The following is a 113897-nucleotide window of genomic DNA, read 5'->3' as shown; positions in this document are numbered from 1 at the left end:
TAGGCTTACTTCCATGCCCAGGTAATAGCAAAACCTGCACGTGAAAGCCTTGCTGTTGTAATGACGGAGCAATATCAGAAAAACTGTATGGAGAGTCGCCTAAGCCGTGAACCAATAAAACCGCTTTGTTGGTCGTATGTTCAGGGAAAAATTCAAACGGCATATTCATTGCGATTTCATTTTCGCTTTCATCACTGATATAACCGCGGTTTTCGACCAACCACTCTTCAGTTACAGATAGATACTGACCAAATGAGGGTTGAAGGTAATCGTAATAGTCCGGTGATTGGTTTAACGCATTTGAAGTACCTGAAGCACAACCTACTAAGTAGAAAACGACACCAAGTAACAGTGATTTAAATAGATTCGCAAACATGCCTCTATACCCTCTCTTTTGCGATAAGCTAATTTTCAGCAACGACTAGGGTTAGAATATTAAATCGTCTTGACCATAGAAGCAGTGCACAAAACAGCGAGAGTTGTATACATAATCACGAAATTCGCATCACCGTATTTTTGTATACACATTTCGGTGTTTTATACACTGCTCTACCAACAAAAATTGATCATAATGGTTGGGTCCTTAATGGCCTAAGCTCATAACATGATTGGCCAACACTCTTCTTCACTTAATGAGGCTGAACAATGAAGACATTCCACTTTGAAACCATTGCAGAGCAAAATGCAGCCCTTGGTCTTCGTCCACCAGAGCATCCTTTAATTGACGTGATTAAAATGAGTTCAAATAGTGAGGACAACCAATTGAACTGCGAGGGTAGCCTTGCACTTTCCACCAGCTTTTACTCCATATCGCTCAAACATATCTCCTCTGGCGAGCTGATGTACGGTCGCACTAAGTATGACTGCTCGAATGGAACGATGCTGTTTATCGCGCCTAATCAGGAAGTCAAAGCCAATGGAATAAAGATAGACTCTGTTGCTCGCACAATCTGCTTTCACTCTGACTACGTTAGAGGTCATAAACTGAAAGATGAACTCAAGCAGTATCAGTTCTTCAATTATTCAGTTAACGAAGCACTGCACCTTTCACCAAAGGAAGAGCAACATATGGCGGCGATGTTTGACGCTCTCGAAGCAGAGTGTAACAACAACTTAGACGCGTTTAGCAAAGACCTGATTCTGTCGCAAATCAGTACGTTATTGATGTACGCCAATCGCTATTACCATCGACAATTTCTAATGCGCAAAGAGGCTGACACTTCTGTATATAATCGATTTACTAATCTGCTAGACACTCGCTTGCAAGCCATCATTGAAGAGTCAGCAACGATTCCAGAAGTCGAAGAGTTGGCGCAGAGCATGAACATGACCAGTCGATATTTAACCGATGCGCTAAAAGCAGAAACAGGTAAAACAACCAAAGATTGGATTCACTTTGCGTTGATTGATAAGTCTAAAGATCGCTTACTTTCGAGTAAGGATTCCGTAGCGACCATCGCCTACAGCCTAGGATTTGAGTACCCTCAGTATTTTTCGCGATTATTCAAAAATAAAGTAGGAATGACACCTTCTGAGTATCGAGCAAAGAATATTCGCCATTAACTGTAAAAGTTGGAAACTACACACATACCACTTAAAAGGCCCTTCTAATAAACCTAAACCAATTTTCTTGGTGGGTTTCTTCATATTGCTGTAACTCAGAATTGGACAATTCAGTGTTAGACAATCTACTAATTTAGCTTTATACGGATAACTTTTAGTATTGCAAAGTTACTTAATGAAATGTCCAGATCTAGGATTTAAGCGCCCTATGATCACAAAGGCATCAAACTCGACCTTGGGGCACTATTTAGCGGTAAGCAATATGCGTAAATTATTCTTCAACTGTTTAATTACATCTGAGTATGGCAATTCCCATTCCTCAGAAAGGTGTTGAATTACTCTATCAACATCTGAGGGGAACAATACTTGCCCTGAGACTTTTGCAAACGGTCCATCTGTCTCCAACAGCACTTTTTGTCGTGGTATCCAAGATACGATTCGTTTTCCTCGAGCAGAGGCCAGCATGGCTGGACCTATAGAGAAATAGCAACCTAGCTCAACCGCTTTTAACAGCTGTTTTTTGGTTCCCAAGAACCAGTGCAATATTGACGTACCTGCGTTGGGGTGCTCTTGGAGACAAAGTAGTGTTTCTTCAACTGCATTTAGGCTATGAATGGTCAAAATTTTATCATTGAATGACTCACATTTTTTTAAAATGTGACTAAAAACAAGTAATTGATCATCAAAATGCTCTCTCCAGCCTTTTGATCCATCTAGTCCGATCTCACCAATATATTTAGTTTTCTCTATAAGTCGATCGAAAACTGATAGTTCATTCTTCCTTAAATGAGCTAGTTGAGGATGTAACCCCAAAGCAGTTTTGCAGTGCTTAAGTCCTTTTGTAAGATTAACAGTGCCTTCGAAGGCTGAAGGCACTGTTGTTACAGATAATACGTAATAATTTGAACGCTCAATGTCATCCAATACTTTCTCATGATCGGGGTATAGGTCAACGTGGCAATGCAAATCCATCATGATGTTTTGTTTGCCTCTATAAACACTTCAACTTCCATCAAACCACGCTTAATCATTGCCTCCAAAGCATTACGTAAAGACTTATCTAGTGGGATGGGACCAGATTTCCGTAACCAAGATTTGTAACTATTGGTTTGCTTCAACCGGATAATGGCGGTTTGAACAGCTTGTAGGTCGTCTCTTGTACCCTTTTCTTTAACTAGTGTTTTCAATCGCTTTGTTTTATATGGTGCATCATCATCAAAGCCAGCATGATGCACTGATGCTCTTCTAATTAGACAAGGTACGCAGTGCCCACATTGTATATGCTCTCTGTGCCAGTGACTGCATGAAACGCTTAGCGGTACGGCTTTTTTGATAGCGTTTTGGTCAACGCACTCAGCCAGCATCTCGCCCTTTGTTTTAAACTGATAAGGGTTTACGAATTTGATGTCAAAACCTATACGCGTCAGCAATTCTTCCAATCTCTGCAAGAAGTTCGGATGCGTAGTTCTCGTACTGTGGCTTCCTATTCGCCTTCTAGTTAGCGGCGGGTTGATAGAGATATAGCCATTTTCAGGAACTATAATGGTTTTAATACTGGCATCACTGTTAGCACTTCTTAGTGCGGACATACCCAATACGGCCATCGCCAAGAAATTAAAGCTTCTTCCTCGCATACTTATGTCAGTTTTGCCTTCACAAAGTTTAGTGATGTGAGGAGAGATTGAATAGGAGAGTTCTGCAAATGGCGAAGATAACAAAGTTTTAATTTGTTCTTGTTTTGCACCATCTCCACGATAGGCGTGACTTACTAAGAGAGGCTTATAGTCTGACTCTCCATTAAGGATATCAATGGCACCAACAGCACTATCAAGACCGCCAGAAAATAGGCAAACAGCATTTTTTCCTAGAAGAGTTTTGGCTTTATATTTAGCCAGCTTACTTATCTTAGGTTTAGGTATTTCCATTGATGTCTGCTCAAAAGTGAACATCCATTGATCGCCAGTAAGAAAGTTCAAAATTGAGCTCAATTGAGCCCCCTCTGCATCCCATATATTCGGATCACTTACTGGGATGTGAAGGTGCATTTGTCTTGACCAAGCATTCTCTGCCTTTTCTCTTAGCTCAAAAGTATCAGCTGCGGTAACAGCGGAAGCTATTGTGATCAAATCAATTGCCTTAGGTTCAACAGCAACTCCCAAGTCTCTTACTGTTTGCAGTAGCCCTCTGGAAGCTAAGCTGTGTTTTTTTTCATCATATTCGTGAGTGTGGAAGAGTTGAACTGGGTGGCATGACTCTGAATATTCCGGTAGTTGGTTTGGATTATCACTGAAGTAAAATTTAGTCATCGAAACTCTCCCATTCTTCAACTGTCATTGCGATGGCATCAGCTTGAATCTTGGTAATGTTATTTCTGGTGACATTGCTAGGGTTGCCATTAGTGACCTTGTCTAGCTGCTCCTGAGCTATTACCTTGATAAGCTCCCTTAGCTCAACTTCCATGCTATGGTGCTTGCTAGCAGGTTCTACGTGGAACCAAGCCCTGCCCATACCTTCAACCACATCTTGGAAAATCAAGTCAGTTAAATAACAGCCGATGGCTTGTTGAATAACTTCTTCAGTAAAACTATTTGGATCGAAATCTTCGGTATCAGGTAGGGCTTCTTCCAGCGCGTAATCTAAGGCAATTCTCACAGAGTCTGAGTCAGCATTATCAGGAGCTAAATGTGAAGCAATTCTATCAATAGCTTGGTCAGTGGATAGGCCTTTCAAGTCATTTAAGGAAAGGCTTTGGTTGTTGACGGTAACAGTGTCTCCACGCATCACACCAAGTAAACCAGTACCAGCCGTTATCCCACTAGCCAATCTTCGGCTTGTGGTTTTTCCACCACCAGAGCCTTTCTTAGAATAACTCTTTAGTGCTCGTCTTAGATCAGAGCTTGAACCTCCGGCCTTGGCATAATTCCCGAATTCTCTTCTAGCTCCTGCAAAACGGTTTGCAGGATTGGCAGTACCAGATGGTTTGCCGATTTCCTGCTGAACTTTTTCATTGTCGACTTCCTTGTCACCTTGATTTTCCCCGTCTGGGCTACCAGTATCTTGAGCGGGCTCAATTGTTACAGGCGGGCTTTGTTCAGCCCATGACGGAATGAGTGGGCTCTGGTTGTTAGGGCCAGTTGATGATGCTGAAGTACCCATTTATACCTACTTTTCTAATTCCTTGATAATTACATTCAACCACCTTTGCTTTGGTAGTCCCTTCACGTAAGTTAACAGCGCCTTTTTACATTTAGGCTCTTCAACAGCTAGTAGTCTCGCGCCATATATGCCTGGGGGAGCTTTTGACCAATCACTTACAGTCCTGAAGTTTTCAATTAGTCCATCCATCACTGCTAAATAGTCTTCTCTTGGGGTCGCTGCTATCGCATTTTGGTTTGTATGGCTTAGTCTTTCCGTTTGTTTCATCAAATCCTTCACAAGCTTTTGAGCAGCACCGGACATGACTGCATTCACTAGGCCCATGGGGATACTCTCTCTACTTAAGTATGCCGCTGGGGTCAGGTTCACATTTGCAAACATCGGTGGTAGCTTCGACCACTTATCAAGAAAGGCTAAATCTAGCTTCCACTCTTCTGGTAAATCCATATCATCGAATTCAATTTCTGGATCTTCTAATTGAGTCAGAATCTTTGGGGAACCACTCTCTGCATCAATCAACTGATACAGTTTGTTTGTTGCTTGAGTCCCCAAGCAACGCTCAAATATTACCAATTTGGTAATGGTTTTCTCATCCAACTGCATACCACGACGAAGTGCTGTTTTTCTTCTCATTTTTACCTGATTTAAAAGGCGTTTAACAATTCGAGGGTTCCCATTTATATTGGAGGACTCTGCGAGCAATGGAGCAAGTTGTTCGGCCACGATGAACTTACTTCTGAGTTCGTCTTTACCCTGAACATCTTGAACTTTATCAACGTCCAAAAGCTCATCGACTGATATGGGTGACTGCTTCCAAGATAGCTGAAGGGACTGCTCTAGGCTTTCCCTAAGCCCCTCAAGCTGGTCACTCGTAACGCCATGATCTTGAGCTGTCAACATCATCAGGTAAGCTCTAATTTCTAGAGTACCAGGTCTTGGAACGTGTACTGGGATTTGAATTAATTTATCTAGGTAGTCTGTTTGGTGGCGCTGTGAAGCACCCTTATGATATTCCGGAACAGCTAAGCGAATCATATCTTCGTCTGCCGCAATCACGAATGCTGTATTTGGTAAAAACAAAAATAGCCGTATAGCTTCCAACGTAGAGATGGCATTGAATGGCGAGCAACGATCCAAATTATCGACATAAACTATGAGCGGTTTATCAAATTCACTCAACAAGTCTGAGTAGGCTTTGCGGAACTCTTTAATTTCCTTGGGGGGTGATAAAGCCTTTTTAGATTTTAGAATTCCTTTGCTGTCTTTAGCTACCTGCTTCGCGCCATCTACAGCATCCTTAGCATCACCAAAATCTAGTTCACCATCTTCACCACCGCTAAACAATCCCATCAACTTCTGAAAACCGCCCATGGTCGGGACGCCAGCTAAAGCGGCACCACCATCCATCAAAAGTCCTAAAGATCTAATGATGTCAACACGTCCTGCAAATTCTTTAGCCTTTTTGCTCAAGCTGGCGTTGCCTTTTGCTTGCTTTAACAAGGACGATGCAATTGTCTCTAATAGCGCTGCTTTAGCATCGTCATAACCTTGATACATCCAAGCATCGAAATGTACTTGAATATAATCTTGGCTCTCTTCAGAAATTGCTTTTTTGGTCAGCTCTAAGATTGTTGATTTTCCTGCGCCCCAGTCACCGAAAACGCCAACAGATATAGGCATCAACTCCTTTTCAGTGATTAGATCCTTAATCGATTCAGCTGTCTCACTAAAATTTAAAAAGTCTAGTGAGGATTCTTTATCAGACCACATTTTCACTCCATTACAGCATTAGTTTGATTTTGATTGTTCAAACTTTTTGTGAAAGCAATATGCCAGAGAGTTCTCTGTGGCCTTTGAGCTTTCGTTTTTGTCCTTATCTTTTATGGGGATTAAGCAGTGATAATTCAACTATTTGCATAAATTAATTTTATAGGCCATTAGTCCTAACGGAACAGATAGAATTTTTTAGGTTTTGTACGGGGGAAGTGATTACTTTTAGTAGGGCAAACGCCTACTGCCTCATTCTTGAAGAGTACTGGCTCTAAACGATTTTGGGGCATTTCCGTGTTTCAGGTTGACCTAGTAAACAATCTCAAATAGCAATGAGTTCCCACCTTTAGCTACTAAACCTCTACTACGTTCTCTGCTGATAGTGATAGAATCCCCGCGTCAGAATTATCGAGAAACTCTATGTTTATCCACCATGTTAACGGCATCGACTGGCTGGTGATTACAGCTTTTGAAGAGCTCAAACCTATATTTATCGAAGATGCCGGTAGAATCACTTCTTGCTTCTCTACTACCAGTGAATTGAGCCTGATTGATCAAGCTAAGCGCTGTTATGGATTTTTGCCTAAACTCAGCGGTGTAATCACCGATACTGGTACTTTTCAAAGCAAGGACAATGAAGAAGATTTGAACCCACAGCTTGCCTGCCTAGTTGAGGGGCGCGGTCGGGTGTTTATCTATCACGGTGGCTTTGTCGCTTTCGTAGATGAAGAACAAACCTTTATTACCCGAATGGATTAAAAAGCACTCGGTGAGTGATATCCTTAGCGAGAATTAAAAAAGTCAGCCTACTGGGCTGACTCTTTTATATAAGATCAGTTTTTTCTAGATTAGATATGATTCAGCAGGTTACATCCGTCTATTACTGAGATTGGTGACCAGTCTTTTTCGCAAACTTTTGCATCGCCTCGGCAAACGTTGTAGTTCGGCCTTTCGCCTGCACTTGTACTACCTTGTACCCTGCTTTTTCCAGTGCTTGGCGCTCTGCTAAAACGGCTTTGTCGTCTTGCTGGCTGCCGGTAGCTGGCTGATGAATGTAACATCCCTCTAGTTGACCATCTTCAACCAGTTGGTGGTGTTTCAGTGCATTGATATCAAAATTCATAGTACGTCTTTAATTAAATTTGGGGGAATTGCTTTGGTAGGTTACATGCGCTTTAAGGGCTTAACCACAGTATCAAGCCCTTCAATCTTTAACGCTAGACAAAGTTTCAATAAGTCACCCAGCTCTCCGCTCGGGAAGCCTTTCTTATCAAACCAAAGTAAATACTCTTCAGGTAAGTCGATTAATACTCTTCCAGCATACTTGCCAAAAGGCATTTGCATTCTGGCTAGCTTGATTAGATTCTCTTTTTCTAGCATAGGGTCATTCTATAGTCTTTCCGAACTATCAAGGGTAACACCTAATCTTTCTACCCAATAGTTAATTGCGTCTTTTGCATCATCTAAGGAGTCAATTAGCGTCGAAAAGTCTTTGTTACCTGCTTCACGATCAATGGCAGCAAATAGAGGCGTTCCATCTTGCGCATCACTTACGAGCAACTCGACACTCGCACTACCTACATTAGTATGCTCACCAGTCGCGACTTTAGAAATCGTTGACATGGCTAAACCAAAAGGTAAGACACTGCTGGTCACGGCTAAGATTGGGTTAGGTGTTTCTACATTACTAAGCGCAATGCTTAGGCGCAAGCTATTGCCAGTCGGCTCATCAACCACTGACTTGTACGGGGAGATTTTCTCTTTTAAACGGTCGACCATGTATTCAGTCAGTTCTTGAATATCGTCTTGGCTTAACGTCCCTTCTTCAGCCACAACAAAGACTTGGTCGATCACCACAGAATCATACTCATCTAACTTTGATTGGAGTCTTTCTGCATCTCTTAGCCCTACCCGAGCCCATACTAAGTCGACGCCACCTTTAGGACCTGGTTGAAAGTCTTCATAGGTTGTAAATTTAGTCGCCCGTTGAATGGGACCGCCAGCACAACCGGCAATAATGATGGCAACTAGGAGGATTAGTAGAGACTTTAGAGATGTCATGTATAGCACTCAAGTTTGTAATTTCAACAACAAAAGAATGCTATACCATATGTGGATTTTATGTCGATTTGAATGCGATAAAAATAGGAGCCAAGTCTAAATTAACTAGGTTGGATTCGGTGAGCATACTCGACAATCACTTGGTTCCCTTCTATATAAGCATTTTGGATTTCACCATCAACACTCATGCGACTCTGCAAATACACTATTTTCGGACCGCTAGTTTGACTCTCTTTAAGGGACGGAATTATGTTGTGAGGCTCTAGTTGGAGTAATCGACAAAATTTGGCGACAAATTGCATAGTAAGAGGGGTTTCTCCACGTAGGACCTGAGAAAACGTTAGCTGATTAATTCCCAATTTTTTAGCGAATTCCATTTGAGTCAGGCGCATTTTTGACTTTTGTGACATCCATGTTTGATAGAGCGCCTCTCTATCCTTATCAGTAAATTCCATAACCACTCCTTATATAATTCTATGGACAGAATTGTCGAGGTTTTAGCACATACCGTTGTCATGCCAGAGTCAGTGAAAGTCAGCACTTTGTAGAAGTAACAATGCATTAGGTTGCAAAGCAATAAAAATCCTTACCAGCCCCAAAGTATTCACAATGTAAATTAATCATGCCAATAAGTTCAATATATTCAATAATTTAACAAGAATAAAAGTTGCATTTACGCAAGGTAAATTTTCGCAATTAATTTTAAATCGAGAGTAGCCTTCCACAATCATCTCATTCACTTAGCTTTTATAAAAAGCCTTGGCTACATTTCGCTTGCCTATACATAACGGCACTTTTGGCAAACTATTTGAAAAAATAGGACGCAAAGCTTCCGGTCTGTCGGTACATTTGTACCTATGATAGCGGGGTTGCCACTTAATCTGAGATTGAGTGTTTACGTATGCCTGAGTGTCATCTTTTTGTCATCGAAATCTTAAGGACAAATGATGAACAAACTCCCAAACAAGTCACTTATCGCGCTAGCTCTTCTTAGCATCAGCGGAACAAGTTTCGGCCATGGTTACATTTCTGCTTACGAGAATGGCGTAGCACAAGGTCGAGCAGCCTTATGTAACACAGCAGCAAGTGGTACCAACGAGAAAAATGCCAACTGTGGCGGTATTCAATATGAACCACAAAGTGTAGAGGGCCCGGATGGCTTTCCAGTAACAGGCCCCCGCGATGGTAAAATTGCCAGCGCAGAAACATCACTTGCGGCAGCGTTAGACGAGCAAACTGCTGATCGTTGGGTAAAACGCCCTATCCAAGCGGGTAACCAATACTTCGAGTGGACCTTCACTGCAAACCACGTCACCAAAGATTGGAAGTACTATATTACTAAGCCAGATTGGAACCCGAACCAACCGCTGGCTCGTGACTCTTTTGACTTAGAGCCCTTCTGTGTCGTTGACGGTGGTATGGTTCAACCACCTAAGCGCGTAAGTCATTTATGTAACGTTCCTGAGCGAGAAGGTTACCAGGTTATTCTAGCGGTTTGGGATGTGGGTGATACCGCCGCGTCTTTTTACAACGTTATTGACGTGAAATTCGATGGCGATGGCCCAGACCTTCCTGATTGGAATCAAGGCGGACAGATCTACCCAACGCAAAACTTACATGCCGGTGACACTGTTTATACACGCGTATTTGACCAAAATGGTGAGAATATCGCCTACCGTACTGAGTTGACTATTGATTCAGACGAACATGGTGTAGCGACGAACTGGTCACATGCTTTAGCGTCTAAGATCAACCAAGAACAAACTTTGCTCCAAGCGGGTAAAATTGGCGATGATGGTAGTTTTACTCCGGTCTACGGTACGAACCCAGTTTACCTCAAACAAAATTCTGGGCTAAAGAGTGTCGAGATTGGTTATAAGATTGAAACACCTGAACCAGACTACAGCGTTGATGTATCTGGCCTAGAACAAGAGTACGTGATTGGTGAAAATGCTACAGAACTAGACCTAACGCTCACAGCTACTGGCGATGTTAATACTGAAATGACAGTATACAACCACCACCGTGAGCCTCTGGCAGCATACTCAGCTGAAATGACTGATGGTCAGGTAGAAGGCGTTTCATTAACGTTATCTAAATCTGAGCCAGGTCATCATATGCTTGTTGTCGTGGTCAAAGATCAAAAAGGCAACGTGATTGATCAAAACACGCTCGACTTCCACCTAATCGAAGAGCAAACTCCTCCGCCTTCTGATGACTATGATTTTGTTTTCCCGCAATCTGTAGACAGTTATACGGCAGGCACGAAAGTCTTAGCGACAGATGGTGCAGTCTATGAATGTAAGCCTTTCCCATATTCTGGTTACTGTATCCAATGGTCTCCATCTGCGACACAATATGAACCAGGAACTGGCTCTCACTGGACTGACGCTTGGAACAAAGTGAACTAACCTTTTAAAAATAAAGAAATTAAAACGGATGTTTCTATACATCCGTTTTTTTCTTTTTATCCTACAAATAGTTGGAACTGACAACTCACTCTTACAAATCGTAACCACGGCAGTATGCGTTCAAAAGCTCAGTGCGTTTATATTCGACCAATCATTTACCCACCAACAATAGGATTGATCAACTCATGAATAAACGTCTACTCGTATCTTCCTGCCTCATCTTAAGCCCGCTTGTCGTGCAAGCAGCAGGCACAGAATCCGTTGCAGATAGTGTTATCGCGAACCAACGAGCAGCTCTTGCTCAAAATACTCAAGGACAAGGGTTTGGCCCTCAGTCACCTCGTGATATCGATAACCTTGCTGGTAACAATTCCCGTTACTTTGGTATGGCACCTGATTACTCACAAATGAACCTGTGCAATATTCACTTCCATAAAAATGCCGAACATAAAGGCGGGGAATTTAATAAATACGCAGGTAATGGTGACGGAAAAGGTTTCAACACAGGATATGTCTATAACGGTCAACTAAGTGACGCTGAGCTTAAGCCGTATAAAGGCGATGTGGGAGCTAAAGGTCACGGAGAACTTAAGCCTGGAGATACCATTGAGCTTCACTATGTACACTCAACGGCACAAGTTAAACCGGGCCCAACATTGGGCTCATGTCTAAGTGACTCGATTTCAAATCCGCAATTGCGAGTCGAAACTCAGGTATTTGTTTTAGTAAACGATGAAAGCGCGCTTGATTTAGTAGACCTAACCAAAGTCGAGTTCAAGAATGGCGTTTATCAATCAGCAAATATCCCAACGAATACCGGTAAACCTATCCAGTATGCAGGTTCAACTACAGGCCCGAGCTACAACGAACAAGGCTCACCATTGCAAGTCACCTGGAGCGTTCGACCGAAAGTAGCAAAAGTAGATATTGCTTCGGTGGGAAGATGGTTAGCGAATAATGAGTTCGATGAAGATCATGCTCACGGCGTGCGTAACCTAGTCGTCAACCCTGATTTATTATCGTCGGGTCACTAAATCTCTAGGCTACTAAAACTTTATTCGCTTAAAATAACGCCCTTTATCACGTAGATCGCGATAAAGGGCGTATAGATTTTCGAGTAGTGAAACGACTCAGTACATTGGTGAGTTAGATTAGAACCAACTTGATATTAAGCGCTTAAACCAATCCATTAGCTTTTTGAAGATCCCACCTTCTTCGACATCCTGTTGTGCAACTATTGTGGCGCTAGCGACTTCTTTGCCTTCAACACTATAGATAACGCTTCCTAATGGGTCACCTTTACGAATTGGCGCGACAAGTTCTCCGGTAAATTCAACTTCTGCGGTTAGCTTATTTGCATCACCCTTAGGTAGAGTAATCAAAACGCTTTCATCAACTCCAGCAGGAACATGGTCTAACTCCCCCATCCACACTCTGGCTTGGGCTAATGTGTCACTTTGTTTGGTTGGCGAAACAGTATCAAAGAATCGAAAACCATAACTCAGTAGCTGCTTACTTTCTGATTCACGGCTTTTCGCACTGCTAGAGCCCATTACTACGGAAATCAGCCTCATATCACCGTTCGTTGCTGACGTCGCTAAACTGTAACCTGCACCACTCGTATAACCCGTTTTCATGCCATCAACGTTTAAGCTGCGATCTCGTAGCAACCCATTTCGGTTGTACTGAGTAATACCGTTATAGGTATATGAAGTTTCACTATACAAAGGATAAATATCTGGCAAGTCTCGAATGATTGCCTGACTAAGTAGAGCAATATCGTGCGGGGTTGAATACAAGCCGTCACTGTCCAAGCCATGAGGATTCGTATACGAGCTGTTAGATAGACCTAGCTTTTGCGCCCAGCTATTCATTAAACCAACAAACGCATCTTCACTACCAGCAACGTGCTCAGCAATAGCTACACTGGCATCATTACCAGACTGAACAATCAGCCCTCGATAAAGATCCATAAGTTGAACATCCGTCCCCACTTCAATGAACATTTTCGAGGAATCCGGGAAGTTTTTTGCCCAAGCATTACGGCTAATGCGCACTTGATCATCTAAAGAAATGTTACCGCTATTTACTTCTTGTCCAGCGACATAAGCCGTCATTAGCTTTGTTAAACTGGCAGGATTCAATTTCTTATCGGAATTTTTTTCTACCAACACTTCGCCAGTGTTGTAGTCGATCAGAATATAGCCCTTGGCACCCAATGACGGAGGATCTGGGATGATTGTTGGCGCTGCTAATGCACCGAAGGAGAGAGAAATAGTCGAAAGAAGCGCTGTTGCGGATAAAAAACGCGTTGTCATGATATGCGACGTCTCACTGTAAGTCATTTATGGTCCACTTCAGTATAGACAAGCCGAGATGAGTTTCAGCTACTCTGAAACCAATCGTTACCATTCAATAAGAAATTTCCAAATTATTCCGTATTTATCTCAAATTTAAGCACAAAAAAACCAGCGACTTAACCGCTGGTTTTCAGAAACTTAACTTTTATTAAGCTGCTTTCAAAAGCGCTTCTTTCTTAGCCATCAATTTTTCTCGGTAAGCAAACCATACGTAAGTCGCCACAATAGAGAAGAACAAGTAAGAAAGTGAGAATACAAATGGTGAGCTGATTAAGTCTTGTGACAAGCCCCAAGAGACACCAGCTACTGTCACTGCAATCTTAGAGAACAAGCCACATAGCAATAGTACAAGTGCTAACTGAGGGAAACGGCTACTTCTAAAGGCGAACCAGTAACAAGTACCAACCGCTAGAGTTGAAATGTATAAACCAAGCAAGAATGAATGTAGGTGCTCTGCGGATGCAACACCTGCGGAAATTGACACCATAAAGATTAGAAATAGCTTCATACATCACCTCGTACTTCAAAAGTTAGGAAAAGCTTCCTTTCATTTTTGCAAACTCATTTTGCGGTTATTTTCGCCATTTCTGAGCTAAATACAAGTGCTATTTTTGCTTATTTTATAACCTATTTAACCCCTTGCTGGATATGTGAAATTTTTGTTAATTGTCTAATTTAGTTAGTATATTATTGTCAGGGGTTTAACTTAGTAAGACTAATATTTGATGTTTCTGACGTTACAATTAAGTAACATTGGTTACATTTTAAAATAGTTTGAAATTTGTGATTATCATCGCCTAATGTGTCGAGTTTTATATGAAGTCGCCATCCATAAACTTAGTTTTCATAAATGTACCGTAACGTAAAAAATCACACGACAAATTAGTGTGAGCTCGACCACTGTTCACCCTATTATCTCTCGAATCACGACCTGTGGTTTGATACCTTTGCCGCACAAATTTTTACGTACTACATACCATGCCCTCAGAGTACCGAATTCGTAAGATCGTTGAGATAGGTGACACCTTACACAGGTGTGGCTGCGCTCCTTACAAGTTAGAAAAATACACTCAGTTTTACGCTCGTAAACATGGCGTCGATGTCATGATTCAAGCAACGCCAACAACGGTCAATTATCAGTTTCCAGATGACAATAACGCTGTAGTGATGAAGCGTCATCAACCTGCGTCGATTAACCTTAGTTTGCTTGCTAACACCATTATTCGCATCAATCAGCCAAGCCATGAGCCCGTGCCAGAGCCCGCCGGTTATCCTAAATGGGCTATCGCGTTAGCCAATATGGGCATACCTCCCGCTTACCTAATGCTGGTCGGTTCAACGTTAGACGCTATCTATATCTCTATTTTTCTCGGTTTTATGGTTTGGGGAACGCAGCAAGTATGTCGAGCACGTCGTTCTATCGCAGCCGAATTCATTGCCGCATTACTGACCGGTATTTTTGTCGCTTTCTTTGCGAGTACAAGTGCTGAGATCCCGGTATGGGCGTTATGTATTGCCGCCATTGTTCTGTTTGTTCCCGGATTATCGATCGCAAACTCTTTGGAATGTTTAGCGTTTAACGATCTTGTCTCTGGTACCAGCCTTCTCGGGCAAAGCGCCCTATCCCTTATCAAGCTTTTTGTCGGCATTGTGATGGGGCTAAACATTGGTGAATCTATATGGGGCCAAGCCGAACCATTTAGCTACACCAATGAAGTGCCTACTTGGCTGCACATTTTTGGATTGTTTCTGATTTCTACTTCGTTAGGGGTGATCTTTAATGCTCGACCAAAAGATATTCTGTTGGGCTTACCTGTTGCTATGCTCGGCATGTGGGGGCCTTTCTATCTTGGGTTTGAAAGCGGTTGGGTTGTCGGAACTTGGGTAACAACGGTTTTAATTACTTTGTATGGTACATGGGTCGCCAAGAAGATGGATCTGACAGGTTCAATCTATATTGTACAAGGGATCATTATTCTCGTTCCTGGTAGCCGCGTACTTGTCAGTGCCAGTCAATCGGTATTTGAGCAATCCATTCTGCCGATTCCTAGTATTGGCTTATCAGCACTCTTTATGTTCTCAGCGATTGTAGCTGGCCAGATTACTGCTTACTCAATCTACTCACCAAAGATCGAGCGTTAAGCCAGCCTAAAAGAAAGAGCCCTATTCAAATATCGCTCTTAAGCGGCTTTTGAATAGGGCTCTTTGCCTCTATGTTTCATATTGCGTTTAAAGCTTCCTTTACCCTTCTTCGCTTTCTCCACTTTGGTTTTAAACAGTTTGCTCGTCACCATTGCTTTTAACGCGTTGTCTTTGATTTGACCTCGACCTATCTCGACTTCAACTTCTCTGTTTTCGCAGCTGGGCTCACCACCGCGTTTTTTCGTTGCCATACGGCCTCCTAATTGTCTTGTTGTCATTGGCTTTTCGCTATAGATAGCTTCAAAAATCATCGTTCGATCGCACTATCACAAACCAATTGTTCAAATGTTACACTATTTATAGATAAATCATCAAAATTTTCGAAACTATACCTAGCGCAAATTTCTAATGAAAACCCATGTTTTAAGAGGCAAAAGCCCCCTATTCTTATTGACTTAGTTGCACGTGGCTTTAGACTGAATATCAGCTTGAAAACGGTACTTGTTTACTTTCGCCGTTCCGTTAGATTTTATTGATATCTGTCGTGACGTCGTGCGCAATAGCAATCTCCTTTTCCACGCTATCGATGCCGTATGGCTTTTACATGATTTATCAAGGATATACATTATGTCTAACACTGTAACTGGTACAGTTAAATGGTTTAACGAAACTAAAGGTTTTGGCTTCATTCAACAAGAAAACGGTCCAGACGTTTTCGCTCACTTCTCTGCAATCACTGGTGACGGCTTCCGTACTCTAGTTGAAGGCCAGAAGGTTGAGTTCGTTGTGACTACTGGTCAAAAAGGTCCTCAAGCTGAGAACATTAAAGTACTTTAATTCTTAAGTACTAAAGTTTTACAATAGCCAGCATTACGCTGGCTATTTTTTTATTAAAGAAGTTTTATGGCTCTCAAACCAACAATTTATAAGTTCCGCATTTCACTCTCTGACACCAATCGAGACCTTTACGATTCAACACAATTAACGGTCGCTCAACATCCGTCTGAAACCGTCCCTCGAATGATGGCACGAGTATTAGCTTTCTGCGTTAAATGGCAACCAGAGTTAGCACTAACGAAAGGCCTATCAACCACTGAAGAGCCTGATCTATGGGTAAAATCACTTGATGACCAAATCCAACTTTGGATTGATATTGGTGAACCATCACTCGATCGCATTAAGAAAGCATGTCGAATTGCGCCAAACGTCGATGTGTTCTCATTTAATAGTAAATCTGATGTTTGGTGGCAGCAGACTAAGAATAAAGTTCACCAATACAAAGCGAATATCTATCGCTTCGACCCATCAAGTATTGAAGCATTTGCGGAAACAATTGAACGCAGTATGGACCTATCGGTCATGATTACCGGTGAAAGTCTGTTTGTTGATTCAGATAAAGGCTCATTTGAAATCACTTTAGAGCAGCTACAAACCAATGACTGATTTGAGAAAACAGCTCAATGATATTCAAGCGGATTCAATTCCAGCTATTGAGCCGTTTAAAAAGTCATTCTCGATGTTTGTCGACCAACATGGTTCTCTATTTGAAAGAGCCTGCAAAAGAAAACCTGACGTAGAACCTACTCAGCATCTATTAGGTTTATTGACCAAAGCTCACATTGAAGAAGCGAGCGCGGTCGAATCCTTCTCAGAAGCTTCAGCAGCAATGCATGAGTTGATAAGTGATAAGCTTGGTAATCAGAATGCGGGAAAATTTGAGGAGCAAGGTAGTAATCAATTGATCTTGGTTACTCACTTATGGCTGTACGTTCAAGGGTATTTTCGAATGGACTTTAGCCTAGCCAACGATCATGCGATGAACTCTGCTGAACTTATTGCAGCATCAACATTAAAGCCTGCTCAAGAGCTACGCACCCAGTTTTTGGAAAGCTTCTATCTGGGGATGGAACGTTCTCCTATTACCGTGAAACGCCCATCTAGAATATTGCTTTGGTTGAAGCAGTTATTTGGCTAATTTCACACGAATAAGCTTCTAAGAGCAAAGACTTACCAGACTACTGTGCGTAGTCTGGTTTTGATCTCAAGACAATTAAAGCTCCTGCGGGCTCGTCATCCGCTTTGATCATCGGGCTCACTTGTACTTCCATCCATTCCCAGCCGGTCATCTCACCAAACTTACGAATCTTAGAGATACCACTGTATTCACTGGCATTATGAATAGCTCGATAAAGCCAGTTGGCCGGGCTCGGTGTATCTTCAGACATATTAGCAATGAGAAACTCAAAGCTCTGACCATAGAGCTGAGTAGCCCCAATGTTGAGCCACTCTGTCGCCGCTGGGTTGCAGTAATCAATATTACCTTGATGATCAACCGTGAAAATAACGTCACTAATCGAGTACAAAAGCAACTGACTAAATTGATGCTGTTGATATAGGTTGTTGTATATACTACTGAACTTTTCACTCAGTTCACCAACTTCACCATTACCTGCATGCTTGAAGGGTTTGAGCTCTTCTGCAAGCTGCGAGCCATCAACTTGATTCAGCCAACGAATCAGTTCTTGTATCGGGCTAGTAATGTATCGGCGCAGCAGCAAGATCATCAATACTGGCATGATAAATAACGCAGCAACCGAAGGCATTAAATGAATAGCAAGATGTTTCCAGCCTTGTTTGTGATTCGCCGTAGATGCGCTGATGATAATTGGTAAACGAGGATGCCCTTTTTGACCTATTTGGTACTCACCTTTAATTACACTATCAGACGTTGTCTGTGTAATCGTATCTATCTCCCATAGATCTTTGGCAGAAAAGACAAAAAACTGTGTCTTATCCGAGATCGATAAAGCACTCACTTTGTGGCCAATCAACTCAGAGATATTCGTTTCTACACGTTTACTCACGTGTTTAAAAAAGATTAAGCGGCCATTAGGGGATGACGTGCCTAACGTGTTTTGGATTGGGGAGCTAGCGAACAAATAGGTGTTTTCGTTATGAAACAACACCCCTTTAAACAAGACATCATCTAATTCAATGTTAACTTGCTGGAGATGGGATTCTAGGGGGATAGTTTCATAACCTGTGATCTTTCCGTTTCTCAGGATCACTTCATTTTTTCCATTTAACAGCGCGACTGCCGTTAAATGTTGCTCTTCTATCGCTCTGATTGAAAAGTTTTCATCAACGAAATCTTGATTACGCGACGAAACAAAATCATACGTCGCATCCCATTTTGCGTAATCACGAACAGAAATACCTAGTTCATCCAGCTGATTACTGAGCAGTCTAAGCCCTAGAATAGCAACATCTTGGTTGGCTTCTTGAGCCTGTAGCTGCGCTTCGTGACGTTCCTTAAACAGGGACACCGCGGATATCACACCAAGAATAATCGTCGTTACAGCAAAGAAAATTACAACAAGTCGTTTTTCTGTAGAACCTAGCAAGCCGAGTATACCTTTCAGGTTAAGGAATACTCATTATATAGGACGAAGTACTATTAGTATGTTCTCTGAAGAACAATCCGATCAAAAAGGCCCTTTCATTTCAAAGGGCCTTAGTAAACTTATAGGTAAGTATGAGGACCAAATACCTCATAGTGGATACGCTCTCTTTCAACCCCTAAAGACTCAAGCTGCTTAACCACTGCTTCCATAAACCCTACCGGACCGCATAAATAGAAATCGCCATTGGCAAGAGGTAGCTCTTTGGCAACTAAGGTTACGTCCAACTGGCCTGAGAAATCTGCAGTGTTATCTGATAGATACCAAGAGAATGTTGGCCAATTTTTCGCTAGTGCAATTTCAGCTGACTCTTGCTTAAACGTATGTTGCGAAGCACTGTTGCAAGCATAAAGTACAGTCACATCACTTTTATCTTGCGCTGCCAATGTTTGCATCATCGCTTGCATTGGCGTTGCGCCAACACCTGCAGAAATAAGTACCACAGGCTGATGCTTCTCTTGGTAGAAGAAGTCACCGGCTGGCGGGTATAGGCTTACCATATCACCTTCGTGAACTTCATCGTGTAAGTGGTTTGAAACTAAACCTTTATGTTCACCAGTTTCGCGTTTAACCGAAATTCGATAATTCGCACCATTCGATTTTTGAGAAAGCGAGTACTGACGGATCTCGTTATTCTCACCAGAAGAAGGTTTTAATTCAATACCGATATATTGACCCGGTTGGTAATCCAATACCGCTTGACCATCTTCAGGAGTAAGCACAAAGCTAGTCACGAACTCAGACTCAACCTTCTTGCTTGAAACTACAAATGAGCGTGCGTTTGCCCATCCACCCACAGCTTGTCGGCGTTGTAAGTAAAGCTCGCCTTCACGATCGATAAAGATCTGAGCAAGGAACAAATAAGCAGCGGTCCATGCTTCTTCAACTTCTTGAGTAAATGCGTCGCTTGCTAACTCTCGTAAGGTCTCAATCAAATGATGACCTACAATTTGGTAATGCTCTGCTTGAATGTTAAAGCTAGTGTGTTTCTGAGCAATTCGTTCAACCGCTGACGTCAATGCCGCCAAGTTTTCAATATTTTTCGCATACGCAGCAATCGCTTCAAACAGAGCAACACCTTGGCGACCTGTTTTTTGATGCGTCATATTAAAGATGTCTTTAAGCTCAGGGTTATGAGAAAACATTCTTTGATAAAAATGTTGAGTTAAAGCTGGCCCTGCAGATTCTAATAATGGAATGGTGCTTTTAACGACTTCAATATGTTGATTGTTAAGCATTGAGACTTTCTCCTCAGTATTTTTTAATTATTCAATCCTACTACTGCAGGAACGGTGCCAACTTTAAAAACCTCGTAACCACTTGGTTTTTCGATAGTTACTTCTCATAAAACAGTCAATACGACTCACTAAAAACAAGTCACTTTGACACGTAAAATTTGAAATATCTCACCCAGTGTGTTTAATTCTAGTACAGAGTAATATTTCTCTATATGAATCAGAGACAACCATGCAAGATATTTCTATTTCCACCTTGATTGATATGACGATTGGTTTAGCTCGAGGCGACAATGACCAAGACCGTTTCAATAATCTACTCGACGCAATTCGCAAAGCAATTCAATGTGATTGCGTTGCCCTATTATCGCTTCAGGGTGACACACTCGTCCCACTCGCTCTTCAAGGGTTAACCCGAGATACGTTGGGTCGTAGATTCAAGATCTCCGAACACCCTAGGTTTGAACGCATTTGTGAATCCAAAAGTGCGGTTAGATTTGATTCCGACTCTGAATTACCAGACCCTTTTGATAACCTTCTGCTTGACTACGAGGGCGATCTGCCGATGCACTCTTGCATGGGTTTGCCGCTCTTCTATGCTGATAAGTTATTGGGTGTACTCACACTAGACAGTCTAACTCCTGGTGTATTTGAACAAATTCCGACTCGCAGCCTCGATGCTCTTTCCGCCATTGCAGCTTCTACACTAAAAGTTGCCCTCGCCGTTAGTCAGTTAGAGCAACAAGCCAAGCAAACTCAGCAAAAGCTCGAAGAGCTTAACGAAGAAGCTTGGGATAGAGATGGCAGTGAAATCATCGGTGATAGCACTGCAATGCAAGCGCTAAAAGCCGATATCGAAGTCGTTGCCCCTTCAAACTTCAATATACTCATTCATGGTGAGACCGGTGTAGGTAAAGAGCTCGTGGCGCGAAGCCTTCATCACCTATCCCCAAGAAAGAAGCAACCACTGGTCTATGTAAACTGTGCAGCCATCCCTGAAAACCTTGTTGAAAGCGAACTGTTCGGTCACGTTAAAGGAGCGTTTACTGGTGCGGACAAATCGCGCATGGGTAAGTTTGCCCTTGCCGACGGCGGTACGCTTTTCTTAGATGAAATCGGTGAATTACCACTTGCTGCACAAAGTAAGATTTTACGTGCTCTACAAAACAATGAAATTCAGCCCGTCGGACAAGACAAAGTAGAAACTATCGACGTGCGAGTGCTCGCAGCAACCAACCGAGATCTAAAAGAAGAAGTCTCTGAAGGTCGTTTCCGTTCAGACCTGTATCATCGCTTAAGTGTTTATCCAATTACGGTTCCTGCGCTGCGAGAAAGAAACGGAGACATCGTTTTATTAGCCGGTTATTTCCTCGAACAGGCTCGAAGAAAGTTAGGGATAGTACAAATCAAGCTTGGTAAAGAGGCGCGAATCGAGCTCTCTCGTTACAACTGGCCAGGCAACGTCCGTGAACTCGAACATGTGATAAATCGCGCCGCTCTAAAAGCACGAGCAAGAGGCCGTGGTGGTAAGCTCATTACGATTTCAGTTGAAGATATTGGTGAACTCGACTCTACGGCGGATTTGCCATTGCCGACAGAGAGCCTTTCGCCTAATACGTTGGCTGAAATTAACCCTTCTTTAGGGCTGCGCGAGTCCACAGAAGAGTACCAACGACAAATGATTATATCTGCGTTAAACGGTGCTGATTTCAATTGGGCTAAGGCTGCTCGTCAATTAAAGACTGATCGAGCTAATCTAACTCGACTCGCAAAACGCTTAGGTATTGAAGTAACTAAGAAGCATCAAATTAAGCTCGGTTGAGTTTAAGATTGATCACATCTCGGTTACAATGCGTAACGTAAAAGTCACCTTTAAATATAATAATAGGATTGTTATGAAGTTTATCCGCTGGTTCTTAGGGCGAGTTATCCTACTACTCAACTTTGTTTTTTCACCTCGTGGGGTAAAACGCACTGCTGAAGCTCAACAAACTGTCGACACAAAGGCTCAATCGCTTGCATTGTATCAATTCGAAGCTTGCCCTTTTTGCGTCAAAGTGCGCCGAGCAATGAAGCGCCAATCAGTTAAGTTCGATCTACGCGACGCGAAAAATGATCCAACTCACCGCTCAGAATTAGAAGCTGGTGGTGGCAAAGTAAAAGTACCTTGTCTAAGAATTGAAAAAGAAGGCAACGTTCAATGGATGTATGAGTCATCTGACATTGTTGCTTACTTGGAGAAAGAGTTCGCGTAATAGAAGGAGAGTCTATGTCCCATGTGCCACTAAATATTCCTCAAATTAAAGCCATTGTCTTTGATTTAGATAATACCCTAGTGAGCTCCGATATGGACTTTCTCTGGTTAAGAGAGCAAATTGGATGTCCGTTCAACCAAGATTTGCTCTCTTATATCGAAGACATTGACTGCAAAAAAACACAAGAGGATGCACACTCTCTTGTTCTACAACACGAACTGGAAGATGCGGCCAGCTCGAATCTGATGCCAGGGTGTCAATCCCTACTCAATTTTATCGAAGACAATAACCTTTTAACGGCAGTCATTACCCGCAACTGCGCTGAAGCGGCTCAAACTAAACTCTCACACAACAAAATTATCATTTCAGACGTAATCACTCGCGAGCATTTTCCGCCAAAACCTGCCCCCGACTCGTTATTATTCCTAGCCAACGAATGGCAACTCAAATCGAGTGAAATTCTGTATGTGGGCGATTACCTTTATGATTTACAAGCGGCATTCAATGCCGATATGCCCTCGTGTCTTGTTACACATGGCAACCACAGCCCATTTAGCAGTCACGCCTCGTTAGTTGTTGACCATTTAAGCGACTTAGAAGAAACCATCTCTAGACACTACTAGCCTAGGGTCTGTTTTCAGACTAGGTGAAGAATAAGTAACCTATGGTGATTTACCATACGGTATGTAAAAATATATTTGTAATCATTATTAATCAGTTAATGGGATAGGAAATGTCACAGACCAAAGTCCTCGTACTATACGCTCACCCGTCACCCGGACGCTCGGAAGTCAACCAACACCTGTTTAAAGCTGCTCAAAAGGTTGATGGCGTCACGGTAGTAGACCTTTATCATGAATATCCTACCTATCACATTAATATTGATATTGAACAACAGCGTCTGCGCGATCACGATGTTGTGATCTTTCAATTTCCTCTCTATTGGTATTCAACGCCAGCGATCTTGAAGGAATGGCAAGACCTTGTATTAGAATATGGGTTCGCTTATGGCAGCGAAGGTGATGAATTACACGGTAAAAAGTTCTTCTGTTCGCTCTCGGCGGGCGGTAAAGCTGACGCCTATCAAACCGACGGCTATAACCACTACACCATTCGTGAATTGTTGCACCCCCTAGAACAAATGGCGACGTTGACTGGGATGCAATATCTCGCTCCGTTTGCTCTATTTGGTGCAAGAACCGCGCAAGAAGATGGGCGTGTCGGCACTCATATTCAGAATTGGAAAAAACTGCTTACTGCACTCGTCTCCGATAACTTCGATTACGAGAAAGCCAGTAACGCAGAAAAACTCAATCACTATGTAGACACATTAACGAACGAGGCACAGGCATGACCGGTTATTTCCTGCAAGCTTTCATTTACCTAGCTGCTGCCGTTATTGCAGTCCCAATAGCCAAACGCTTAGGCTTGGGATCTGTTCTAGGCTACCTTATCGCTGGTGTGGTCATCGGTCCAATCATTGGCCTAGTTGGTGAAGAGACCACCACAATTCAACACTTTGCCGAGTTTGGTGTTGTAATGATGCTATTTTTGGTTGGTTTAGAACTTGAACCTAAAATGCTATGGGCGATGCGTAATCGTCTGATCGGACTTGGGGGGCTCCAAGTCGGAGGTACGGCTGCGGTCGTAATGGCAATTGCGCTCTATTTTGAACAACCTTGGACTATCGCACTCGCGATCGGTTTGATCTTCGCCCTCTCTTCAACAGCGATTGTGCTCCAGACGTTCAATGAAAAGGGCCTAAATAAAACAGAGGGCGGACAAAACGCCTTCTCTGTGCTGTTGTTCCAAGATATTGCCGTTATTCCAATGCTGGCATTCATTCCGCTACTAGCATTACCTGAGCTGGTTGAGCAAGCACAATCAGCAGTATCCGCCGCATCAGATCACCACGAAGAACTAAGCTTAGTTGCAGGTTTACCTGGCTGGGCTTATGGCTTAGTGATCATCGCTTCGATCATAGGTCTAGTTGTGGGTGGTCACTACTTAAGTCGACCTCTTTTCCGATTTGTGGCAAGTTCAGGACTTCGTGAAATATTCACGGCAACTGCACTGATGTTAGTCGTCGGTATTGCCGCTCTAATGAGTTTAGTTGGCCTATCTCCTGCGCTGGGCACATTCCTAGCAGGTGTTGTGCTTGCCAACAGTGAATTCCGCCACGAGCTAGAATCCAACATCGACCCGTTTAAAGGTCTACTACTCGGTCTATTCTTTATAACTGTAGGGGCAGGCATTAACTTTGGTATTCTATTTGATGACTTTGCATTAATCATCGGTCTGACTCTTGGTGTCATGCTTCTCAAAGCTGGTGTCCTGTATCTCCTTGCTTTGATTTTCAGAATTAAAAACAGCAACCGTTGGTTGTTCACCTTAAGTTTGGCGCAAGCAGGTGAGTTTGGCTTCGTATTACTTAGCTTCACAGTGCAAAACCATGTTATCCCACAAGGCATTGCGCAGACACTGTCACTGGTCGTAGCTCTGTCTATGTTCCTAACTCCAGGCCTATTCATCCTTTTCGATAAAGTAATTTTGCCGAAATTCGAGCAGCAATCGAACGAGCGAGAGGCGGACACTATCGAAGAAAAAGGTACTGTTATTATCGCTGGTATCGGACGATTTGGTCAGATTGCAAACCGTTTACTGGTGGCTAATGGTGTCCATACCGTGGTTCTTGATCAGCAAGCCGCGCAAGTAGACGTTGTTCGAAAAATCAATACTAAGGCTTACTTTGGCGATGCGAGCCGCCCTGATCTTTTGCATACCGCTGGGATCGAAGAAGCTTCGATGATTGTAATCGCTATTGATAACCGCGATACCTGTGTAGAACTAACCAAATACGTAAAACACACATATCCACATGTGAAAGTTCTCGCTCGTGCTTTTGACCGCGGACATGGCTACCTTCTTCGCCAAGCGGGGGCTGATATAGTCGAGCTTGAAACCTACCATTCGGCACTAGAACTTGGCTCACATGCGATGCGATTGCTGGGTTATCACCCATTCCAAGTAGAACAGCAAAAAGCCGCTTATAAACGTGTAGAAGACAAGAAGTCTGACTTACTTTATAAGGCGTGGGAAGACGATTCGGAAGGGGAACGTTTTGACAATAACTACCGCAAGCTGTTTATGCACCTTGAAGAGCACATCAAATTGGCCATGAAAGCTGACCGCTCTGATCGACATGAAGGTGGAGAACGAGGATGGACGCCCCCACCGAAAGGCTACGCTGACAATTTTGATGACGAATAACTCTTTCGCGTGAATCTATCGCCCTACCCTTGAAAACTGGGCGATTGACTACATGTATGAGAAACACTAATAAACCGAGGTACTTTAGATCGTTTAGGCGTTGCAATTACCGCCCTATCGTTCGAGCCTCGGTTTTACTTTAACCTGACGAAAAACCTAACAAATTCATCAATATGACATCAAAAATACAAGATTCATCCCCATCGCTGGGCAAACAGCTTTATCAAATGACTTGGCCAATGCTTTTTGGTGTGCTTTCTTTAATGAGCTTCCAATTGGTAGACAGTGCTTTCATTGGTCAGCTAGGAATCTTACCGCTCGCTGCACAAGGTTTTACCCTGCCTATACAAATGGTCATCATCGGTATTCAAGTGGGGCTTGGTATTGCAACAACTGCCGTAATTGCCAGAGCAATTGGTGCTGACCAACAACGCTATGCCAAACAGCTCGGTGGATTAGTCATCGCTATGGGCAGCATCGGTGTCGCACTCTTTTCTGTTCTTATTTACCTAGCCAGAGAGCCGCTTCTTTTATTGTTGAGTGCTCCGGAATCTGTCTTTCCTATCATCGACTCATATTGGATCTATTGGCTTATCAGTTCATGGACAGGCGCGGTGCTTTACTTTCTGTACAGCGTTTGTAGAGCCAACGGGAATACCATGTTACCAGGTACGATGATGATGGTAACCAGCGCATTAAACCTTGTCCTTGACCCAATCTTTATTTTTACTTTGGATATGGGAATTAATGGTGCAGCTGTTGCAACAATTGTTTCGTTTGGTTTAGGTATTGTCTTTGTCGCACCGAAAGTGACTCGAAAACACTGGATGAGTTTCGACTGGAATGACTTAAACGTCACCAAGAGCGTACGCTCAATAGGCAACATTATGGGACCAGCAATGATCAGTCAGTTACTTCCCCCACTATCTTCAATGCTAGCAACTAAACTACTAGCAGGTTATGGTACTGCTGCCGTTGCTGCTTGGGCGCTTGGTTCTAGATATGAGTTTTTTGCGATTGTTTCAGTATTAGCATTAACCATGTCAATGCCACCTATGGTTGGTAAGCTCCTCGGAGCCAATAATCTTAATGACATTCGCAAGCTGGTGCTCATTGCGGCAAAATTTGTACTGGGTTTCCAATTGGTAATTGCAATTGTCACTTGGTTAACCTCTGATTGGCTTTCATTATTGATGACCAGTGAGTCTGAAGTAGAAAGCATTTTAAACTATCACCTCATGATCGTTCCGTTTAGCTTAGGTCCGCTAGGTATTTGTATGTTGATGGTTTCAATCAACAATGCTCTAGGTAAATCGTACACAGCACTTACCATCTCAGCACTAAGACTGTTTGCTTTCTTCTTACCATGTTTGTGGGTCGGCTCGCTTTTAGGTGGTATCGAAGGCTTGTTTTGGGGTGCTTTCGTCGGGAATATTTTTGCTGGCCTGTGTGCATGGGCAATGTATCAACGAGCACTCAATCAAATCGAAGCAAAGATGCAACAAATTTAATACGAAACCTTTTGCAATTTCGAGTTCGCAACGATAGTCTAAAAATTCATCTATTTAGGAATAGTTATGACTGTTACGTTTACCTACCTTTGGCTCCTACTTCTTAATGCCTGTAGCCGGTAGGTAACACTGTGCCTGGCTACGAGACACGTAGCCAGACTTACTATCTCGTAGCCTCCCATACTCAAAAGGATACGAGACGAATGACAGACCAAACTCAAACCGCCCCACCACACTCTTCATCAGCCGCTCAGATTGGTATTTTGATGGCGCTTGCAGGCTGCGTCCTATTCTCCGTCAAACCAATATTTATCAAGATCGCCTACCAATATGGTGGAGATGCAACTTCCATCATGACGCTAAGAGCCTTCAGTTCACTGCCGTTTTATTTGCTGTTCTTTATATACCTGTGCCGTGGCAAAGAAAATCGCCTTAAAGTTAAAACCCACGGTTTAAAGGCGGCCGCAATTGGTGTGATGGGTTACTATCTAGCTAGTTTTTTAGATATCGCGTCATTAGCACATATCTCCGCTCAACTTGAACGTTTATTGATCTTTCTATTTCCAACGTTTGTTGTCCTAATAAGTTGGTGCTTGTACGCCCATAAACCCAATCGCACCGTGATTTTGTCTACACTACTTGGCTATGCAGGAATCGGTTTTATTGTCTTTCATGACTTCAGCACGTTTGGCTCAGCGGTCGTATCAGGTAGCTTCCTTGCTATCACTTCGGCGTTGGTCTTCGCCTTCTACTTAGTTTGGAGCAAGCCATTAATCAGTCACCTTGGCAGCTCATTGTTTACCAGTATAGGAATGGGGAGTGCTGGCCTAGCAATACTTGTCCATCTATCATTGAGCAACACTTCACCAGCCGATTGGAGCGCGGAGCTAGTCATTATTGGTGTGTTACTTGGTATATTTTGTACCGTACTTCCGTCATACCTAATGGCAGCAGCAATGGCGCGTTTGACTCCTACAACACTGAGTCTTAGTAATAATATAGGTCCCGCTATAACAGCGGTATTTGCAGTCATTGTATTAGATGAGTTGTTTACCATTTGGCACGCCATCGGCATGATCCTAGTTGTCACTTCAGTTTACACACTCAATAAAAAGCGTTAGTTGAAAATAGCACGCTAAGTAATTCACATCATTCGGCTTTATTGACTAAGAAGTTCAGATTACTGAGGTGATCTCAGCCCAATAAAGTCGTATGATTCAGCTTATCAATTTTTTATACACTTTCATCATGACCACCAAAACACACCACCCTATTCAAGGGGCTAGCTGGATGCTAACCGCTGGTCTCGCTTTTGCTATCGTCAACAGCCTTGCCCAAATCGCTAGCATTAACTTTGGACTATCCTCTACCACTGTTGCACTTATTCAATACGCCATTGCTTTGGTGGTCATCCTTCCATATTTGAAAACGCTAGGGATTCGTCAATCTTTACGTACCCAAAACCTTGGTCTTCATATATTCCGAGTGTTCTTATCTGTTATCGGTATTCAATTATGGCTATGGGCACTCGCTTACCCAGTTCCTATCTGGCAGGGTATTGCATTGCTTATGACCTCTCCTCTCTTTGCAACTGTTGGTTCGGGGTTATTTTTGAAGGAAAAAGTCGGCGTTGCTCGATGGGCTGCTACGCTGTCAGGCTTTGTCGGTGCGATGATCATCCTAGAACCATGGTCTGACGATTTCAGTTGGGCAACTCTCCTACCTGTAGGGGCTGCATTCTTCTGGGCATGCTATTCGTTGATGGTTAAGAAGCTCTCTTCTGACGATTCGCCATCGACTATGGTGGTTTACCTACTTGTATTGATCACTCCTTTCAACATTTTACTTGCTCTGCCTGATTGGCAAATGCCAAGTGGTGGAACAATTTGGCTTGTTCTTTTTGCAGCAGGAGCAATGACAGCACTAGCTCAGTGGGCTATCGTAAAAGCATATGCGGTTGCAGACGCCTCTTTTGTACAGCCATTTGATCACGCTAAATTGCCGTTGAACGTACTTGCTGGCTGGGTAGTATTTAGTTGGGTTCCGCCGGGTAGATTATGGCTTGGAGCCGCGATCATTATTGCTTCTGTGGCGTTCATTACCCGCTGGGAAACAAAAAAATCGAAATAGCTGAAAGATATGTCATCTTATGCCGTTCTAATTAGTCATAGGCATTTAAGGAGAGCAATCTATGACAAGTCCAATAAAACTAACACTGTACAAATGGGCTGGTAGTTGGGGACCATTTAAGGTCAACATTCCATGTGGCGAATGTACCCTAACCAAAGATATCTTAAGTGATACGTTTGAAAACGAATTGGCAGGAATTCCAGTTGAATTGGAAGTAAAGGATTGGCTATCTCATTGGTGGGAACCTCTAAAAGTTGGGGCTTGGCATGCTCCTATACTAATGGTTGAAGGCAAAGTTATTAGCCAAGGCGAAGCTCTGAATCGTGGTGTTTTAGTCCAATCTGTTATTCAAGAGTGGACCAAGCGTGATACGCTCAAAGGCAATATTGTTTATGGCAAAGCGACTTGCCCATATTGCGTCAAAGCGAAAAAGATTTTGGATGAAGCAGGCATCGATTACGAGTACTACGATGTCGTAAAAGACAGTGCAGCACTTTATCGAATGATCCCTGAGGTTAAAGCGATTATTGGTGAGAAAACACCTGTTACCGTTCCTCAGATCTGGCTAGATGGTCATTATATCGGTGGTGCCGACAACCTAAGTGCATGGATTGAAGAAAAGGGGCTTAGCTCTGTTCCAGACAATGTTGTGTCACTTTAACACTTTCAAAGTACAAAAAAAGCCCTGCTGATAACAGCAGGGCTTTTTACCAAACTCGTCATGGTGGACGAGGTTAGAAATTCCATTTCACTTGGGCGATTACTTTGCCAGTTTCTTCATCATTCGTTTGATAAAAGAAGCTTTCTTCGCCTTAGGCTTACCGTAAAGAGCTTCATGCATAGCTTGTTTTGCGATCATTTGACCGATGTATGCATTGCCTAATTCGTGATTCATGATTGTCTCCTAAATACAGGAGCGTGATTTTAATCACATTACAACCAAAAACAAGAACTAAATCACACTAATTAAGCACGTTTCGGCTGAGTGTAAGTTTTGCCAGCAGCTTGATATGTGTCTTTACGTTTAACATCAAACATCACGTCAAAGAACCAAGCAACAAAACGAATGACATCTTCACCTTCATCCATCACGTGCTCAACAAACTCTTGTTCTTCGCCTTGTTCATTTTCTTGCACTGTCACGTGATAAACACGCTTAGCACCATCCACTTCTGCCAGCGCAAACTGCCCCGCTAACGATTGAGCTGCTTCAGCTACTTCACTATCTTCAGATGCTTTTAATAGCTCTAGCGCCTGAGGTAAGTTTTCTTTTTCGCATAGCGACTTAACTAAAGTCTCGAACTCTTTGTGTTCCATCGTACTTGTCTCGATATATCAATTTGCGGGCATTGTACCCTCAACTCACTATCAAGCAAACTCTTGCTGTACTGAGCCAAGTTTTTTCGAAACAATCAGAACATAGGCCATTGTTGAAGCTGCCATCAAATAAAAGACTCCCATAGCCACTTGGCTTTGTACCCAATATTCAACTAAATAGCCGCCAAATAAGCCCGCTAAACACATTTGAACTGAGCCTGATAGTGCTGACACGGACCCAGCTCTTCGCTTGTGAGGCTCGAGCAACATACTGATAGAGAGTGGGAATGAAATACCTTGCGCGATTGTCAGCCATGTGAACGCCCAAACGAGGTTAAACAAAGAAACAGGTGTGGCCACCAGCCAAATGCCAGCGAGCACCATAATCGAAATCGCCAGTGCCATCAGTTGACGGGTAGAAAAGTAACGATTGAGAATATTCAAGGCTAAGCTACCTACCATCAAACCTGCCGATGGAATGATCATGACAGAACCGTACTCTGCTGCTGTTAAACCTAAGTTTTGTTGCAAAATAAACGGCATCACCGACAGAGAAACCAGACTGGCTAAGTAACTCACCCAATTATAGCTAGCGCTTGAGATAACTTGCTTGTTAGTGATTAGTTCCCCATAGCCTTTGATCACATCTCGTAAGCTAAAACGTGACTTCCCATAACTCATGGTTTCTGGCAGCACAAAATAGCCGAGCGTAAAAATGGCTACCAGGTACAATAATACAAAGATGAATACCGCTTCCCAGCCAAGGTAGAATGAAATCCACCCCCCTAGTACTGGGGCCACAATAGGCATAATGGACGCTGTGACAGAAATATAGGATAACGCTTTAGTTAACTGTGCACCTTCATAGCTATCTCTTAGGACGCTTCGTCCTAATACAGAAGCACTCCCCGCCCCTAAACCTTGTAATAGTCGTCCGAGAGTCAGTATGGTTAGATTATCTGCATACGCGACACAAATTACCGTCCCCACCAGATAAACGCCTTGCCCCACTATAAATACCGGCCGTCTACCAATCGCATCTGAAAGTGGACCATAGAAGAGTTGAGATGCACCAAAGCCAACCAGAAAAAGAGTCACTAAAAGTTGTATGTCAGCTTGGCTAGCTTGCAACGCTTCACTGATCATCGGTAATGCTGGAAGGTAAATACTCACACCAACCTGACCTGTCGCAATGATCATCATAGCTAGCAAAATGGGTGTTTTTTTCATGGCGACTCCTTACTCGAACATCAGTAAATCCAGTTTATATTCTTCCCCAATGAATGATAATATGGATAAATGGAAAGTGATTAATTCCCAACAAGAAATAATAAGGCAGGATTATGGATTGGATTCAAAGCGTCCAGAGTTATATTCGTGTAGTTGATGAAGGTAGCTTCAATGGAGCTGCTCGAAAGCTGAATACAACCAGTTCTGCCATCAGCAAACGCATCCACTGGCTTGAAGAGCGTATTGGTGCACAGCTTTTAAAACGCACTACTCGTTCTGTCACACAAACTGAAGCCGGTGCACTCTTCTATGAACGGGCAAAGGTACAACTAGATGGTTGGCAATCCATCGTTGATGAAACACGCTCAGTATCTGAAACTCCCGTTGGTTTGCTGAAAATCGGGGCGACACTCGCCGTCGGATCTAAGTTTCTTGTTCAATACCTCAACGACTTTTTGCAAATGTACCCAGACATTCGTATTCAGTTGATCACAACCACGCCGGGCCAATTACCTGAGCTCAGCCTCGATCTATTTATTAGCCGTGAAATAGAACAGCTCAACTCCTTGAGCTTTAAAGCCACACCACTCTTTGAGCACAAAGCGGGGTTTTACGCCTCACCTGAATACATAGCGCAACATGGCGAGCCTCAAATAGCTAAAGAGCTAACCCAGCACAATATGCTCGTTTGGGGCGAAAGGACTCAACGAGAGATCACACTAACCAATGGACAAAAGCTCTCGCTCAGTGGTAATTTTGCCACCACTAACCCAGAGGCTTTGTACTACGCAGCTAAAAGTGGAATGGGAATATTGCTTTCCAATGATGTAATGATCAAAGAAGAGCTGAGAATTGGTTCACTTAAGCGAATACTACCAAGCATTACTGCGGACGAAGCGCTTGTTTATGCTTACTACCCGAAACTCGATTACCAACACACCCGTACTAAGCTATTCCTTGACTACCTAAAGACGCGTTTATCGAAAGAGCAATAACCGAAAATGCTTACCAGAGACCTAACCGATGTAATTAGTTTTCATTAAAGTTTGCAAATCTATGCATCCGATACCATATTTAGACTGTAACCCGACCGATAAATAAGTGGCATAAGTCGCAATAATAGTGAGTTACTCGTTATGGCTAGGACATCTTCTGTATCAGATTCGCTAAGTGTAGGAATACTTAGCGAGACATTAAGCTTAGATGGTCATGAACTGCTAAACAAAGCGACCTACGAGCTACATAAACACACTGACTCTTTGTGCACCTGCGTCATAGAGTTCGATCAATTCACTCCCAAATCGGTTTTGCTTGCCTCTGCGAGTGACCTAAAACTGCATCGCAATCACTGCACCGCTCCTTTAACACGGAGTACATGGGCGTTTGTCACTCAATCTAACCAAGACTATACCGTTTGCCCAAAGCAGGCCTACTCTAAGCACCCTGGTGAACAATTTATCTTTGATAATAACGTTGAGTCTTATATTGCTGTTTCCCTGAAGGCTCAAAACGGTGAAGTGCTCGGTATCCTACTTTCGACATTCAACACAGAGCTAACTTTATCGGACCAAGAACAATTGATAGAAAGCCACAAATTGTTCGCAAATATCGTCACTCATAACCTCCGAGCTAAGTGGTTATCGGCTCGCTCAGAAACGTTAGTCGATCAGCTCAGCTACGAGGTTTCTCATGACAACCTTACCGGTTTGCTTAATCGCAGCTTTTTATCCGATAAGATTGAACGACTCAATGAAATGAATATCGACTCTTTTACGCTGGCCTACATCGATATTGATAATTTTAAGTCCATTAATGATCTTTACGGTAATTACATCGGGGATCAGATCATTAAGTTTGTTGCCAATACGATTAAACTCGCTATTAAAGACAAACACTTAGCATTTCGAATTGCAGGAGACGAATTTGCCTTCATCACCTTAACGGGTGACCCTTTTGAAGTCTGTCATACCATCATTAAGAACCTAGAAAAAGGCTATCAAGACCCAGCTCATAACATTAAATTTAGTATTAGCATTGGTCTAGCAAAAAGCGCAGGGCCTAACGTTAGCGCTGACCAAATTATACTTAACTCAAGCTTGGCACTAAAAGACTGCAAGCAATCTCGTCACATTAACGTGCAATGCTATGACACCCACCTAAGTGCACAGTACTATCGCCGTGCGTTAATCATTGATGCACTAAGAAATGAACTCGCACAAGAATCGATAAGTGATCGAGAGATTTATGTAGTCGCTCAGCCCATAGTAGAGAGAAACAATCGCAATTGGGACTACTATGAAATTTTAGCGCGCTGGCAAAGTAAAGCGCTTGGGCCAATTTCACCTCTAGAGTTCATTGAAGCCGCTGAGCAGTCTGGCTTAATCGTAGAATTTGGCGAACGCATTGTTGAGCTAGCTTGTAAAGCTAAAGTCGCATTAGAGAAAGGGTTAGGCCATAAAGTTAAGCTCGGAATCAACTGTTCAGCTCATGAGCTCAACAATTCAGAACGCTATCTTCAACACTTATTGAGTACGATTCAGGCCTATAATTTCACCCCACAAGAGTTCACTATCGAGCTCACCGAAACCGTACTACTGTCGCAAACGGACGAGGTTAAAAACATTCTCACGAAGTTGCGTCTGCTTGGCTTTACCGTAGCGCTTGATGATTTTGGAACAGGCTATTCTAGTCTCAATTACATCCACAGTTACCCAATAGACTGCATTAAGATTGATGCGACCTTTATCAATAATATGCTTAGTAATGAAACCGCAGAACGCGTTGTATGGCTTATCGTTCAACTGGCTAAGCAGTTAGAGGTTAAGCTGATTGCTGAAGGCGTAGAAAACCAAGAAGCGCTAGAGAAATTATACGCGATGGGGTGTAACTTTATTCAGGGTTACTACTTTTCTCGACCAGAAACACCTGAACAACTGATTAGTCATTGTTATGAGCGATTGGAGCAACAGCAAGTTTCGAACGGTTAGCTAAACACCATTTCACTTGCTATTGCACAATTAGAATGGAACTTCGACCTGCATCATTACATCGCCATCACGTTCGTCATGCCAGCGGTAATCGACTCTCATGCGAGGCTGCCCCGTATTCATGTCGCCAAAACCAAGGCTAAGTTGCAAACCATGGCTTTTAATCCATTGCTCAGTATCCATACTAGATAGCTGGTCTTCGAGTTCACTAGGAACCCAAACGCCAACACCAATATAATTGGAAGCTAAGCTCTTACTTAGGATCGGGTTACTGTCGTTGTTTAGCAACCACTCAGACCAATATGCAGAATAGTCGGTTGAGTCATCAACCATATATTCACTAATTGAATCTATAGATTTTGCTGTATAACCAATGCCATCGAGAATTGAAAAGCAGACACCTTGCTGCCCTAACATTACCGATTGAGAAGTGGAGTCCCTGCCATACATCTCACACGCATTTGAAACAGAAGACAGTAATAACGTCCCCCATATCAATCCGTATTTTGACATTCACACCTCTTATATATCGTACATCAAACCATTTAATAATACTCTTTTTCGGCAAGTTTGCGACATACTTTAGGAGTTGTGAGGTCAGAAATTTCCTTTTTATCAATTAAGGCATTACGAATATCCGTACTACGGACTTTCACTTTTTCGGGGCAGCTTAACACCGACCATCGCTCTAGAATTTCTTCTGCTTTGTAAAACTTTGAAAAGTTGAACAAATTGTCTGGCCCCATCACAAATGTCAGTTCGCAGCCTGGGTAACGTGACGCTAATTCCTCTAAAACTGAATATGTTGTCACGCTGCTATTTGGCCGATGAAGATCCTCTTCGACAGTGGAGCGTTCAACGTTAGAGGCGTCTAGGTCTTCGATGAAAGCATCAACAAGTTCACAGCGAATAGAGTAATCAAGCATCTGTTTTCCCCAAGCGTGAGCAATACTCGGCAGGAGTAACACCTTATCAAAGTGACTAAGCGACTCAATAACACTCTTGTGCCCAAGGCTTGGTGGGTTAAAGGCACTACCAAATACGGCGATTTTACTCATTATTATTCTTCACTATTTAGGGAAAACCGTGATCACAGTTTTCTAATTTGTTGATTGAGGTATGATATAGCGATGTGACTTTAACACGTTCACTTCAGGAATTAGAACTTAAGCTGAGGTAGACCTGTTAAAGTCACAAGTTTGACATCGAATTTTAAACCAATTTGCTTGCAGGAAGGAAACATAATGGAACAGCTGATTCGCGACGAGATGCGCGTTTTGCCATCAATTGACCCTCATTTTGAAATTACCCGTCGCGTCGACTTTATTAAGCGCAAACTACAAGAATCGGGGTGTAAATCTCTTGTACTTGGTATCAGCGGTGGTGTTGATTCAACAACATGTGGACGCTTAGCACAGCTTGCTGTTAATGAGCTAAACGAAGAGAATAGCGGTGAGTACCAGTTTATTGCTGTGCGCCTACCATATGGTGAACAAAAAGATGAAGACGAGGCGCAGCTAGCACTTCAATTTATCCAACCTTCTCACTCTGTATCAGTCAATATCAAAGCAGGTGTTGACGGACTGCATACGGCGAGTCATATCGCGCTAGAAGGAACAGGCCTACTCCCTGAAGATAGCGCTAAAGTTGATTTCATTAAAGGTAATGTAAAAGCCCGCGCTCGCATGGTGGCTCAATATGAAATCGCTGGTTATGTGGGCGGTTTGGTAATTGGTACTGACCATTCTGCAGAAAACATTACTGGCTTTTACACCAAATTTGGTGATGGTGCTTGTGATATGGCTCCGCTGTTTGGCTTGAGCAAGCGTCAGGTCCGTGAGCTTGCTGCAACCCTAGGCGCGCCTGAACAATTAGTTAAGAAAGTGCCGACTGCCGATCTTGAAGAGCTTGACCCTCAAAAAGCCGACGAAGATGCGTTAAACCTCACCTACGAGCAAATTGATGACTTCCTAGAAGGTAAAGAAGTTTCTCAAGAGGTTTCAGATCGCTTAGTACATATCTACAAAGTAACTCAGCACAAACGTCAGCCAATCCCTACAATATACGACTAACATTATATTCTTAATATAGGCTCTATCCATTCGATAGAGCCTCTTATAAATTCGCTTATCATTTCAGCTATCTTTTCGCTAAAAATAGTGACCAACGTACACCTAAGCCGTCACGCTCTTACCAAATATTGACCAAACCGACTAGCTAGTCTGACAGTTTTTCACTACACTGTGTCGATAATAAGTTCTCGACCCTTTTAAAATAGGCTCGTATTTTTCGCCTATTCTTCTTCGCCCTTTGTATGTCGACGTTAATTTAGTGTATAAAAATATGGAACAAGATAAATTTACTAATATTTATCGATTACCTACTGCTGTGCAGATTCGAATCGGTAAATGGCAACAGACCTTTAACGGTACCTCTGATCTTGTCATGCACCAAGCAATCGATGTGAGAAACAAACAGTATCGTAAACCGGACTTCTTTCCGAGTGGCTGGAGCGTACAACTTTTCGATAGAGAAGATATATCTATTACTAATCATGGTAAGTATATTCAGACAGCGATGAGAACAATGCTCGATCGTAAGGTTTCATACAAACGTATCTATCTATCACGTTTACCATTAGATGTTGCTGAGCCTGGCCTTATTGCATTTAAACAAGAGTGGATATCGAAACACAACCGTGTAGCTCGTAAATACAATCAAATTAAGAAAAAACAATTTATCCGCTTCGCAATGGAAGAAGTTGAAACACTTTACCCTTCCATTCCTAAAAGTGAATTTGACGTGCAGTTGTGGAATAAGCTGGTGGTTTCTGAGTTAGGTAACCCGAAGAAGTTCGATAACCCATACTTTGTAAAAAAAGCCAAAGTTTAATAGCGCTTAAACCGGCGTTAGAAGTTTAGATGCTCCCATACCAACCTAGCTATCTTACAGTTCAGGTTGGTATTGAGCACCATTAGTATTTATCTAATATTTCCTGATACCGACTGTTCCCATTTTCATCCTCTTGTTTAAGCATATCTAGACCCTTTTGTAGCTTCTCGGCTACTTCTTTGTCTGTATCACGATTGACAGCAAAATAAACAAGGCCCTCTCTAACAAGATAAACAGGTTCAAACAGTTCTGGGTCAACTCCTGCCTTACGAGCCCACCAATATGCAGCTCTTTCGGAATAGACAAGAAGATCAATTCGTTTCTTCATTAGCTGCTCAGCAAGTACAGTGACATAAGATGCCTCTTGCATGGCATCTCTTGGTATGCCGAGGGAAAGTAAACTCTGTTCACCGATGTCATCGCGAATAACACCAATTCTATAGTTCGCCATTTCGAGAGGATCATTGATTTTAATATTGGCGTCTTTACGAGCCAATACCACCACTTTTATATCCGTGATAGGGCCAACCCAAGTAAATAATTCCTCACGATGAGCAGAACGAGTGGTGGTGAATAGAATCGAGTTCTTATGTGTGAGTACCGTACGATACGATCTTGCCCATGGTTGTAACGTCATTTGCGATAGCGTTATAGGCTCTCCCACCAACGCGCTAGCTTCCATTAAAATATCAACGCTATAACCACTAATTTTATCATTGGCCACATAATTAGCAGGAGGGTAGCTTTCAGTATAAAAAGAGAGCTCTCTCAGATCGTTACTAGCACTACTATAAGTTGAAAAGACAGCAAAGTAAGTGAGTAGTATAACCCCTACCTTGCGTGCAGAAATTAGTCGGTTCACAAGATTCCCTCCTTGGCTACCGTCTAACCTTAAAGTTAGTCCAGACTGGCCAAGTTCTAAAGGGAGCAGTGCAATTATATTAGTCCGTTACGGCTTAACGCTCGTCTAACACTGGAACACATTTTTCCAAATCGACGTATTTCATCGAATTGCGGTTCAATGCCTCGGTCTAACGCAGACTCCCAATAGCTTAAATCTGAATCGACCATTTCGAGTAACTTTTTAGGGCAACCAACACAATTACCTTTACTGCCACAAACAAATGTTTCCGGCTCATATAAAGGTAGCGTTGCCTTCACTTGCTCGATGATGTCACGCATGGCTGTAGTTCGGTCTGGTTTTCTTGCAGTAGTCACTTTCATAGCCCAGGAAATAGCGAGGTCGGGATTATAGATCTCGCGACCTTTTTGCCAATACCCATAAAGTATGAGTGTGTATTATTTACGCTTTTATACGCTTTAGATTGCTAAATGAAGGAGCTTTGGTTACAAGGAACACGGCAAACGCTGCGAAAACAAACCCAACGACGCCATAAGCATCAAACGACTCACCGAACATTATCCAAGCTTGAATTGCCGTTGTAGGTGGTACTAAATAGAAAACGGAAGCCACACTAGAAGCTGCCCCTTGTTTCACCATATACAAGAGCAATAGAACGGCAATACAAGATAGAACCACAACTAGCCAAATCAACGTTAGTATAAATGGCATACTCCATTGGACTTCCATCGTTTCAAAGGTCGCTGCGAAAGGTAAAAACAATAACCCTGCAGCAAAGTACTGTACTGTCGCACTGCCGACCATATCGATATCGTGACAATACTTCTTCTGATAAAGCGTACCAAAGGTAATCCCCAATAAAGCCAAAAGACAGATCATAATGGCAGCAAACTGATGCTGCTCCGATTGCCACTCAGTTTTTCCCATTAGAACTAAACTGATCCCCATAAATCCAAGGGCTAAGCCAAACCATTGTGACGGCTTAAAGCTATGCTGAGTACAGATAACCAACACTACTGCAGTCAATATTGGTTGTAAGCCCACTAGCAACGAACTAAGGCCCGCGGGCATTCCTAAGTGTATCCCCATGTAAGTCCCGCCGAGGTAAAAGCCATGGATTAACACCCCAACGACTGCGCTATGAACTAACCCCATACCACGAGGTAGTCGGCGGCCAAGGCACAACAAAATAACGACGAATAAAGCGACATTTGCAGTCATTCGAATGGTAAGTAGCGTCGCAGGCTCAGCATACTGTAAGCCATACCTCGCACCAACGAAGCCAGAAGCCCAGAGAATTACAAAAATAAATGGGACATAGCGAATAAACATAAAATCTCCTCTGGCTTTATTCCGTGTAATACCGTTAATGTAATAGGCACAGAAAATACGAAAAGACACAGATTAGATATATTTGTTGGGTACAGATAAATGAACGTGAATAATAAGTATCTGATGGTCGAAGAGTACATTAAGCATCAGATTGATTCAGGGCTGCTCGTTAACCAGGATAAATTGCCATCAATTCGTGGCTTGAGTGACGCGCTTTCTCTCAGTAAAAATACCGTTATTCGTGCTTATCAAGAATTGGAAGCACAAGGTATTATTTACGCTGTACCTAAGTCAGGTTATCGTGTCAATCGGCGGGAAGAAACATTAAAGTCACCTTCTCAGCCCAATCAAGTTGATTTACTCTCGGTCTGTAAAGAGATCCTCACTTATTCTTCAGACAAAGAGCTGTTAGCTACTGGGTCTGCGCACCCGAATATCGACACTCCGATAATCAAGAGCCTTTATGCTGAAATCGGGCGACACAGCCGCCGACAAGCAAATGTACCCAGTCACTACCAATTGCCTCCAGGTAATCAACGTCTGATCAAACACCTTAGTAAAATTAGCCAAGATTTAGGAGTCAGTGTCACGCCGAGTCAAATTGCTGTAACGCATGGCGCTCAACAAGCGATTAGCTTGGCACTAAGAGCCATCACCAAGCCGGGAGATATCGTCGCCGTTGAATCCCCCTGTTACTTCGGCAACCTGTTGTTAATGGAATCACTTGGGTTAAAAGTGGTAGAGATCCCAAGTTGTCCTCGAACCGGAATAGAGCCCAAAGCATTGCAAGAAGCCTTGAAACAGTGGGATATCAGCGCTGTGCTAGTGACACCTAACTTCACTAATCCTACCGGCGCGCGAATGCCGCTAGATAAAAGAATTGAACTGCTTAAACTGGCACCCTCCATACCCATTATTGAAGATGATGTCTTTGGAGCTCTTGCTTTTGATAAGGGCTTACCACCACTGAAAGCTCTTGATGAGTATGACCGCGTCATTTACGTCAATTCGCTCTCAAAAATGCTCGACTCTCGCCTTCGGATTGGTTGGATCATTGCGGGAAGGTACCAAGCCAAAGTAGAAAAGTTTTTGCTCTGCGACAGTATGGGAAGCTTGAACTTAATGCAGTCAGCAGTGGCGGACTTCTTAGGAACAGGTAAATATCGCCAACACGTGCAAAAAATGCGTCGTTACTATCAATCGAATCTTAAGCTTTTCCACCACGAATTGACCGCGGCCCTTAACCGCTACCCAAGCCTTAATGGACAGTATCAAGCTATCTTGCCACAAGGATCATTTTTGCTTTGGCTGACCTTGCCAGTACAGGTCGATAGTGAAAAGATTTATCAACTCGCCAAACCTTATGGCATCAACATTTTGCCAGGAACAATATTTGATACCAGCGGTCAGTTTCGTCAATGTATACGCTTTAGCTGTTCGAACTTCTTATCTAATGACGAATGGAAACAAGGGGTTGTAAAACTGGCTTCTTTTATCCATAGTCAATTAACCTCTAGTAACACATGGAAGAATTCATGAGCAAATTACCATCAGAAACTGATGTTCTTACCTTCTGGTTTGAAGAACTTGAGCCAAAGGACTGGTTTGTCAGTAGTGAGGATGTAGATCAAACGATTGTTGCTCGGTTTAGCAACCTTCTAGACAGTGCAACTCAATGTGAACTGTCTTCTTGGCGTACTTCAGCGAAAGGGCGCCTTGCAGAAATCATCGTTCTCGATCAGTTTTCACGTAACATCCACCGAAATACACCTAAGGCATTTTCACAGGATCCGCTTGCGCTGGGGCTTGCACAAGAGGCTATTGCTCTTGGCTTAGACAAAGAATTGAGTACCATTGAGCAGAGCTTTCTCTACATGCCATTTATGCACAGTGAATCGAGGACCATTCACTTGAAAGCCGTTGAGCTATTTAACAAACCAGGCTTAGAAAACAATTATGAGTTTGAGCTCAAACACAAAGTCATTGTAGATCGCTTTGGTCGTTACCCTCATCGAAATGACATTTTAGGCAGAGAGAGTAGCGCTGAAGAGGTAGAGTTTTTGACTCAGCCAAGCTCTAGCTTCTAGCAAAGTCTGGTTCACCATACTCAAAGCGCTCACAAGGTTATTTGTGGGCGCTTTCTGTATGCATACTAGTAACTGCGACTCACAAACTCTACTTCATTAACTTCATGAAGCTTATTGGTGTAAGAAGCAAGTGTGTACATCACATTAGCCAGCAAGTTGGCATAGCGAAATAAGATAGGATTTGGTGATTTCTTACCTGAATGTTCTACTGCTACCAAGGCTCGCACTATTTTTTTAGCTTGAGTTCGGCACAAATGAAGTTCTGCTGAAATCGGGTGACCACCAGGAAGAACAAAGCCTCGAAATCCACCATCTAACTTATCTCTCAGCACATTGTAATCATCGTAGAGCTCTTTTAACTGCTCTTCATCAATAGCGATTTTACCACGTACCGAGCCATTCAAATGATAGACATTAGGTTGTACACGACTCAAGATATCTCGGCTCAATTCATCTAGCTCCAGAGTAAGAACTAAACCAATGCGGCTACATAGCTCATCAGCTGCGATTTCAAAATCGCACACTGGGCTATCTTCATAGATAAATGGGTAACAGATTTCTCCGTGATCTTTGCTTACTGGTCGCATCACTATCCCTAACATCAAACTACTTGTAAAAATAAAGGAGCCACCAGGGCCCCTTTTACTCTCCATTAGATTACATAGAAACAACGGTAATCTAAATAGAATTCAATCATTAAGCGTTAGAAACTTTCTTATGACCTTCTTGAAGATGCACAAAGTCAACTAAGTCATCGCCCGAGACTTGGTATGCTTGGCCAAACCCTTTAACAAACAGTCCTTGCTCTGGTTTAAGGTTGAACAATACAAAGTCTTGAAGTTGACTTAGTCCATCAATGATTTCACCAAAACGCTCTGATAGCTGAGCAACAACTTGCTGCCACTGTTCAGAATCACGGTCAACAACAGAAGCTACCGCATCAAAGGTTAAGCGCTTACGAGCAAACAGCTGTTTTGATGTATCTTCATCTTCAATCATCATGATTGACACACTTGGGTTCGCCTGAAGGTTGCGCGCATGGCGAGCAATCTCAGAAATAAGGATAAAGTACCCTTCTTGATTTTGAACATACGGTGCGTAACTAACATTTGGGCGACCATTTTCGTCGACTGTCGCTAACTGAAGTGTACGGCGTTCTTGGCGAAACTCTTTGATCTCTGGGCCCAGACGTCCTTGCAGTCGCTCTTGTTTTACTTGTTGATCCATTTGAATACTCCTGACTTCTCTTATAATTTTATATCGATTACTTGCTAAATTCTTGTTGCCACTGCTTGAACGTCGTAACTTGTTCTTCGATCAGCTCGCGCTTTTCGTTGCGGCCTAAGTAGATTTTGAAAATGTTATTACCCGCCTCGCAGAAGAAGCCAAAGTAATGACTTTCACGCCCCATGAATGGCTTACTCACAAGGGCAATATTCTTTACATTGTCGAGCTTAAGGTGACCATGTAACTCACCTTCACGCCCCATGAAGTTGTAGTAACCACGCGCCACTTTTCCTTTTGGAAATGGTGCTTTCACTTCAAAGATAGAGCCGAATGAGTGAACAATTGTTGTTACAGGGCCAAAACCCACTAAGCTCTCTAAAATGGACTGAGCTTGCTCACCCCCCACTAATGCCACCATTTCTTCAGGTAGAGCTGCCACTGCTTCAAACTCTGAAACATTCAACTGCTCAGCGATTGCGGCAGGTAATAACCTTGGTTCTTGCTCAATAAGTTGAGCTACTTGTTGCTTTAGTGCTTCCATCATTCATTCCATTTATACCGCCAGAGAAACTGGCGTGTTTTGTTCTTGATACGTTGACTGTAGTACTTGGATACAGGCTTGCGCCAAACTCACCGCCCAAAAACGACCAGCGAGAGAAAGTGATAAATAATCAGGTTCGAGAATAACCAACCCTTTACGCTGCCATTCCTCAAACAATGGCGCGAAAAAGTCAAAGGCTGATGAACCTAGAAAATCTGGGAGCGACTGACGAGAAACAACACCTTTGTCGAATCCAGACTTAAGCGCTGCAAAGACCGGTTCCAACGCATGTTGCTTAGTCATCATTGCTACGACAGAGTCACCCGACTTCATTGCCGTCATGTAGGTCTCTAATGTGCGATGGTTCATCATGCCGTAGCCACCAATGTTGCCCCCTGCTCCGCAACCGATTGGCAATACTTCTGCGTAAGTCTTAGCCAGCGAGTTGTATTGGCTGCGTTCACGATTATCTCTGGCCCAATGGTTAACGCTCAGCTGGCGCATATGATGTTTACTCATAAACGCAGAACCCAGCTCATACATAGATGCTTTTTCTGGGGAGCTTGCAGGTGCAGGAATTCGGCCCTTTTCAACCAAATTGAGCATAGGTGCATTACCACCGACTACCAACTGATAAAGGTCCAACCCATGGGCTCCAGTCGACATGTAATCGTTAAGATCTTGCTCGAAGACTTCTAAGCTTTGGTAAGGTAAGCCATAGAGTAAATCAAGAATAATAGGTGCTTGATCCGTTTGGCTTAAAGCACTTACTCGCTCAAGCACCACCTCTCGATCATCTAATCGTTTGGCACTGCGTCGCACCTTAGTGTTAAAGCTCTGAATACCGAAAGAAAAACGATTAAACCCACCCTCTAGTGCACGTTCAAACATTTCATCACTGAAGCGGTTAATACGCCCTTCCAAAGTAATTTCACAATCTGTCGATAGTGGGAAATATTGTCGAATCGCTTTGCCCAGTTGCTCTACTTGCAGTGGTGATAGATCGGTTGGAGTACCGCCACCAATATAAACAGCGTGAAACGTCCCTGATTGAGTCCAAGGCATCGCTGCTTTCAATCTAATTTCTTCCATCAGCGCTGCAAAATAGTCATCAACTAATTTTCTACTCGCTGCGTTCTGAAAAAAGTTGCAAAAAGTACATCTAACTCGGCAAAAAGGAATGTGGATATACAAGCACCGTTTATTGGCTTTTTTCACTTCCTTTGCATATAGATCGTTGAGTGTGGAAACCTTTTGATCTGGCATGATAGGGGATGCCATTCCACCAGCATGAGGGGAGGACTTTTTCACAAAAGCGAATCGTAATGGGTCAGGTGTATCTGCCCCCAAAATAGATTCATCAAATTTATAAATATCTAGCATTTCATAAACCATTCAGCGCTTGTCAGCTCTAGCTTCACGCAGCAATCTCAAAAACTGGAAACGATCATAAGATGACGCTAATGATAATGCAATTGATAATTGATCTTATTTGTATTGTGAGTAATAATCCTATTCCGTTTTGTAATTGACAAATAGTTGTAAAGAGGACTCCGTGAACATCAAGCGATACACCATAGCAGGTAGCCTTTCATTAGCTGTCCATGCTGCGTTCCTTTTTGTAGCACAAGAGCCCAAAGCTTTTGCTATGCCTGCTGGGGCACAATCTACTTCGGTGTCAATTAACTTTAAGGCAATGGCCACACCTCCGCCGCCACAACCGACTCCAGTAGAAAGCGAACCGGTAGTTAAGTCAGAGCCCGTTCCAGAACCGACAAAAAAGGTTGCTAAACCGGAGCCTAAAAAAGTCGTTAAAAAGCCAACTCCGACGAAAAAGCCCGTCGTGAAGAAAAAGACTGTTGGGAAGAAAAAAATCACTAAGTCTCAACCGAAAAAGCCGACGCCACCTCAACCACGTAAAGAGCACAAGGTTGAGAAACCAGTTCAAGAAGTAGTGAAGAAAGAGAAACAACCCAATCCCTCGCTAGAAGAGACCAAAGCACAGCCACAACAAGTGAATCGTGGTGCTTCATCTCAACCTATCATGGTCCAAAAGCCATCTTTCTTAACACGCCCTAGTGCCCCTAAGTACCCTCGCTTGGCTCGTAAGCGCGGCGTTGAAGGTATCGCTTTGTATGAAGTTTGGCTAGACGAAGACGGCCAGCAAGTTAAGCAAGTATTAATCTCATCTTCAGGTGCTACCATGCTCGATAAATCTGCACTGGATGCGATCAAAAAATGGAAATTCTCCCCTCATACGGTTGGCGGCCAAAAAATGGCTCACCGCGTGCAAATCCCAGTTCGTTTTAAGTTGGATCGATAATGGAACAATTACATCAAATACAACAGCAGCTTGGCCTTATGGCTTGGCCATTAATAATCTGTTCAGCACTGACTTTTATGATCATTGCAGAACGCCTTTTTCAAGTCATGATCAGTCTCGGAGTTGGAAAAAGAGCGATTCGTTTGGAGCTCAACAAAATTAGTCCAACAAACAGCCGTGATATTGAAGCTTTAGCAGAAGAGCTTTCACCTCGCAGACCATTGCTTTACAAAGGTGTAGCTATGGTGCTTGCCCATCACTCGTTCCCCAAAACACTGCGAGAAGATGCTGCCGGCATTTGGCTTCAAGAGAAACGCCACCAGCTCAATTCTGGTTTACGCTTGCTGACTCTGATCGGTGTGATTAGCCCTTTAATTGGCCTACTTGGAACAGTCTTAGGTTTGATTGAAATGTTCAAAGGTGTTGCTACATCAACTGGCAACATAACCCCTAACGATCTTGCTGATGGCCTAGGTCTCGCTATGCGTACTACTGCTGCTGGCCTTCTCATCGCTTTACCAGCCATCGCGGGTGCTCAGTTACTAGGGTTATGGGCCGACAAGGTAATGGCAAAGCTAGAACACACTCTAAACTATGCCAATTTATGGCTTGAAGGTATCAGCCTTCAGCACGTATCTCCTGACCGTAAGACAGACAATAACACCTCTTTAGAGGCCACCTCATGATTAAGGTAAAACAGGAAGAGAATCGATTTGGTTTAACACCAGACCTCACTCCTCTTCTAGATATAATTTTCATTGTGATGGTGTTTTTGATGTTAACCGCGGCTGTAAAACTAGACTCACTTGAAGTGGATCTTCCTGCTGCTGATTCAAATGCGGTTTCAGAAGTCGATACCAAGTCCTTGACGATCAATATCCTTGACTCAGAACCTTACTGGGCGATTGATGGAAAAGAATACATCGACTGGGACAATTTTAAGATTGCTTTACTCGAAGAGCACCGCTCTCACCAAAGACCTATCGTTATTGGCGCAGATAAAACCGCCGATGTTCAACATTTGGTGAAGCTTCTTGCCTTCTTACAAGAAAACGGTATTCAAGCCACTCAGCTCCTCACGGAAGAATCTAAATAATAGAGTCAAATATGAATAAGAAAACTTTCTTCACCACGCTTACAGCCCTCTCACTTTCTATCTTCGCAACGTCCTCTTTGGCTAGCGAACGTATTATTAGTGCAGGCAGCGCTGTCACCGAACTCATCTTTGCTCTAGAACAGCAAGACAAACTGGTAGCCGTCGACGTAACAAGTGAACTACCTACAGATAAGAAACTACCGAAAGTCGGCTACCATCGCCGCCTTTCTGCTGAGGGGCTACTGGCTTTAGGGGCTGATCGTCTGATCGGCTCGGATGAAATGGGTCCACAGACAACACTCGATCAGCTTCGTTCTGCGGGTGTTGAAGTAAACATCGTCAATACAAAATCTACACCTGAAGGGTTGCTTGAACGTATTGATGAAATTGCGGAACTGACTGACTCACAAACGAGTGCTAAAGCCCTTAAAGAGCAGGTATCTAACCAAATTAATAACCTAGAGAAGAACAAAGCGAGTCAAAAAACCGCGAAGAAAGTGCTTTTCTTACTCATTCACGAAGGCCGCCCTGCCAATGTTGCGGGTAGTGACACGACACCTAACGCTATCATCGAACTCGCTGGAGGTATTAACCCAGCAGCCGATCAGCTGAACTCGTACAAACCTCTTTCAAATGAAGCGATTGTAGAGATGCAGCCTGATGTCATTTTAGTAAGTGGTCGTAGCTATAAAAAACTCGGTGGTGCAGACGAAATCCTCAAAAAACTACCTTTACTTGCGGCAACACCTGCGGGTCAAAACAAACAGTTTATTATGGTTAATGGTCATGCATTAGTTGGTGGGCTAGGCCTAAAAAGCTTGTCAGAAGCTGAACGCCTAAGCGAACTTCTGAAGTAACGAGACAAACATATGCTTTTACGTCGGCTTCCATTGCCCTTTGTTGTCACGATCTTTGGTGCTGCTTTACTGGTTACTACCATTGGGTCAATAACTGTTGGCCCAATGAATATCGGCTTTTGGGACAGTGTTCAGAGCTTAGTATTTCGCTCTGATCAATTAGCGCCTCACATTAACCTTGTGATTCATGAAATCCGCTTCCCTCGTACGATACTATGTATGTTAGTTGGAGCTATTCTCGCGATATGCGGCACAGTCATGCAGGGACTATTTCGCAATCCGTTGGCAGAACCTGGCATTATTGGTGTGTCTGCTGGCGCATCTTTAGGTGCAGCGCTCGCTATCGTTCTTTTTGCCGACCTCAGCTCTCAATACCCAGAGTTTATGAACTTCGCTGCGGTCCCAGTATTTGCATTTCTTGGCGGTGCACTAACAACGGTGCTGGTTTATAAGTTAGGTACGAGCAAAATGGGAACGTCGGTCACGATTATGCTATTGGCCGGAGTCGCAATTAGTGCACTTTCAGGAGCTGGTATCGGCTTTATGAACTTTATAGCCGATGACCAAATGCTTCGCGACCTTTCCCTTTGGTCTATGGGTTCACTTGCAGGAGCTAATTGGACAAGCATTATTCTATGCACGGTCACCTTGATTGGATTGATGTTTGTATTCGTTAGAAAAGCAATGGCGCTAAATGCCCTACTCCTTGGTGAAGCTGAAGCTAGCCACTTAGGTATTCCGGTTCAGCGTCTAAAACGCCAGCTGATTTTACTTACCGCCGTTGGTGTGGGCGTCACTGTTAGTGTATCGGGTATGATTGGCTTTATTGGTTTAGTTATCCCTCATTTAGGTCGCATGCTATCTGGGCCAGACCACCGTACACTGCTACCGATATCCGCACTAATGGGAGCATTACTCCTTACGTTTGCAGATATGTTCTCTCGTGTCGCTGTCGCACCTGCAGAGCTGCCAGTTGGTATTGTGACCGCACTGATTGGTGCACCATTCTTCATCTACCTACTGTTTAAGCAAAAAGGGAAAATCATCTGATGAATAAGGTTGTTCTTTCAGGTAAGAATATTTCCATGAAGTTTGGTAAACGTACCATTCTTGATAATATCAACATCGATATTCGTGCAGGCGAAGTGACGACATTGCTGGGACCAAATGGCGCGGGTAAGAGTACTTTACTCAAACTCCTGTGTGGCGAGGTTTCTTCACGCTGCGATATCCGCTACTTTGAGCAACCACGTGAGCAATGGTCACCTGCTGAACTTGCAAAACACTTAGGCATGCTTCCGCAACACAGCACGCTCAGTTTTCCGTTCCTAGCTCGTGAAGTCGTTGAACTTGGTGCGATTCCATTAAATGTGCCTAATAAGCAAGCTCAAGAACTAGCTGATAAATACATGGCCATGACAGAGGTCACTCACCTCAGTGATCGACTTTATCCGTCTCTTTCTGGTGGCGAAAAGCAGCGTCTACATCTTGCCCGTGTGCTTGTTCAACTCGACCAAGCAGACGATAAGAAAATATTGATGCTAGATGAGCCGACTTCCGCGTTAGATCTTGCCCACCAGCACAATACATTAAAAATTGCTCGCCAGCTTGCTGATGAGTTTAATACTGCGGTGGTAGTTGTGTTGCATGATCTAAACTTAGCATCACAATACTCGGATCGCTTAGTTGTTCTTCACCAAGGAAAACTCGTTGCTGATGGCTCGCCATGGGATGCTCTAACATCTCAGATGGTTGAGGAAGTTTACGGTTATCGTTCCATTATTGATAAACATCCACAAATGGACTTTCCAGTCATCTATCCAGCGGCATAGACTAAATTTATCTTAAGAAAATCACAGCGGGCTCAATCATCAGATTGAGCCCGCTTTTTATATTCCTACTCGATTTACAATAAACGCCTACGTAAACCAGTACGCTCTAAAACACGTGTAGAAATCTCTTCAACCGATAGCGATGAGGTATTGATATAAGGAATCGCTTCACGACGGAATAAAGCTTCCACCGTTTGCAATTCATGCAAGCATTGTTCGTTGCTCGCATAATCACTACCCGCAAGTCGATTTTCACGAATCTCTGTCAGCCGTTCAGGGTTGATAGTGAGACCAAATAACTTATGACGATGGATTTCGAACTCTGGCAAGAGTTTCATTCGAGCCAAATCATCATCGATAAATGGGTAATTCACCACTCGGAGTCCAAATTGCATTGCCATATAGAGGCTCGTAGGTGTTTTTCCACTACGAGAAACACCAAGCAAAATAATGTCAGCCTCCTCTAACCCTTTTAAGGTAATGCCATCATCATGCGCTAAGGTGTATTCAATCGCCGCAATACGATCAAAATACTTATCAGAATCTCTACCTACGCTACGAGAACGTTGCAGCTTCGGCTTCGGTTCCATCTGAATATCATCCTGAACCTTTTGCACAACACTTTCTAACACATCATATCCATAGGAGTTTGAGTCCAAAATCTTTTGTCGAAACTCTGGAATGACGATTGAAAAGAAAACAAGCGGCTTAATGCCATTTCTTTGGTAGGAAGTTTCAACCTCTTTGAGCAAATCAGTTAATTTGTCTTCACTTTCAACAAACGGAAAGGTTTTTTCATTAGCTTTAAATGGGAATTGACCCAGAACAACGTGCCCTAACGTCTCACATGTTATCGCCGTTCCATCAGAAACATAGAACACATCACGACTTTGAATATCAATTTGCATTTTTTTTTAAACTTTAAAATTCTTTTGAGTAGGATAGTAGCCATAATATCGATAATAAAACCCGGCTTGCTGTTACGGCCCCCACAGCTTTAGAAATTCATTGTGAATTTTTTTGAGCTTTTACGTAATCGTTTGCCACTCCCCTACAAAGCTGCAATGTTTCTGGAGAAAGACATGCAAAAGAACACCCTCTGGTTCGATGGTTTATCCATGGATGATGTCGACAAAGTCGGCGGTAAGAATGCTTCTTTGGGCGAAATGGTTTCTAACCTGTCCAATGCTGGCGTATCCGTACCTAATGGTTTTGCAACCACATCCCATGCATTTAACCAATTTCTAGATTACGAAGGCCTTGATGATCGCATTCATCAACTCCTAGATGAGCTAGATGTTGACGATGTTGAAGCTCTGCGTAAGACAGGCGCAACAATCCGTCAATGGGTTTTAGAAGCCCCATTCCCTGCCGATTTAGAGCAGGATATTCGAGAAAACTACCAAGAACTTATCGGTGGCAACGATGAACTTTCTGTCGCGGTCCGTTCATCTGCTACTGCGGAAGACTTGCCTGACGCTTCATTTGCCGGCCAACAAGAAACTTTCCTCAATGTGAAAGGTATTGATGCCGTATTGGAAGCGACTAAGCATGTTTACGCGTCTCTATTTAACGATCGTGCTATCTCATATCGAGTTCACCAAGGTTTCGACCACCGTGGTATTTCTCTGTCTGCGGGTATCCAGCGTATGGTGCGTTCAGATAAAGCATCATCAGGCGTTATGTTCACGCTAGATACTGAGTCTGGGTTTGACCAAGTGGTATTCATCACCTCTTCTTGGGGCTTGGGTGAAATGGTGGTACAAGGCGCTGTTAACCCAGATGAGTTCTATGTACACAAACCAATGCTAGAAGCCGGTCAGTACCCAATCGTTAAAAAGACCTTTGGTTCAAAACTAATCAAGATGATCTACTCAACCAACCAAGAAATTGGCAAACAGGTTGATATCATCGATACCTCTTCACAAGAGCAAAATGAGTTCTCTCTAAATGATGAAGAGATCAAAGAGCTAGCGAAACAAGCAATGATCATCGAAAAGCACTACCAACGTCCTATGGACATTGAATGGGCTAAAGATGGTATTGATGGCAAGCTATACATTGTTCAGGCTCGCCCTGAAACGGTTTGTTCTCAAAGTGAGCAGAACGTCATTGAACGTTACGAACTGAACAACAAAGCGGATGTTCTTATTGAAGGCCGTGCTATCGGTCAGCGTATCGGCTCGGGTACCGTACGTTTGGTTGATTCATTAGACCAAATGTCTCTGGTTCAAGAAGGCGACGTTCTTGTCACTGACATGACAGACCCTGATTGGGAACCAGTGATGAAGAAAGCTTCTGCGATCGTTACCAACCGCGGCGGTCGTACTTGTCATGCGGCGATCATTGCTCGTGAACTAGGTATTCCTGCTATTGTTGGTTGTGGTACAGCAACAAACAACCTTCAAGACGGCGCAGTCGTGACCGTCTCATGTGCAGAAGGTGAAACAGGTTACGTTTACCAAGGTGAGTTAGAGTTTGAGATCAAGCGTTCTTCGGTTGATGAGCTTCCTATGCTACCAACTAAGGTAATGATGAACGTTGGTAACCCTGACCGTGCATTCGACTTTGCACAAATTCCAAATGAAGGGGTTGGTCTGGCTCGTCTTGAATTCATCATCAACAAGATGATTGGTATTCACCCGAAAGCGCTGTTGAACTTTGATGAGCAAAGTGACGAGCTTAAAGCAGAGATAAGCCAACGTATTCGTGGTTACAAAGATCCAATCGATTTCTACGTGAGTAAACTTACCGAAGGTATTGCGACTATCGCCTCTGCTTTCTGGCCAAAGCGCGTGATTGTTCGTATGTCAGACTTTAAGTCTAACGAATACAGCAACCTTGTTGGCGGTCGAGCGTTCGAACCTCACGAAGAAAACCCAATGCTTGGCTTCCGTGGCGCGTCTCGCTACATCTCTCCTGTATTTGAAGACTGCTTTGAGCTTGAAACACAAGCAATCAAACGTGTTCGTAATGAGATGGGACTGAAGAACGTTGAAATCATGATTCCATTTGTTCGTACTCCGAGTGAAGCGGCATCCGTTATCGACTTGCTGGCTAAGTTCGACCTCCGCCGTGGCGATCAAGGTCTAAAAGTCATCATGATGTGTGAACTGCCATCGAACGCAGTACTTGCTGACGAGTTCTTGAAGTATTTTGATGGGTTCTCAATCGGTTCAAACGATATGACTCAGTTGACTCTAGGTTTAGACCGAGACTCAGGCGATGTCGCACACCTATTTGATGAGCGTAACCCTGCTGTTAAAGCGATGCTTCAGATGGCCATTGATGCAGCAACTAAAGCAGGAAAGTATGTCGGTATCTGTGGTCAAGGCCCATCGGATCACGATGACCTAGCTGAATGGTTAATGGCTCAAGGTATTAGCTCGGTATCGCTTAACCCTGATACGGTAATCGATACTTGGTTGAAACTGGGTAAAGTCAGTCAGTAAACTAGGCACTAAAACGCAAAAAGGCGACCGTAATGGTCGCCTTTTCATTATCAGTATCACTTATAGCTTAAACTGCCCAACTAGGCGATTAAGTTGTTCACCCGCTTGTTCTAGTTCTCCAGCTACTTGGCTAGATTGATGGCTAGAGTCTAGCAATGAAGAGACAATGTCTCGAATCGCTACTAAGTTTCGATTAATTTCTTCAGTCACAGAGCTTTGCTCCGTCGCTGCTGTAGCAATATGATCGGTCATACTATTGATGCTTTCCACCGCCATAGTCACCGCATTCAGCCCTGTTGAAATATCATTCGATGAGCTGACTACTTCACCACAAGTCATTTGGCTACTGTTCATCGAAGATACTGCTTGGCTAACAAGTTGGTGCAGTTCATCAAGCATGGTTTTGATTTCCAACGTGCTACCTTGTGTACGACTCGCTAAGTTACGAACTTCATCAGCGACCACGGCAAACCCTCGTCCTTGTTCACCAGCACGGGCAGCTTCAATTGCCGCGTTTAACGCCAACAAATTGGTCTGTTCGGCTATTCCACCAATGACTTCGAGAACACCATCAATCTTCTTCGATTGGTCATACAAAGAGCTAATGTGTTCACTGGTTTGCTGGACATTACTCTCAAGAGAGCCAATAGAGCGAGTAGAGTCATTTACCAACGTTTGTGCTGACTGAGCATCGGCGTACGCATCATTGGTTGCTGTTGCCACCTGACCTGCATTCTGCGCAACTTCATTCGCTGTAGAGCTCATTTCAGTAACCGCTGTAACCACTTGCTCAGTTTCATGATTATGTTCATTTAGCTGATGTGTGATTTGATCCGTTTGTTGATTAATCACACCAGCTGCGCTTGATACTTGATTAGTAGCAACGGATACGTCAGAAATAATGCTATGCAGCTTTGAGATAAACTGATTGAACGCTTGGCCTAATTGTGCAATTTCATCTTTGCCATCCACATCAACTCTGTGAGTTAAATCGCCTTCACCCGTTGCAATATCCTTGAACGTTTCTAGCATATTATTAATTGGAATTACCATTTTAGATGCCAAGTATGTCATGACCAATGTCGCTAGGACTAAAACGGCAAGCGCTGTAAATACAACGGCTTTAATTTGGCTATAAAGTTGTTCAATCGCTTGAGCTTGGTATCTTTCTGTTTCAGCCAGAATATCATCAGTGTAGAGGCCCGTACCAACGAACCACCCTGTATTACCGATTGGCGAAGAATAAGCTATCTTTGGCTGAGGGCTTGAAGCACCTGGCTTATCGTAAACATATTCAATAAAGCCACCACCTGAACGAGCTTGTTCCTGGAGGCCTAATGTAATTTTCACTCCATTAGGATCTGTTAGTTCACGACCAGAAGTACCCTCAACTTGTGGCTTTAGGCTATGAACAACATAGTACATACCACTATCGAAAACAAAGAAGTAACCACTACCATTTGAAAAGCGAGATTTGCTCAATGCGCTACGTGCCGCTTTCTTCGCATCTTCCCCAGTGCCCAAACGATCAACAATGTCTTCCAAGATTGCAGTGGTAATCGTTGCTGCATCTTTAATGTTCTGTTTCCGCTCTTGGGTCAGTACTTGCTGGTAGTCTTTAACTTCTTTCTCAACAATTTTCCATTGTGAATTAATGACGATAGCTAAAGTTGCTAGCGTGACAATAACCATAGGCATTATGGCTGTGAGAAGAAGTTTCTGCTTCATTGGCAGTCGATTCATCATTGGCTCTCTATAACTTTAAGGAATACCATACCGATTATGCCTTGTTTTTGTTTTTATGGATAGTATTTTGATCCTGGAAGTTTCTAAGTCGAAGGAGTTAAAGTAACTAATTTGGCCAAGGCCCATCGGATCACACTGATCTAGCTGAGTGGTTAATGGCTAAAAGTATTAGCTCGGTATCGCTTAACCCTGATACGGTAATCGATACTTGGTTGAAACTGGGTAAAGTCAGTCAGTAACTTCCTAAAATTGATAACAATAAAAAGGCTTCCATTTGGAAGCCTTTTTTAGTTTCTTGGGTGCTTAGAACTTGTAGCCACCAGCAATCATAAATACCCACGGATCAATTGAAACATCGGTGTGGAATTGAGTGTCATTTAGTTTATAAGACGCAGTAGTATCAATATCCGCATACCACACTGAAGCATTCACAAACCAGTCATCATTGATCATGTAGTCCATACCGACATTCGCAGCTAAGCCCCATGAATCATCCAAACTCAAGCTGTTTAAGCCAATTTGTTGCGCACCTTGATTCAATGACTCATCAAAGAATACAGTGTAATTGATACCCGCTCCCACATAAGGGCGGAAATCACTACTCGCTTCACCAAAATAGTACTGAACCATAAATGTTGGCGGTAGGTGCTTAGTTTCAGCAACTTCTCCCAGGCCCGTTGCAGAAATTTTGTGTGAGAAAGGCGATGCAGCAAGCACTTCAAAGCTGATGTTGTCGGTAAACATGTAACCAAATGTCAGACCAAGTTGGGTGTCAGAATCAACCGAAAACTTAGTATTCGCGTCACCAATCACAGCACCACTGTCGTCATTAGGAGATACGGTTGCAATACCTGCACGAAAGATGAAGTCGCCTTCCTTATGAGCAAACGCGTTGGCAGAAGCAAGAGTCGCAAGAACAGTAAGGCTTAAGAGTGTTTTATTCATTGTGATTTCCTTTTGTAGGGTTTTGTTTTAATTGATTGAAGGAATCATTGTTATTTGCGCTGCAAAGTAGCACATAAAAACCACAAAAAATTGAGGGAAATCAATTTGTAAAATTTATTGACTATGTGTTTAGTTTTTTATCGAGCCGATCACTTATTCTTGTAACATTAGTGACAATTATGTAATGCAACTTTTATGTTCATCACTCAACAAAAAAGCTCCCGAAGGAGCTTAATTTAACTTGTTGAATCCGAGCCAGTGTTGTTTGCCAATTCAAGTTCTTTTTGCCTTAGCATTTCATCCATTTCATCACGTTGTGACTTGAATGCTGCCATCTCTTTCTTAGGCACCGAACTCGCCATTGGGATATTCGCTTTCATAGCGTTGACTGGGCGCCCACGATCAATCAATTCATAGTGAATATGCGGACCAGTCACTCGGCCTGTTGAACCCGATAATCCAATTCGCTGTCCACGCGAGACTTTTTGTCCTTTACGAACCAGAATTTTACTTAGGTGTAAATAACGCGTCTTGTATCGACTGCCATGTTGAATAACGACGTAATTACCAGCGTATGGGTGTTTACGGGTCATAATGACCACACCATCACCTGTTGAAACAATTGGCGTTCCTGTTGGCGTTGCCCAGTCTGTACCATTGTGTGGAGAAACGCGTCCAGTCACAGGGTGCTTACGAGTTGGATTAAAGTTTGAGCTTAAGCGGTAACCACCATTCACAGGCTTACGTTGGAACGCTCGCTGTAAACTGTCCCCTTTTTGGTCGTAATACTGACCATCGCTGTGTAAGTAAGCAGTCAGAACACGATCACGATTGTAGAGTTTTACGGCTTTGATTTCGCGATTCCCAGTTAGCTGTTCATCGACAAACTGACGAGATTGAACAACTTCGAATTTATCTCCAGCACGGAGATCTCGGGCGAAATTGATTTTGTCTTTAAGAAGCGTAACGATTTGCTCGATTTCATTGTTTCCCAAGCCTAGCGAATTTACAGATTGGGAAAAACTGCCATTGATCTCACCAACCATTGGGAACAACTTCCACTCACCAGGAATTTTTATATCGGAGAACTCATAGCTTCCGTCATCTAGGCGACTATAGACAGCACGCTCAACCAGACTGAACTCTAACTCCATCTTGCTTAGGTAACCCGATTCTTCGTCTTTCCAAAATCGAAGCGTGTTACCTGGCTTTAGCGTATCAAGTGCTAAGAAGTTGAGATCGGTTTCCATGATCTTCATAAGTTCACTGTAACCAAAGCCCAATTGCTCAAAGATACTGCTTAGGTTATCACCGGCTTGAATTACATATTCATAGTTTGGGTAATCTTGAACCGACTCTTGCTCCATCAGGATATTGTTTACAATTGCCGATTCTGGAATTGATAACTCGATTGTTCTTTGATGACTACGGTGGTCTGAAGTTGATGAAACAGCAATCGCCGCTATGACTGGTAGGGTGAGTACCATCATCCTTTTTGGCATAGATAGCCCTTGGAAGCGGGACTTCAAACTTCTAGATTGCACAGTATGACCTATAGATAGAAATAAAAAGAAGGCATAAGAGTACAAATTTGTCTAAAGCTTGTCACCTTTGGAATGTCAGATTTAAACGAAAAAGGGCGTTCAAAACGCCCTTTTATCAGTAAACTTCGACTATTTAGTCACTTTGTATAGATACTATTGATAAGTGGAGATCAAACCGTTGTCTTCGCCATACCCATTCGGTTGATAGCGGTCTGCATTCGCGTCATTTATCCATTTCTCATTATCAACTAAGTAACGGAATTCGAATTGACTGTCTTTCGGTAACCTAGTCCTAAATTTGAAAGACTTGGATTTCGCCACTCGCTTCATCTCTGTAGGTTCCCAATCAAGAAAATCCGCTACAATTGCAACCGACTGCCCTACTTCATTTTCAGCAACTTCAAACGTCACTTCAACTTCATCTTTGGTCTTAAAAAAACGTTTATTGATCATGCTTATGCTTACTCCTTTAACGAAAATTCTTTCCATCTCTTAACAACAGTACAAATCATAAGCAAACTGTTACACATTCTCAAGCTCGAGAAGTTGGATATAATCTACTGGCTAATTAAGCTACCTTCTTTTGTCACACGATATGTGCGTATCACTTGTTGTGACGGGGACTCTGACATAGCCTGACTCTGTTCATGTTTAAGCAAGGTTACCGTTACATCTCGTTGGTTACTTTCTATTGCTTTTACAACGATGCGGTCTCCAAGTAACGCAGAATCTTTTGTAATAAGACGCTGACGAAACTCGTCGTATTGAGAAACCATCACATAATAGAATCGACCTGAACCTTGATTGCTCAATGATAAGATAGAGAGGTAAGTATTTGCATCCATCTTGATGATTTGCTCACGGTTCATAGTCACTGAGCCACGTTCTGCTCCATCTTCATAAGTGCCTTTCAAAAGATTGCCCTGTTCAACTTCGTCAATAAACGTAAATGCACTACTTTCTGGAATTTTTACCGTCCACGGATTGGAAGTATTAATACCAAAGACGGTAGACATAATTGAATCTTGGCTTGGAGATTGACTAGGAAATTTGGCTAAGATCTCTTCATCCGATAAGCTAAAACGATAAACTCCTGCTACAGAGACTATTATTAGTAATACGATAGGAATCAAAAGAATAAGGGGAATAGGTAAAAAGCGTTTCTTCATGAGGCTACAGATAATTAGTCAGGTTTCGTTATTATTGCGCGTCATGTTATCAGGCAAACGAAAGGAGATAAAATGGAGCAATCACATAAAATTCGCATGGCCGATTGCAGCTGCGGCCAAGTTAACCTCGTTTGTAGAGGTGAACCTGCTCGAACCGCCGTCTGCCACTGCTTCGAATGTCAAAAACGCACAGGAAGCGTATTTGGTGTCCAGGCCCGCTTTGAGAAGGAGCAAGTATCCTTCAGTGGTGAGATGATCGAATATACCCGCATCAGCGACTCAGGGAATGAAGTCACGTATTCATTTTGTCCTCGATGCAGCACAACAATGCTGTTAAAGCTTCAAGCCGCTCCCGACTACCTTGTGATACCTGTGGGAATCTTTAACGAGCAAGATCTACCAACCCCTAGCTTCTCTGTCTACGAAGAGAGGAAAACAGGTTGGGTCAAGTTTGATTGTCAGATGGAACATTACCTTTAGTTGTCAGGGATCAACAATTCACTCGAACTTAGCCTATCGGTCTAGCACGTGTAGCACTATAATTACGCTCAAAATTTAAGGAGCGTATTTTGATTTCCAAACTTCCACGTTGGGTAGAATCAGGAGCTTTTCTACTTGCCCTACTTGCGGGTATTGTTAATGCCGTCGGGCTACTAGGGTTTTCTCATCAAGCTGTGTCACACATTTCAGGGACAGTGACACTGCTTGGCACTTCACTTGAAGCGTTCAACCAGCAAACCAGCCACTTATTCTTTATTTTGATGAGCTTCTTGCTTGGTGCCACGCTCAGCGGAATATTTATCGAGAGCACTGCATTGAAGTTAGGCCGCCGCTATGGGTTCGCTCTATGTGTAGAAAGTCTCTTTTTGTTACTTGCTTACTGGTTACTGAAACATAATCTTCAAGCTGGGCAATATCTCGCATCAGCGGCTTGTGGGTTGCAAAACGCCATGCTTACCACGTTTAGTGGCGCCATTGTCCGCACCACGCACATGACCGGAATAATTACAGACTTAGGCTTGATGATTGGCGCAAAGATCCGCGGAGAAAAGTTTGACTACCGTAAAGCTAAACTATTTATGTTTATATTTTGCGGTTTTCTTTCGGGCGGGTTCATTGGTGCAAAGCTGTACTCACATTACCAGATTGGTGCTCTACTTGGCCCAGTACTCTTATCCGCCCTACTTGCAATCACTTACTGGCGTTTTATATCCAATAAGCACATTAAAAACTAAGAACTGCGCGATCTTGCTACATAAAATTAAATAACTTAACATTGTTAACACATAACACTAACCAACAGACTCATGACAACTTTTTGTCATGAATAGTTAGCTCTATTTATTGAATAGTATTGCAAGAATAGTCAAAAGCCATTACTCTTGCGCCTCTTCGATAAATATGGACGTTTAGTGAATATATATGCCATACGGATTGGCAAGTTATTATTTGACTAGTTGTACTCGAGAAACATATGCAAAACAGCGCTCAAAGTCCGGAACAAACCGAAAAGAAAGGTAACTTCTGGATGTTCTTCATTCCTTCAATGATTGGGTTATTCCTTTTCATGGCACCAGTCAGCTTTGAAGGTGATATCACTATTCCTGTAGCGATTCTAGCGAAGTCGATTCAAGCAATCTTTGGTGAACACTTAGTTGGCATGGTGGCAAGCATCATCGCTTTCATGGCTGTTGCCTCTCTGCTTTGTCGTATTAAAACACCTGCTTTTATTGCCAATAGTGAATTCCTAAATGGACTGTTTAACCCAAGTCCACTTTGGTTGCTTGTTCGTGTTATCGGTGGTGCAGCAGTTGCAATGACGTTCTTCCAAGTTGGTCCAGAAGCCGTATGGGAAGAAAATACAGGTGGTCTGGTACTAGAAGGGCTGCTACCGACTCTATTCTCGGTATTTATCTTTGCTGGTCTACTGCTACCTCTGCTACTGAATTTTGGTCTACTTGAGCTTTTCGGTACCCTTCTAAGTAAGATCATGCGCCCTGTTTTCAACTTGCCAGGTCGTAGTGCAATCGACTGTATGGCGTCTTGGCTTGGTGATGGCTCTGTTGGTATTCTTTTAACCAGTAAACAGTATGAGAATAAGTTCTACACTCAGCGTGAAGCTGCGGTGGTTGGTACGACATTCTCTGCGGTTTCTATTACCTTCAGCTTAGTTGTGATTGCTCAAGTCGAGCTTGAACACCTATTCCTGCCATTCTATGGTGCGATTTGTTTGGCGGGGCTCGTTGCTGCAATCATTATTCCTCGCTTACCACCTCTAAGCCGTAAAAAGAATGAGTTCATTGATGGTACGACCCCAAACAAAGATGCAGATGCAATCCCCCAAGGTCACTCAACATTTTCATGGGGCCTAGAGCTAGCACTTAAAAAGTCGGCTCAAGTAAAGTCAATCAAAGGTGTCTTTGGTGAAGGTGTGCGAAATGCCGTCGATATGGTGTTTGGCGTATTACCTGTTGTTATGGGCCTTGGTACTATCGCACTAGTGATCGCAGAGTACACTTCAGTATTTAGTATCTTAGGTCAACCTTTCATCCCGTTCTTAGAACTGCTAGGCGTTCCAGAAGCTGCTGCTGCATCAGAAACTATCGTTGTTGGCTTTGCTGATATGTTTATTCCAGCAATTTTAGCGGCTTCAATTGATAATGAAATGACTCGATTTGTCATTGCCGCTATGTCAGTAACCCAGCTTATCTACATGTCTGAAGTTGGCGCATTGCTATTGGGTAGCCGTATTCCAGTTAATATTTTTGAACTGTTCGCGATCTTCATTTTACGTACTTTGATTACGTTACCGGTTATCGCGGGCGTCGCCCATCTGATTTTTTAATCAATGAATACCTAAAGCCCCTCTTAAGGGGCTTTTTTTTATCTAGACACTAGCACCTAGACAAAAACTGTCCTCATTGGTCAAATCATGAGTAGAAAGAGATTTAAATAGGCGAAATCTGAACATATAATAAAGTTATAATTAGATTTATAAATATAAGTTGCAAAGGAGTGCTTATGAAAGTGATTTGGTTGTTGTTGCCAATGCTAGTCAGCCTACAAGTGTTTAGCGCTCAGTTAGTAATTCGAGTCGGTGAGGCTACACCTATAACACTGACACATGATGAAATCATTACACAGTTCGAACCTACCAGCTTCACGACTAGTTTGCCTTGGTATCAAGACAAAAAGGAATTCACTGGATTTAAGGTGTCAGATTTACTCAAAAGCCTAGATATTGATGATGCTTTCTCTGTCTCTTTCATTGCACTTAACGACTATGCTGCGAGTTCCCAAGTTTCTGATATCAAAGAATTTGAGCCAATCATTGCGTATCAAGTTGATGGAAAAAATATGAGAATTCGCGATAAAGGCCCTTACTGGCTACTGTTTAATATTGATAAATACCCTGAAACGAATAACGCTGCATTCCACTCTCAGATGGTGTGGCAAATTGATGAGATAATGATACATAGACACAAAGATGTGGAAACAAAATAACTATAACGCTCCCTCTTCTTTATTAATAAAGGCGAAGTACTTACTTCTTTTGCTTAGCGTCATTGTCGTGGCTGCTAACCTTTACTTTCTAAACTCGACCCGACAACATGCTGAGTCATACAGTGAACAGCAAAATCAAGCGACTTGGTTTTTGTTTCAGCTAACCAAAGAATTCTCTGAACTCAACACCATTGCACCCTTTTATGAAGAAGTGGACGACTATCATTATCGAATTGAACTCAAATACGAGCTGACCTGGTCTCGCTTTGATTTACTCCTGACAAGCAAAGAGGCCGACACGTTTATCACTCTCCCTGGTGCGAGAGAATACTTTCAAACCTTATTTAATCAATTCAAAGCACTAGAGCCAAGGGTAATATCGCTTGATTCAAAAGCGGATGCAGACAAGTTAGGGCAAGAGTTCGATCTTCTCTATATGTCGATGATTAACTTCGTCAATACGAATTTTCGAGTGAAGAGCCCTCTCTACGAAACTCAAATGCAAACCGCCCGCGACTTAAACCATATCCAGCTCGTTTTGCTGTTCTTACTGGTCGGCTGTATCGCACTAGTGATGTTTATCCTGCAAAAAGAATCTGAATTTCACAAAGAACAGTCTTTAACGGACTCTCTCACTGGAATTGCCAACCGATTAGCTCTTTTTAACGATCTAAAGTACCAAACCCGTGAAGACCAACCCTTCACGATTTACTTACTTGATTTGAATGGGTTTAAAGAGGTCAACGACCAATATGGACACCAAGCCGGAGACAAAGTACTCAAGGCATTTGGTAAACGCTTAAACGAAGTCTCTCCGCTCAGTTATCGTATCGGAGGAGATGAATTCGCATTGATTACTAGAACAACGTCCTTAATTGAGCTTAAGCAGTTATCTAGAACTATCGCGAAAGAGATGACCAAGCCAATTCGAGTAACCGAGAGCGACGAGGTTGTCATAGGTACTAGTATTGGCTTCGCCTCATACCCTAATGATGCCCATGACACCAATGAACTGCTCCTCATCGCTGATAGCAAAATGTACGTTGAGAAGCAGAACGGTAGAAAAATTATCGGTTAAAGAATTTGGTGTGTCTGCCTCGCATATTTTTGAATAGTTTCATCTTGCAAATCTGCTTTGTTTTCAGGCTGCCATAAACCTCTGCCGATCCCTCTAACAATCAAGTGAATGACCGCCGCATCAATCGCTGACATCACAGCAACATTAACGGGTTCATTGTTCGTATAACCCATTTCTACTTCGAGAAGGTCTTTATAATCAATGAATCGGAATGCCCCAGCGGTAAGCTCATGAGAGAAAATTGTTTTGCTGGTTGTTACGCTAAGCAGTATTTGACCAGAGCGTACATTCACGGCCCTAAGGTTTACTGTAACTTGATCCGTTCTATATTTTCCCGAAGAGCCAATGCCAAGGTATCGTGCCCCTAGCCCTCCAGTTTTAATATTTGAGTCGTAGGCGACAATTCCCCCTTCTATAACGACATTGGCCGAACTCAATGCTGATAAGTCATCCCCGTGATTTGACGCAGATTGACCCTTTTTTTGAGCGGCTCGGATTATCTTACGTTCCGTCAGTAGATTTTGTAACCCTTCTCTTTCAAGCGGGATAAACCATCTAGAATCGAGCAACGAAGCGGTAAGTAATGCGGTCCCGCCTTGTGGAACCGCAGTCGAGAAGTTACTGTTTGGCTGAGGTTTATATTGACCCGTTTGATCTCGGAAATCATAAACAGACACCAATATCTTACCTTTAGGTTGTGGTAACTGAATGAGGTCTTGGTAAGAAGCGCCACGTGGCATCAATGTCGGCGCTTCATCGGCGTCCGGAATCGACATAGAGTTAGAGCAACCGACCAACAAAAGGGACAGCATAGTAGAAAATAGTGTTCTCATATTCGGACCTGCTCTACTGATCTGGATTCAGGCCAGCAACTTTTATTTCAGTTGATTCACCCGAGACTTTATCGACGATCTGTACAATCAAAGAACCGTTGTCGTCGACAATATTTAAGAAAAATTCATCCGTTTCTAACTGGCCCGTATTGCCGTTCCCGACATCCGCTAAGAGCTGGCTAATTAAGCGCGACTCTAAGCTGTTGGCCAAGCGGTCAAGAGAAGATTCCTCATCAAACCCAAATTCATCACTTGGAGCTTGATAATCATTGATCGCATTTGCAACACCAAACAAATGCGAGCTATTAAGAGCATTGCCACCAAAACTCGGGTTTATGGGGGTGTACACAAGTTCAGTGGCCCATAACATAGGAGTAAACAGACATACGAAGACTGCCCAATGAAAAGTATTCTTTGGTTTCATAACTAATCCTTTAAAACTCATCCTGAGCTAAATCAAACGTGTCTTGATAGCTAAGTTGAGCTTTCCATCTTAAGAGGTGAGAAGTAACCGCATTTAACGCTTCTTTAGCTTTGTCTTCTGCATGCTGTCTACCTGGAGACAAGGCAGTCCTGTATATAAGCTTTTCCCGGTGAACAATGCTTATGATGCTCCCAGATAGCGCTGTCGGCCTTTCCTTTACTGTTAAGTTTTCTTCCAGTGAACCATGACGTTCATTCATCAACTGGGTAAAGAAAAAATAGAAATCATCACCAAGTCGAGTCATTGTTCGATCAATGATTAAGCCATCGACTTCATTTTCAAGTAAGTGTGACCTTTTTCTATCTTCTATTTTCTCCTCATTTTCTATGACCGCATTGCCTGCAAACGAGAAAAACAACAATAGAAAGGAAAAACAATATAGGGAACGTTTTTTTACTTTACATCGACCCATATTAGTCTCCTGCTCACTCAGCTAATAGTTACTATTCACTGTTACAAATAAAGCCAAATAGAACTTATATGATAATGAGTAAAGTTAAAATAGCATTCTATCAATGATAATTAAATTCTTAATATTGAAACAGACATTTTCTCAATTAATAAACAAAAAGAAACTATAACAATCACTAGGACACCAAGACAAAACTTAATAACAAAACAATAAGTTATAAAAAGAAATAAACTATAGCATTAGTCTAAAGCTTAAAAACAATAAACTATATTGTGTCAAAAATGATACTAACCCCCTACTAAATAAATAATAGAATGATTCATTTTCATTTATTAGTTTATTGAGTTTAATATTCTAGAAATCATAATACACTCGCATTTGGAAAATACTCGAGCTCTAACGGAGGTTAAAGTGAAAATTCCAAAACGAATTCCCACCAGCCTTGTTGCTCTTTCTTTATTAGCTACAAGTCCTATATATGCTGATGGGGTTGAAGTTAATTACGCTAGTGACATGGCAAATGAATTTGGTGAGTTCTATGACGATTCTCCGATATATTCAGAGCTATATGATAAGTCTGTTCCTTTCAGCAACTATGCAGAAGTAGTGCTCGAAAATGCCATGGACTCTGACATTCATATAGGTCAATTCAACAATGGACTCGGGGCGAATAAAGCCAAAGTGGTACAAAGAAATGTCACTGGAAACACAGCGATTATTTCTCAATCAGGTTCGAAGAATGTCGCAGTGATCGAGCAATCTGAGGGGCAAGATAACTATGCAGAGATCATACAGGCAGGTTATAACCACAACAGCTATATCAGCCAGACGGGAAATAACAACATCGCTTATTTAAGGCAGTGCCAAAGTTTTGATTGTTCCTATACCGATTACGGAAGTGATATCAGCATAGTGCAAGAAAACAATCAAAATACGGCCATCGTCGTTGATAAGGGAAACTCTAGCTATGGCATACAACAAGACGGCGGAGATTCAATCGTCATCTTTAGCAATATGAATCGCGGTATTTACGTTAAGCAGTAACAGGACGTAAAGGATAAAACACAATAAATGGACAAATAAAGGATCTATTCATGAAAAAGTTAGCAATCACTATTTCAGTCATTCTAGCATCTGGTTCTGCTTATGCAGGTAATGAAACTGATGTTGAACTCCAAACGTCAATCGAAGACGACGTGACTATCACACAAAATACAGCTCATGCTGAGCCACTGTTAGGAAATGATGCTTCGGTTAGTCTAACAAATACTGGATTTAACGAAGTAGTGATCCTACAAACAGGTAACCGCAACAACGCTACAGTTACTGCGGAATATGCGATTGACTCCAGTTTCGATATCGAACAAGAGGGTAATCGCAACGTCGCTCAAATAACCACTTCTGGCTCAGATAACCTAGATAACGACTTAGATATCCAACAATTTGGGAATCGAAATAACTCTTCAGTCACTGTCGCGGACGGAGCTGACGGCAACGATGTAGACGTTTATGTTCGTGGTAATCGCAACATCACCACGACCAGTATTATCGGCGAAGATGCCGACAATAACCATGTGCATACAGCAGTGTACTTTGGTGGTGCAGACAATAACCTAACCACTACTGTTTATGGTTCAGACAATGATGCACATACTCATGTTTGGAACAGCAATGATAATACTGTCGGCGTGGTACAAAGTGGAGATAGTAACAACTCGTACGTCAATGTATGGGGAGATTCAAATGACAACACGGTTAATGTGACTCAGGGGGACGGTAACATCGCTTCAGTTGATGTTTACTGGGGAAGCGATAACAACGAAATCACCGTTACACAAGCAACCGATAACGAAGCTTACGTCGATGTTGGCTTGAACTCATTTGATAACACTGTCGATATTGAGCAAACTTCTTCGACTTCGTACGCTTTGGTCGATGTAACAAACTCTCAAACACTTGATATCAATGTTTGGCAGAATGCAAACGATGCTGCATCAGTCGTAGCGGCGAATTCTGTCGGTACGGTTGTCAACATTGTTCAAAACTAACTAAGTATGAACAAAGAGCTACCGAATAGAGCGATGCTTTTATGCATCGCTTTGTTTATCTCCACTCCACATATAACAACTTCACAAGAGATCTACAGCTATCGTTTTACAGATTTTGCCGAGGTTGTTTGTCACCACTCTCATGGCTCAGTAACGCTATCCTTTCAAACGAGTGGCGCAACGCCTACTAATTCAAAGCTATCAATTCAAAGCTCCAGTACCATTCGTTACCTACTCTCGCCTAACTCTCACTATCAACTAACTATCTCACAACCCACTAGGGATATCGCTATACAACTATCCACCGACTCAGCTCAGGCGATGCTTATTCTTAAGCCTGACTGCCAAGCTCCTAGCCAATGATTACGCCAATAAAAAAGCCCCTCTATGTAGAGGGGCAAAGTGCCATCGCTTATAGTTATAATTTATTTATTCAAAAGTGATTAACCAAAGTCGCCATTCACATAGCCACGAGTACGATCATCTTTTGGCTCACTGAAAATAACTTGAGTATCATTGTGCTCCACCAGTTCTCCCATCAAGAAGAAAGCAGTGCGGTCTGAAATACGACGTGCTTGTTGCATTGAGTGAGTCACAATAACAATCGTATAGTTCTTCTTCAGCTCTTCCATAAGTTCTTCAATCTTATGTGTCGCGATTGGGTCAAGTGCTGACGTAGGCTCATCCATCAAAATTACATCAGGTTCCATTGCAATGGTACGCGCAATACACAGACGTTGCTGTTGACCACCAGATAGGCCGAATGCGTGTGACTTTAAGCGGTCCTTTACTTCATCCCATAACGCTGCACCACGTAGCGAACGCTCAACAACTTCGTCAATATGCTTCTTATCTTTGATACCTTGAGCACGCAGACCATAAGCAACATTCTCATAAATGCTCATAGGGAATGGGTTTGGCTTTTGGAATACCATGCCTACCTTAATGCGAAGATCCGCTACATCAATATTGCCGTAGATATCGTCGCCGTCCATCTCAAGACGGCCCGTTATTTTCACGCCTTCAATCAAGTCATTCATGCGGTTCAGACAACGTAGAAGCGTCGACTTACCGCAACCCGATGGGCCGATCAAAGCCGTTACCTGGCGCTCAGGTACTGGCAGGTTAATCGATTTTAGCGCTTGGTTTTCGCCGTAAAAAAGATCTAGATTCTCAATATTAAACTTGTTCATTTTCATTTCTCTCAATTCGTCAATTCTGTTGGTGTCAGTATTTTTAATGCTCAGCAATCATTAGTAAGTTGCTGTATTGAAACGTCGTGCAATCAGTTTCGTTACTGTGTTAATAAGTAGCACGACTACGATAAGTACTGTCGCTGTCCCGTATGCTTGGTTCCACTCTTCAATAGTGAATAGCTCGGTAGTCAGCTTGTATAAGTGAACCGTTAATGTACGTCCAGAGTCCAACAAAGAGTCTGGTATACGTGCCACCATACCCGCAGTTAGAAATACTGGAGCAGATTCACCGATTACACGACCAATACTCAGAATGACCGAAGTTAAGATACCTGGCATTGCACTTGGAAGAATCAAACGCCAGATTGTGTAAATTTTTGAAGCACCTAGTCCGTATGAACCTTCACGGTACGTTTGTGGCACTGCCATTAACGCTTCTTCTGTTGTACGGATAATAACTGGCAGAATCAAAATACTCAGCGTCAGAGCACCTGATAGGATCGAGAACCCTAGCCCGAGTATCGCAACGAAGAAGGTCATACCAAATAGACCAAAGATAATCGATGGGATGCCCGCCAGTGACTCAGTACAGAAGCGAATCACTTTTACCAGCTTACTGCCTACTTTCGCGTACTCAGTCAAGTAAATCGCTGTCATAATCCCAAGTGGAGCAGCTACAGCGATTGAAGCAATAACCATATAGATAGTTGCGACAATCATCGGGAAGATACCGTGCTCTTCCCCGGTGCGAGTGTAGTTGTCAGTAATGAAGTTCCAATCGACATGTTGTAGACCATTGGAAAGGATGTACCAAATAATCCAAAACAGGAAACCAACAGTAAGCGCGGCTGCTGCCCAAACAAAAGCATTTAAGATGTTGTCTTTGTTCTGACGCGCTTTTTTTAGTTTTGCCTTATCCATATTAGAAGCTCGAGAATGATTATTTACTGAAGACATCGTTGTTACCTCGCCTTCTCACGGTTTAAGTACAGAAGAATCGCGTTCAAAGACATGATAAACACCAGTAAAACAACACCGGTTGCGTACAACGCATTAGCATGGACGCCGCTTGCATAAGACATTTCTATCGCGATGTTGGCTGTCAATGTACGAGCCGAATCCAAGATACCTTCTGGCATTGCGGGTGCATTACCCATTACCATGATGATCGCCATCGTTTCACCAAGAGCGCGGCCAATGCCCAAAATAACGCCTGTCATAATCCCGCTGCGTGCAGCCGGTACGAGCAATTTAAAAATAGTGAATATTTTCGATGCGCCTAACGCTAACGAGCCTTCTTTATATGTTCTCGGCACTGCACGAATGGATGTTTCAGAAACCGTAATAACCGTAGGTAGGATCATCACACCAAGAACGATGATACCGGCAAGGATGGTGTTACCCGCTGGAACATTGAAGACGTTCTGGATTAGAGGAACGATAATAACAAGGCCAAAGAAGCCATAAACAACAGAAGGAATACCCGCAAGCAACTCAACAGCTGGGCGGATGATATCTGCAACTCGCTTTGGTGCGATTTCAGCAATATAAATGGCAGTAAGTACGCCAATTGGAACACCTACAACAACGGCTCCGAGCGTAGAGACAATTGAAGCAACGATCATCGTCGCAACACCGTAAAGTGCAGGTGGAAGCCAATCTTGGCCTAAAACGATGCCTGAGACGCCCACTTCTTGGAACGCAGGAATACTCTCTTTAACAATGAAATAAGCGATTACCGCCAGAGAAACAATGCCGATAACAGCACTAGTTAGAAACAGTCCGTGGAAGATTCGTTCTCTCCAGTCTACGCGTTTTTTCATGCGTAGGCCTGACTTATTCAATTGAGTCGCTTCAATATTCATAAGCTTTTCACTATTTGCGATGGTCATTAGTAAATCTCACAGTTCGACCCGAAAGCAGGTGCGAAATGGATTGAAAACGCTCAGCCCGAAAGTGTGGGCTGAGCAAATAATTGGAGTAACGTTGAATTAGTTAACTGAGATGTAGCCTTTGTTATCAACAAGAGCCTGAGCTGAGTCTGAAACCATCCAATCTAGGAACTTCTGAGTTTCAGCTGAAGGCTTGCCTTCTTTGTAAAGTACTAGGAATGGACGTGCTACCTTGTAAGTGCCGTTCTTAACATTGTCTACAGACGCTTCTGTACCGTTGATTGACAGTGCATTAACCGATGAATCAACTGTACCTAGTGAAATGTAGCCAATTGCGTAAGGGTTTGATGCAACCATTGTTTTTAGAGCACCGTTGCCGTTTGCAACTTGAGCACGTTGAGAGATTGCAGAAACTTTTTTACCAGAAATCTTCTTCTTAAGTTTCATGATGTCTTCAAACGCACCGCGAGTACCAGAAGCAGTGTCGCGAGTGATTGCTACGATAGGCTTATCTGCGCCACCAACATCTTTCCAGTTTGTAATGTCGCCTTTGTAGATAGCAGTTACTTGCTCAGCGGTTAAACCATTAAGTGCGTTCTTAGGGTTTACAACTACTGCGATACCGTCCAATGCAACTGTAAGTTCTTTTAGTGCTGGCTCTTTTTCAGAATCTTTTAGGTTACGAGAAGACATACCTAGGTCTGCACTACCATTTTTCGCCGCTTTTACGCCAGCAGAAGAACCTGGGCCTTGAACCTCGATAAATACGTTTGAGTTTGTCTTCATGTATGTTTCAGAGAAAACTTCCATCAGTGGAGTTACGCTGCTAGAGCCCACTGCAGAGATAGTTTCTTTAGCAGAAGCTGGAGTCACTGCCATTGCGCCTAGTAGTGCGATTGCACCGATTACTGTCTTTTTCATCACAATTTCCTTAAGTGGCCTTTTTGCCGTTGTGTTTCACTTGAACGGTGCTCACTTTAGGATTTGAATATGACAGTTGTGTTTCACTTAGTTGAAGCCTCTGTGACAGATGCATTTTTTAGAATCTTGATAAGAAACCTGACGCAAACGTTTAAACAAGGCGTACGATAAACTGTAAGAAGGATTTTACGCCATGCGAAATATTTTTCAGTAACCCTATGAATATTAATGGAAATATTGTTGCATAGCGTCTCTTCAAAGTTTAGAAAAACCACTTTATTTCTGCGTTGAATTATCTAATAAAGAAATTAGAATCATTCTCCATAAGAATAATAATAAATGAATCAATTCATCACAGAGGATTTTTAATGCGCCAGTTATTAAGCGGCTTATCGATAAAGCTACAGGTTGTCGTACCTGTTTTGTTTACTTTAATACTCCTTCTTATTGGTATTAGTTATAGTACAACAAGCCTGAAAGATGCATTTCAGGAGGTGACCGAATCCACCGAAGAAGTCATCAGTCACAAAGATCAACTAACTAAAATCATCGATAACACCTATGGAATGCGCATCAAAGCGATCTATAGCTTGTTTCGTGCCGATGACGTCGCACAGTTACAATCAACGTTGCGCGCTAAACAGAATGAAAACCAACGTCTACTAGATTCACTTGGGGCTGTTCCTGGACTAAAGAGTGAAATCAACCAAATGGAGTTGGCGATCGAAAACTATGTCAATTACTCGATCGACACTATGATTCCACTGCTTAAGATCAAGCACAGCCAGAGCAACTTATCCGACGATTTTCAACGTCAGTACGACCAAGCTTCTTCTGTTTATCGTGATAAAGGAAAAGCGATGGTTCAAGGCATTAAAGCTCTATCGAGCAAACTGAATACCTTGGCTATCGAGGGCGTAAAACAAAACAGTGAAATACACTCAACGGTAATGACCAGCTCAATTATCGGATTATCTTTAGTGTTACTGCTCGCCTTCATTATCAGCTGGGTTCTTGCTGGTATTATTGTTACCCCGATTAAGAAGCTACAAACAGCAATGCAACAGTTGGCTCAAGGAGACTTAAAAGTGCGTGTTGTCGAAGAAGGCAACAATGAAATCACTGCCCTTTCTCGTGACTTCAACTCTACAACAGTGCAGCTAAAGGAAACGGTAGACTCATTGGTTCGTATAAGTGTGGATGTTGCTTCTGCATCAACTGAACTTGCAGCCGTCATGACACAATCAAGTGCGAACTCGGATCAAGAGAAAAACGAAGTTGAGCAAGTGGCCTCTGCCATTAACCAAATGGAAAGTACGGCTGCCGAAGTCACGCAAAATGCCAACCTAGCAGATGCAGCCTCAACAAATGCCGATAAGCTTGCTCGAGAAAGCCTAGCTATTTTCGAACAAAATACTCAAACCAGTGCCAAGATGGCCGACCAGCTTGAAGAAGCGGCCAATGTCGTAAATAGCCTACAAGACCAATCGGAACAAATCGGTAAAGTCATTGAGGTTATTGAGAGTATCTCTGAACAAACCAACTTATTAGCGCTTAATGCTGCGATTGAAGCCGCACGTGCCGGTGAAAGTGGACGAGGGTTTGCTGTTGTTGCAGATGAAGTTCGTATGCTTGCTGCTAGAACACAAGAATCAACAAAAGAGATACAGTCGATTATTGAAGAGTTGCAACGTCAATCTGGAACTGCCAATAACAGCATGACCACAAGTTTAGAAATGCTGCAACAGAACCAACTTCAAGCGGTTCAGGTCAGTGAGTCGCTAAACAATATCAGTAGCTCTATCTCAGAGCTGACCTCTCTAAATGCTCAAGTTGCTGTTGCGTCTGAAGAGCAAGGACAAGTCACATCTGATATCAACAAGAACCTAGGTAACATCTACGAGCTTGTGAGTCAGAATGTAACAGGTATCACTCAGTCTGCTGCTGCAAGCCAAGAGCTATCTAATTTGGCTGAAAACCAAAAACAGCAACTAGGCTTCTTCAAAGTTTAAATCAACTAGTACCTAAACAAAAAAGGGTTGCCAATTGGCAACCCTTTTTAAATTCTACGCTTAGATTACTCGTCATCGACCTTAGGTGCGACTTTCTTCTTTGGAATAAATACTGAATCACCCACCGCCACGTTCTGGTGGAAGCTTTTATCGCGCTTAACTGGCTTCTTCGGTGCTTTCTTAGCTTGTGGTTTCGCTTTCTGGCCAGCTTTACCTTTGTTACGGTAATCCGGCTTACGTGGGCGCAGTCCCTTAAACTTACCTTGTAAGCCTTCTAGCTCAGAGAACGATAAGTCTTGCTGTAAGTATGTTTCCACACGTTTAAAGCTATCCCAATCTTTAGGGCCAACCAGTGATACCGCATCACCTTTATTACCCGCTCGGCCAGTACGACCTACACGGTGTACGTACTCTTCTGTGTGCTTAGGCATATCAAAGTTAACGACGTGTGTGACGTTGGCAATATCAAGACCACGGGAAGCAACATCAGTCGTAACAAGAATCTTAAACACAGCACGCTCAAACTGACTCATGATCGTATTTCGTTGAGTCTGGTTGAGGCTGCCGCTCAATGCGATAGCTTTCAGCTTCTTCTCATTCAGTTTCTGAGTCAGGCGCTCTGTATCAACGCGGGTTGCCGTAAAGATAATCAGCTGTTTATATTCAGCTTCTTCCAGAATACGATCCAGAATCGCTTCTTTATGATCTAGGTGATCACAAAGGTAGAATTTCTGCGTGATATCTTTATGTTCTTCACTCGCAGCGCCAACTGCAATACGTTTAGGTGCATCAAGCATCTCAAAAGCAATATCGTTAACTTCAGCGTGGTCCAATGTTGCTGAGAACATAAGAGTTTGACGACGGCGGTGTTTAGCCGCGTTGTGAATACGACGAAGCTCTGGAGCAAAACCTAGGTCCAACATGCGGTCAGCTTCATCTAACACAAGAGTTTCAAGGCCATCAAGGAATAAAGAGCGATGCTCTAAGTGATCGGCCAAACGTCCTGGTGTTGCGACAATGAACTTAGGGTATTTGCGTAACGCTTTTACCTGGTCATTAAAGTTTTCACCACCAACAATCAAGGTTGCGTCATAAGACAAACCACCAAGCATTGAACGCAATTCACCGTAAACTTGTTTCGCTAGCTCACGCGTTGGAGCAAGAATCACCGCTCTTGGATCCTTTGCAGAAAACGCTTTATTTTTTAGAGACTTGTGAAGCATAGGAAGAACAAAGGCTAAAGTTTTGCCAGAACCCGTCTTTGAAGAAGCCAACAGATCTTTACCTGCAATAGCGACTGGAATCGCTTTCTGCTGGATCTCTGTCGCTTTCTTAAAGTCAAAATGCTTCAAGTTCTTAAGTAAGCGATTGTCTAAACCTAAATCTTTAAAATACAAAGTATTCTCCATTCAATGGCTGAGAGTTACTAGTGGTTACTTTGGCACCACCAGCAACAAAAATAATTTCAAAAACAGGCTATGATAACTGGATTCCTATTAAGAGGATAGAGATCACAGAAAATATTCTGGTTATGCGATGAAACAACACAAATAGTTTGCTATGGCACATACATTTATTGCTCTCATCAATGAGACTTTGGTCAACTTATTTGATAATTACTTAAAAACTTGGGTTTTTTTGACTTTTCGGTGCTTTTGGAACACCCTTTTTGGAGCTACACTGATCTCGTCACTATACGATATAGAACGCATAGGACATTTTATTGATACTTATACATGCAAGGAGTTCTTTATGAACAAAATGTTGATCGCAGCTGCTGCATCTTCTGTTCTTCTACTAGCGGGTTGTGCGTCTGGTCCAGACGAAGCGACAACAGCACAATTGGATGAGCTAAGCAATCAAGTTAGTCAACTAAGCCAGGACGTTCAAGCTCTACAAGCTGAAGTCGGTAAATCTGGCGATGCTGCTATGGCTGCACAAGAAGAAGCGGCACGTGCAAACGAGCGCATTGACAACATTGCTCAGTCTTACACTAAGTAATTGCGTTAAATTCTGAAAAAAGGGGCTAATTAGCCCCTTTTTTTTATTCGTAGTTAATTGATAAAACTTGGTGCTACCACTTCGATTGGTACACCATTTTGAGCCAGAATGGCTGCTCGAACTTTTACATCAGAATGTTCAAATTCTTCCAACCACCACGTTAATTCTTGAGGTACGACAAGAGTTTGCTTAACACCGTCGCTGCGGGTTAACGGTTCATGTGCTTCCAAGAACACACTTCTATCCGGCTCTAACGCTACTTTGATCGGCTCATTAATGACGCGAACCTTTTCGCCCAGTTTGACTTGAGGGAATAGCCACTCAATATCTTTTGGATCCATTCGAATGCACCCTGAGCTCACACGAAGACCAATCCCAAAATCTTTATTTGTTCCGTGGATTAGGTAATCTCCTACACCGTAAGCCAATCTTAGCGCATATTCCCCTAGCGGGTTTTCTGGTCCTGCTGGCACAACAGCAGGTAGTTCAATCCCTTTGGCTAAGTACTCTTTTCTAATCGATGTAGGTGGCGTCCAAGTAGGGTTGGGACGTTTTTGGCTAATGGTAGTCTGCATTTCAGGCGTATCTCGCCCAATTCGGCCAATGCCTACAGGAAAAATATGCACTTGGTTTAATTCAGGCTCGAAGTAATACAATCGCAGTTCAGCTAAGTTAATCACAATCCCTTCGCGCTCTACATTAGGCAATATGATCTGTGTAGGAATAGTAAGAACATAATCGACTTCTGGCAGAAATGGGTCGACACCTTTATTAGCCGCCATAAGAGAGAGAAAACCAACATCATATTGTTTCGCAATATTTGCCAAGGTATCACCTTCTTGAACTTGGTGATACTGGGTACGACCAACAATACTACTTCCTTCCGCTGGCAACTCATAAGTTGCTGAAAATGCAGTTGTACTAAAACATGCAAGTAGCGCGATAAACTTACGCACCATCGACTTTTTCCTTAGCATCTTTATAAAGGCCTAAGGTTATCTCTCTTTCGGTCTTATGATCAACTATCGGCGCAGGATAACTCAGAAAATTGGACTCTGACCAATGCCACGGCTTATGGAGAACTTTGTCGGGCACTTGCCTTAACTCAGGTAACCACTCGCGAACAAATTCGCCTTTAGGGTCAAACCTCTCTCCCTGAGTCACTGGGTTAAAGATCCTAAAGTAAGGTTGCCCGTCACAACCCGTTGATGCGCACCATTGCCAACCACCATTATTCGCCGCGTAATCGCCATCAATCAGCTTAGACATGAAGTACTCTTCACCAATACGCCAATCAACATGTAAATCTTTCACTAAAAAGCTGGCAACGATCATGCGAAGGCGGTTATGCATCCAACCGGTACGATTGAGTTGCGCCATAGCTGCATCCACAATGGGATATCCTGTCTTGCCCTGCTTCCAAGCTTCTATATCTGTTGGATTGTTCCGCCAAACCAAATTATCTCCCCACGGTGTAAAACTATGGCCTTTCGATAACTTTGGTTCAAAGTAAATCAAGTGCTGATAAAACTCACGCCAAATCAACTCGCTCTGCCACACTTCACGTCCACCTTCCACTGGTAAGGGTTGTTGGTGCATCAGTCTCGCCATGCATTGCCTTACGGACAGTGCGCCAATCGCAAGGTAGCAAGAAAGAGAGCTTGTACCGTTTATAGCAGGAAAGTCTCGTCGGTCAGAATAAGCCTCGGCATTGTTTGCAACAAAGTCTCTCAGCTTTCTAATGATCTCTTCTCGTTCAATTGGGAAATGTTCGCTGGGCTCTCTTGGGTAATCAAACACAGATTCTTCGTTAAAGAGTTCTACCAATTCAGAGTTAAGGACTGCCTGTTGATTTAATGCGCGCGGTTTATTGACTACAAAGGACAATTGGTAAAGTTTGGTTAGATAGGCACGTTTAAACGGAGTAAATACCTTGAAATATTCACCTTGTTTGTTCTTAACCGAACCAGGAGGAAAGATACATTTATCATCAAAAGCATGTACATCAATTTGGGCATGACTCAGAAGATGTAACAACTCGCCGTCACGGTTTCGTTCATTGAACTCATACTCTTTGTTTAAACTCACAGAGCTTGCCCCAACCTCCAGAGCGAGATTTGCAATGAGCTGTGCAGAAAGAGAAAAAGTGTCTACCTGCGCGTAATACAGTGGTATGTTAAGCTCCGCAAGTTCATGTTTAAGAGCAATCAACCTTCTGAAAATGAGATCCGCTTGAATTGCTGAATGATTGTGGTTGCGCCATGTCTGGGGCGTCGCGATATAAACAGCGACAACAGGTTCTTCTGACTCTATCGCAGAAACTAACGCGGAATTATCGTCAACACGTAAATCCCGGCGAAACCAAACTATCTTCATTAGAAAGTCTCTCTATACAACGCTTACAAATTCGGAGCCAATAAAGTCACCTTGAAAAGACTGCTTCACTTTCTCTAGTGAACTCTTTTGCGATGCATTCAGCGGGCGAGAACTAAAAACGCCTAATGTTTGAAACTTGTTCAACCCTTCATGTTCAATCAAACCAGAGAAGTCATCAATACCATCAACAATAACCACTTGGCGGCCCTGTTCGGATAGCTTCAACGCCCACAGCCTTGAAGAAACGTTACTGCTAGAATCACAACTCACTATTAAGCATTTACCCGAACGAGCAGCTTTATTTTCTGATTCAATGATTGCAGTTAGCCTCGATACGATAATCGAATCGAGCAGCCCGACTTGTAAAACTCTTAGAGCATATCGAACTACACTCAATGCACTGTAAGCTGGCTGAATAAACTGCTTTTCAACTATTTCAAGCGGATACTCTTTGAATACAGTACTCACAATCGACTCTGCTTTACCTTTATTTAAATCAGATAGAGCACTTAGTAGTTTCTCAAGCTCTTCTAATTGCTGCGTCTCTGATTCAATCGGTTCACCTAGCTCACCGTTTTCTTCAAGAAGTTTCTTCACTTTGCCAATCGGCACTCCTTTACTCAGCCAGCTTTGAATATTGCCGATCAGCGCAATATGCTCATCAGTGTAAAGTCGATGCCCTTTATCTGTTCTTTCTGGTTGGACGAGGTTGTATCGTCTTTGCCAAGCCCTGAGTGTCACCGGCTTTACACCTGTAATTTCTGCCACTTCGCGAATCGCGTATAACTTTTTCTCACAATCCATATCGTAAACGTAGCTCCTGTGGATAAGGTTCTAAAAATGCTTGCTGCTCCAAATAAGGTTCTGGATGAGCAGCCAAATAATGTTTAATAAGCGTAAGAGGTGCAAGCAGAGGTAGTAGGCCCACTCGATAATCATCAATCACCTGACGCAGCTCTTGTTTAGCAGGGCTATCTAAATCTCGTTTGAAATACCCTTGAAGGTGCATTAACACGTTGGAATTGTTTTTACGACTCGCACGGTGCGCCACTGCTTGCATTAGGCCCACTCGGTACAAATGAAAGAACTCGTCAATGTCATAGTCAGCGATATTCGCCACTAGCTTACCCAACTCTTTATACGACTCCGGGTGATGCGCCATCAAAGTCAGTTTATAGCGAGAATGGAAAGCGACGATTTTTCCGCGAGTTGGCTCAGCACCCATAGAGTTATAGAAATCATCAAGCGTATAAACGCGAGTAATGAAGTTCTCTTTAAGTACAGGGTCATTCAATCGACCATCTTCTTCAACAGGCAGCCATGGCATCGCCTCCATGAGTTCTTTAGTGTACAAACCCACACCATCATTTTCTGCGCCGTGCTTTTTGTACACCTTTACACGTTCCATCCCACACGTTGGAGATTTTGCGCACACAATATACCCACGAAGTTGCTCTTTCTCTAGATCAGAGACTTTCTGCTTCGAATAACGAACCATTTGCTCGGTGTGGTCCTTGGTTTGATCTTTAGTCTCGACGAGTGCGATACGCTCTTCGTCAGAAATCAGACGTATAGTCGGACGAGGAACCGTCATCCCAGAGCCAACCTCGGGACATACTGGAACAAATTCCAAGTAAGGAGCTAACTCTTTAGTAACGAACTTGCTTATTTTATGCCCAGAGTCAAAACGCACGTTCTCACCCAATACACAGGAGCTAATGCCGATCTTAATTTGATTTTCCATAACTGATTCCTCGCTCAACTAAAGCTGTACAATCTGACTTCTTGTATAAGTTTTAGCATAACAATTAAAAACTGTACAATTTTTTAATTTGTACAACACAAAGAAAGTTACGAATTAACAGAGGTTTTGGTTCACTTCAAAAAGCAAACGTTTATGCAAATCGATTGCCATTTTACTTTCAACAGATTTAGTTATTAACTAACAACAATTGCTTTTATTGCTGCTCTTTTGTGACATACTTCTCATGGACCACCGATATATAAGGCTAGTATTGCCTCAACAGATTTTTGAGAGTCAACATATTTAGTAATCAGAAATGATTGGCTAGTAAAACCGGAGTAATAACTATGGCAACCCCACACATTAATGCACAACCAGGTGATTTCGCTGAAACAGTTCTAATGCCAGGTGACCCACTACGTGCTAAGTACATCGCAGAAACTTTTCTTGATGATGTAAAGCAAGTATGTGACGTACGCAACATGTTCGGCTACACAGGTACTTACAAAGGTAAGAAAGTGTCTGTAATGGGCCACGGTATGGGTATTCCTTCATGCTGTATCTACGTGCACGAACTAATCGCTGAGTACGGTGTAAAGAACGTAATTCGTGTAGGTAGCTGTGGTGCTGTACGTGACGACGTTAAACTGATGGACGTTGTTATCGGTATGGGTGCTTCAACAGACTCTAAAGTTAACCGTATCCGCTTTAATGACCACGACTTCGCAGCAATCGCTGACTTTGGCCTACTAGAAGAAGCCGTTAATCAAGCTCGCGCTCAAGAAGTTCCAGTAAAAGTAGGTAATGTATTCTCAGCAGACCTATTCTACACACCTGAAGCAGACATCTTCGAGAAGATGGAAAAGCTAGGCATTCTAGGTGTTGATATGGAAGCTGCAGGTATCTACGGCGTAGCAGCAGACCTAGGTGCTAAAGCACTAACAATTCTAACAGTATCTGACCACATCATCCGTGGTGAGAAACTAAGTTCTGAAGAGCGTCAGAAGTCATTCAACGACATGATGAAAGTTGCTCTAGAAACAGCAATCAACATCTAATTTGATTCAATTTGCCACCAAGTCTGACTTGGTGGCCAGAATAATCCCGAGGGGGAGATAGTGACAACTGGCAAACTGCCACAGGAAGCAGACGGTTTACAGCTCAACTTTTGTAAAACATTGGCGTGTGACAACTTTGGATTGAGTGACGCACATCGTTACGTTGTGCAGCATGCGAACCCTAAACGACCTGCGATGGTATGTCGGGAGTGCGGTGCTTTCCCCCCCTTACTTAACAATCAGGAAGTTCTTAATGAGCTTCACCGATTAAGACACCTCCATAGTGACGGTTTGCCTGCATGTCGAAATGATGACTGCACAAACTTTGGTCTATCCGTTCACACTCATAAACACCTTTACCATGCCTTCGGCTACAGCGGCGATCGCCAACGTTATCGTTGTAAATGCTGCCAATCTACTTTCGTCGATAAATGGTCAGGTGCCAACAAGAAGCTCCACTTTCAAGAAAATCTCCTTGGTTTGCTTTTTATGGGCTATTCCGTTCGCGAAATTTGCCGAAAGCTAGAAATCAATCCAAAGACGTTTTACGACCATGTTGATCATATCGCGAGTCGATGTCGAAGAAAGCTTGCGATGTTTGATGCTCGCTGGGTTAACCATGCTGCAAGCTATGAATTAGCCTCTCACTATGTATCGCTTCAACCAAAGAGCAATAACGGTGTTCTTTGGATAGCCACAGGAGAAGCACATAGCGGCTACATCCTTTGTCAGCACGTCAATTACTCATCCAGTGAAGAGCCTGTGGGTGAAGTGGATCATGACCCATATAAGTATCCTGCTAGATTTGTTTCTAGAGAGCATTCCTCTGAAGCTAATATGCCAGCACCACCGCCGTCTCCGGTATTGCGCGAACGTATCGATCAACAATATCAAACAATTCTTGCACGAGGGAACGTTGAAGACCCTATGGGCAACTTAACTGTCTTCAACTATCCGACCAAGGGTGCGCTTATTCGTCCGCCCTATACTTCGTATGCACACTTCTTACATGTACTCGATTTGTGCCAAGAAGAACGCCGAGTGTCCATCTACCTTCCTCAAGATCCCGTGTTACGTTCAGCCGCACTCAGTATCTGCTTGCCTAGAATTCAGCGTCAAAATATCGACCTAATGTACGTTGAAGAGGACCAAGGCTGGAACCCAGAATACAGTATCAACAAAATCGACATCGTCCATATGGGGTGGTGGCGAGATCGCTGGGCCATTACTTCCGGCCTAAATGCATCCAAAGGGATCTGTTATTTAGCAGGAGACCACAACCAGCCTGAGCATTGGTTACGCAGCGCTTCCATTCGTCGTACTGAATTTTACCAAAACCGTTTTCAAACTTTGTTCGAAAGCTTTATCAATGAGCCAAGGCGTAAACTTCGCCCTGGTGGTCTATTACCAATGCTTGATATCTTTAGAGCTTGGCACAATTTGTGCTATCAAGATAAGAACGGCAAGACAGCCGCACAAGCCTTGGAGTTGACTCAATCACCTTTAACGTTGCGCGAGCTGCTGTCATAACAGTAAGTAATGTGACGGATACCTTTAAACAGTTGCCGTTTTATTACTTTTTATAGTGTTCATCTGCAGTCTATTCATATAATGCCATAATGTAAGATGAACTCTAAGCGGTAAAGGATTGATTCATTGGATAAAAGCCAGCGACTTTTAGAAGTCGAAATTGAACAGCTTAAGGATAAGATAGAATCTGAGCCCGAGAAGGTGTGGGCAATAGCTGAACAGTGCGCCGCGCGCTCTGTGCAAATCCTCTACCCTGAAGGCGAGATTCAATCTCTAGTCATCATGTCACGTTGTGCATGGTGCAGTATGGATTACCGCAAAGGCTTAAAATACATCAAAGAGGCGCAAACAAAACTTAGTGCCCTTGATACAGACGATCTACTTCCTGAAATCCTTCACATCCATGCCCTACATTACTGGGGACAAGCAAAGTATTACTCTGCGCAGCAATATTGGATAAATGCCCTCGAGCAATCTGCTCTCGTTGATGAAGTTGAAATCCAGCTTGAAGCCTTAATCGGGCTCGGTAACGTGTGGAGGATCACTCACGAATACCAGTTAGCGAAATCAACTCATGAACTTGCAGTTAAAGTTGCCAACAACGCTCGAATACAGTGGCTAGAGGGTAAAGCTCGTATCCTGCTCGCTTGGGATCATTATCTTCTGAACAACTATGTCGAGATGCTCTCAGTGTTAGATGGAGCAACCGAAGCGCTTAAACATCACAGCGACAATACTTGGCAAGCCGAAGTATGGGATTTTCGTGGCTTAGCGCTACTTGGCCTAGAGCGCATAGAAGATGCGGAAGAAGCGACCAACAAAGCTCATGAGTTGGCAGTGCAGCATAACTTGGTGTGGATGAAGACACACTCATTTATTAGCCGCGCCCGAGTAGAGTTACTTAGAAAGCGCCCTGATGCGGCCGCTGAACTTCTCGTGCAAGCTGAACAATCTGCAGTCGCGTTTGATAACGGTGAATTGCTTTCACAAATCTGCTTTCAGCAATCACGAGTTGCTGAGGAATCTGGCAATTTTAAACTCGCACTTGAAGCTTTCCAAAAGTATCGCAAGCACTCTACATCAATGCTTCGTGAACAAACTGCTCGCGTCAGTAACGATAAAGCCAGAGCTTCCAAAAGACAGTTAGAACAACGAGCGAGAAAACTCATTAACCGTATTCGCGGTCAGCACGAGTTTGATCCAGAGAAACAGATGAGTCAAATGGTGTCAGAGACCTATTGGTGGGAACAACTGATCCTATTTAAGACTGAACTCAAACGCTCTAATCATGCCGTCATTATTATTCAGCACCCAGAATCTAAGTACTTGGATGTTTGTGCAGAGCTCACCCACTCTATTTGTAATAAAAAGGATATGCTGTCACGCATCAGCAGCGATCGCTTGGCGTTGTTGCTCGCTGACAAAGGGGAAGCCGCTCTCAGTGTCTTTCAAGTTTTGGCCAAAATGATTGAAATTTATCCTTGGCAAAGAAAGGGCTTAAAAAGCTCATTGCCTAAAGTCATCTACCAAGACATTCTTTCTTTCCCATTTACCCTAGAACAACTCGAAGAAAGCCAGAAACAGGAAGAGCAGCATGGAAACACTACTGAGTAAGATTTCTGATTCCGGCTTAGACGCTTCTTCCGTTAGCGGTGAAGAGGCACTCATTTTTTGGAATCATGTTCGACAACACATCGCGACGACGTCTCAAGAGAAAGCGCAGTGTTTAATCATCAGCGCTGAGTTCCGCTTTGAACTCAAGCAATATCAAACTAGTATCGACGAACTAAAAGAAGCACTCACTAATTTATCTCTTCCAGAAGATGCCGAACTCATATTAGAAGTTCGTAACGGGCTTGCTGATAAACTCATTGAAAACGGTGATTACCACGGTGCACTCAATGAATACATAAGTGCCTCTACCATTGCGGTTGATAACGGATTCATTGATGAATATGTACTAGCGGTATTGGGAATGGGGAATTTGTGCGATGCCTATGGCGATCACAACCGAGCCCTTCGCTATTACCAAAAGATAGATAGCATTGATCACGCTATCAGTAGTCGCTCTTTGAGATTACGTTACAAGCTCTACATGCTCGCGTGTTACATCGAACTGAATCGTACGACGGCAGCCACTGACCTTATCAAAGAGTGTGAAGAGCTCAGCATATTGGTTAGCGATAAAGTACTATCCGGTCAGATTCTTCTCTATCAATCAAAGCTCTATCGTCACAACAACCAAACTACCCTTGCGATGCAATGTCTAGGCAACGTTCAGTATTCACATGGAAATGTTCATTCTGCTTGGCTATCCAATGCCATTCGCCTTGAGCTGGCCGTGTGTTTGAGCCAAGAGAATAAACCGCACATCGCAAATTGGATTTTAGAGACGACTCACAAACGAATAAGAGAATACGCTTCACCGATTCTATCTTTGAAACTGGCAAACGCACTTGCCGACATTAGCGAGCAGAAAGGCGATTACAAAAGCGCTTTGGAACATCAAAAGCGTGCGTTTCGCATCGAAAGTGATCTAATGAAAAAGATCCCAATCGGTGAGTTAGGAGCAAACCAACTACGACGCCTATCTCGCTTCGAACTTCAGCTGAAATTGATTTTGTCTGAACAAGAAAACAAAGAGCTAAAAGAAACCACAGAAAGCCAAAAACACACGGTAGCTCAGCTTCAGCAAGATGTATTTACTGACCCTCTTACAGGACTTCACAACCGCCGCTGGTTAGACGTAAAGCTGAAAGACTTGCTACTACACGACGTGCCATTCTCTTTGATGGTCGTCGATATTGATCACTTCAAGTCAATCAATGATGAACTAAGCCATTTGGTCGGTGATAAAGCCATCGTCAATGTCTCTCATGAGCTTGCTGCTTACTTTAAATTTAGAGGAGCTTCGTGCGTACGATTTGGTGGTGAAGAGTTTCTGGTGATCTTAGAGCGTGCAACGCTAGAGCAAGCCGAAATGCACGCTGAGAACTATCGTGAACGGATCTTTAAATTCGGTTGGCAAAGCATTCTTGGGGAGCGAGGCCTTACTGTCAGCGTTGGCATCACGTTGCATCGTGAAGGAGAAAACACACAACGTACATTCTATCGCGCTGACAAGGCTCTATATCGCGCAAAGGCCAATGGTCGAAATCAAGTCTGTACTGAATAAGCAGAGGGCAAATTGCCCTCCTATTTCATGAAGAACAAAGAAATACCCGCTACCGCCGTGATTGTTCCAACAATTGCTCGTTTCGAAATAGCTTCACCCTTCGCTGCGTAAATAATCAACATAAACAATGGGCTTGTCGCAATCAAGCTTTGTGCAACAGCAGGGTTTGCATGTTTCAGCGCAACTTGCTGAAGCCATAGTGCTAAGAAAGTACCGACAAAAATTGCCGCCAGCAGCCACATAAAGCCATTTTTCCCCAATTGGCATAGATGTTCTTTCATAGTTCGATATGGCTTCTTTTCAACCCAGCCAATTATCACCATGACAACAGCCACACCCATAGACAAGCGGATTAGAGCACCAAGAAGCGGAGGTAAATCTCCAGCAACCAGCGCATAGTGAGAAATCACGACACCGCTAGCTTGGCATACGCTAGCCACCAGCCCAAATCCTACTCCACGCCAATCTAATGGCGTTCCGTCAGAGTGGAACACCGTAAGAGAAACGGCCAAGGTCGTAATGATCACACCTAGCCAGCCTTGGAGTGGTAAAACACTACCTAACGCCAATAAGGCAAATACGCCAGACAGTGGAGGAGCTAGAGACTCGAGCAGCAAGGTTTTATTTGGGCCAATTCGTTTAAGAGAAGCAAAGTAAGCACTGTCGCCGATAGCAATGCCAATCACGCCTGATAGCGCAAGCACGACAAAATGAATGGTCGAAATTGGCGGTATTTTATCTACGGATAAAGGAATAACGCACATCATTAGCACTGAAGCCACAACACCTTTGACAATATTTAGCTGTAGAGCGCTAAAACGATGGCTAAACTGGCTATAAATCCAAGTTGCTACCGCCCAAACTAGTGCTGCACCGACGGCTGCGACTTCTCCTTGAGAAGGCATTCATTCCCTCCTATTCCTTGTTTCATCCATGAGAAACAAGTTTAACTGATATCCATCTAATTTGTTGTTTTTATTGCTATACTTTGTTAACCATAATCAGTACTCTTTATTCATCCCATTTCATTAAACAAGGATTGTTAATATGTTCTTGGACTATTTTGCACTCGGACTTCTTGTTTTCGTCGCGCTCGTTATTTTCTACGGAATAATCGTCATTCACGATATCCCTTATGAGATAGCTAAAGAGCGCGAGCATCCCCATCAAGACGCTATCCATTACGCTGGTTGGGTAAGTCTATTCACCTTACACGCTATTTGGCCATTTCTGTGGATTTGGGCGACGCTTTGGCGTAAAGAACGCGGTTGGGGGTTCCAAAAGCTCGAGGAAGAACAACATGACATCCATCATCGTGTCGATACTCTGATAGATCAAGTTAATAAGTTGCAACAAGAAGTACGCGATCTCAAGCAACAACAGCCGACTCAATCGGTGCAAACATACAGTAAGAATAATGAGGAGGAGCAATAATGGATTTACTACTCATTCTGACGTATGCAGCATTATGTATCACGATTTTCAAAGTCTTCAATATTCCACTCAACAAATGGACTGTTCCAACGGCTGTACTTGGCGGTGTAGTCTTGATTGGAACATTGATATTACTGATGAACTACAACCACCCGTTCACTCAGATTGGTAACCAAGTTTACTCGACAACACCGGTAGTATCTGGAGTTAGAGGTCGTGTAATCGATGTACCTGTTGAAGCAAACAAGCCATTGAAACAAGGCGATGTGCTATTTACGATTGACCCAATTCCTTATGAAGCGGAAGTGGCCAAGAAGAAAGCACAAATTAAAGAGGCAAGCCAAGGTGCGTTAGGTCTTGAATCATCTCTTCAAGAAGCAAATGCGGCTAAAAACAAAGCCATCGCCGAACGTGATAAAGCAAAGCGGGAATATAGCCGTTATCAGCGTGGTTACGATAAAGGTGCGTTTACAGCCCAACAACTTGATACAAGACGCCAAGCATACAAGGCTGCTGAATCAGCCGTTAACGTTGCTATTGCAAGAGTCGACCAAGCCCAGCTAGCACTTGATTCTGAGATTGGTGGCGAAAACACAACCGTAGCACGCCTATTAGAAGAGTTACGCCAAGCAGAGTTTGATTTAGAGCAAACCATCGTAAGAGCACCAACAGATGGGTTTGCAACTCAACTAGCTCTAAGACCAGGTGTCATGGCTGTCCCACTGCCACTTGCGCCTGTGATGACTTTTGTTCATACAGAAGAGGTCTTCTATACCGCAGCCTTTAGGCAGAATTCGCTTCAACGTCTTCAGCCTGGTTTTGAAGCCGAGTTTTTGTTTAGAGCCTTACCAGGTAAAGTATTCAAAGGTACAGTAGTTGAAACACTTCCTGCTATCGGTGAAAGCCAATTCCAAGCGCGTGGAGCACTGTTAGGAACTGAAGCACTGCGTACTAGTGGACGAGTGTTCGTCAAGTTGAAGATTACCGATGATTTATCGGATTACCACTTACCTCTTGGTACTGCTGTAGAAGTAGCCGTCTATTCAGATAAGTTTACCCATGTTTCGATTATGCGTAAGGTTCTTATTCGAATGAAAAGCTGGCAAAACTATTTATACCTAGACCACTAATCCGCTCTTCAGGCAGGTAAAGGTGTCGTTATAGCCTTTACCTGCCTCCCATCACTACACAGTGAGACTTATTTCACACATACGGCCTACATACGGTATGAAATCGAAGGCTTTTGTGTAGAATCCCCCATTTTTCTTCTCAACAGCATGATTAAGATCTCCTACCTCGTATTGATAAGCGCAACACTCTTCGCATCGTCACTTTTTGCGCACCCTACTCTCGAGAAAAGTCGAGATCTATTGTTATCAGAACCGGCAAAAGCGTTGAAGCTCGTTAAATCCGTCCATTACTCTTCTTTGACGACGGCAGAACAACTGCACTACACGCACCTGTATGTTTCTAGCAACAATTTGTTAGGGAATTACGCCGACAGTAAACAGTGGATCGAAGAGTATTCACTCCCTGAACCAAACAGTATCAAATTAACAAAAGAGCTTTTTGATTTCTCGATTCGCGCAGCATGGGCCTATGAGGCAACTCAGCACTATCAGCAAGCCATGCAGTGGTATCGCAAAGCGGAAAATTATGGCGCACGTTTGGGCAATCACGATAAGCAAGGTTATGTTTACTTGCAGTACAGTGCAGTAGAAAGCTTACAAGGTAACCAATACGAAGCATTAAAACTCGCTAATGAGGCGTATATTCTATTAATAGACAGTGTTGATAAAGCAATGGTGTCAGATTTATACAGTCAGCTAGGAATTTTGTATTACCTTAACGGAGACTATGGAAACGCAATCCAATTCCAAGAGAAAGTACTAAAACAAGCAATAGACGATAACAGCATTCAAGAGACTGCAGTGGCTTACTATAACCTTGCTAACGCTTATTATAAGTGGTCAAAAGTCGACAACAGCGAGAGGCATATCCAAGCTGCAAGTTTGAACTATCAACGAGGCCTAGAGCTTGCACAAAATATTGAAGCTAAGTACTTACAGCGCAATAACCTACTTGGACTGATTTCTCTTTACACTTATTCGAACGCAATCGAAGATGCCTCTAGGCGATTAGAACAACTGCTGGATCTACAACTAGAATACTCAGGCTACAGTAAACTCTCTTATCACTTAGTGCTTGCAGATTATTACAAGGTTGTCGAAGATATTCCAAAGCTGCAATGGCATCTGGACAAGGCAACACAATACTATGCGCAAGAAGATGTCTCATTTCCGGCCTACGCCCTAGACAAACAAAAAGAAGTAGCCGATCTCTATGCCGCTATTGGTCAGCATGAAGACGCTTATCATTGGTTAGAAAGTTATTCTACAAACGCTATCGGTAGGTATAAATCGCAAACCCAACAAAAGGTAAAGGAGCTTCAATCTGAGATCGAGAATCAGCGTCTCGCGATGGAAAATAGAGAGCTTAACCACCAAGTCCAAACTCGCTTTTGGTTAATCACTGCAATGTGCTTGGTCTTAGCGTTAAGCATTGGACTTTTGTACCAACAACGTAAAAAAAAGCAGCAATTTTATCACTTGTCGAACACCGATTTTTTAACGGGTTTGGCAAATCGACGTCATATTTTTGAATGGGGTGAGAGTCAATTTAGCTCGCGAAAATTATCATCAATCATCTTCGATATTGACCATTTCAAAACTCTGAATGATACCTATGGTCATGAATTTGGAGATCAAGTACTCAAACAGGTTTCATCTATTGTTAATCAATCGGCTCGAAAGGAAGATGTTGTGGGGCGCATTGGAGGAGAAGAGTTTCTGATTCTGCTACCAAGCATCGGCAGAGACGAACTGTCTACCATCGCCGAAAATATCCGTGCTCTGATCTCGACACATCAATTTGTAACACCAGATAACCAAACAATTAAAGTAACGGCCAGCTTCGGTATAGCAGAACATCGGAGCGGTGCTCTATCAGACCAAGTAAATTTAGCCGATACTGCCTTATACAGTGCGAAGCGTTCTGGGCGAAATCGCTGTGTATTTTCCAACTAGCGCTTACATTTTGGCCGTCTAGACAGTTAGCTTTCCAAATTTAAGCTCAAGAGGTATAATCTGCGCCTCATTTTCACAAGCGAATAAAATTCAATCAAAATAAGCGTTTGTGAGACAGGTTCTTTAAAGATTTTGACAAAGGGTTATCTATGAATCTTTCGGCAAAAACCGTAGTAGTGATTGCTATTGGTGCTGCACTTTACGGTATTGGTGGTTTACCAATGTTCGGCATTCCAGTCTTCGCCAACACTACTCTAAAACCAGCAATGGCTGTTTTAGCGCTATTCTCTGTTTTATTTGGCCCTATCGTAGGATTCTTAGTTGGCTTTATTGGTCATTGGGTTACTGACCTATTCGCAGGTTGGGGAGTCTGGTTAACTTGGGTTCTTGGCTCTGGTATCGTCGGATTGGTTCTAGGTTGTTTCCCTAAGATGACACAAAACCGCCTATCCAAAGGTGAGTTTAACCACAAAGATTTCTCCTTATTTATCGTATTAGCGCTAGTTGGTAACATCATCGGTTATGGCTGTTCTGCATTCCTAGATACCATTCTTTATGCTGAACCGTTTACAAAAGTCTTTACTCAGCTATCAATTATCGCGGCAGGTAACACCGTACTTATCGCTGTGGTAGGTTATTTCATCCTAAAATCTGTTGCTAAGCGTAACAAACAAAGTCGTAACCTAACTGAGTCTTAATCATCGATGACAATTGAATTTTCTGACTTCTCTTTTAGATATGAGTCGCTTGATAAACCGACCTTAAAACATATCAATCTAAGGATAGAGAAAGGAGAGAAAATCGTCATTATCGGTCCAAGTGGTAGCGGGAAGTCTACCCTTGGCCAATGTCTAAATGGCCTAATTCCCCACGCTATAAAAGGCGAGAGTTCAGGCGAGCTTATTCTTAATGGCAAGAATTCTACACAGCTCGAATTACACCACTTCACCGAACAGATTGGCACTGTACTACAAGATACGGACAGTCAATTTGTTGGACTAAGCGTTGGTGAAGACATCGCATTTGCTCTAGAAAACCAACTAATGTCAAACATCGACATGTATCCCTTGGTTAAGTCGACCGCAAAAATGGTTGAACTAGAAGATATGTTGAAGCGTTCTCCTCACGATTTATCCGGTGGCCAGAAGCAACGTGTGTCTTTAGCGGGCATTCTTGTTGACGATGTGGACACGCTACTGTTTGATGAGCCGTTAGCAGCACTTGACCCTCAAACAGGTCGTAAAACCATCGAAATCATCGACCAGCTGCACCAAGAAACCGGTAAAACTATCATCATCATTGAGCACCGTTTAGAAGACGTTCTACACCGCCCGATTGATCGCGTTATTCTAATGGAGCAAGGTGAAATTGTAGCCGATATGACACCAAATGAGCTGCTGGCTTCGCCACTATTGGAAACTCATGGTATCCGCGAGCCTCTCTATTTATCAGCGCTTAAAGCAGCAAAATGTCCTATCGATGAACAGCAACAACGCGCGTCATTAGAGCAATTACCGTTAGAACAATACCAGCCATATTTTGATAACTGGCAAACAGTGCAAGCAGCCAACTCAGAGAACAATGAGACACTCTTAACTGTCAACGAGCTTACCTATTCTTACGATGGAGAAAAGAATGCTCTTGAAAGGGTATCTTTTAACATACAGCAAGGTGAGTTCGTTTCAATACTCGGTAAAAACGGTTCTGGTAAATCAACTATTACCAAGCTAATCATGGGTGTAATCAACCCTGACAATGGTTCAATTGTTCTCGACGGCCAAGATATTTCGACTCTATCAATCTTTGAGCGCAGCCAAAAAATTGGGGTGGTGATGCAAAACCCAAATCATATGATTTCCCATCATATGATCTTTGACGAAGTTGCTTTTGGCCTGCGTAATAAAGGGCTTGGTGAGTCAGAAATACAGAAAAAAGTGTCTGATGTTTTGGAACTTTGTGGGTTAAGTAAATATCGTAACTGGCCGATTGAGGCTCTCAGCTACGGCCAGAAAAAGCGGGTGACTATCGCATCAATCTTAGCGTTAGAGCCTAAGCTTCTCATTCTCGATGAACCCACTGCAGGCCAAGACTATCGTAATTACACCGCAATGCTGAGCTTTATTCAAAAGCTGAACAAAGAGCTAGGCATTACCGTTGTGATCATTTCTCACGATATGCACCTTGTGCTCGAATACACTGAACGTTCTATCGTGATCTCTGATAGCAAACTGATTGCTGATGCACCCATGACCGAAGTATTCAGTCAGCCAAGTTTGTTAGAGCAAGCAAGCTTAACAACCACAAGCCTATATGACTTAGCAAAACGCATGGGCAAAGCGGATATCAATGGCTTTATGCAATACTTTATTCAACAGGAGCGTCACGCTGTATGAACGCTTCTAAAATGAAATTTGGCATCAGCTACGTTGATACACAGTCCCCACTTCATAAGCTAAACGGTATTACAAAGTTTGCTCTGTTTATGGCTTGGGTAACTGTTGTATTGACGACATTTGATTTGCGACTTATCTGTACACTAATCGTGGCAGGCCTGTCACTACTCAAAATGACTCGAGTACATGTTAAAGTTTATAAGCCACTGTTGATTGGTACTGGGACAGTATTACTGTTAAATGCGCTGTTTATGTTCCTCCTTGCCCCGCAACAAGGAAGCGAATATATCGGAACGATTACGCCGCTTGTCGAGTTACCAGGTAACTACTCTCTTACCCAAGAGACACTGTTCTATTTAATCACGGTGACCCTTAAGTATTTCAGTATGTTCCCAATAGCGTTGGTATTTGTATTTACTACCCACCCAACCGAGTTCGCTGCGAGCTTAAATAGGATTGGTGTTCCATACAAAATCGCGTATGCAGTAAGCTTGACGCTCCGTTACTTACCTGAAGTTAAAAATGATTTCGTTAACATAATGCATGCTCAGCAAGCCCGTGGTCTAGATATCTCTAAGAACACACCTTTGTTCCAACGTTTGCAAAACGTAGCTAAAATTCTTGGTCCGCTGATATTTTCTAGTTTAGATAGAGCAGACGAAATTTCGAATGCAATGACGCTGCGTGGATTCGGCCGCCACAATAGCCGAACCTGGTATAGCGCAAAGCCACTAGGCCGTAATGACAAAACTTGTTTGTTTGTTATTGCCATCATAATTGCACTTGCAATTGCCAAGCGGTGGATTGAGACCGAACTGTTCTGGTACCCGTTCTGATAAAAAGCCTAGGTTTTACACCTAGGCTTTTTTATGCGGTTTGCAGCGCTTTCGTCCACACCAATAGTAAAACCATAGCTGAAGATAACCAGACACCTGTTGCCATAGAAAGCGTGTTCATTAGGCTAAACCGATAGCTAAAATAGTAAACAGAGATCAAGTAAGCAGCATATGGCAGTAATGAATATAAACCGAACAATGCCGTTTCTCTCAGCGCTTCCATACTTCGCTCTGAGCCCACAACATAATGAGCAATCAACGCGAATGTCGGAAACAAAGGTACTAAGCCCGCAATATAGAAACTTTTGCTTTTAGAGAGCAACGCAATCAAAAGTACCGCAGCAGAGCCTAATAAACACTTAAGAAATAGAGTTATCATCGGCAAATACTCAGGCTAAGTTCAAAAATAATTCTTCATCTGTCATGTATTTATGCTTTGAGCTCAGGTTGCGCAGATGCATAAACATAAAGTCAGGAAAACCAGGGGCCAATAGGTCGTTTGGTTGCCAAACAATCCCTCCAACGAAAACATATCTGCCTTGCTTTTCTTCACTGTGCACAGGGTTATTTATCTCGGTAGATAATTCAGGCCTCACACCTTCGATGACACAGACAATTTGGCCTCGCGCAACACCGACAACGCGCTTGACAAGGTTTGCTTTCATCCCGCATTTCCACGCCTGACGTGTAGCAAGTTCAAAACCATGCTTTCTCACACCTTTCTGAATATTTACGATCAGATTCATGTTCATTCTTTTGTAAAACCCACATACCAGTAGGTTAGTAATCCACATCGAATTAGACGACACCTGATGTAAGCCCAATTCTCACTCAGTGAAAAATCAGACAAAATTAAAAACTAGCCAGAAACGGATATATAACCCTTTCTACTATTGCTTAACGAGATACTTTCGTTCACATTGTCGTTACAAAATAGAAGGAAGTCTTATGAGCACAGCAAGTTTTCTACGTCTAATATGCCTTGCCGCAATTTGGGGTGGATCGTTCTTATTTATGCGCATTGCCGCAAACACGTTCGGCCCAGCTTACCTTATTGAGCTTCGAGTCGGTTTTGCTGCAATAAGCTTATTTGTTGTGTCACTCGTTCTGAAAAAGCACCTAGCATTTCGGGCCAATTTTAGGCACTTCATGATCATAGGCCTCTTTAATACTGCGCTCCCTTTTTTACTCTTTGCTTATGCCGCGCAGACTCTCAATGCCTCAACACTATCGGTATTGAACTCTACGGCTGCGATATGGGGAGCTTTAATCGGTATTTTTTGGCATAAGGCAACCCTTACACCAAAAGCCAGCGTCGGTATGCTTGTCGGGGTTTGCGGAGTGATTACATTAGTCGGGGTTGATGCTATTAACATCGGCTTCAATGCGGCTCTGCCTATTCTAGCTGGCGTAATGGCAGCCTGTAGCTATGGTATTGCAACCAATTACACAAAAACAGCCCCAAAGGTCGCTTCCTTTGACAATGCACACGGAAACATGTGGGCTGCGGTATTGATCATTTTGCCATTACTGCCATTCATACCAATGCGCGGTGAACCTAGCCAGCACGAGATACTATCAGTCATAGCCTTAGGCGTTGTTTGTACTGGTGCCGCTTACCTTCTCTACTTCCGCTTAGTTGCCGACGAAGGTGCCGCATCAGCTCTCTCCGTTACGTTTCTGATTCCAGTATTCGGTATTCTGTGGGGATGGTTAATACTCGATGAGCCTATTGGCTGGAATACGATTGTTGGCACCACTTTGGTGCTATCAGGCACCATGATGGTGACGGGGTTCTCCCCTTCACAGCTGTTCGCTCGGAAAATAACCGCAGAGCAACCCTAGTTCTGTATCTATTATCAAAGCGTTATTGTCATAAACTGGCTATTGGGGTCAACCTGATAGTCAGCAAAAGGTTCACAATATTCAAAGCCAAACTTTTCGTACAATGCTCTTGCAGGTGCAAAATACTCCATTGAGCCAGTTTCTAAACTCACTCGCTTCATTCCAACTTGTTTCGCATGCCCGAGAACATGGCTCAACATTTTCGAACCCACACCAGACTTACGAGCGGCTGAAGCTGTGCGCATAGACTTGAGCTCACCATGCTCTGCATCAAGAGATTTTAAAGCGACACACCCTAATAATTCTTCACCCTGCCAACCACTCCAAAAAGTAACGGAAGGCTCTTTAAGTGAAGAAACGTCTAACGCATGGACACTCTCAGGGGGCGACGTCGCATTCATATCTTCTAAATGTTCTCTCAGCAAGGCTAGTACATCCGAGTGGTCGAGACTATCTACGATGACCTTCATATGTTCCTCCAAATAATTCAAACTGGAATGGAGCAAGCTATATGCCAAATTTAACAACACAGCAGTCGGATATACACATCCATCCCAGAAAACCAACCTTATAGCGACATAGATCACACAATAAGACCTAAAACTATGCCTTGTTACATACTTCTGAGACTTTCATCAGATAATTCTTACTTATATTCCGATAAGTTTATAAACATTCATTTACATAATAAAAACCAAACTACCCACAACGGATTGAAATATGAAAGAAGTTGAATTTCGTACTATAGACCGCTTATTTATTAAGATGTCGATAAACGACAAAATCTGGGTCATTTTTTCGCTATTCTTAGTTACTGTCGCTACGCTTGCCGGTGGACGTTACTACCAAACATTAGACAATATTGAGCGTGAGACAATCTCTGCCGCTGAACAATACTTAGCCGGTGTAATGACCAATAGCAATGTGACATCCATCTATGATGCACCCAATGTTGCTGCTGTCGCCCAATTGAAAGCACCAAGTTATAACCAAGGAATCGCCCAAGTAACCGCAGCCCACCGTAGCGGACAGGTTTTCCAAGCAACATTTGCCAACCCTAATATTGATAATATCGAATCAGATGCCCTTACCACGTTAGTTTCAAGCTTTCTTTGGGCTATTCCATTCGCAGTTTTCTGTTATTGGGTCGCTACGTTCTTAGGCGGTGCACTATGGGTTTTGTATACGACAACCCAACGTATTGGTGAAGGTGATCTCACATCCCGGCTTGGCTTCCATCCTGGACGTGATGAATTCGGCACCATTGGCTGTGCACTCGATAAAGCAATGGATACACTGACCGAACTGGTCGTTACCGTCAAACAGAACGCAACAACTCTCAGTGATACATCTGCATCATTTGAACAAGAAATGAAGCTCAGTGAAACACAAATCGGGCATCAATATTCTTCTCTAGACTCCGTTGCTACAGCGATGGAACAAATGACCGCATCGGCAAAAGAAGTCTCTACCATATCCCAACAAGCCACTCAGCAAACGGAGAGTGACTCTCAACATATCGAACATAGCCATCACCGTGTGCAATCAGCGATTGACGAAATTGGTCGACTGTCTGACTACATTGGACAAACCTCTCAGTCAGTATTAAGCCTTACGGACAATACGACGCAAATTAATGAAGTCATTACGACGATCAACGCAATTTCTGAACAGACCAACTTACTTGCACTCAACGCCGCGATTGAAGCTGCGCGCGCTGGTGAGCAAGGGCGAGGATTTGCGGTTGTGGCAGATGAGGTGAGAACACTTGCCGGTAGAACACAATCTGCGACGGTAGAGATCCAATCGATGATCGAAAAGCTACAGGCTGAAACTCGCAGTATTTCATCAATCACTGAACAAACAGTTAGCCAAGCTAAAACCAGTAGTGAATTGGTTTCCAATATAGGAGAGGATGTTCAAGCTATTTCTCTATCCGCTAAATCCTTGATGGATATGAGTATTCAGATCTCTACATCGGCAGAAGAGCAAAGCGCTGTTGCCAATGACATCGCATCGGAACTCAGTGATATTCGAACTCAATCTAACACCATTAGAAGTGTCGCAGAGCAATCATCTCAAGGTGTCGCTAGTTTAACCCAAGCGTCGCAATCACTTGCGGAGGTACTCAAACAGTACCGCACTTAATTTTCACTACAAGGGCCATAACGGCCCTTTATTTTACCCCGTAAAAAGGCAGTACCAAACTTGCGCCCCTTACCTATACTTAAGTTAATTTCTAAGGTGGACAAGGATGATGCTATGAGCACCTTATTACTATACATGTTACTGCTAACTAACCCAGACACTGGCCAGTCGAGCTCTATTCCTCTTAAATGTAAGCTCTTACACTCTGCAGATACGTTTTGGTTTTACAGAGAGCAACTCGTTTATCAAAGTGAACAATTCATTATTTTGCAAAACTTCAAAGGGAGAACTGTCACCCAAGTCGATATGAAGACTGGCGAGCTCATCCGAACGACGTATATCGGTGATCCATACGATCCTAAATATCAAATCTTATTAGGTGAATGTTATGACACAGCGCATACGCTCGAAATATGGAAATTGAGTGACGTTCCCTATGACAACTAGTCACCACCACCCCTTATTTTCTTGTTTCAGGGCGCAACGAATCAAGATCACAACTTTGTAACATTTAGCAACTTAATCCGCTGCCTTTCAATTAGTATATTTACTCAACATAAAGGAGAGCTAAGCTACTATGGATGAATTGCTTAAAGGATTCCCTGTTATCACGGAAGTTCAAGTTGCATGGGGTGAGATGGACGCATTGCAGCATGTCAATAACGCTGTCTATTTCCGATATTTTGAAACAGCCCGACTCGATTACTTTAAAGAGATAGACTTACTCGTCAACTTAAAAGAGAGTCAAGTTGGCCCTGTTTTAGGGCATACAGAATGTCGTTACAAATTACCTGTTACCTACCCTGATACGCTCTTAATCGGTTCACGTGTTATTGAACTACAAGAGGATCGCTTTACTATGGAATACCAGATCGTTAGTAAGAAACTTGGCAAAGTAGCGACAATAGGAAAAGCGACGTGCGTTATGTTTGATTTCAAGACAGGAACAAAAACTAACTTACCCGAAAAGGTGCATCGCGCTATTGTGACAACAGAAGAAAAGTGAGGCATAACGCCTCACTCCTTCTATAAGAGCGTTCATGGTTAATATGTCACACTCACACCAATAAAGTGGATTTGACCAGAGAAAGTGCCATCCAATTGACCTAAATTGGCTTGTGTCAGTCCATCAAAATACATATCGACATCACCTAAATCCGCGTACTCGTAGAATAGATCGACCGTGTAATCATTCCAATTTGTCGATGCCCCAACTGAGTAACGATATTGCTTACCGACGGGCAAATCGACCCATTGATAACTCGGATCATCCTGAGGTGAACTTTCGTAAGAGAACCCCGTCTTGAGGTTCCAATTGCTAGAGAGCTGATAATCTAATCCAACCGCCAACTTCCAAACATCATCCCAGTTACGCGCAATACTCGGGCTCACGTTATTAGCCATATTGAAGGTAGTTTGATCCCATTCGCTCCAACGGTGCAATTGTACGCTGGTCAATACGTCCAATTTGTCAGTCGCCGTATAACGAGCACTAACATCATAAATTGCAGGAACAACAATATCAGTTGCCACAGAGGGACTCTGAGCTAACGGACCAGAAAGCGAGGTGGAAAAATCATGCTCCAATTTCGATCGGAAGCTAAAACCAACATCTAGAGATTCATTGAGTTGATACATTGCACCAAGGTTAAAGCCATAAGCCCAATCTGCATCCTCATCAAGATTGGCCTGCCCATTGAGCATCCCCATTTCTAATGATGCCCAGCTTAACTGCGCACCAATGCCTAATGATAGTTGCTCGTTAACCTTGTAGCTTGCTGAAGGATTAACTTGCAGTGCTGTGAGCGTAATGTCGCTCATAAGCAAACTACCCGCCCAATCTTGGCCATAATCGATACTAGAGCCACCTACAGTTCCTAGCGCAATACCAAAATGCCAATCTTCATCAAATTGCTGAACATAGAAGAGGCCAACGGAAGGCATAATCGTATGCCCGCTCGCATCCCCTTGACCTTGGTTATCGGCATAATCCATTTTTAAATCGAAAGCCATGGCGTTAACGGTGGTTTTGCTGTTGCCCATTCCTGACATGGTGGCTGGATTAGCCCACATGGCTGCAGCAGATTTGGTATAAACGCCATCTCCTGCTCCGACTGTACCCGCGTTCGCAACCACCGCCTCTTGGAGAAAAATCCCACTGGCATAGATAGGTGAACTTGTTAGCAAAGCAGCACTGACAATAGTGGTAAGAAATGGATGGCTGCGACGTTTTTTATAAAGCCTTAGATAGCACATGTTATTTCACTAGTATGGTAAGGGTTGAAAGTGAGCCCTAACTTTTGGGCACGGGAGTCACTATCATAGACAACGTCACATAGCGTGTAAGAATAACGATTATTCCTGACAGCTATAAACCCAAGCTACTCACCCTTGTACATGTTTGTTTTGTCACAATTTCGCTGAGATGTTATATACTCCCGTTTTCGTTAATAACTCCTTTAGAATTCTCAATGAACAAGAGCTTAATCACTAACGTTATCGCCCTAGTACTTCTCGCAGGCGGTCACCAAACAGATAACCAAATAGCCTTTTATGCAGGCTTGTTCGCCTTTTCCGGCGCGATTACTAACTGGCTTGCCATCCATATGCTATTTGAAAAAGTACCTGGGCTTTATGGTTCTGGCGTGATACCGGCTCGATTCGAGGAGTTTAAAGCTGCGATCAAGAACTTAATGATGGAACAGTTCTTTACTCAAGAAAACATCGACAAGTTTTTGAGCAAAGAAATGGCTGGAGGTAAAAGTTTAAACCTTGAGCCTGTCATTGAGAAAATCGACTTCAATCCTACATTTGATTCTTTGGTAGACGTCATTGCAAACTCACAATTTGGGGGAATGCTGGCTATGTTTGGTGGTACTGAAGCCTTACAACCACTAAAACAACCTTTTGTAGAGAAAATGCAAACGGCGATCATTGATATGAGCCAAAGTGATACCATTAAAGACGCGCTTAAAGAACAGTTTGAAGCGCCTGCAATGATGGATGAAATCCGAAGCAATGTAGAAAACATCATCGATCAACGTCTTAATGAACTGACCCCACGTTTGGTCAAAGAGATGGTACAGAAGATGATTAAAGAGCACTTAGGCTGGCTTGTAGTGTGGGGCGGCGTCTTTGGTGGGTTGATAGGTATCGCGTCATCATTTGTCGCGTAAGAATATAAAGGGAAGCTATCTGCTTCCCTTTCTTATAACTTACCAATGAGGTCGGCGTTTACACCAAAACTAGTTTTATGCTCTTCGATGACCACTTCACTACGAGTTTGGATCACACCTGGTAAGGTTCCAAGTTTCGTCGACATAAAATTTTGATACGCTTTCATGTCCTTGACTCTGACCTTAATCATTGTGTCAAAGTCTCCAGAAAGTGAATAGCACTCTTCAATTTCAGGCATATCCGATACCGCTTCAGCAAATTTTTCAAAAATTGAAAAGCTGGTTTGGTCAAGCCGGATATGAATGAATACTTGCACATCCAATCCCAACTTCTCTGGGTTTAGCTCTGCGTGATAACCCTTGATATAGCCTTCTTTTTCCAATCTTTTAACACGATCAGAGCAAGGGGAAGTGGTTAAATTAACTTGCTTAGCTAATTCAACAATTGGAAGTCGACCTTTGAGGTTTAAGGCACGGAGAATTTCTCGGTCGATTCTGTCTAGTTCCATTAGCGACTCATAATTAAACGTGAGTATGAAAACACTATCTTAAAATAAAAGTGCTTTAGTACTTACATCTTCGCCAATATTTACGGAAGTTTTGTGAAGGTTAAGCGATTTTCACACCAGAAAATGAACCTTGCTGCTGCGAGACAAATTCTGTCTGAGTATTGCACGCTCGACAAAAAGCCTGCTTTTCCATTTTGACGTAATGATCACCTTGGAACACTGTGGCAAAAAAACGTGCCATAGACTTAATCACTGAGTCTTGCTGGGCCTCACAACGCTTTAAAACAATCTTATGTGGGGTGCTTTTGTGACAGCAGTGACAGTGCATATGTGGCATGGTTTTCTCTCCGTTTAAAATCAGTGTTCCTGATAGTCGACACATTATGTAAGGGAGAGTTCCCACAACTCATAATTTAGTTAATAAACTGTGACCTCTGTTCAATTAATATACACACTTTTTGTGAGTGGTAGGCTATCAGTTTCGACAAATCCAAAAAAAGCCCCGCTTGGCAGGGCTTTAATTGAGGAGCTAAAACTTACTAATCAAGTTCAGCAAGCTGCTTTTTAAATGTTGCATGTTGCGACTTAACCGTTGATTCTGGCTCACCGGTCACCATACTTACAACTACGATAGACAATGCAGATAAGATGATCCCCGGTACGATTTCATATACGTCGAACCAACCACCAGACAATTGTTTCCAAACAACAATCGTAACACCACCAACAAGAATACCTGCTAGAGCACCATTACGGTTCATACGTTCCCAATATAAGCTCAGTACCAAAGCCGGACCAAACGCAGCACCAAAACCAGCCCAAGCATAAGAAACAAGGCCTAGAACAGAACTGTCAGGTGTCATTGCTAGAATCAGAGCAACAATTGAGATACCGATAACGGCAACACGACCTACCATTACGATCTCTTCTGATGTTGCATCTTTCTTAAACACTTGCTTGTAAAAGTCTTCAGCAAGAGCAGAAGATGATACTAACAGTTGAGAATCCGCTGTACTCATCACTGCGGCTAGAATAGCAGCAAGTAGAATACCTGCTACGACAGGGTGGAATAGCGAGTTAACTAGCAGCATGAAGATCTTTTCGCCATCGTCCACGCTAATGCCTGAGTTGTTTACGTAAATCAGACCCACAAGACCTACCAGCATTGCACCAACCATTGACAAACCAGTCCAGATCACAGCAATACGACGAGCAGTCGTTAGATCTTTATTTGAGCGTGACGCTTTAAAACGAGCCAAGATGTGTGGCTGACCAAAGTAACCTAAGCCCCATGCAACCAATGAAATGATCGCGATTGCTGATAGTGGTTCACCTTTAGAATCATTCCAAAGTGTCAGAAGCTGCGGGTTAATCTCCGAAAGATCAGTACTTAATTGACCTAAGCCACCTTCCATCGCTGTGATAGGTACGATAAGTAGAGCCGCTGCCATTAACAAACCTTGAACTAAATCGGTCCACGATACCGCTAAGAAACCACCAAACAACGTGTAAGATACAACACAAACCGTACCGATAATCACCGCAGTGGTGTAATCTAGACCAAAGACTGTTTCAAATAATTTTCCGCCAGCTACCAAGCCTGAACTTGTGTAGAAAAGGAAGAATAGAAGAATGAAGAAAGCAGAAATTACCTGAATCATCTTTGAATTGTCATTAAAACGACGCGATAAGAACTCCGGAAGAGTCAGCGCATCCGTTGTAATACTGTAAGTACGTAGGCGTTTCGCTGTAATTAACCAGTTTAGCCACGTACCAACTAATAGACCACCAGCTAGCCAAAATGCTTCAATACCGGCAGCGTATGCGTAGCCTGGTAAGCCAAGTAGCAACCAACCACTCATATCAGATGCACCTGCTGAAAGCGCTGCTGGCCAAGGGCCTAACGAACGACCACCCAAGAAGTAGTCACTTGAACTTTTCGTTCGTTGATAAGCAATAACGCCAATTGCAAGCATCAGGATCAGATATGCAATAAACGTGGTTGTAATAGCAAAGCTATTTTCCATTTGATTTGTCCTCTTTTGAAAGATCGCCTTCCCTGAATGCCCCCTTAAGTGGGGGCAAAACAATGAAGATTAGTGGGTCTCGCTACCAAGCTCGAGCAAGGTCGCGTTACCACCCACTGCTGTTATATTTATTGTTCTTGTGCGTTCGGTAATAAACCTCAGCACTAAATGAGGATCATGAGCGACAGGAATACTCATAAGATCCGTTTCAGACGTTAGACTCACAATCGCGCCTGAACGTTTTGCTAGTTGTCGGTTGATACTCCTTTCAACCTCAGGGTTTCCTACATAGCCCACACTACGTACATCCGAATCAAGTAGCTGATGGTAAGCATCTAACGCGGCAAATTGTACTAGGTTTGTAGGAAGCGAAGACTGTACATAAGCAGCCTCCAATACTTGGCTAAACTCAACGTCATCACTGCATAAGATAACGCTATTGCCTGAAATCAGCGCAGCAGTTAACTGTGCTAAAACAGCTTGTTTAGCTTGCTCTTGTGTATTGTCCTGAATCACAAGTGCCACACCACGTCCTGCGGTGTAAAGTTCGTTAGTTTCCCCTGTTGGACCTACTAATTGATGCGTTTGCGCCAACAATGCTGACGCTTGCTCAATATGGTAAGAAACCACAGACGCTAACTCAGGCTTTACTTGTTGTAATGCCTGTTTAAAAGCGAGCAAAGACTCACTCTTAGAATCAAAATTGGTCAGATTCCAGTTTTCCCACGCTGAAAAAGCATCAGAAAAACGTGTTACTTGATGAACCATACTATTTCTCCTTGCTCACAAATTAAGAAAACTGCGTTTGAGTAAATCGGTAAAGGTAGTGAGGACCACCCGCTTTAGGTCCAGTACCTGAAAGGCCCTGACCACCAAACGGTTGAACCCCTACAACCGCGCCAACTTGATCACGGTTGATGTAACAGTTGCCCACACGAGCATGTTTCTCGATCCAGCGATAAGTCGTTTCATTGCGGCTATGAATACCCATCGTAAGACCAAATCCCGTGTTATTAATTTGCTCAACAATTTGGGTCAGTTCATTCGCTTTAAAACGAACAATATGCAAGATCGGACCAAACTGCTCTTCTTTGAGACAAGAAATATCACCAATTTCAAAAGCCGTTGGAGCAACGAAGTCTCCGTTGTCATGTTCTTCGGTTAACGCCAATTGAGCGACTTTTTTCTCACTGTTTGCCATTGTTTCAATATGCGCCAGCAATTTCGATTTTGCTGTGCCATCGATAACTGGGCCAACATCTGTTGAATGGAGATAAGGTTTACCAACACTCAACTCCTGCATAGCACCTTGAATCAACGCAACGATGCGATCTGCGATATCTTCTTGGACGAATAAAACACGTAGCGCACTACAACGTTGACCTGCTGATGCAAACGCTGAACGAATCACATCACGAACAACCTGCTCTGGTAGTGCAGTACTATCAACTATCATTGCATTCTGTCCGCCAGTCTCCGCAATAAACGGTACCGGAGCCGCATCACGTTCTGCCAATGTTTGATTGATTCGTTGTGCCGTCGCAGTTGAGCCAGTAAATGCTACACCCGCAATCGCTGGGTGAGAGGTCAATGCCGAACCAATTTCAGCGCCACGCCCCGTTAATAGCTGGATAGTTCCCGCAGGGAAACCAGCATCAATCATCAGTTCAACTGCACGTGCTGCAATCAGACTGGTCTGCTCCGCTGGTTTTGCAACAACTGTATTTCCTGCAACCAGGGCTGCTGTCACTTGACCTAAAAAGATTGCCAATGGGAAGTTCCATGGACTAATACAAACAAACACACCACGACCACGACGTGTCACGATACGCTGTTGGCCATCGAAGCCTTGTAATGCTAACTCACCAAGTGCGTCGACTTGTTTTGCGTAATAGCGACAAAAATCGACTGCTTCTCGAACTTCATCAATACTGTCATGGATGGTTTTTCCTGCTTCTTGATGACAAAGAGCAACAAGCTCAGCCAAATGCTCTTCAAGTAAGTCAGCTAAAGCTTCAAGTTTTTCTGCTCTCGCCTCTGGAGACGTCTTACTCCAATCAGCAAATGCTGCCTCAGCGCCTTCGATAGCTTCGGAAACATGATCAAGGTTTGCAAAAGCGACCTGACCTACATTGATACGACGGTCATAAGGCGCTGTGACTTGTTCAACGTTCACATGTTCCTTGATCATGCTTTCGGCGTGGAATGTGCCATTGATAATGGGTCCTGCCAACCACTGCTTATTCAGAAAGCTTTCCACTTCGTGCTCAAATGGTTTTGCTTCACTTTCAATATCCACATTGATTCCGGCTGAGTTTTTACGCTCAGGGAATACAGCTGGAGGAAGCGGAATTTGAGTATTATTTAATGTATCGAACGCATTGAGCATATCGACAGGGTGCTGAGTTAGTGTCTCAACTGGGCAGCGAGCATCAACCAAACGATGAACGAAAGAACTGTTTGCACCATTTTCAAGAAGACGACGAACTAGGTAAGGTAGCAAGTCTTTGTGACTACCTACAGGCGCATAGATACGCACTGATTGTTGATAGGCTTCCATCGCATGGTTATACAAAGAATCACCCATACCGTGTAGGCGCTGGAATTCAAAATCTTTATGCTCAGCCATTACAGCTATCGATGTAACCGTTTGAGCATTGTGACTAGCGAATTGAGGGAAGATATTGCCACGAACGTTAGCGCTTAATAGGAATCGAGCACATGCTAGATATGCCACATCCGTTGCTTCTTTACGCGTGTAGACAGGATAGTTAGCAAAACCAGCCTGTTGAGACCATTTAATTTCGCTATCCCAATACGCGCCTTTCACTAAACGAAGCGGAATAAGGTCACCCTGCTCTTTCGCTAAGCCATTTAACCAAACAAGTACTGGAAGCGCTCGTTTAGAATACGCTTGCACAACAAGGCCAAACTTACCCCACCCTTGCACAAGCTCGCTACGATACACCTTCTCAAACAGTTTTAGAGATAGCTCTAAGCGGTCCGCTTCTTCAGCATCAATCGTAATTGCAACATCTAGCTCTACCGCACGACGCAATAACTGTTGCAAAGTGTCATAAAGCTCTGTCAGCACGCGCTGTTCGTTTGCTACTTCATAACGAGGATGAAGAGCAGATAGCTTGATAGAAACTGAAGGCGCTGGGCTCACGTCTTTTGCGTAGTCATCTCTGCCTACCGCTTCAATAGCCATCAAGTAATCTTTGAAATATTTATTAGCGTCTGCCGTCGTTAGTGCAGCTTCACCAAGCATGTCATAAGAATAGGTAAAGCCTTTGTCACGCATTGAACGACCATTCTTCTGCGCTTCAGCAATGCTACGTCCTAGAACAAATTGATGTCCCATCACTTTCATCGCTTGGTGCATCGCTTTACGAATCACCGGCTCAGACATTTTATTCACTAAGCGGTTAACGGCACTTACTGGACTTTGTGCTTCACTCTCAGACAAGCCAACAACTTTACCTGTCAGCATCAATCCCCAAGTTGAGGCATTAACAAAAACCGAGTCGGAGCTTTTAAGGTGTGACTTCCAATCAGCAACCGTCAATTTGTCACGAATAAGCGCGTCCGCAGTCGCTGAATCAGGAATTCGCATCAAAGCTTCTGCAAGACACATTAACAGAATGCCTTCTTGAGTATCCAAGCTGTACTCCAAAAGCAGAGCATCAATCATTTGGATTGATTTCTTGTCAGCACGAATCGTTTCGATTAATCGAGTGGTTTTCTCTTCGATTAAAGTCTTTTCGGTTTCTGTTGGTATTGCCAATGGCAGAAGTTGTTCAAGCCATTGTGATTCGTCCACCATATAAAGTGGCGAGATCAACGACCAAAGTTCGTTAAGCGGTTGCTCAACAAACTCAGCGTTTAACACATCAGTCGCTGTAAACATGCGTTTTCCTCAATCTCACACCTGAAATCATTTCAGGTTTCCTACAATGGCTTGCAGTGTATTTTGAGCTCGAGAAGATTACTTGTCAAAAACTCCGAGTTTTTTGCTAAAAACTCTGATTATTAACAAAACAAAAACAGAGTCACACTCAAATAAGCAAAATAATATATGGTTAACGTTATCTTATTTAACCGAATTGTTTCTTATACTGAGAAGGTGACATCCCCTGAAGGCGTGAAAAGGTATGAGTAAAGGTGCTTTGACCTGAAAAGCCGGTGAACTCTGCAACCTGCCCCAAGGTGAGATGACCTTGTTCGATAAGCTGCTTTGCCGTATCAATACGCTTCCCTAAAACATATTGATGAGGAGTAATACCCATTTGGTCCTTGAACAAGGAATGGAACTGACTCTCCCCCAAGAAAATACTTCCAGCAAGTTGGGTCACAGAGATTTTTTGACTCAGATGTTGCTCTATATAGCGATCTATTGCTTCAAGATCGAAACGAGATTCCTTGCGCACTGTTTCAAACGCTGACATATGACGTTGAAGCAAAGCAACTACTGTATCGTTGCACGCCCGACTCAATAACAGATCCTCTGGGCTAGATTGCATTTCAGCAACCAACATCTGTATTAGCTTCTGGATCTGACCGTCTAGTTGGAAATACGTTTCTTTCTGATTCAGTTCATTAAGACGCTGAAGCATCAATGGGTCGTCAGACGTAGGTAGTGGCATATTGAGCACCAATATATCTGACTGCCCTACCACGCCACCAAATGCATGGCCGCTTCCCGATGTCACGACACACCCTTGGCCGGGTCCAACAAGATTACCATAGCCACTCACTTCAAATTCTGCTTGTCCTTTTAACCCAATCACGACCTGAGTGTAATTATGGTCATGACACTCCATGTAAGAAGGTAAGGTCACAAGTTGTGCAGGACGAGGCGACAATTCTTTGGCAGGTGTATGCTCATTTGGAGATTTAGACGAAGGTGACATAATAGAACACGATACATTAGCTCTTAGATATCGACATGGTATAACAAAAGTGATGTAACTCGAAATTAGGCAATAAACAGGCCGTCGTTCTATACCCCCCTTCAGGAAATCACGAAATAGCCCTGCCATTTGAATTGATGAAAAAAACAGCACAACGCCTACCGGAAGAATGATCAAGCGCACATAAATTACGGCTTACGTCACTTCTATCCACTTTACTTAATCTTGATCCCTATTCTTTACTTGCATATTTCTCTAATGCGCCCAAAATGGCTATAACCATATGAGATTTATCTTTAGATCAGATAGTCTTAGCCGTAAAAACACTCTCATGAATATGAGAGAAATGGAAAAAATAAACCCTTTTGAGGCACTAAAGACAGGGAGTGTCAAAAGTTTGTCTTTTCCCTTTACTTCATGTGCATATGATGGATATATGTACTAGGTTGAATTTTTACAGGTAATTTAAACGTTTTATAGTTTGCAGGGAATTATGATCACACGTCGCATTCCAGCGCTTTTGCTTGCGCTAAGCCCGGTTTGGGTTACTACTTCGATTTATGCTGAAGAATCTGTACAAGCAGATCCAGTGGCTGAGATCGAAAACAAAATAGAAAATAAAGAAGCAGAAATCAGCACAATGGCAACAGAGTATGACTCTGAAGCAGAGCGCTTACAGCAGCTTCAAAATGAAAACAGTAAACTGAAACGTAGCGAACAAGAGCTAAACGCTAAACGTAACCGCACTAAATCGGCGCTAGACAAGCAATATGGCCGCCTTTTAGATGATCCAGATATCGACCTAGTTTCGTTCCAAAAGGCTTATCAAGACGCTTGGTCTGAGGTAAAAGAGAACCAATCTGAATTGCTTGAAAATCAACAAGCAATGACAGAAAGCAAAATGCGCCTTTCGCAAGTTAAACAAAAACAGACGCGCTTAAACAGTGAATACTCTTACCTAAAAGAGCAAAAAGTTGAAGCTCGTGTTAAACGCCTAGAAGCAGAACTTCGCGAAAGTGATGTCCTAGAAACAAGTTACAAAACAACTTGTTCAGCAACAATGACTCTGGGCGAATGTACAAGCCAAGGCCAATACTTAACAAAGCAGAAAGCGGTTAAGACGTTCAAAGCTAAGCTTATGGACAACCTAACAGAATCAAGTATTGCGAAGCAAAATGCAAAAGGCGTTCAACTGAACGTTCACGTTCAAGAAAGCCAAGTTATCCGCTCTGGCTTTGAAGGTAACAATAGTTACTTCACACAAATGCAGGCACAGCTTCAAGCTCGCCCTGAAGCTTCTGCCGCTTGTAAGTTGTTGAACGTATCAACGCGTTACTGTCTAAAAGGCACTGAAGAATCAACAGCAAAGAAGCAAGATAACAAGTGGGTAAACGTTACTGTTCGCTCTGATCAATATGAAGATAATGTAGTTATCAACGGTATCAATTACGGTAGCACACCTGTAGATGTCGTATTGCCACGTGGTCAGCACCAAGTAACAGTTTCAAAAGACGGTTTTCAAACCTACAACCGCACCGTAACTGTGACAGCGAATGACACAGTTTGGGTTAAGCTGCGTCCAGGTGGCTAACCGTTGAAAAATCAACCGGTTTCACAAAGATGAGCTAAAAACGCCACTTTGTCCTAAGTTAAGTAACGATAACTTAAGACAAAGTGGCGTTTTCGTTTAGAATATACCGATTAATCAGTAAGAAGATGTAGAAGAAGTTCAATGCGCCCAGGTTTATCTGCCCTTTTGTTGGCATTATCTCCATGTTTACTTTTGCCCTCTGTGATGGCGGAAGAGACGCCGATGTCAATCACTGCTATCGATGACCAACTGTTCTCTAAGCATGATGAGCTACGTGATGCTCAACAGGCCCTAAAAGAGCAGCAAAACGTCGTGGACGAGAAATCAGCCAAACTTGACTCCCTGCAAAAACAGGCCATTGCCCTTGACGAATCTTTCGCTAAGGCAAAGCGCCATCTGGATGAGACTTATAACAAGCTTGAGAATGACCCGAGCGCTGACATCCTTACTGCGCAGCAAAGTTATCAGCAAGCTTGGTCAGACGTGAAGCAAAACCAGAAGTTACGCCTAGAAGCCGAACAATCACTTACAGAAGCTCAAGCAACGTACAACTCGCGTAGTAAAGCGGTTACGGCGCTCAATGGGGCTATTAATGACCTACAAGGCGATAAAACTCGAGCTCGTATAGACAAGCTTCGCGACGAACTGCGCCAGCCAAACCAGATTTCTATCAGTTTCACTAACCGCTGTGACTCTTCACTCACTCTGGTTCAATGTGATAAACAAACACAAGCACTTGCCCTTCAGAAAGCCGTTAAGCAATTTAGAAGTGAGTTGGTAAACCAAGTCTCTGAACCAGACCTGGTTAAACGTAACCTGCATGACTCAAAACTTAATATTCATGTCATTAAGCACACAACGACAAGCAGTGGCTTCTATGATGGTGAGCGCTACCGTACTTTGATGGATGTAGAATTAGAAGCTAGACCAAGTGCAAAAGCAGCCTGTGACCTTCTTGGAGTCGACACTCAATACTGCTTCGAACCTGGCGTTTTTGATACCGCACCTCAATTCGAACAGGAGATTGCTTGGGTAACATTAGCCGTCCGTTCAAATGTTTACGGTGATCATGTATCTATTGATGGTGTTAGCTATGGCAGCACACCTGTTGAAGTCATGCTTCCTATTGGAAGCCACGATGTAACAGTAACAAAAGAAGGCTACCAAACTTTCAATAAGCAAGTCTCGGTAAAAACCGACGCTTCACTACGTGCAAACCTTACCGAGAAAAAGAACCCTCTCAATGCAGGTGATAAGTTTGCCGATGGGCTAAAAGGTCAAGGGAAAGCACCACAATTGGTCGCGATTTTGGATGGTACTTACTACATTGGTGAAAATGCGTCCAACCAAGTTCACCTTGATCATGCTTTCGGATTTGGTGTAACACCGATCACCGTAAGTCAGTTCACGACCTTCGTTGAACAAACCAATTATCAGACTGATGCGGAACTAAAAAATACCTGTACTGCACTAATCAATGGTCAAGTCACACCTGTCGAGAACAGTAACTGGCGCGATCCTGGCTTTAAGCAACACCCTAACTCTCCAGTTGTTTGTGTCAGCCAGAATGATGCAAAAGCCTACACTAATTGGCTACGTAATCTAACAGGCGCACAATACCGCTTGCCGACAGAAGATGAGTGGGAAATTGCAGTACGTGCTGGAAGCTTGAGTAAGTATTGGTGGGGTGACAACTTTGTTCCTGGTCAAGCAAATACTGGTTGGAGCGGCACACCTTGGTCAAATGTAAGTACTTCACCTGTTAGTGCCTTTAAGCCGAACCAATTGGGTATTTATGACGGGGTTGGTAACGTGTGGCAGTGGACTAGTAACCCACAAGGTATCGCAAAAGGCGGAGCATGGAACTTTTCTCCTGAAATGGCAGCCGCAGATAAACAACTTTATCTATCACGCTCTTCTGCAGCTAACTACTTAGGCTTCAGGGTCGTTCGTGATATTCGTTAATATGCTCAGGGTGGAGAATTAGCTTCTTCGTCTTAAGATAGATAAAAAAACGCCGCTAATTTCTAGCGGCGTTTTTTTATGGTGCTAAGCGGTCAATGTTCCACTCTTCTTGTTCTCGTGAAAACAAGAATCGGTCGTGCAGTCGATGTTCACCACCCTGCCAAAACTCAATGCTCTCTGGCTTAATTCTGTAACCACCCCAAAAACTTGGAACTGGAACCTCGCCACTTTCAAATTTTTGTTTTAGCTCTAGAAACTTTCCTTCTAGCACACCTCTCGCTGAGATGCGGCTACTTTGCTTGCTGGCAATTGCAGCTAATTGGCTAGCCTTAGGACGTGACGAGAAGTACTTAATGTTTTCTACAGCAGATAGCTTTTCGGCAACGCCAGTAATATGTACTTGTCGTTCCAATGGGTGCCAAGGGAAATGCAGACTAATTTTTGAATTACCTTCTATCTGCTGAGCTTTGCGGCTACCAAGGTTGGTATAAAAAACGAAACCTCGTTTATCGACATCTTTCAATAACACGATACGCTGAAAAGGCTGACCTGTTGCGTCAACAGTTGCAACAGTCATAGCGGTAGGGTCCGTCAACTTAGCTTCAATGGCTTGCTTCAGCCACAAATCAAACTGAGCTATAGGATCGGCTAAAAGGTCTTTTCTTCGCAAGCCACTCTTCAAGTATTCACGGCGAATATCTTCAAGCTCCATCTTTTCTTTCTCCTCGGCGAAATTTTTCTGAAGATTGTGCGCTCTTAATCAAAAGAACTCAAGTTTAGATACTTAGTTAGGTCTGATTTAATAAACCGTAACGATAAAAATAAGAGGATATATCACTCAACCCTGCTATTCTTACAGCAAATCCTTAACATTTTATTAGATGAGTAATAAAATCAATAAAATAAAGCCAATTTCCGAGGATCACTCATGAGCAAAAGCAGTTATGACAAACTAACTCCCAACGAGTTAGATTATGTCGATGATAAAACTGCCGCATTACTTCTCAACACCCCAAGCAGCGCGAGAATAATGCTGTGGGTGATGGTGCTCTTTTTTATCCTCGCAGGCGTGTGGGCGTCATGGGCAGAAATCGATAAGGTTACCGTTGGACAAGGAAAGGTCGTCCCCTCTTCCCAAATACAAGTCGTCCAAAACCTTGAAGGTGGTTTAGTCAAAGAAATTCTGGTTCGAGAAGGTCAGAACGTAACCAAAGGACAGCAGCTATTACTCATAGACGACACTCGTTTTCGTTCGGATTACCGAGAACGTGAACAACAAGTTGCCAACTTGACCGCCAGTGTTCTACAACTTTCCGCCTCAATAACCAGTGTTGAAGTTAATGAAGATTTCGATGAAACCAACTGGCAAAGAAACGTACAGCTCGATTTCAACAAGTTAGCATTTCCACCGATCTTGGATGAGCAGAAACCAGAGCTCGTCGCGAGGCAGCGTGCTGAATACCGCCAAGACTTGAATAACCTACGAAATCAAATTTCGGTAATCGACCAACAAGTTAAGCAGAAGCAACAAGATTTGGTTGAGATACAAGCTCGAATTAGCAACTTAAGAGAAGGCTATAGGTTCGCTAAGAAAGAGCTAGAGATCACACGCCCACTCGCTGAAGAGGGAATCGTTCCTCGTATTGAGTTGCTCAAGTTACAGCGCCAAGTTAACGATACTCGTCGAGAGTTAACCTCAAGCGAACTTAAAATGCCGGTACTCAAGTCTGCGATTCGTGAAGCAATGTTAAGCCGTATTGATGCAGCACAGAAGTTCCGCTCTGAACAGCAAGAAAAACTCAATCAAGCTCAAGATAAACTTTCCTCTTTAACGGAGTCCACCGTAGGACTTGAAGACCGAGTGAATCGAACCATAGTAACCTCACCGGTTACTGGTACAGTCAAAACACTGAACGTGAATACGGTTGGTGGGGTTATTCAGCCAGGTATGGACATCGTTGAGATTGTCCCAAGTGAAGATACCTTACTAGTTGAAGCCAAAATCGCTCCTCAGGACATCGCTTTCTTACGACCAGATTTACATACTGTGGTGAAATTCAGTGCCTATGACTTTACTAAGTATGGTGGTTTAGAAGGCACACTCGAACACATCAGTGCCGACACTACGACTGACGAAGAAGGCAACAGCTTTTATCTAGTTCGAGTAAGAACAAAAGAGACCAGTTTAGACAAAGACAACTCATTACCCATTATTCCGGGTATGACAGCTTCTGTGGATATTATAACCGGCAAACGTACCATTCTAGAGTACCTACTTAAGCCTATCCTCAGTGCTCAAACCAATGCATTAAAGGAATAGCATTCATGATTGCTTCACAACTAAATACGGCCAAGGAGTCACTCCGGTGAGGAGGCAAAGCTGGCTAAAGCCGGTAATAGTACTCTCCATGCTATTACTCTCTTCTACCACATCATTCGCGCTGAACACTCAAGAACAGCGCTGGGTTGATGCGGTAAAGCGAACATACGGTGATCGTGCTGGGCGGCGTGTCGAGACTTGGCGGACAGAAATGTCTCAATACAAGTCTTTATCAGAACGCGACAAACTAACCAAAGTGAACAATTTTTTTAATCAGCTTTATTTCGTTAACGATATTAACCTGTGGGGAAAGAACGATTACTGGGCAACACCACTAGAATTTTTAGGTAGTAATGCAGGTGACTGCGAAGATTTCACCATCGCAAAATACTTTTCGTTACTTGAACTGGGAGTCTCAGACAGGAAACTCCGTCTAGTGTATGTTAAAGCCATTGAGTTAAATCAGTTTCATATGGTATTAGCTTACTACTCAAAACCGAGCGCAGAGCCGATACTATTAGATAACATTAATCCTCAAATAAAAAAGGCATCAGCCCGACGAGATCTTCTACCGATATACAGTTTTAACGGTAAAAACCTCTGGCTGATGAAGTCGAAAAATGGAC

At 43.0% G+C, this 113897-nt stretch carries 115 protein-coding genes and 1 riboswitch (2 of these 116 cut by a window edge); of the genes, 59 read left to right on the top strand and 56 right to left on the bottom strand.

What is annotated here, in order from left to right; genetic code table 11:
• A protein-coding gene (locus AAFX28_RS06500) for an alpha/beta hydrolase (RefSeq protein ID WP_408686649.1) crosses the window boundary here: on the bottom strand, positions 1 to 376 show its beginning. Its footprint begins 782 nt before the window's first position; 376 of the gene's 1158 nt are visible here — the first part of the coding sequence; its start codon is at positions 374 to 376; the stop codon falls past the left edge of the window.
• A gap of 269 nt (positions 377 to 645) precedes the next feature.
• Here AAFX28_RS06500 and AAFX28_RS06495 point away from each other — a divergent pair, with 269 nt between their 5' ends.
• Positions 646 to 1563, top strand: coding sequence for a helix-turn-helix domain-containing protein (locus AAFX28_RS06495; RefSeq protein ID WP_408686648.1), 918 nt, complete (start codon positions 646 to 648; stop codon positions 1561 to 1563).
• Between the two features lie 243 nt (positions 1564 to 1806).
• Here the strand turns inward: AAFX28_RS06495 and qatD are convergent, their stop codons facing one another.
• From qatD to AAFX28_RS06475, 4 genes are read right to left on the bottom strand one after another with little or no spacing between them, the layout of a single operon-like run.
• Positions 1807 to 2538 (bottom strand): Qat anti-phage system TatD family nuclease QatD, encoded by a 732-nt coding sequence (qatD, locus tag AAFX28_RS06490; protein WP_408686647.1) that lies wholly within the window; start codon positions 2536 to 2538, stop codon positions 1807 to 1809.
• Positions 2535 to 3869: a Qat anti-phage system QueC-like protein QatC gene (gene qatC / locus AAFX28_RS06485; protein WP_408686646.1), complete on the bottom strand. Its 1335-nt coding sequence runs from the start codon at positions 3867 to 3869 to the stop codon at positions 2535 to 2537. Before qatC ends, qatD begins: the two co-directional genes overlap by 4 nt.
• Positions 3862 to 4719, bottom strand: a complete 858-nt coding sequence (locus AAFX28_RS06480; protein ID WP_371724683.1) for a hypothetical protein — start codon at positions 4717 to 4719, stop codon at positions 3862 to 3864. Before AAFX28_RS06480 ends, qatC begins: the two co-directional genes overlap by 8 nt.
• Before the next feature lie 6 nt (positions 4720 to 4725).
• Positions 4726 to 6489, bottom strand: a complete 1764-nt coding sequence (locus AAFX28_RS06475; RefSeq protein WP_408686645.1) for a P-loop NTPase fold protein — start codon at positions 6487 to 6489, stop codon at positions 4726 to 4728.
• 420 nt (positions 6490 to 6909) lie between these two features.
• Between AAFX28_RS06475 and AAFX28_RS06470 the strand changes: the two genes are divergently transcribed.
• Positions 6910 to 7248 (top strand): cytosolic protein, encoded by a 339-nt coding sequence (locus AAFX28_RS06470; RefSeq protein ID WP_408686644.1) that lies wholly within the window; start codon positions 6910 to 6912, stop codon positions 7246 to 7248.
• A 121-nt stretch (positions 7249 to 7369) separates the two neighbouring features.
• Here the strand turns inward: AAFX28_RS06470 and AAFX28_RS06465 are convergent, their stop codons facing one another.
• The 4 genes from AAFX28_RS06465 to AAFX28_RS06450 form a co-directional block, all read right to left on the bottom strand.
• On the bottom strand, positions 7370 to 7612 hold the full coding sequence (locus tag AAFX28_RS06465) for a hypothetical protein (protein ID WP_408686643.1): 243 nt from the start codon (positions 7610 to 7612) through the stop codon (positions 7370 to 7372).
• Between the two features lie 41 nt (positions 7613 to 7653).
• On the bottom strand, positions 7654 to 7869 hold the full coding sequence (locus AAFX28_RS06460) for a DUF3820 family protein (protein WP_408686642.1): 216 nt from the start codon (positions 7867 to 7869) through the stop codon (positions 7654 to 7656).
• A gap of 9 nt (positions 7870 to 7878) precedes the next feature.
• The gene (locus AAFX28_RS06455; RefSeq protein ID WP_408686641.1) at positions 7879 to 8550 is read right to left on the bottom strand and encodes a DUF3313 domain-containing protein; all 672 of its coding nucleotides are present in this window, start codon (positions 8548 to 8550) and stop codon (positions 7879 to 7881) included.
• Between the two features lie 101 nt (positions 8551 to 8651).
• Positions 8652 to 9005: a helix-turn-helix domain-containing protein gene (locus tag AAFX28_RS06450; RefSeq protein ID WP_408686640.1), complete on the bottom strand. Its 354-nt coding sequence runs from the start codon at positions 9003 to 9005 to the stop codon at positions 8652 to 8654.
• 333 nt (positions 9006 to 9338) lie between these two features.
• Positions 9339 to 9427: riboswitch (cyclic di-GMP riboswitch) on the top strand.
• A 70-nt stretch (positions 9428 to 9497) separates the two neighbouring features.
• Here AAFX28_RS06450 and gbpA point away from each other — a divergent pair.
• Positions 9498 to 10961 carry an N-acetylglucosamine-binding protein GbpA gene (gene gbpA / locus AAFX28_RS06445; RefSeq protein WP_408686830.1) on the top strand — a complete coding sequence of 488 codons (1464 nt, stop codon included), beginning with the start codon at positions 9498 to 9500 and terminating at the stop codon, positions 10959 to 10961.
• 185 nt (positions 10962 to 11146) lie between these two features.
• Positions 11147 to 11995: a delta-class carbonic anhydrase gene (locus tag AAFX28_RS06440; protein WP_408686639.1), complete on the top strand. Its 849-nt coding sequence runs from the start codon at positions 11147 to 11149 to the stop codon at positions 11993 to 11995.
• Between the two features lie 117 nt (positions 11996 to 12112).
• Here AAFX28_RS06440 and AAFX28_RS06435 read toward each other — a convergent pair whose 3' ends face one another.
• Positions 12113 to 13279, bottom strand: coding sequence for a serine hydrolase (locus AAFX28_RS06435; RefSeq protein WP_408686829.1), 1167 nt, complete (start codon positions 13277 to 13279; stop codon positions 12113 to 12115).
• Between the two features lie 190 nt (positions 13280 to 13469).
• Entirely contained in the window at positions 13470 to 13829 is a 360-nt protein-coding gene (locus AAFX28_RS06430; RefSeq protein ID WP_408686638.1) for an NADH:ubiquinone oxidoreductase, read from the bottom strand.
• A gap of 470 nt (positions 13830 to 14299) precedes the next feature.
• Here AAFX28_RS06430 and AAFX28_RS06425 point away from each other — a divergent pair, with 470 nt between their 5' ends.
• On the top strand, positions 14300 to 15463 hold the full coding sequence (locus AAFX28_RS06425; protein ID WP_408686637.1) for a threonine/serine exporter family protein: 1164 nt from the start codon (positions 14300 to 14302) through the stop codon (positions 15461 to 15463).
• Positions 15464 to 15501: 38 nt separating this feature from the next.
• On the opposite strand, the gene AAFX28_RS06420 is transcribed toward AAFX28_RS06425, so the two are convergent.
• Positions 15502 to 15714 (bottom strand): alternative ribosome-rescue factor A, encoded by a 213-nt coding sequence (locus tag AAFX28_RS06420; RefSeq protein WP_408686636.1) that lies wholly within the window; start codon positions 15712 to 15714, stop codon positions 15502 to 15504.
• 376 nt (positions 15715 to 16090) lie between these two features.
• Between AAFX28_RS06420 and AAFX28_RS06415 the strand changes: the two genes are divergently transcribed.
• The 3 genes from AAFX28_RS06415 (at position 16091) to AAFX28_RS06405 (ending at position 17438) form a co-directional block, all read left to right on the top strand.
• Positions 16091 to 16300 carry a cold-shock protein gene (locus AAFX28_RS06415; RefSeq protein ID WP_004412161.1) on the top strand — a complete coding sequence of 70 codons (210 nt, stop codon included), beginning with the start codon at positions 16091 to 16093 and terminating at the stop codon, positions 16298 to 16300.
• A gap of 66 nt (positions 16301 to 16366) precedes the next feature.
• On the top strand, positions 16367 to 16906 hold the full coding sequence (locus AAFX28_RS06410; RefSeq protein ID WP_408686635.1) for a YaeQ family protein: 540 nt from the start codon (positions 16367 to 16369) through the stop codon (positions 16904 to 16906).
• Positions 16899 to 17438, top strand: a complete 540-nt coding sequence (locus AAFX28_RS06405; RefSeq protein ID WP_408686634.1) for a hypothetical protein — start codon at positions 16899 to 16901, stop codon at positions 17436 to 17438. The genes AAFX28_RS06410 and AAFX28_RS06405 overlap by 8 nt, the downstream gene beginning before the upstream one ends.
• A gap of 40 nt (positions 17439 to 17478) precedes the next feature.
• Here the strand turns inward: AAFX28_RS06405 and AAFX28_RS06400 are convergent, their stop codons facing one another.
• Positions 17479 to 18867, bottom strand: a complete 1389-nt coding sequence (locus AAFX28_RS06400) for a CHASE4 domain-containing protein (RefSeq protein ID WP_408686633.1) — start codon at positions 18865 to 18867, stop codon at positions 17479 to 17481.
• 119 nt (positions 18868 to 18986) lie between these two features.
• Positions 18987 to 20162: an NO-inducible flavohemoprotein gene (gene hmpA, locus AAFX28_RS06395; RefSeq protein WP_408686632.1), complete on the bottom strand. Its 1176-nt coding sequence runs from the start codon at positions 20160 to 20162 to the stop codon at positions 18987 to 18989.
• A 229-nt stretch (positions 20163 to 20391) separates the two neighbouring features.
• Here hmpA and norR point away from each other — a divergent pair, with 229 nt between their 5' ends.
• The 9 genes from norR to AAFX28_RS06350 all read left to right on the top strand — a co-directional run bounded on the left by norR (position 20392) and on the right by AAFX28_RS06350 (position 29986).
• Positions 20392 to 21981 carry a nitric oxide reductase transcriptional regulator NorR gene (gene norR / locus AAFX28_RS06390; protein WP_408686631.1) on the top strand — a complete coding sequence of 530 codons (1590 nt, stop codon included), beginning with the start codon at positions 20392 to 20394 and terminating at the stop codon, positions 21979 to 21981.
• A 73-nt stretch (positions 21982 to 22054) separates the two neighbouring features.
• Positions 22055 to 22414 carry a glutaredoxin family protein gene (locus AAFX28_RS06385; RefSeq protein WP_408686630.1) on the top strand — a complete coding sequence of 120 codons (360 nt, stop codon included), beginning with the start codon at positions 22055 to 22057 and terminating at the stop codon, positions 22412 to 22414.
• Positions 22415 to 22428: 14 nt separating this feature from the next.
• Positions 22429 to 23037 carry an HAD family hydrolase gene (locus AAFX28_RS06380; protein ID WP_408686629.1) on the top strand — a complete coding sequence of 203 codons (609 nt, stop codon included), beginning with the start codon at positions 22429 to 22431 and terminating at the stop codon, positions 23035 to 23037.
• 110 nt (positions 23038 to 23147) lie between these two features.
• Complete coding sequence (locus AAFX28_RS06375; RefSeq protein WP_408686628.1) at positions 23148 to 23768, top strand: NAD(P)H-dependent oxidoreductase; 621 nt, start codon at positions 23148 to 23150, stop codon at positions 23766 to 23768.
• Complete coding sequence (locus AAFX28_RS06370; protein WP_408686627.1) at positions 23765 to 25684, top strand: monovalent cation:proton antiporter-2 (CPA2) family protein; 1920 nt, start codon at positions 23765 to 23767, stop codon at positions 25682 to 25684. The genes AAFX28_RS06375 and AAFX28_RS06370 overlap by 4 nt, the downstream gene beginning before the upstream one ends.
• A 173-nt stretch (positions 25685 to 25857) precedes the next feature.
• Positions 25858 to 27195: an MATE family efflux transporter gene (locus AAFX28_RS06365; protein WP_408686626.1), complete on the top strand. Its 1338-nt coding sequence runs from the start codon at positions 25858 to 25860 to the stop codon at positions 27193 to 27195.
• Between the two features lie 203 nt (positions 27196 to 27398).
• Positions 27399 to 28316: a DMT family transporter gene (locus AAFX28_RS06360; RefSeq protein ID WP_408686625.1), complete on the top strand. Its 918-nt coding sequence runs from the start codon at positions 27399 to 27401 to the stop codon at positions 28314 to 28316.
• A gap of 127 nt (positions 28317 to 28443) precedes the next feature.
• Positions 28444 to 29325 carry a DMT family transporter gene (locus AAFX28_RS06355; RefSeq protein WP_408686624.1) on the top strand — a complete coding sequence of 294 codons (882 nt, stop codon included), beginning with the start codon at positions 28444 to 28446 and terminating at the stop codon, positions 29323 to 29325.
• 61 nt (positions 29326 to 29386) lie between these two features.
• Entirely contained in the window at positions 29387 to 29986 is a 600-nt protein-coding gene (locus AAFX28_RS06350) for a glutaredoxin domain-containing protein (RefSeq protein WP_408686623.1), read from the top strand.
• A 99-nt stretch (positions 29987 to 30085) separates the two neighbouring features.
• On the opposite strand, the gene AAFX28_RS06345 is transcribed toward AAFX28_RS06350, so the two are convergent.
• From AAFX28_RS06345 to AAFX28_RS06335, 3 genes are all read right to left on the bottom strand, one after another.
• Positions 30086 to 30220 (bottom strand): hypothetical protein, encoded by a 135-nt coding sequence (locus tag AAFX28_RS06345; protein WP_004412174.1) that lies wholly within the window; start codon positions 30218 to 30220, stop codon positions 30086 to 30088.
• A 71-nt stretch (positions 30221 to 30291) separates the two neighbouring features.
• Positions 30292 to 30642, bottom strand: coding sequence for a hypothetical protein (locus AAFX28_RS06340; RefSeq protein WP_408686622.1), 351 nt, complete (start codon positions 30640 to 30642; stop codon positions 30292 to 30294).
• 51 nt (positions 30643 to 30693) lie between these two features.
• Positions 30694 to 31872, bottom strand: a complete 1179-nt coding sequence (locus AAFX28_RS06335; RefSeq protein WP_408686621.1) for a multidrug effflux MFS transporter — start codon at positions 31870 to 31872, stop codon at positions 30694 to 30696.
• A gap of 113 nt (positions 31873 to 31985) precedes the next feature.
• On the opposite strand from AAFX28_RS06335, the gene AAFX28_RS06330 reads away from it, so the two are divergent.
• Positions 31986 to 32867, top strand: a complete 882-nt coding sequence (locus AAFX28_RS06330; protein ID WP_408686620.1) for a LysR family transcriptional regulator — start codon at positions 31986 to 31988, stop codon at positions 32865 to 32867.
• A gap of 141 nt (positions 32868 to 33008) precedes the next feature.
• Positions 33009 to 34859 carry a putative bifunctional diguanylate cyclase/phosphodiesterase gene (locus AAFX28_RS06325; protein WP_408686619.1) on the top strand — a complete coding sequence of 617 codons (1851 nt, stop codon included), beginning with the start codon at positions 33009 to 33011 and terminating at the stop codon, positions 34857 to 34859.
• Positions 34860 to 34889: 30 nt separating this feature from the next.
• Here AAFX28_RS06325 and AAFX28_RS06320 read toward each other — a convergent pair whose 3' ends face one another.
• Positions 34890 to 35372, bottom strand: coding sequence for a hypothetical protein (locus AAFX28_RS06320; RefSeq protein ID WP_408686618.1), 483 nt, complete (start codon positions 35370 to 35372; stop codon positions 34890 to 34892).
• Positions 35373 to 35404: 32 nt separating this feature from the next.
• Positions 35405 to 35917: a nicotinate-nicotinamide nucleotide adenylyltransferase gene (locus AAFX28_RS06315; RefSeq protein WP_408686617.1), complete on the bottom strand. Its 513-nt coding sequence runs from the start codon at positions 35915 to 35917 to the stop codon at positions 35405 to 35407.
• 186 nt (positions 35918 to 36103) lie between these two features.
• Here AAFX28_RS06315 and nadE point away from each other — a divergent pair, with 186 nt between their 5' ends.
• Complete coding sequence (gene nadE, locus AAFX28_RS06310) at positions 36104 to 36931, top strand: ammonia-dependent NAD(+) synthetase (protein ID WP_408686616.1); 828 nt, start codon at positions 36104 to 36106, stop codon at positions 36929 to 36931.
• A gap of 271 nt (positions 36932 to 37202) precedes the next feature.
• Positions 37203 to 37751 carry a hypothetical protein gene (locus tag AAFX28_RS06305; protein ID WP_408686615.1) on the top strand — a complete coding sequence of 183 codons (549 nt, stop codon included), beginning with the start codon at positions 37203 to 37205 and terminating at the stop codon, positions 37749 to 37751.
• Between the two features lie 82 nt (positions 37752 to 37833).
• On the opposite strand, the gene AAFX28_RS06300 is transcribed toward AAFX28_RS06305, so the two are convergent.
• The 3 genes from AAFX28_RS06300 to AAFX28_RS06290 all read right to left on the bottom strand — a co-directional run bounded on the left by AAFX28_RS06300 (position 37834) and on the right by AAFX28_RS06290 (position 39945).
• Positions 37834 to 38577 (bottom strand): substrate-binding periplasmic protein, encoded by a 744-nt coding sequence (locus AAFX28_RS06300; RefSeq protein WP_408686828.1) that lies wholly within the window; start codon positions 38575 to 38577, stop codon positions 37834 to 37836.
• 110 nt (positions 38578 to 38687) lie between these two features.
• Positions 38688 to 38975 carry a hypothetical protein gene (locus tag AAFX28_RS06295; RefSeq protein ID WP_408686614.1) on the bottom strand — a complete coding sequence of 96 codons (288 nt, stop codon included), beginning with the start codon at positions 38973 to 38975 and terminating at the stop codon, positions 38688 to 38690.
• Between the two features lie 79 nt (positions 38976 to 39054).
• Entirely contained in the window at positions 39055 to 39945 is an 891-nt protein-coding gene (locus AAFX28_RS06290; protein ID WP_408686613.1) for a DMT family transporter, read from the bottom strand.
• A gap of 99 nt (positions 39946 to 40044) precedes the next feature.
• Here AAFX28_RS06290 and AAFX28_RS06285 point away from each other — a divergent pair, with 99 nt between their 5' ends.
• Both AAFX28_RS06285 and AAFX28_RS06280 read left to right on the top strand, forming a co-directional pair.
• A complete protein-coding gene (locus tag AAFX28_RS06285; protein WP_408686612.1) occupies positions 40045 to 41484 on the top strand; it encodes a PLP-dependent aminotransferase family protein in 1440 nt (479 codons plus the stop codon).
• The gene (locus AAFX28_RS06280; RefSeq protein WP_408686611.1) at positions 41481 to 42032 is read left to right on the top strand and encodes a DUF924 family protein; all 552 of its coding nucleotides are present in this window, start codon (positions 41481 to 41483) and stop codon (positions 42030 to 42032) included. Before AAFX28_RS06285 ends, AAFX28_RS06280 begins: the two co-directional genes overlap by 4 nt.
• Before the next feature lie 65 nt (positions 42033 to 42097).
• On the opposite strand, the gene AAFX28_RS06275 is transcribed toward AAFX28_RS06280, so the two are convergent.
• From AAFX28_RS06275 to hutW, 4 genes are all read right to left on the bottom strand, one after another.
• Positions 42098 to 42619: an ATP:cob(I)alamin adenosyltransferase gene (locus AAFX28_RS06275; protein ID WP_408686610.1), complete on the bottom strand. Its 522-nt coding sequence runs from the start codon at positions 42617 to 42619 to the stop codon at positions 42098 to 42100.
• Positions 42620 to 42728: 109 nt separating this feature from the next.
• Positions 42729 to 43259, bottom strand: coding sequence for a heme utilization protein HutZ (gene hutZ / locus AAFX28_RS06270; RefSeq protein ID WP_408686609.1), 531 nt, complete (start codon positions 43257 to 43259; stop codon positions 42729 to 42731).
• Positions 43260 to 43296: 37 nt separating this feature from the next.
• The gene (hutX, locus tag AAFX28_RS06265; protein ID WP_408686827.1) at positions 43297 to 43800 is read right to left on the bottom strand and encodes a heme utilization cystosolic carrier protein HutX; all 504 of its coding nucleotides are present in this window, start codon (positions 43798 to 43800) and stop codon (positions 43297 to 43299) included.
• A gap of 12 nt (positions 43801 to 43812) precedes the next feature.
• Positions 43813 to 45183 (bottom strand): heme anaerobic degradation radical SAM methyltransferase ChuW/HutW, encoded by a 1371-nt coding sequence (gene hutW, locus AAFX28_RS06260; RefSeq protein WP_408686608.1) that lies wholly within the window; start codon positions 45181 to 45183, stop codon positions 43813 to 43815.
• 172 nt (positions 45184 to 45355) lie between these two features.
• On the opposite strand from hutW, the gene AAFX28_RS06255 reads away from it, so the two are divergent.
• Genes AAFX28_RS06255 through AAFX28_RS06230 form a run of 6 tightly spaced genes read left to right on the top strand, consistent with a single transcriptional unit; the run spans position 45356 to position 49908 of the window.
• Positions 45356 to 46123, top strand: coding sequence for a TonB family protein (locus tag AAFX28_RS06255; RefSeq protein WP_408686607.1), 768 nt, complete (start codon positions 45356 to 45358; stop codon positions 46121 to 46123).
• Positions 46123 to 46809 carry a MotA/TolQ/ExbB proton channel family protein gene (locus AAFX28_RS06250; RefSeq protein ID WP_408686606.1) on the top strand — a complete coding sequence of 229 codons (687 nt, stop codon included), beginning with the start codon at positions 46123 to 46125 and terminating at the stop codon, positions 46807 to 46809. Before AAFX28_RS06255 ends, AAFX28_RS06250 begins: the two co-directional genes overlap by 1 nt.
• Positions 46806 to 47219, top strand: coding sequence for an ExbD/TolR family protein (locus AAFX28_RS06245; protein WP_408686605.1), 414 nt, complete (start codon positions 46806 to 46808; stop codon positions 47217 to 47219). The genes AAFX28_RS06250 and AAFX28_RS06245 overlap by 4 nt, the downstream gene beginning before the upstream one ends.
• 11 nt (positions 47220 to 47230) lie before the next feature.
• On the top strand, positions 47231 to 48076 hold the full coding sequence (locus AAFX28_RS06240; RefSeq protein WP_408686604.1) for a hemin ABC transporter substrate-binding protein: 846 nt from the start codon (positions 47231 to 47233) through the stop codon (positions 48074 to 48076).
• A gap of 12 nt (positions 48077 to 48088) precedes the next feature.
• Entirely contained in the window at positions 48089 to 49126 is a 1038-nt protein-coding gene (locus AAFX28_RS06235; RefSeq protein ID WP_408686603.1) for a FecCD family ABC transporter permease, read from the top strand.
• Positions 49126 to 49908 (top strand): heme ABC transporter ATP-binding protein, encoded by a 783-nt coding sequence (locus AAFX28_RS06230; RefSeq protein WP_408686602.1) that lies wholly within the window; start codon positions 49126 to 49128, stop codon positions 49906 to 49908. The genes AAFX28_RS06235 and AAFX28_RS06230 overlap by 1 nt, the downstream gene beginning before the upstream one ends.
• Positions 49909 to 49982: 74 nt before the next feature.
• On the opposite strand, the gene AAFX28_RS06225 is transcribed toward AAFX28_RS06230, so the two are convergent.
• A complete protein-coding gene (locus tag AAFX28_RS06225) occupies positions 49983 to 50816 on the bottom strand; it encodes a pyruvate, water dikinase regulatory protein (RefSeq protein ID WP_408686601.1) in 834 nt (277 codons plus the stop codon).
• A 174-nt stretch (positions 50817 to 50990) separates the two neighbouring features.
• Here AAFX28_RS06225 and ppsA point away from each other — a divergent pair, with 174 nt between their 5' ends.
• Positions 50991 to 53360, top strand: a complete 2370-nt coding sequence (gene ppsA / locus AAFX28_RS06220) for a phosphoenolpyruvate synthase (protein WP_408686600.1) — start codon at positions 50991 to 50993, stop codon at positions 53358 to 53360.
• Between the two features lie 60 nt (positions 53361 to 53420).
• Here ppsA and AAFX28_RS06215 read toward each other — a convergent pair whose 3' ends face one another.
• The 5 genes from AAFX28_RS06215 to AAFX28_RS06195 all read right to left on the bottom strand — a co-directional run bounded on the left by AAFX28_RS06215 (position 53421) and on the right by AAFX28_RS06195 (position 58764).
• Complete coding sequence (locus tag AAFX28_RS06215) at positions 53421 to 55106, bottom strand: methyl-accepting chemotaxis protein (protein WP_408686599.1); 1686 nt, start codon at positions 55104 to 55106, stop codon at positions 53421 to 53423.
• Between the two features lie 303 nt (positions 55107 to 55409).
• Positions 55410 to 56051, bottom strand: a complete 642-nt coding sequence (ompW, locus tag AAFX28_RS06210) for an outer membrane protein OmpW (RefSeq protein ID WP_408686598.1) — start codon at positions 56049 to 56051, stop codon at positions 55410 to 55412.
• Positions 56052 to 56287: 236 nt separating this feature from the next.
• On the bottom strand, positions 56288 to 57541 hold the full coding sequence (locus tag AAFX28_RS06205; protein WP_408686826.1) for a peptidoglycan DD-metalloendopeptidase family protein: 1254 nt from the start codon (positions 57539 to 57541) through the stop codon (positions 56288 to 56290).
• A gap of 207 nt (positions 57542 to 57748) precedes the next feature.
• Positions 57749 to 58048: an isoamylase early set domain-containing protein gene (locus AAFX28_RS06200; protein WP_408686597.1), complete on the bottom strand. Its 300-nt coding sequence runs from the start codon at positions 58046 to 58048 to the stop codon at positions 57749 to 57751.
• Between the two features lie 104 nt (positions 58049 to 58152).
• Positions 58153 to 58764 carry a hypothetical protein gene (locus AAFX28_RS06195; RefSeq protein ID WP_408686596.1) on the bottom strand — a complete coding sequence of 204 codons (612 nt, stop codon included), beginning with the start codon at positions 58762 to 58764 and terminating at the stop codon, positions 58153 to 58155.
• A 72-nt stretch (positions 58765 to 58836) separates the two neighbouring features.
• Here AAFX28_RS06195 and AAFX28_RS06190 point away from each other — a divergent pair, with 72 nt between their 5' ends.
• The 5 genes from AAFX28_RS06190 to AAFX28_RS06170 all read left to right on the top strand — a co-directional run bounded on the left by AAFX28_RS06190 (position 58837) and on the right by AAFX28_RS06170 (position 63346).
• Positions 58837 to 59244 (top strand): GFA family protein, encoded by a 408-nt coding sequence (locus AAFX28_RS06190; RefSeq protein ID WP_408686595.1) that lies wholly within the window; start codon positions 58837 to 58839, stop codon positions 59242 to 59244.
• A gap of 89 nt (positions 59245 to 59333) precedes the next feature.
• Positions 59334 to 59999, top strand: a complete 666-nt coding sequence (locus AAFX28_RS06185) for a YoaK family protein (protein ID WP_408686594.1) — start codon at positions 59334 to 59336, stop codon at positions 59997 to 59999.
• 239 nt (positions 60000 to 60238) lie between these two features.
• Positions 60239 to 61609, top strand: a complete 1371-nt coding sequence (locus AAFX28_RS06180; protein WP_408686593.1) for a YjiH family protein — start codon at positions 60239 to 60241, stop codon at positions 61607 to 61609.
• Positions 61610 to 61785: 176 nt separating this feature from the next.
• Positions 61786 to 62268 (top strand): hypothetical protein, encoded by a 483-nt coding sequence (locus tag AAFX28_RS06175; protein ID WP_408686592.1) that lies wholly within the window; start codon positions 61786 to 61788, stop codon positions 62266 to 62268.
• Positions 62252 to 63346 carry a GGDEF domain-containing protein gene (locus AAFX28_RS06170; RefSeq protein WP_408686591.1) on the top strand — a complete coding sequence of 365 codons (1095 nt, stop codon included), beginning with the start codon at positions 62252 to 62254 and terminating at the stop codon, positions 63344 to 63346. The genes AAFX28_RS06175 and AAFX28_RS06170 overlap by 17 nt, the downstream gene beginning before the upstream one ends.
• On the opposite strand, the gene AAFX28_RS06165 is transcribed toward AAFX28_RS06170, so the two are convergent.
• The 3 genes from AAFX28_RS06165 to AAFX28_RS06155 all read right to left on the bottom strand — a co-directional run bounded on the left by AAFX28_RS06165 (position 63343) and on the right by AAFX28_RS06155 (position 65075).
• Entirely contained in the window at positions 63343 to 64179 is an 837-nt protein-coding gene (locus AAFX28_RS06165; RefSeq protein WP_408686590.1) for a CsgG/HfaB family protein, read from the bottom strand. The genes AAFX28_RS06170 and AAFX28_RS06165 overlap by 4 nt on opposite strands.
• A gap of 13 nt (positions 64180 to 64192) precedes the next feature.
• Entirely contained in the window at positions 64193 to 64549 is a 357-nt protein-coding gene (locus AAFX28_RS06160) for a curli assembly protein CsgF (protein WP_408686825.1), read from the bottom strand.
• A gap of 64 nt (positions 64550 to 64613) precedes the next feature.
• Positions 64614 to 65075, bottom strand: coding sequence for a curli production assembly/transport protein CsgE (locus AAFX28_RS06155; RefSeq protein ID WP_408686589.1), 462 nt, complete (start codon positions 65073 to 65075; stop codon positions 64614 to 64616).
• Between the two features lie 411 nt (positions 65076 to 65486).
• On the opposite strand from AAFX28_RS06155, the gene AAFX28_RS06150 reads away from it, so the two are divergent.
• Genes AAFX28_RS06150 through AAFX28_RS06140 form a run of 3 tightly spaced genes read left to right on the top strand, consistent with a single transcriptional unit; the run spans position 65487 to position 67486 of the window.
• Positions 65487 to 66119 carry a curlin subunit CsgB gene (locus AAFX28_RS06150; protein WP_408686588.1) on the top strand — a complete coding sequence of 211 codons (633 nt, stop codon included), beginning with the start codon at positions 65487 to 65489 and terminating at the stop codon, positions 66117 to 66119.
• Positions 66120 to 66169: 50 nt separating this feature from the next.
• Complete coding sequence (locus AAFX28_RS06145) at positions 66170 to 67123, top strand: curlin (protein ID WP_408686587.1); 954 nt, start codon at positions 66170 to 66172, stop codon at positions 67121 to 67123.
• A 6-nt stretch (positions 67124 to 67129) separates the two neighbouring features.
• Positions 67130 to 67486 carry a hypothetical protein gene (locus AAFX28_RS06140; RefSeq protein WP_408686586.1) on the top strand — a complete coding sequence of 119 codons (357 nt, stop codon included), beginning with the start codon at positions 67130 to 67132 and terminating at the stop codon, positions 67484 to 67486.
• A gap of 80 nt (positions 67487 to 67566) precedes the next feature.
• Here AAFX28_RS06140 and pstB read toward each other — a convergent pair whose 3' ends face one another.
• The 4 genes from pstB to AAFX28_RS06120 form a co-directional block, all read right to left on the bottom strand.
• Positions 67567 to 68316 (bottom strand): phosphate ABC transporter ATP-binding protein PstB, encoded by a 750-nt coding sequence (pstB, locus tag AAFX28_RS06135; protein ID WP_408686585.1) that lies wholly within the window; start codon positions 68314 to 68316, stop codon positions 67567 to 67569.
• Positions 68317 to 68376: 60 nt separating this feature from the next.
• Positions 68377 to 69240: a phosphate ABC transporter permease PstA gene (gene pstA / locus AAFX28_RS06130; RefSeq protein ID WP_408686824.1), complete on the bottom strand. Its 864-nt coding sequence runs from the start codon at positions 69238 to 69240 to the stop codon at positions 68377 to 68379.
• Positions 69241 to 69281: 41 nt separating this feature from the next.
• Positions 69282 to 70211: a phosphate ABC transporter permease subunit PstC gene (gene pstC, locus AAFX28_RS06125; RefSeq protein WP_408686584.1), complete on the bottom strand. Its 930-nt coding sequence runs from the start codon at positions 70209 to 70211 to the stop codon at positions 69282 to 69284.
• 99 nt (positions 70212 to 70310) lie between these two features.
• A complete protein-coding gene (locus AAFX28_RS06120) occupies positions 70311 to 71132 on the bottom strand; it encodes a phosphate ABC transporter substrate-binding protein (RefSeq protein ID WP_408686583.1) in 822 nt (273 codons plus the stop codon).
• A 368-nt stretch (positions 71133 to 71500) separates the two neighbouring features.
• On the opposite strand from AAFX28_RS06120, the gene AAFX28_RS06115 reads away from it, so the two are divergent.
• Entirely contained in the window at positions 71501 to 73144 is a 1644-nt protein-coding gene (locus AAFX28_RS06115; protein ID WP_408686582.1) for a methyl-accepting chemotaxis protein, read from the top strand.
• Positions 73145 to 73209: 65 nt separating this feature from the next.
• Here AAFX28_RS06115 and AAFX28_RS06110 read toward each other — a convergent pair whose 3' ends face one another.
• Entirely contained in the window at positions 73210 to 74553 is a 1344-nt protein-coding gene (locus AAFX28_RS06110; protein WP_408686581.1) for a DEAD/DEAH box helicase, read from the bottom strand.
• A 343-nt stretch (positions 74554 to 74896) separates the two neighbouring features.
• Here AAFX28_RS06110 and AAFX28_RS06105 point away from each other — a divergent pair, with 343 nt between their 5' ends.
• The gene (locus tag AAFX28_RS06105) at positions 74897 to 75145 is read left to right on the top strand and encodes an Lpp/OprI family alanine-zipper lipoprotein (RefSeq protein WP_408686580.1); all 249 of its coding nucleotides are present in this window, start codon (positions 74897 to 74899) and stop codon (positions 75143 to 75145) included.
• A gap of 53 nt (positions 75146 to 75198) precedes the next feature.
• On the opposite strand, the gene AAFX28_RS06100 is transcribed toward AAFX28_RS06105, so the two are convergent.
• Genes AAFX28_RS06100 through AAFX28_RS06085 form a run of 4 tightly spaced genes read right to left on the bottom strand, consistent with a single transcriptional unit; the run spans position 75199 to position 79265 of the window.
• The gene (locus tag AAFX28_RS06100) at positions 75199 to 76104 is read right to left on the bottom strand and encodes a L,D-transpeptidase family protein (protein WP_408686579.1); all 906 of its coding nucleotides are present in this window, start codon (positions 76102 to 76104) and stop codon (positions 75199 to 75201) included.
• Positions 76094 to 77521 (bottom strand): deoxyribodipyrimidine photo-lyase, encoded by a 1428-nt coding sequence (gene phrB, locus AAFX28_RS06095; RefSeq protein ID WP_408686578.1) that lies wholly within the window; start codon positions 77519 to 77521, stop codon positions 76094 to 76096. Before phrB ends, AAFX28_RS06100 begins: the two co-directional genes overlap by 11 nt.
• Before the next feature lie 12 nt (positions 77522 to 77533).
• Positions 77534 to 78325, bottom strand: coding sequence for a MerR family transcriptional regulator (locus AAFX28_RS06090; RefSeq protein WP_408686577.1), 792 nt, complete (start codon positions 78323 to 78325; stop codon positions 77534 to 77536).
• The gene (locus AAFX28_RS06085) at positions 78315 to 79265 is read right to left on the bottom strand and encodes a YbgA family protein (protein ID WP_408686576.1); all 951 of its coding nucleotides are present in this window, start codon (positions 79263 to 79265) and stop codon (positions 78315 to 78317) included. Before AAFX28_RS06085 ends, AAFX28_RS06090 begins: the two co-directional genes overlap by 11 nt.
• Positions 79266 to 79612: 347 nt before the next feature.
• Between AAFX28_RS06085 and deoD the strand changes: the two genes are divergently transcribed.
• The 4 genes from deoD (at position 79613) to AAFX28_RS06065 (ending at position 85028) form a co-directional block, all read left to right on the top strand.
• Complete coding sequence (gene deoD / locus AAFX28_RS06080) at positions 79613 to 80323, top strand: purine-nucleoside phosphorylase (protein ID WP_004744574.1); 711 nt, start codon at positions 79613 to 79615, stop codon at positions 80321 to 80323.
• Positions 80324 to 80383: 60 nt separating this feature from the next.
• Positions 80384 to 81853, top strand: a complete 1470-nt coding sequence (locus AAFX28_RS06075) for a lactate dehydrogenase (protein ID WP_408686575.1) — start codon at positions 80384 to 80386, stop codon at positions 81851 to 81853.
• A 126-nt stretch (positions 81854 to 81979) separates the two neighbouring features.
• Entirely contained in the window at positions 81980 to 83467 is a 1488-nt protein-coding gene (locus AAFX28_RS06070) for a hypothetical protein (RefSeq protein ID WP_408686574.1), read from the top strand.
• Positions 83448 to 85028: a diguanylate cyclase gene (locus AAFX28_RS06065; protein WP_408686573.1), complete on the top strand. Its 1581-nt coding sequence runs from the start codon at positions 83448 to 83450 to the stop codon at positions 85026 to 85028. Before AAFX28_RS06070 ends, AAFX28_RS06065 begins: the two co-directional genes overlap by 20 nt.
• Before the next feature lie 20 nt (positions 85029 to 85048).
• Here the strand turns inward: AAFX28_RS06065 and AAFX28_RS06060 are convergent, their stop codons facing one another.
• Positions 85049 to 85933, bottom strand: coding sequence for a DMT family transporter (locus AAFX28_RS06060; protein ID WP_408686572.1), 885 nt, complete (start codon positions 85931 to 85933; stop codon positions 85049 to 85051).
• A 142-nt stretch (positions 85934 to 86075) separates the two neighbouring features.
• Between AAFX28_RS06060 and AAFX28_RS06055 the strand changes: the two genes are divergently transcribed.
• From AAFX28_RS06055 to AAFX28_RS06030, 6 genes are all read left to right on the top strand, one after another.
• Positions 86076 to 86462 (top strand): DUF3302 domain-containing protein, encoded by a 387-nt coding sequence (locus AAFX28_RS06055; protein ID WP_408686571.1) that lies wholly within the window; start codon positions 86076 to 86078, stop codon positions 86460 to 86462.
• Positions 86462 to 87592 (top strand): HlyD family secretion protein, encoded by a 1131-nt coding sequence (locus AAFX28_RS06050; RefSeq protein ID WP_408686569.1) that lies wholly within the window; start codon positions 86462 to 86464, stop codon positions 87590 to 87592. Before AAFX28_RS06055 ends, AAFX28_RS06050 begins: the two co-directional genes overlap by 1 nt.
• Positions 87593 to 87832: 240 nt before the next feature.
• Positions 87833 to 89548, top strand: a complete 1716-nt coding sequence (locus AAFX28_RS06045) for a diguanylate cyclase (RefSeq protein WP_408686568.1) — start codon at positions 87833 to 87835, stop codon at positions 89546 to 89548.
• Positions 89549 to 89697: 149 nt separating this feature from the next.
• Positions 89698 to 90246: an ECF-type riboflavin transporter substrate-binding protein gene (locus AAFX28_RS06040; protein WP_408686566.1), complete on the top strand. Its 549-nt coding sequence runs from the start codon at positions 89698 to 89700 to the stop codon at positions 90244 to 90246.
• 6 nt (positions 90247 to 90252) lie between these two features.
• On the top strand, positions 90253 to 91941 hold the full coding sequence (locus tag AAFX28_RS06035) for an ABC transporter ATP-binding protein (protein WP_408686564.1): 1689 nt from the start codon (positions 90253 to 90255) through the stop codon (positions 91939 to 91941).
• Positions 91938 to 92777, top strand: coding sequence for an energy-coupling factor transporter transmembrane component T family protein (locus AAFX28_RS06030; RefSeq protein WP_408686562.1), 840 nt, complete (start codon positions 91938 to 91940; stop codon positions 92775 to 92777). Before AAFX28_RS06035 ends, AAFX28_RS06030 begins: the two co-directional genes overlap by 4 nt.
• A gap of 31 nt (positions 92778 to 92808) precedes the next feature.
• Here AAFX28_RS06030 and AAFX28_RS06025 read toward each other — a convergent pair whose 3' ends face one another.
• Together AAFX28_RS06025 and AAFX28_RS06020 are read right to left on the bottom strand one after the other, a co-directional pair.
• On the bottom strand, positions 92809 to 93156 hold the full coding sequence (locus AAFX28_RS06025; protein WP_408686561.1) for a GlpM family protein: 348 nt from the start codon (positions 93154 to 93156) through the stop codon (positions 92809 to 92811).
• Between the two features lie 10 nt (positions 93157 to 93166).
• Positions 93167 to 93523 (bottom strand): acyl-CoA synthetase, encoded by a 357-nt coding sequence (locus AAFX28_RS06020; protein ID WP_408686557.1) that lies wholly within the window; start codon positions 93521 to 93523, stop codon positions 93167 to 93169.
• 202 nt (positions 93524 to 93725) lie between these two features.
• On the opposite strand from AAFX28_RS06020, the gene AAFX28_RS06015 reads away from it, so the two are divergent.
• Positions 93726 to 94622: a DMT family transporter gene (locus AAFX28_RS06015; protein ID WP_408686556.1), complete on the top strand. Its 897-nt coding sequence runs from the start codon at positions 93726 to 93728 to the stop codon at positions 94620 to 94622.
• Between the two features lie 14 nt (positions 94623 to 94636).
• On the opposite strand, the gene AAFX28_RS06010 is transcribed toward AAFX28_RS06015, so the two are convergent.
• Positions 94637 to 95092: a GNAT family N-acetyltransferase gene (locus AAFX28_RS06010; protein WP_408686554.1), complete on the bottom strand. Its 456-nt coding sequence runs from the start codon at positions 95090 to 95092 to the stop codon at positions 94637 to 94639.
• A gap of 250 nt (positions 95093 to 95342) precedes the next feature.
• On the opposite strand from AAFX28_RS06010, the gene AAFX28_RS06005 reads away from it, so the two are divergent.
• The 3 genes from AAFX28_RS06005 (at position 95343) to AAFX28_RS05995 (ending at position 97776) form a co-directional block, all read left to right on the top strand.
• Positions 95343 to 96770 carry a methyl-accepting chemotaxis protein gene (locus AAFX28_RS06005; protein ID WP_408686553.1) on the top strand — a complete coding sequence of 476 codons (1428 nt, stop codon included), beginning with the start codon at positions 95343 to 95345 and terminating at the stop codon, positions 96768 to 96770.
• Positions 96771 to 96884: 114 nt separating this feature from the next.
• Complete coding sequence (locus AAFX28_RS06000; RefSeq protein WP_408686551.1) at positions 96885 to 97217, top strand: hypothetical protein; 333 nt, start codon at positions 96885 to 96887, stop codon at positions 97215 to 97217.
• Positions 97218 to 97347: 130 nt separating this feature from the next.
• Complete coding sequence (locus AAFX28_RS05995) at positions 97348 to 97776, top strand: acyl-CoA thioesterase (RefSeq protein ID WP_408686549.1); 429 nt, start codon at positions 97348 to 97350, stop codon at positions 97774 to 97776.
• A 38-nt stretch (positions 97777 to 97814) separates the two neighbouring features.
• Here the strand turns inward: AAFX28_RS05995 and AAFX28_RS05990 are convergent, their stop codons facing one another.
• On the bottom strand, positions 97815 to 99026 hold the full coding sequence (locus AAFX28_RS05990) for an OmpP1/FadL family transporter (RefSeq protein WP_408686548.1): 1212 nt from the start codon (positions 99024 to 99026) through the stop codon (positions 97815 to 97817).
• Between the two features lie 215 nt (positions 99027 to 99241).
• Between AAFX28_RS05990 and AAFX28_RS05985 the strand changes: the two genes are divergently transcribed.
• Entirely contained in the window at positions 99242 to 99946 is a 705-nt protein-coding gene (locus AAFX28_RS05985; protein WP_408686546.1) for a DUF445 domain-containing protein, read from the top strand.
• Between the two features lie 32 nt (positions 99947 to 99978).
• On the opposite strand, the gene AAFX28_RS05980 is transcribed toward AAFX28_RS05985, so the two are convergent.
• The 6 genes from AAFX28_RS05980 to AAFX28_RS05955 form a co-directional block, all read right to left on the bottom strand.
• On the bottom strand, positions 99979 to 100455 hold the full coding sequence (locus tag AAFX28_RS05980; protein WP_408686544.1) for an Lrp/AsnC family transcriptional regulator: 477 nt from the start codon (positions 100453 to 100455) through the stop codon (positions 99979 to 99981).
• A 100-nt stretch (positions 100456 to 100555) separates the two neighbouring features.
• Positions 100556 to 100792, bottom strand: a complete 237-nt coding sequence (locus tag AAFX28_RS05975) for a hypothetical protein (protein WP_408686543.1) — start codon at positions 100790 to 100792, stop codon at positions 100556 to 100558.
• A gap of 202 nt (positions 100793 to 100994) precedes the next feature.
• Entirely contained in the window at positions 100995 to 102482 is a 1488-nt protein-coding gene (gene putP, locus AAFX28_RS05970; protein WP_408686541.1) for a sodium/proline symporter PutP, read from the bottom strand.
• A gap of 69 nt (positions 102483 to 102551) precedes the next feature.
• Positions 102552 to 103250 carry a 1-pyrroline-5-carboxylate dehydrogenase gene (locus AAFX28_RS05965; RefSeq protein ID WP_408686540.1) on the bottom strand — a complete coding sequence of 233 codons (699 nt, stop codon included), beginning with the start codon at positions 103248 to 103250 and terminating at the stop codon, positions 102552 to 102554.
• Positions 103251 to 103272: 22 nt separating this feature from the next.
• Positions 103273 to 106392: a bifunctional proline dehydrogenase/L-glutamate gamma-semialdehyde dehydrogenase PutA gene (gene putA / locus AAFX28_RS05960; protein ID WP_408686538.1), complete on the bottom strand. Its 3120-nt coding sequence runs from the start codon at positions 106390 to 106392 to the stop codon at positions 103273 to 103275.
• 187 nt (positions 106393 to 106579) lie between these two features.
• Complete coding sequence (locus AAFX28_RS05955) at positions 106580 to 107395, bottom strand: helix-turn-helix domain-containing protein (RefSeq protein WP_408686537.1); 816 nt, start codon at positions 107393 to 107395, stop codon at positions 106580 to 106582.
• A 493-nt stretch (positions 107396 to 107888) separates the two neighbouring features.
• Here AAFX28_RS05955 and AAFX28_RS05950 point away from each other — a divergent pair, with 493 nt between their 5' ends.
• The gene (locus AAFX28_RS05950; protein WP_408686535.1) at positions 107889 to 108986 is read left to right on the top strand and encodes a PEGA domain-containing protein; all 1098 of its coding nucleotides are present in this window, start codon (positions 107889 to 107891) and stop codon (positions 108984 to 108986) included.
• A gap of 141 nt (positions 108987 to 109127) precedes the next feature.
• Entirely contained in the window at positions 109128 to 110951 is a 1824-nt protein-coding gene (locus AAFX28_RS05945) for an SUMF1/EgtB/PvdO family nonheme iron enzyme (protein WP_408686534.1), read from the top strand.
• A 76-nt stretch (positions 110952 to 111027) separates the two neighbouring features.
• Here the strand turns inward: AAFX28_RS05945 and pdxH are convergent, their stop codons facing one another.
• Positions 111028 to 111663: a pyridoxamine 5'-phosphate oxidase gene (gene pdxH / locus AAFX28_RS05940; protein ID WP_408686533.1), complete on the bottom strand. Its 636-nt coding sequence runs from the start codon at positions 111661 to 111663 to the stop codon at positions 111028 to 111030.
• A gap of 216 nt (positions 111664 to 111879) precedes the next feature.
• On the opposite strand from pdxH, the gene AAFX28_RS05935 reads away from it, so the two are divergent.
• Both AAFX28_RS05935 and AAFX28_RS05930 read left to right on the top strand, forming a co-directional pair.
• Complete coding sequence (locus AAFX28_RS05935; protein ID WP_408686532.1) at positions 111880 to 113271, top strand: HlyD family type I secretion periplasmic adaptor subunit; 1392 nt, start codon at positions 111880 to 111882, stop codon at positions 113269 to 113271.
• 88 nt (positions 113272 to 113359) lie between these two features.
• Positions 113360 to 113897 carry the 5' portion of a transglutaminase-like cysteine peptidase gene (locus AAFX28_RS05930; protein WP_408686531.1) on the top strand. It continues 101 nt past the right edge of the window, so only the first 538 of its 639 coding nucleotides appear in the window; its start codon is at positions 113360 to 113362; the stop codon falls past the right edge of the window.

The organism is Vibrio sp. TBV020 (assembly GCF_046056895.1).
In the GTDB taxonomy this organism is placed as follows: domain Bacteria; phylum Pseudomonadota; class Gammaproteobacteria; order Enterobacterales; family Vibrionaceae; genus Vibrio.
This window is presented reverse-complemented; position numbering and strand designations above follow the sequence as displayed.

What these genes read in the sequence shown, in the direction of transcription:
- AAFX28_RS06455 (WP_408686641.1), bottom strand. Translation starts at nt 8,550, where the DNA reads ATGACATCTCTAAAGTCTCTACTAATCCTCCTAGTTGCCATCATTATT.
- hutX (WP_408686827.1), bottom strand. Translation starts at nt 43,800, where the DNA reads ATGGAAGCACTAAAGCAACAAGTAGCTCAACTTATTGAGCAAGAACCA.
- hutZ (WP_408686609.1), bottom strand. Translation starts at nt 43,259, where the DNA reads ATGGATCAACAAGTAAAACAAGAGCGACTGCAAGGACGTCTGGGCCCA.
- AAFX28_RS06090 (WP_408686577.1), bottom strand. Translation starts at nt 78,325, where the DNA reads ATGGATTGTGAGAAAAAGTTATACGCGATTCGCGAAGTGGCAGAAATT.
- AAFX28_RS06120 (WP_408686583.1), bottom strand. Translation starts at nt 71,132, where the DNA reads ATGAAAAAGACAGTAATCGGTGCAATCGCACTACTAGGCGCAATGGCA.
- AAFX28_RS06465 (WP_408686643.1), bottom strand. Translation starts at nt 7,612, where the DNA reads ATGAATTTTGATATCAATGCACTGAAACACCACCAACTGGTTGAAGAT.
- norR (WP_408686631.1), top strand. Translation starts at nt 20,392, where the DNA reads ATGCAAGATATTTCTATTTCCACCTTGATTGATATGACGATTGGTTTA.
- AAFX28_RS06450 (WP_408686640.1), bottom strand. Translation starts at nt 9,005, where the DNA reads ATGGAATTTACTGATAAGGATAGAGAGGCGCTCTATCAAACATGGATG.
- AAFX28_RS06010 (WP_408686554.1), bottom strand. Translation starts at nt 95,092, where the DNA reads ATGAAGGTCATCGTAGATAGTCTCGACCACTCGGATGTACTAGCCTTG.
- AAFX28_RS06380 (WP_408686629.1), top strand. Translation starts at nt 22,429, where the DNA reads ATGTCCCATGTGCCACTAAATATTCCTCAAATTAAAGCCATTGTCTTT.
- AAFX28_RS06335 (WP_408686621.1), bottom strand. Translation starts at nt 31,872, where the DNA reads ATGAAAAAAACACCCATTTTGCTAGCTATGATGATCATTGCGACAGGT.
- AAFX28_RS06435 (WP_408686829.1), bottom strand. Translation starts at nt 13,279, where the DNA reads ATGACAACGCGTTTTTTATCCGCAACAGCGCTTCTTTCGACTATTTCT.
- AAFX28_RS05995 (WP_408686549.1), top strand. Translation starts at nt 97,348, where the DNA reads ATGGATGAATTGCTTAAAGGATTCCCTGTTATCACGGAAGTTCAAGTT.
- AAFX28_RS06460 (WP_408686642.1), bottom strand. Translation starts at nt 7,869, where the DNA reads ATGCTAGAAAAAGAGAATCTAATCAAGCTAGCCAGAATGCAAATGCCT.
- ompW (WP_408686598.1), bottom strand. Translation starts at nt 56,051, where the DNA reads ATGAATAAAACACTCTTAAGCCTTACTGTTCTTGCGACTCTTGCTTCT.
- AAFX28_RS06360 (WP_408686625.1), top strand. Translation starts at nt 27,399, where the DNA reads ATGACAGACCAAACTCAAACCGCCCCACCACACTCTTCATCAGCCGCT.
- hmpA (WP_408686632.1), bottom strand. Translation starts at nt 20,162, where the DNA reads ATGCTTAACAATCAACATATTGAAGTCGTTAAAAGCACCATTCCATTA.
- putP (WP_408686541.1), bottom strand. Translation starts at nt 102,482, where the DNA reads ATGGAAAATAGCTTTGCTATTACAACCACGTTTATTGCATATCTGATC.
- AAFX28_RS06105 (WP_408686580.1), top strand. Translation starts at nt 74,897, where the DNA reads ATGAACAAAATGTTGATCGCAGCTGCTGCATCTTCTGTTCTTCTACTA.
- AAFX28_RS06370 (WP_408686627.1), top strand. Translation starts at nt 23,765, where the DNA reads ATGACCGGTTATTTCCTGCAAGCTTTCATTTACCTAGCTGCTGCCGTT.
- AAFX28_RS06355 (WP_408686624.1), top strand. Translation starts at nt 28,444, where the DNA reads ATGACCACCAAAACACACCACCCTATTCAAGGGGCTAGCTGGATGCTA.
- AAFX28_RS05980 (WP_408686544.1), bottom strand. Translation starts at nt 100,455, where the DNA reads ATGGAACTAGACAGAATCGACCGAGAAATTCTCCGTGCCTTAAACCTC.
- deoD (WP_004744574.1), top strand. Translation starts at nt 79,613, where the DNA reads ATGGCAACCCCACACATTAATGCACAACCAGGTGATTTCGCTGAAACA.
- AAFX28_RS06145 (WP_408686587.1), top strand. Translation starts at nt 66,170, where the DNA reads ATGAAAAAGTTAGCAATCACTATTTCAGTCATTCTAGCATCTGGTTCT.
- AAFX28_RS06365 (WP_408686626.1), top strand. Translation starts at nt 25,858, where the DNA reads ATGACATCAAAAATACAAGATTCATCCCCATCGCTGGGCAAACAGCTT.
- AAFX28_RS06055 (WP_408686571.1), top strand. Translation starts at nt 86,076, where the DNA reads ATGTTCTTGGACTATTTTGCACTCGGACTTCTTGTTTTCGTCGCGCTC.
- AAFX28_RS06165 (WP_408686590.1), bottom strand. Translation starts at nt 64,179, where the DNA reads ATGAGAACACTATTTTCTACTATGCTGTCCCTTTTGTTGGTCGGTTGC.
- AAFX28_RS06190 (WP_408686595.1), top strand. Translation starts at nt 58,837, where the DNA reads ATGGAGCAATCACATAAAATTCGCATGGCCGATTGCAGCTGCGGCCAA.
- AAFX28_RS06240 (WP_408686604.1), top strand. Translation starts at nt 47,231, where the DNA reads ATGAATAAGAAAACTTTCTTCACCACGCTTACAGCCCTCTCACTTTCT.
- AAFX28_RS06015 (WP_408686556.1), top strand. Translation starts at nt 93,726, where the DNA reads ATGAGCACAGCAAGTTTTCTACGTCTAATATGCCTTGCCGCAATTTGG.
- AAFX28_RS06025 (WP_408686561.1), bottom strand. Translation starts at nt 93,156, where the DNA reads ATGATAACTCTATTTCTTAAGTGTTTATTAGGCTCTGCTGCGGTACTT.
- AAFX28_RS05935 (WP_408686532.1), top strand. Translation starts at nt 111,880, where the DNA reads ATGAGCAAAAGCAGTTATGACAAACTAACTCCCAACGAGTTAGATTAT.
- AAFX28_RS05985 (WP_408686546.1), top strand. Translation starts at nt 99,242, where the DNA reads ATGAACAAGAGCTTAATCACTAACGTTATCGCCCTAGTACTTCTCGCA.
- AAFX28_RS06200 (WP_408686597.1), bottom strand. Translation starts at nt 58,048, where the DNA reads ATGATCAATAAACGTTTTTTTAAGACCAAAGATGAAGTTGAAGTGACG.
- AAFX28_RS06340 (WP_408686622.1), bottom strand. Translation starts at nt 30,642, where the DNA reads ATGGAACACAAAGAGTTCGAGACTTTAGTTAAGTCGCTATGCGAAAAA.
- hutW (WP_408686608.1), bottom strand. Translation starts at nt 45,183, where the DNA reads ATGCTAGATATTTATAAATTTGATGAATCTATTTTGGGGGCAGATACA.
- AAFX28_RS06155 (WP_408686589.1), bottom strand. Translation starts at nt 65,075, where the DNA reads ATGGGTCGATGTAAAGTAAAAAAACGTTCCCTATATTGTTTTTCCTTT.
- pdxH (WP_408686533.1), bottom strand. Translation starts at nt 111,663, where the DNA reads ATGGAGCTTGAAGATATTCGCCGTGAATACTTGAAGAGTGGCTTGCGA.
- AAFX28_RS06035 (WP_408686564.1), top strand. Translation starts at nt 90,253, where the DNA reads ATGACAATTGAATTTTCTGACTTCTCTTTTAGATATGAGTCGCTTGAT.
- AAFX28_RS06410 (WP_408686635.1), top strand. Translation starts at nt 16,367, where the DNA reads ATGGCTCTCAAACCAACAATTTATAAGTTCCGCATTTCACTCTCTGAC.
- AAFX28_RS06050 (WP_408686569.1), top strand. Translation starts at nt 86,462, where the DNA reads ATGGATTTACTACTCATTCTGACGTATGCAGCATTATGTATCACGATT.
- AAFX28_RS06375 (WP_408686628.1), top strand. Translation starts at nt 23,148, where the DNA reads ATGTCACAGACCAAAGTCCTCGTACTATACGCTCACCCGTCACCCGGA.
- AAFX28_RS06345 (WP_004412174.1), bottom strand. Translation starts at nt 30,220, where the DNA reads ATGAATCACGAATTAGGCAATGCATACATCGGTCAAATGATCGCAAAA.
- AAFX28_RS06430 (WP_408686638.1), bottom strand. Translation starts at nt 13,829, where the DNA reads ATGAAGCTATTTCTAATCTTTATGGTGTCAATTTCCGCAGGTGTTGCA.
- ppsA (WP_408686600.1), top strand. Translation starts at nt 50,991, where the DNA reads ATGCAAAAGAACACCCTCTGGTTCGATGGTTTATCCATGGATGATGTC.
- AAFX28_RS06405 (WP_408686634.1), top strand. Translation starts at nt 16,899, where the DNA reads ATGACTGATTTGAGAAAACAGCTCAATGATATTCAAGCGGATTCAATT.
- AAFX28_RS06000 (WP_408686551.1), top strand. Translation starts at nt 96,885, where the DNA reads ATGAGCACCTTATTACTATACATGTTACTGCTAACTAACCCAGACACT.
- AAFX28_RS06420 (WP_408686636.1), bottom strand. Translation starts at nt 15,714, where the DNA reads ATGGCAACGAAAAAACGCGGTGGTGAGCCCAGCTGCGAAAACAGAGAA.
- AAFX28_RS06030 (WP_408686562.1), top strand. Translation starts at nt 91,938, where the DNA reads ATGAACGCTTCTAAAATGAAATTTGGCATCAGCTACGTTGATACACAG.
- AAFX28_RS06325 (WP_408686619.1), top strand. Translation starts at nt 33,009, where the DNA reads ATGGCTAGGACATCTTCTGTATCAGATTCGCTAAGTGTAGGAATACTT.
- AAFX28_RS06470 (WP_408686644.1), top strand. Translation starts at nt 6,910, where the DNA reads ATGTTTATCCACCATGTTAACGGCATCGACTGGCTGGTGATTACAGCT.
- AAFX28_RS06060 (WP_408686572.1), bottom strand. Translation starts at nt 85,933, where the DNA reads ATGCCTTCTCAAGGAGAAGTCGCAGCCGTCGGTGCAGCACTAGTTTGG.
- phrB (WP_408686578.1), bottom strand. Translation starts at nt 77,521, where the DNA reads ATGAAGATAGTTTGGTTTCGCCGGGATTTACGTGTTGACGATAATTCC.
- AAFX28_RS06350 (WP_408686623.1), top strand. Translation starts at nt 29,387, where the DNA reads ATGACAAGTCCAATAAAACTAACACTGTACAAATGGGCTGGTAGTTGG.
- AAFX28_RS06295 (WP_408686614.1), bottom strand. Translation starts at nt 38,975, where the DNA reads ATGAAAGTGACTACTGCAAGAAAACCAGACCGAACTACAGCCATGCGT.
- AAFX28_RS05965 (WP_408686540.1), bottom strand. Translation starts at nt 103,250, where the DNA reads ATGGTTCATCAAGTAACACGTTTTTCTGATGCTTTTTCAGCGTGGGAA.
- AAFX28_RS06275 (WP_408686610.1), bottom strand. Translation starts at nt 42,619, where the DNA reads ATGCGACCAGTAAGCAAAGATCACGGAGAAATCTGTTACCCATTTATC.
- AAFX28_RS06320 (WP_408686618.1), bottom strand. Translation starts at nt 35,372, where the DNA reads ATGTCAAAATACGGATTGATATGGGGGACGTTATTACTGTCTTCTGTT.
- AAFX28_RS06115 (WP_408686582.1), top strand. Translation starts at nt 71,501, where the DNA reads ATGCGCCAGTTATTAAGCGGCTTATCGATAAAGCTACAGGTTGTCGTA.
- AAFX28_RS06180 (WP_408686593.1), top strand. Translation starts at nt 60,239, where the DNA reads ATGCAAAACAGCGCTCAAAGTCCGGAACAAACCGAAAAGAAAGGTAAC.
- AAFX28_RS06110 (WP_408686581.1), bottom strand. Translation starts at nt 74,553, where the DNA reads ATGGAGAATACTTTGTATTTTAAAGATTTAGGTTTAGACAATCGCTTA.
- AAFX28_RS06160 (WP_408686825.1), bottom strand. Translation starts at nt 64,549, where the DNA reads ATGTTATGGGCCACTGAACTTGTGTACACCCCCATAAACCCGAGTTTT.
- AAFX28_RS06195 (WP_408686596.1), bottom strand. Translation starts at nt 58,764, where the DNA reads ATGAAGAAACGCTTTTTACCTATTCCCCTTATTCTTTTGATTCCTATC.
- AAFX28_RS06285 (WP_408686612.1), top strand. Translation starts at nt 40,045, where the DNA reads ATGAACGTGAATAATAAGTATCTGATGGTCGAAGAGTACATTAAGCAT.
- AAFX28_RS06215 (WP_408686599.1), bottom strand. Translation starts at nt 55,106, where the DNA reads ATGATGAATCGACTGCCAATGAAGCAGAAACTTCTTCTCACAGCCATA.
- AAFX28_RS05990 (WP_408686548.1), bottom strand. Translation starts at nt 99,026, where the DNA reads ATGTGCTATCTAAGGCTTTATAAAAAACGTCGCAGCCATCCATTTCTT.
- AAFX28_RS06425 (WP_408686637.1), top strand. Translation starts at nt 14,300, where the DNA reads ATGCCCTCAGAGTACCGAATTCGTAAGATCGTTGAGATAGGTGACACC.
- AAFX28_RS06440 (WP_408686639.1), top strand. Translation starts at nt 11,147, where the DNA reads ATGAATAAACGTCTACTCGTATCTTCCTGCCTCATCTTAAGCCCGCTT.
- AAFX28_RS05955 (WP_408686537.1), bottom strand. Translation starts at nt 107,395, where the DNA reads ATGTCACCTTCGTCTAAATCTCCAAATGAGCATACACCTGCCAAAGAA.
- AAFX28_RS06040 (WP_408686566.1), top strand. Translation starts at nt 89,698, where the DNA reads ATGAATCTTTCGGCAAAAACCGTAGTAGTGATTGCTATTGGTGCTGCA.
- AAFX28_RS06140 (WP_408686586.1), top strand. Translation starts at nt 67,130, where the DNA reads ATGAACAAAGAGCTACCGAATAGAGCGATGCTTTTATGCATCGCTTTG.
- pstB (WP_408686585.1), bottom strand. Translation starts at nt 68,316, where the DNA reads ATGAACAAGTTTAATATTGAGAATCTAGATCTTTTTTACGGCGAAAAC.
- AAFX28_RS05950 (WP_408686535.1), top strand. Translation starts at nt 107,889, where the DNA reads ATGATCACACGTCGCATTCCAGCGCTTTTGCTTGCGCTAAGCCCGGTT.
- AAFX28_RS06065 (WP_408686573.1), top strand. Translation starts at nt 83,448, where the DNA reads ATGGAAACACTACTGAGTAAGATTTCTGATTCCGGCTTAGACGCTTCT.
- AAFX28_RS06250 (WP_408686606.1), top strand. Translation starts at nt 46,123, where the DNA reads ATGGAACAATTACATCAAATACAACAGCAGCTTGGCCTTATGGCTTGG.
- pstC (WP_408686584.1), bottom strand. Translation starts at nt 70,211, where the DNA reads ATGACCATCGCAAATAGTGAAAAGCTTATGAATATTGAAGCGACTCAA.
- AAFX28_RS06495 (WP_408686648.1), top strand. Translation starts at nt 646, where the DNA reads ATGAAGACATTCCACTTTGAAACCATTGCAGAGCAAAATGCAGCCCTT.
- AAFX28_RS06235 (WP_408686603.1), top strand. Translation starts at nt 48,089, where the DNA reads ATGCTTTTACGTCGGCTTCCATTGCCCTTTGTTGTCACGATCTTTGGT.
- AAFX28_RS06415 (WP_004412161.1), top strand. Translation starts at nt 16,091, where the DNA reads ATGTCTAACACTGTAACTGGTACAGTTAAATGGTTTAACGAAACTAAA.
- AAFX28_RS06175 (WP_408686592.1), top strand. Translation starts at nt 61,786, where the DNA reads ATGAAAGTGATTTGGTTGTTGTTGCCAATGCTAGTCAGCCTACAAGTG.
- AAFX28_RS05975 (WP_408686543.1), bottom strand. Translation starts at nt 100,792, where the DNA reads ATGCCACATATGCACTGTCACTGCTGTCACAAAAGCACCCCACATAAG.
- AAFX28_RS06245 (WP_408686605.1), top strand. Translation starts at nt 46,806, where the DNA reads ATGATTAAGGTAAAACAGGAAGAGAATCGATTTGGTTTAACACCAGAC.
- pstA (WP_408686824.1), bottom strand. Translation starts at nt 69,240, where the DNA reads ATGGATAAGGCAAAACTAAAAAAAGCGCGTCAGAACAAAGACAACATC.
- AAFX28_RS06005 (WP_408686553.1), top strand. Translation starts at nt 95,343, where the DNA reads ATGAAAGAAGTTGAATTTCGTACTATAGACCGCTTATTTATTAAGATG.
- putA (WP_408686538.1), bottom strand. Translation starts at nt 106,392, where the DNA reads ATGTTTACAGCGACTGATGTGTTAAACGCTGAGTTTGTTGAGCAACCG.
- AAFX28_RS06305 (WP_408686615.1), top strand. Translation starts at nt 37,203, where the DNA reads ATGGAACAAGATAAATTTACTAATATTTATCGATTACCTACTGCTGTG.
- AAFX28_RS06205 (WP_408686826.1), bottom strand. Translation starts at nt 57,541, where the DNA reads ATGATGGTACTCACCCTACCAGTCATAGCGGCGATTGCTGTTTCATCA.
- qatC (WP_408686646.1), bottom strand. Translation starts at nt 3,869, where the DNA reads ATGACTAAATTTTACTTCAGTGATAATCCAAACCAACTACCGGAATAT.
- qatD (WP_408686647.1), bottom strand. Translation starts at nt 2,538, where the DNA reads ATGATGGATTTGCATTGCCACGTTGACCTATACCCCGATCATGAGAAA.
- nadE (WP_408686616.1), top strand. Translation starts at nt 36,104, where the DNA reads ATGGAACAGCTGATTCGCGACGAGATGCGCGTTTTGCCATCAATTGAC.
- AAFX28_RS06290 (WP_408686613.1), bottom strand. Translation starts at nt 39,945, where the DNA reads ATGTTTATTCGCTATGTCCCATTTATTTTTGTAATTCTCTGGGCTTCT.
- AAFX28_RS06100 (WP_408686579.1), bottom strand. Translation starts at nt 76,104, where the DNA reads ATGGTGCGTAAGTTTATCGCGCTACTTGCATGTTTTAGTACAACTGCA.
- AAFX28_RS06330 (WP_408686620.1), top strand. Translation starts at nt 31,986, where the DNA reads ATGGATTGGATTCAAAGCGTCCAGAGTTATATTCGTGTAGTTGATGAA.
- AAFX28_RS06230 (WP_408686602.1), top strand. Translation starts at nt 49,126, where the DNA reads ATGAATAAGGTTGTTCTTTCAGGTAAGAATATTTCCATGAAGTTTGGT.
- AAFX28_RS05945 (WP_408686534.1), top strand. Translation starts at nt 109,128, where the DNA reads ATGCGCCCAGGTTTATCTGCCCTTTTGTTGGCATTATCTCCATGTTTA.
- gbpA (WP_408686830.1), top strand. Translation starts at nt 9,498, where the DNA reads ATGAACAAACTCCCAAACAAGTCACTTATCGCGCTAGCTCTTCTTAGC.
- AAFX28_RS06315 (WP_408686617.1), bottom strand. Translation starts at nt 35,917, where the DNA reads ATGAGTAAAATCGCCGTATTTGGTAGTGCCTTTAACCCACCAAGCCTT.
- AAFX28_RS06480 (WP_371724683.1), bottom strand. Translation starts at nt 4,719, where the DNA reads ATGGGTACTTCAGCATCATCAACTGGCCCTAACAACCAGAGCCCACTC.
- AAFX28_RS06085 (WP_408686576.1), bottom strand. Translation starts at nt 79,265, where the DNA reads ATGGAAAATCAAATTAAGATCGGCATTAGCTCCTGTGTATTGGGTGAG.
- AAFX28_RS06225 (WP_408686601.1), bottom strand. Translation starts at nt 50,816, where the DNA reads ATGCAAATTGATATTCAAAGTCGTGATGTGTTCTATGTTTCTGATGGA.
- AAFX28_RS06385 (WP_408686630.1), top strand. Translation starts at nt 22,055, where the DNA reads ATGAAGTTTATCCGCTGGTTCTTAGGGCGAGTTATCCTACTACTCAAC.
- AAFX28_RS06170 (WP_408686591.1), top strand. Translation starts at nt 62,252, where the DNA reads ATGTGGAAACAAAATAACTATAACGCTCCCTCTTCTTTATTAATAAAG.
- AAFX28_RS06280 (WP_408686611.1), top strand. Translation starts at nt 41,481, where the DNA reads ATGAGCAAATTACCATCAGAAACTGATGTTCTTACCTTCTGGTTTGAA.
- AAFX28_RS06020 (WP_408686557.1), bottom strand. Translation starts at nt 93,523, where the DNA reads ATGAATCTGATCGTAAATATTCAGAAAGGTGTGAGAAAGCATGGTTTT.
- AAFX28_RS06475 (WP_408686645.1), bottom strand. Translation starts at nt 6,489, where the DNA reads ATGTGGTCTGATAAAGAATCCTCACTAGACTTTTTAAATTTTAGTGAG.